76 protein-coding genes and 1 tRNA gene are annotated in these 100,325 nt (G+C 58.4%); 35 read left to right on the forward strand and 42 right to left on the reverse strand.

The genetic code is table 11. The features are described from left to right. The 7 genes from LAP85_19395 to LAP85_19425 all read right to left on the reverse strand — a co-directional run. Positions 1-298: hypothetical protein (locus tag LAP85_19395; GenBank protein ID MBZ5498566.1), on the reverse strand; the 298-nt coding region annotated here is incomplete at its 3' end. 27 nt (positions 299-325) lie between these two features. Further along, entirely contained in the window at positions 326-634 is a 309-nt protein-coding gene (locus LAP85_19400) for a helix-turn-helix domain-containing protein (GenBank protein ID MBZ5498567.1), read from the reverse strand. A 420-nt stretch (positions 635-1,054) separates the two neighbouring features. After that, positions 1,055-2,707 (reverse strand): hypothetical protein, encoded by a 1,653-nt coding sequence (locus LAP85_19405; protein ID MBZ5498568.1) that lies wholly within the window; start codon positions 2,705-2,707, stop codon positions 1,055-1,057. A gap of 272 nt (positions 2,708-2,979) precedes the next feature. Then, positions 2,980-3,168: a hypothetical protein gene (locus LAP85_19410; protein MBZ5498569.1), complete on the reverse strand. Its 189-nt coding sequence runs from the start codon at positions 3,166-3,168 to the stop codon at positions 2,980-2,982. A gap of 128 nt (positions 3,169-3,296) precedes the next feature. After that, positions 3,297-4,604 carry a hypothetical protein gene (locus LAP85_19415; GenBank protein MBZ5498570.1) on the reverse strand — a complete coding sequence of 436 codons (1,308 nt, stop codon included), beginning with the start codon at positions 4,602-4,604 and terminating at the stop codon, positions 3,297-3,299. A gap of 119 nt (positions 4,605-4,723) precedes the next feature. Continuing rightward, the gene (locus tag LAP85_19420; protein ID MBZ5498571.1) at positions 4,724-5,557 is read right to left on the reverse strand and encodes an IS1 family transposase; all 834 of its coding nucleotides are present in this window, start codon (positions 5,555-5,557) and stop codon (positions 4,724-4,726) included. 332 nt (positions 5,558-5,889) lie between these two features. Continuing rightward, positions 5,890-6,645 carry a hypothetical protein gene (locus LAP85_19425; protein MBZ5498572.1) on the reverse strand — a complete coding sequence of 252 codons (756 nt, stop codon included), beginning with the start codon at positions 6,643-6,645 and terminating at the stop codon, positions 5,890-5,892. 292 nt (positions 6,646-6,937) lie between these two features. On the opposite strand from LAP85_19425, the gene LAP85_19430 reads away from it, so the two are divergent. After that, the gene (locus LAP85_19430) at positions 6,938-7,537 is read left to right on the forward strand and encodes an NYN domain-containing protein (GenBank protein MBZ5498573.1); all 600 of its coding nucleotides are present in this window, start codon (positions 6,938-6,940) and stop codon (positions 7,535-7,537) included. 6 nt (positions 7,538-7,543) lie between these two features. Here LAP85_19430 and LAP85_19435 read toward each other — a convergent pair whose 3' ends face one another. Then, a complete protein-coding gene (locus LAP85_19435; GenBank protein ID MBZ5498574.1) occupies positions 7,544-7,792 on the reverse strand; it encodes a hypothetical protein in 249 nt (82 codons plus the stop codon). 98 nt (positions 7,793-7,890) lie between these two features. Between LAP85_19435 and LAP85_19440 the strand changes: the two genes are divergently transcribed. Continuing rightward, entirely contained in the window at positions 7,891-8,445 is a 555-nt protein-coding gene (locus LAP85_19440; GenBank protein ID MBZ5498575.1) for a SocA family protein, read from the forward strand. 411 nt (positions 8,446-8,856) lie between these two features. On the opposite strand, the gene LAP85_19445 is transcribed toward LAP85_19440, so the two are convergent. After that, positions 8,857-9,123 carry a hypothetical protein gene (locus LAP85_19445; GenBank protein MBZ5498576.1) on the reverse strand — a complete coding sequence of 89 codons (267 nt, stop codon included), beginning with the start codon at positions 9,121-9,123 and terminating at the stop codon, positions 8,857-8,859. Between the two features lie 109 nt (positions 9,124-9,232). Here LAP85_19445 and LAP85_19450 point away from each other — a divergent pair, with 109 nt between their 5' ends. Next, positions 9,233-9,838 (forward strand): pirin family protein, encoded by a 606-nt coding sequence (locus tag LAP85_19450; GenBank protein ID MBZ5498577.1) that lies wholly within the window; start codon positions 9,233-9,235, stop codon positions 9,836-9,838. Positions 9,839-9,953: 115 nt separating this feature from the next. Here LAP85_19450 and LAP85_19455 read toward each other — a convergent pair whose 3' ends face one another. From LAP85_19455 to gltA, 5 genes are all read right to left on the reverse strand, one after another. Then, positions 9,954-12,296 (reverse strand): hypothetical protein, encoded by a 2,343-nt coding sequence (locus tag LAP85_19455; protein MBZ5498578.1) that lies wholly within the window; start codon positions 12,294-12,296, stop codon positions 9,954-9,956. Positions 12,297-12,386: 90 nt separating this feature from the next. Further along, positions 12,387-14,495: a bifunctional aldolase/short-chain dehydrogenase gene (locus LAP85_19460; GenBank protein MBZ5498579.1), complete on the reverse strand. Its 2,109-nt coding sequence runs from the start codon at positions 14,493-14,495 to the stop codon at positions 12,387-12,389. Between the two features lie 14 nt (positions 14,496-14,509). Beyond that, entirely contained in the window at positions 14,510-15,394 is an 885-nt protein-coding gene (gene lsrF / locus LAP85_19465) for a 3-hydroxy-5-phosphonooxypentane-2,4-dione thiolase (protein MBZ5498580.1), read from the reverse strand. A gap of 357 nt (positions 15,395-15,751) precedes the next feature. Beyond that, a complete protein-coding gene (locus LAP85_19470; GenBank protein MBZ5498581.1) occupies positions 15,752-16,387 on the reverse strand; it encodes a hypothetical protein in 636 nt (211 codons plus the stop codon). 23 nt (positions 16,388-16,410) lie between these two features. Beyond that, positions 16,411-18,807: an NADPH-dependent glutamate synthase gene (gene gltA / locus LAP85_19475; protein MBZ5498582.1), complete on the reverse strand. Its 2,397-nt coding sequence runs from the start codon at positions 18,805-18,807 to the stop codon at positions 16,411-16,413. 416 nt (positions 18,808-19,223) lie between these two features. On the opposite strand from gltA, the gene LAP85_19480 reads away from it, so the two are divergent. The 10 genes from LAP85_19480 to LAP85_19525 all read left to right on the forward strand — a co-directional run bounded on the left by LAP85_19480 (position 19,224) and on the right by LAP85_19525 (position 31,291). Further along, a complete protein-coding gene (locus LAP85_19480; protein ID MBZ5498583.1) occupies positions 19,224-20,777 on the forward strand; it encodes an insulinase family protein in 1,554 nt (517 codons plus the stop codon). Positions 20,778-20,811: 34 nt separating this feature from the next. Next, complete coding sequence (locus LAP85_19485; GenBank protein MBZ5498584.1) at positions 20,812-22,374, forward strand: insulinase family protein; 1,563 nt, start codon at positions 20,812-20,814, stop codon at positions 22,372-22,374. A gap of 195 nt (positions 22,375-22,569) precedes the next feature. Continuing rightward, positions 22,570-24,123, forward strand: a complete 1,554-nt coding sequence (locus LAP85_19490) for an insulinase family protein (GenBank protein MBZ5498585.1) — start codon at positions 22,570-22,572, stop codon at positions 24,121-24,123. Between the two features lie 34 nt (positions 24,124-24,157). After that, positions 24,158-25,813: an insulinase family protein gene (locus LAP85_19495; GenBank protein ID MBZ5498586.1), complete on the forward strand. Its 1,656-nt coding sequence runs from the start codon at positions 24,158-24,160 to the stop codon at positions 25,811-25,813. Between the two features lie 217 nt (positions 25,814-26,030). After that, a complete protein-coding gene (locus LAP85_19500) occupies positions 26,031-26,588 on the forward strand; it encodes a TlpA family protein disulfide reductase (GenBank protein MBZ5498587.1) in 558 nt (185 codons plus the stop codon). A gap of 31 nt (positions 26,589-26,619) precedes the next feature. Continuing rightward, a complete protein-coding gene (locus LAP85_19505) occupies positions 26,620-27,147 on the forward strand; it encodes a hypothetical protein (protein MBZ5498588.1) in 528 nt (175 codons plus the stop codon). Positions 27,148-27,202: 55 nt separating this feature from the next. Next, positions 27,203-27,982 (forward strand): YIP1 family protein, encoded by a 780-nt coding sequence (locus LAP85_19510; protein ID MBZ5498589.1) that lies wholly within the window; start codon positions 27,203-27,205, stop codon positions 27,980-27,982. 391 nt (positions 27,983-28,373) lie between these two features. Further along, positions 28,374-29,156: a DUF1028 domain-containing protein gene (locus tag LAP85_19515; protein MBZ5498590.1), complete on the forward strand. Its 783-nt coding sequence runs from the start codon at positions 28,374-28,376 to the stop codon at positions 29,154-29,156. Between the two features lie 331 nt (positions 29,157-29,487). After that, positions 29,488-30,579 (forward strand): alpha/beta fold hydrolase, encoded by a 1,092-nt coding sequence (locus LAP85_19520; GenBank protein ID MBZ5498591.1) that lies wholly within the window; start codon positions 29,488-29,490, stop codon positions 30,577-30,579. A 64-nt stretch (positions 30,580-30,643) separates the two neighbouring features. After that, positions 30,644-31,291 carry a hypothetical protein gene (locus LAP85_19525; protein ID MBZ5498592.1) on the forward strand — a complete coding sequence of 216 codons (648 nt, stop codon included), beginning with the start codon at positions 30,644-30,646 and terminating at the stop codon, positions 31,289-31,291. A 106-nt stretch (positions 31,292-31,397) separates the two neighbouring features. On the opposite strand, the gene LAP85_19530 is transcribed toward LAP85_19525, so the two are convergent. After that, a complete protein-coding gene (locus tag LAP85_19530; protein MBZ5498593.1) occupies positions 31,398-33,062 on the reverse strand; it encodes a tetratricopeptide repeat protein in 1,665 nt (554 codons plus the stop codon). Positions 33,063-33,425: 363 nt separating this feature from the next. Between LAP85_19530 and LAP85_19535 the strand changes: the two genes are divergently transcribed. Both LAP85_19535 and LAP85_19540 read left to right on the forward strand, forming a co-directional pair. Further along, a complete protein-coding gene (locus LAP85_19535) occupies positions 33,426-34,529 on the forward strand; it encodes a hypothetical protein (protein MBZ5498594.1) in 1,104 nt (367 codons plus the stop codon). A gap of 31 nt (positions 34,530-34,560) precedes the next feature. Beyond that, positions 34,561-35,649, forward strand: a complete 1,089-nt coding sequence (locus LAP85_19540) for a hypothetical protein (protein ID MBZ5498595.1) — start codon at positions 34,561-34,563, stop codon at positions 35,647-35,649. 34 nt (positions 35,650-35,683) lie between these two features. Here the strand turns inward: LAP85_19540 and LAP85_19545 are convergent, their stop codons facing one another. Next, a complete protein-coding gene (locus LAP85_19545) occupies positions 35,684-36,781 on the reverse strand; it encodes a VWA domain-containing protein (GenBank protein ID MBZ5498596.1) in 1,098 nt (365 codons plus the stop codon). Between the two features lie 474 nt (positions 36,782-37,255). Here LAP85_19545 and LAP85_19550 point away from each other — a divergent pair, with 474 nt between their 5' ends. Next, positions 37,256-38,098, forward strand: a complete 843-nt coding sequence (locus tag LAP85_19550) for a hypothetical protein (GenBank protein MBZ5498597.1) — start codon at positions 37,256-37,258, stop codon at positions 38,096-38,098. An 83-nt stretch (positions 38,099-38,181) separates the two neighbouring features. Here the strand turns inward: LAP85_19550 and LAP85_19555 are convergent, their stop codons facing one another. The 4 genes from LAP85_19555 to LAP85_19570 form a co-directional block, all read right to left on the reverse strand. Continuing rightward, positions 38,182-39,213 carry a carbonic anhydrase gene (locus LAP85_19555; GenBank protein ID MBZ5498598.1) on the reverse strand — a complete coding sequence of 344 codons (1,032 nt, stop codon included), beginning with the start codon at positions 39,211-39,213 and terminating at the stop codon, positions 38,182-38,184. 131 nt (positions 39,214-39,344) lie between these two features. Beyond that, complete coding sequence (locus LAP85_19560) at positions 39,345-40,580, reverse strand: serine/threonine-protein phosphatase (GenBank protein ID MBZ5498599.1); 1,236 nt, start codon at positions 40,578-40,580, stop codon at positions 39,345-39,347. 75 nt (positions 40,581-40,655) lie between these two features. Beyond that, positions 40,656-44,144 carry a protein kinase gene (locus LAP85_19565; GenBank protein ID MBZ5498600.1) on the reverse strand — a complete coding sequence of 1,163 codons (3,489 nt, stop codon included), beginning with the start codon at positions 44,142-44,144 and terminating at the stop codon, positions 40,656-40,658. 145 nt (positions 44,145-44,289) lie between these two features. Continuing rightward, on the reverse strand, positions 44,290-44,721 hold the full coding sequence (locus tag LAP85_19570) for a DoxX family membrane protein (GenBank protein MBZ5498601.1): 432 nt from the start codon (positions 44,719-44,721) through the stop codon (positions 44,290-44,292). Between the two features lie 152 nt (positions 44,722-44,873). Between LAP85_19570 and LAP85_19575 the strand changes: the two genes are divergently transcribed. Together LAP85_19575 and LAP85_19580 are read left to right on the forward strand one after the other, a co-directional pair. Next, complete coding sequence (locus LAP85_19575; protein ID MBZ5498602.1) at positions 44,874-45,446, forward strand: hypothetical protein; 573 nt, start codon at positions 44,874-44,876, stop codon at positions 45,444-45,446. Between the two features lie 23 nt (positions 45,447-45,469). Continuing rightward, entirely contained in the window at positions 45,470-46,939 is a 1,470-nt protein-coding gene (locus LAP85_19580) for a flotillin family protein (protein ID MBZ5498603.1), read from the forward strand. Positions 46,940-47,016: 77 nt separating this feature from the next. Here the strand turns inward: LAP85_19580 and LAP85_19585 are convergent, their stop codons facing one another. After that, positions 47,017-47,736: an MlaD family protein gene (locus LAP85_19585; GenBank protein MBZ5498604.1), complete on the reverse strand. Its 720-nt coding sequence runs from the start codon at positions 47,734-47,736 to the stop codon at positions 47,017-47,019. Between the two features lie 335 nt (positions 47,737-48,071). On the opposite strand from LAP85_19585, the gene LAP85_19590 reads away from it, so the two are divergent. Beyond that, the gene (locus LAP85_19590; protein MBZ5498605.1) at positions 48,072-50,030 is read left to right on the forward strand and encodes a peptidase; all 1,959 of its coding nucleotides are present in this window, start codon (positions 48,072-48,074) and stop codon (positions 50,028-50,030) included. 128 nt (positions 50,031-50,158) lie between these two features. Here the strand turns inward: LAP85_19590 and LAP85_19595 are convergent, their stop codons facing one another. From LAP85_19595 to LAP85_19605, 3 genes are all read right to left on the reverse strand, one after another. Further along, positions 50,159-53,419: a CusA/CzcA family heavy metal efflux RND transporter gene (locus LAP85_19595; GenBank protein MBZ5498606.1), complete on the reverse strand. Its 3,261-nt coding sequence runs from the start codon at positions 53,417-53,419 to the stop codon at positions 50,159-50,161. 71 nt (positions 53,420-53,490) lie between these two features. Continuing rightward, positions 53,491-53,655 (reverse strand): YHS domain-containing protein, encoded by a 165-nt coding sequence (locus LAP85_19600; GenBank protein ID MBZ5498607.1) that lies wholly within the window; start codon positions 53,653-53,655, stop codon positions 53,491-53,493. After that, the gene (locus LAP85_19605) at positions 53,656-55,116 is read right to left on the reverse strand and encodes an efflux RND transporter periplasmic adaptor subunit (protein ID MBZ5498608.1); all 1,461 of its coding nucleotides are present in this window, start codon (positions 55,114-55,116) and stop codon (positions 53,656-53,658) included. Between the two features lie 587 nt (positions 55,117-55,703). Between LAP85_19605 and LAP85_19610 the strand changes: the two genes are divergently transcribed. The 7 genes from LAP85_19610 (at position 55,704) to LAP85_19640 (ending at position 62,579) form a co-directional block, all read left to right on the forward strand. Beyond that, positions 55,704-56,399 carry an FKBP-type peptidyl-prolyl cis-trans isomerase gene (locus LAP85_19610; protein MBZ5498609.1) on the forward strand — a complete coding sequence of 232 codons (696 nt, stop codon included), beginning with the start codon at positions 55,704-55,706 and terminating at the stop codon, positions 56,397-56,399. 197 nt (positions 56,400-56,596) lie between these two features. Further along, a complete protein-coding gene (locus tag LAP85_19615; protein ID MBZ5498610.1) occupies positions 56,597-57,382 on the forward strand; it encodes a hypothetical protein in 786 nt (261 codons plus the stop codon). A 169-nt stretch (positions 57,383-57,551) separates the two neighbouring features. Then, the gene (locus LAP85_19620) at positions 57,552-58,238 is read left to right on the forward strand and encodes an RraA family protein (protein ID MBZ5498611.1); all 687 of its coding nucleotides are present in this window, start codon (positions 57,552-57,554) and stop codon (positions 58,236-58,238) included. Beyond that, positions 58,235-59,326, forward strand: a complete 1,092-nt coding sequence (locus LAP85_19625) for an alanine--glyoxylate aminotransferase family protein (GenBank protein ID MBZ5498612.1) — start codon at positions 58,235-58,237, stop codon at positions 59,324-59,326. The genes LAP85_19620 and LAP85_19625 overlap by 4 nt, the downstream gene beginning before the upstream one ends. 186 nt (positions 59,327-59,512) lie before the next feature. Then, entirely contained in the window at positions 59,513-60,784 is a 1,272-nt protein-coding gene (locus LAP85_19630) for a 3-isopropylmalate dehydratase large subunit (GenBank protein ID MBZ5498613.1), read from the forward strand. Beyond that, positions 60,781-61,284 carry an alpha-IPM isomerase gene (locus LAP85_19635; protein ID MBZ5498614.1) on the forward strand — a complete coding sequence of 168 codons (504 nt, stop codon included), beginning with the start codon at positions 60,781-60,783 and terminating at the stop codon, positions 61,282-61,284. The genes LAP85_19630 and LAP85_19635 overlap by 4 nt, the downstream gene beginning before the upstream one ends. Beyond that, positions 61,281-62,579 carry a dicarboxylate/amino acid:cation symporter gene (locus tag LAP85_19640; GenBank protein ID MBZ5498615.1) on the forward strand — a complete coding sequence of 433 codons (1,299 nt, stop codon included), beginning with the start codon at positions 61,281-61,283 and terminating at the stop codon, positions 62,577-62,579. The genes LAP85_19635 and LAP85_19640 overlap by 4 nt, the downstream gene beginning before the upstream one ends. Before the next feature lie 62 nt (positions 62,580-62,641). Here the strand turns inward: LAP85_19640 and LAP85_19645 are convergent, their stop codons facing one another. The 4 genes from LAP85_19645 to LAP85_19660 form a co-directional block, all read right to left on the reverse strand. Continuing rightward, positions 62,642-63,793 carry a PatB family C-S lyase gene (locus tag LAP85_19645; GenBank protein MBZ5498616.1) on the reverse strand — a complete coding sequence of 384 codons (1,152 nt, stop codon included), beginning with the start codon at positions 63,791-63,793 and terminating at the stop codon, positions 62,642-62,644. A gap of 203 nt (positions 63,794-63,996) precedes the next feature. Continuing rightward, positions 63,997-66,708, reverse strand: coding sequence for a peptidase M14 family protein (locus LAP85_19650; GenBank protein MBZ5498617.1), 2,712 nt, complete (start codon positions 66,706-66,708; stop codon positions 63,997-63,999). Then, a complete protein-coding gene (locus tag LAP85_19655) occupies positions 66,708-67,388 on the reverse strand; it encodes a hypothetical protein (protein ID MBZ5498618.1) in 681 nt (226 codons plus the stop codon). Before LAP85_19655 ends, LAP85_19650 begins: the two co-directional genes overlap by 1 nt. Positions 67,389-67,952: 564 nt before the next feature. Continuing rightward, entirely contained in the window at positions 67,953-68,750 is a 798-nt protein-coding gene (locus LAP85_19660) for an SGNH/GDSL hydrolase family protein (protein ID MBZ5498619.1), read from the reverse strand. Between the two features lie 270 nt (positions 68,751-69,020). On the opposite strand from LAP85_19660, the gene LAP85_19665 reads away from it, so the two are divergent. After that, entirely contained in the window at positions 69,021-69,425 is a 405-nt protein-coding gene (locus LAP85_19665; protein MBZ5498620.1) for a DUF4920 domain-containing protein, read from the forward strand. A gap of 124 nt (positions 69,426-69,549) precedes the next feature. Here the strand turns inward: LAP85_19665 and LAP85_19670 are convergent, their stop codons facing one another. The 4 genes from LAP85_19670 to LAP85_19685 all read right to left on the reverse strand — a co-directional run bounded on the left by LAP85_19670 (position 69,550) and on the right by LAP85_19685 (position 79,412). Continuing rightward, on the reverse strand, positions 69,550-70,932 hold the full coding sequence (locus LAP85_19670; protein MBZ5498621.1) for a Gfo/Idh/MocA family oxidoreductase: 1,383 nt from the start codon (positions 70,930-70,932) through the stop codon (positions 69,550-69,552). A 92-nt stretch (positions 70,933-71,024) separates the two neighbouring features. After that, complete coding sequence (locus LAP85_19675; GenBank protein ID MBZ5498622.1) at positions 71,025-74,390, reverse strand: alpha-mannosidase; 3,366 nt, start codon at positions 74,388-74,390, stop codon at positions 71,025-71,027. A gap of 813 nt (positions 74,391-75,203) precedes the next feature. Then, positions 75,204-78,485, reverse strand: a complete 3,282-nt coding sequence (locus LAP85_19680; GenBank protein MBZ5498623.1) for a PDZ domain-containing protein — start codon at positions 78,483-78,485, stop codon at positions 75,204-75,206. 69 nt (positions 78,486-78,554) lie between these two features. After that, positions 78,555-79,412 (reverse strand): dienelactone hydrolase family protein, encoded by an 858-nt coding sequence (locus LAP85_19685; protein MBZ5498624.1) that lies wholly within the window; start codon positions 79,410-79,412, stop codon positions 78,555-78,557. Between the two features lie 214 nt (positions 79,413-79,626). On the opposite strand from LAP85_19685, the gene LAP85_19690 reads away from it, so the two are divergent. Continuing rightward, entirely contained in the window at positions 79,627-80,964 is a 1,338-nt protein-coding gene (locus LAP85_19690; protein MBZ5498625.1) for an anaerobic sulfatase maturase, read from the forward strand. Between the two features lie 84 nt (positions 80,965-81,048). On the opposite strand, the gene LAP85_19695 is transcribed toward LAP85_19690, so the two are convergent. After that, the gene (locus LAP85_19695) at positions 81,049-82,317 is read right to left on the reverse strand and encodes an MFS transporter (protein ID MBZ5498626.1); all 1,269 of its coding nucleotides are present in this window, start codon (positions 82,315-82,317) and stop codon (positions 81,049-81,051) included. Between the two features lie 867 nt (positions 82,318-83,184). Continuing rightward, the gene (locus LAP85_19700) at positions 83,185-83,478 is read right to left on the reverse strand and encodes a hypothetical protein (protein MBZ5498627.1); all 294 of its coding nucleotides are present in this window, start codon (positions 83,476-83,478) and stop codon (positions 83,185-83,187) included. 226 nt (positions 83,479-83,704) lie between these two features. On the opposite strand from LAP85_19700, the gene LAP85_19705 reads away from it, so the two are divergent. The 3 genes from LAP85_19705 to LAP85_19715 all read left to right on the forward strand — a co-directional run bounded on the left by LAP85_19705 (position 83,705) and on the right by LAP85_19715 (position 85,781). Further along, the gene (locus LAP85_19705; protein MBZ5498628.1) at positions 83,705-84,169 is read left to right on the forward strand and encodes a hypothetical protein; all 465 of its coding nucleotides are present in this window, start codon (positions 83,705-83,707) and stop codon (positions 84,167-84,169) included. 243 nt (positions 84,170-84,412) lie between these two features. After that, on the forward strand, positions 84,413-84,637 hold the full coding sequence (locus LAP85_19710; protein ID MBZ5498629.1) for a hypothetical protein: 225 nt from the start codon (positions 84,413-84,415) through the stop codon (positions 84,635-84,637). Positions 84,638-85,298: 661 nt separating this feature from the next. After that, on the forward strand, positions 85,299-85,781 hold the full coding sequence (locus tag LAP85_19715; protein ID MBZ5498630.1) for a hypothetical protein: 483 nt from the start codon (positions 85,299-85,301) through the stop codon (positions 85,779-85,781). 39 nt (positions 85,782-85,820) lie between these two features. Here the strand turns inward: LAP85_19715 and LAP85_19720 are convergent, their stop codons facing one another. The 6 genes from LAP85_19720 to LAP85_19745 form a co-directional block, all read right to left on the reverse strand. Further along, positions 85,821-87,194: a carboxypeptidase-like regulatory domain-containing protein gene (locus LAP85_19720; GenBank protein ID MBZ5498631.1), complete on the reverse strand. Its 1,374-nt coding sequence runs from the start codon at positions 87,192-87,194 to the stop codon at positions 85,821-85,823. Positions 87,195-88,253: 1,059 nt separating this feature from the next. Further along, a complete protein-coding gene (locus LAP85_19725; GenBank protein MBZ5498632.1) occupies positions 88,254-88,517 on the reverse strand; it encodes a hypothetical protein in 264 nt (87 codons plus the stop codon). Positions 88,518-88,599: 82 nt separating this feature from the next. After that, positions 88,600-88,806 carry a hypothetical protein gene (locus tag LAP85_19730; GenBank protein MBZ5498633.1) on the reverse strand — a complete coding sequence of 69 codons (207 nt, stop codon included), beginning with the start codon at positions 88,804-88,806 and terminating at the stop codon, positions 88,600-88,602. A gap of 92 nt (positions 88,807-88,898) precedes the next feature. Further along, positions 88,899-91,283, reverse strand: coding sequence for a glycoside hydrolase family 127 protein (locus tag LAP85_19735; protein ID MBZ5498634.1), 2,385 nt, complete (start codon positions 91,281-91,283; stop codon positions 88,899-88,901). A gap of 126 nt (positions 91,284-91,409) precedes the next feature. Further along, positions 91,410-93,563, reverse strand: coding sequence for a hypothetical protein (locus tag LAP85_19740; protein MBZ5498635.1), 2,154 nt, complete (start codon positions 93,561-93,563; stop codon positions 91,410-91,412). Between the two features lie 369 nt (positions 93,564-93,932). Beyond that, positions 93,933-94,298: a hypothetical protein gene (locus LAP85_19745; GenBank protein MBZ5498636.1), complete on the reverse strand. Its 366-nt coding sequence runs from the start codon at positions 94,296-94,298 to the stop codon at positions 93,933-93,935. Positions 94,299-95,687: 1,389 nt separating this feature from the next. Here LAP85_19745 and LAP85_19750 point away from each other — a divergent pair. Further along, positions 95,688-95,897, forward strand: a complete 210-nt coding sequence (locus tag LAP85_19750) for a S9 family peptidase (protein ID MBZ5498637.1) — start codon at positions 95,688-95,690, stop codon at positions 95,895-95,897. A 158-nt stretch (positions 95,898-96,055) separates the two neighbouring features. Continuing rightward, complete coding sequence (locus tag LAP85_19755; protein ID MBZ5498638.1) at positions 96,056-96,193, forward strand: hypothetical protein; 138 nt, start codon at positions 96,056-96,058, stop codon at positions 96,191-96,193. A gap of 99 nt (positions 96,194-96,292) precedes the next feature. Here LAP85_19755 and LAP85_19760 read toward each other — a convergent pair. Then, positions 96,293-96,367 (reverse strand) — tRNA-Asn (locus tag LAP85_19760). Between the two features lie 187 nt (positions 96,368-96,554). Then, positions 96,555-97,256, reverse strand: a complete 702-nt coding sequence (locus LAP85_19765; GenBank protein ID MBZ5498639.1) for a lipid-binding SYLF domain-containing protein — start codon at positions 97,254-97,256, stop codon at positions 96,555-96,557. A 139-nt stretch (positions 97,257-97,395) separates the two neighbouring features. Here LAP85_19765 and LAP85_19770 point away from each other — a divergent pair, with 139 nt between their 5' ends. Both LAP85_19770 and shc read left to right on the forward strand, forming a co-directional pair. Continuing rightward, on the forward strand, positions 97,396-97,857 hold the full coding sequence (locus tag LAP85_19770; GenBank protein ID MBZ5498640.1) for an OsmC family protein: 462 nt from the start codon (positions 97,396-97,398) through the stop codon (positions 97,855-97,857). Between the two features lie 324 nt (positions 97,858-98,181). Beyond that, a complete protein-coding gene (gene shc, locus LAP85_19775; protein ID MBZ5498641.1) occupies positions 98,182-100,107 on the forward strand; it encodes a squalene--hopene cyclase in 1,926 nt (641 codons plus the stop codon). Positions 100,108-100,325 lie beyond the last annotated feature (218 nt).

Below are 100,325 nucleotides of genomic sequence, written 5' to 3' on the forward strand. Positions count from 1 at the left end.
CCCGCTCGCATCGGCGAAGGCGGATTTCAATTAAGCTGATCCGGCGAATGAGGACCTTCTGAGCCGTGGATACATCACCACCCAGGTCCGCTATAAGGTCGTTCTCCAAGTGGTCGCGCTCCCTTTCCTCCTCGGGACTCAGGCGAGGAGAGTAGGCGCCGTGCCTGAGACCCTTCTGGTTCCCGGGCGGACCACCGGCGCCGAACCTGCCTTTGGGCTTTGAAGGAGGAATTTCGTCCTCTTTCTGCTCCCCAGGCGCACCCGCTGGTTTGTCCCTGCTTTCATCATCTTGTGTCATAAGCATTTACCTGTTGTGACCCACGAATTAGGTATTCTTTTCCTCTGCCAAAGCCCGCTTTTTCGCCGCCTGGAGCAACCCACGAAGACCGCCAACCGGCGCCGGTGTTGCTTCCCTGGTTTCAGCGTGACGCTCCATGAACTTGTCGAGGATAGAGCGCCGGAAGTACAGCATTCCGCCAACGCGATACCGTTCGATTTCGCGGAGACCCTCCAGCTTCCGGGGAGACATGCCGAGGTACTTCGCCGCTGAGCGCTTCGGCAGGTAGGCATCTCCCATCAGGAGCGCGACCACCTCCTCGACATGAATCAGTTTCCCGGATAGTTCAGGGCTCATGGTTCCTCAACCATTCAGGCGCCGGTCCTGCGTTTGTCTCTACCAGTCCAACCATCACGTGATAGTGGACACTTTCTTTCTCTGGACACTGGACAGTCCCCCTCTAAAGAGGGGGGGACTTGTCCACTGATGTTATTGGACAAGCCTGTGGACACTCTGTCCACGCTTGTATCTACTTGAGATGTCAACACTTCACTTACCTTTATAATTCCTGTGTGGACACCATGTGGACACTCTGTCCAATGGACACTTTTTCGAAGAGTGTCCACTGGCACAGTTCTCAGCCAGCAACTTGTTGAAGCAACGCAACTTTCCCCCATTCCGGTAGGGTAGTTATCCGGCCATTTCTCTTGTCCAGTGGACACTTTTTCGAAGAGTGTCCACAAAGTGTCCACAGCCGGGAAAGTTTCCCTGATCGAATTAGCCAACTCGTTGTAACAGAGCAACTTTGCCACCTTCCAACAAGGTAAATGAGCGGTTATGCCTCTGGACGGTCTTGTAGATGGTGTCCTTCTTGACGTCCATCGCTTCCGCCACGTCGTCCACCAGTAGGGCGCCGCCGCGCAACAGGTGAGCCATCCGCTCGCGGATCGTCATCTTGTCTGCCAAGTCGGGGGTGTCGGCGGGATTCTCTCTGGTGAAATAAGTGCGGTCGGAAGTGAACTCGATTTTGAACCCGATTGGTGGAAGGAGACGCCCCAGGTTCGCCTTGCGATTGAAGAAGCCAACGGATAGCGTCTGGCCGTCGAGTAATGCATCGGCAAGCTTGACGTAGTAGGTGCACCGAGCACCGTTGTGCCAGAAGACGGACCCGAAGGGTTTTTGATCGGCTCCATCGGCTTTGCTGACGTGGGCGATATGAAGCGAGCCCACGCCAATCTGACGGACGGCCCGGAAGTACCTGCCGGCTACCTCTGCGGCTTCCGGAGGTCCATCACAGGCAAAGGCAATGGAATCATACAGGGCGTAATCGATATGCTCATCACGAACGATACGCCGCAGCCGGTCAGCTTCGTAAACCAGGGGCCGCTCACAGCGCGCGTAAGAGATCCTCGGCATTGCCTTGCCGAAGAGACGTTCGAGACGATCGCGGTGATCCTCGCCTGCCAACTCCCAGTCGAAAAATGCAACCGAAAGACCCTGCTGCACCAGGCGGCCGGCCGTATACAACCCGTGATACGATTTGGCTGCGCCTCCGTCACCAAATTCAATGGTCGGATGCCGGCGCGGCAGGACCAGGCCGTCAACGCTGATTGCATCGTCCGCGTTTGGTCTTTCCAATTCGCGCAAGTCAACCGCCGGCTGCCCGGCGCGTTCCGCTCCCAAAACACGCTGGCACAGTTCTTCGAGGTATCCCGACCAGTCCAATTCCTTCGTGTTGGATCGATCTGTCAGCAACTTGGCGCGCTCCGAACGGGCTCGGGCTGAAGACAGATTGAAGTCAGCGACGGACACAACGCCGTCATAGGTTCGCACTCCAGGCAGCTTGCAGCGAACGCACAACTCCCCGATTAGTTCGTTATGCTCGCGTCGCAGCCGATCCGCGTCAAAAACGATTCCGAGTTGCGGCAGGCTGAGGGTGTATCGATCTTCTGCGAGCTGTTCGAATTTGTGCGCCTGGGGCTCGGGCGAGATGCGTTGAATTTTCTGCAGGTCGCAGATTAGCTTTTCTCTCGCCGCATCCGGATCAGATCCGTTATCGGCTGCCTTCGCCAGCGCCGCTTTAATGACTTCCCGGGTCTTTCGCGCATCCGCGACTTTCCGGACCGTCTCGGCATACGCCGCCGCGTTCGCGCCGCATCCGCCACTGTCGGTCAGACTGCAGACATACGCGGCCCCGCCGGCCTTGTCGAGTTCGCCCGCCGCGCTGAGTGCCGCAACAACCGTTCCGGGATCAACGACACCCTCAGCCTCGAAAAGGTTGAGAGCGGTACGAAAAATGATGCCATGCGCTTGTGAGAGATCTTCAGGTTCGATGATCGAAGCGGCTTTCTCCAGGCAGTCAGGCTCGCGCAGAATAGCGCAGAGCCGCGTCCGTTCCGCTTCGGAATTGAAGGGCTGGGCCGTGCTCATGCGCGCTCCATTCTGCAGCACTTCAGCTGTTGGACGAGCTCAGCTTTTTCCACAAAGAGGCGGCTGGCTTCTCTCTTATCCCCTCGGCGCTCCGCGCGTTTTATTGCGCGCGTGAGAGCGTGCCCGATTACCTGTAAGTGTTCAAAATTCCCAGGCCCTTGACTCCAAGATATTGCTCGCTGTATCTTCATGTTGCTGCCCGTTTAGATTTCGAGCCCTACCGTTTCCCGCGGTTGGGCTCTTTTGTTATGCGTAGGCCTCCCCCTTGGGGCTCATGCACGGACCCCCTCCTGCTGCTCGGCAGTCCGGCGTGGCAACGGCTGATGCTCGGGCCATTCGCCGGGGTGCATCCGCAGAATCAGCCGCTCCAGGAAAAATTTGAGAAACTGGGGATCGCGCGTAGTCAGGATTGCGCGATCCTTCCCACCTTTCCGGCTCTCGACCAGTGCTATGTAAATCATTTCCCTCACTCTCCTTTACCCTGTAGGTGAGCGGTGTGACAGTTTTCGAGGGTTTGGAAAGCCGGTGTCAGGCGTAATTGCTTGGAAGGTTTGGAGTAAAAATTTTTTCGGGAAATTTGCGGATGAAGCTACTTTTTGGACTTGCCTCTGATGCGGGAGAGTATCTTGCGTTCATTGGCGGGATTGATCTGCATGGGCCCCTGGGCGGCCTTGCGGGCTTCTTCAAATGACAAACCTGGATCATTCCACAAGGTGTTCCACAGCCTCAGGATATATCGTCTCTCTTGCAAGGGCAGGAGGTCGATCTTTTCCGCTAGAATCTTTTTTTCGTCGGTATCCGTCACAGCCTCGATAAACGGAAACCCCATTCGGTAGCCGCCGGAACCGCCTTCAAGGGCATCATCTGCGGATTCGGGATTGATATAATCCTCGAAGGGCTCGGCCTCGATCTTCTTCTGGCCCTCTTTTCTACAATTCAATCGTAGATCTTCCAAATGAATCAGCGTGGCATCCTCGCCGTTGTAGCTCCAGCCCGCGAGGTCTAAAACGTCTTTGGCAAAATCTTGCTGAGTTTTGTCTTTGAGCCATTCCCAGTACTCGATCAAGGGAAGCGCTGACGGGGCAACAAGGGCCTTTCTACCATCTGCCGTCTTGAGATATCTCGTCCTATTAATCCGTCTCTGAGCCGGTGTCGCTTCTTTGTCGCGCTGACTGTATAGGGACGCCAACAAAAGTTGCCGCGCTTGTGCTTTGTTGAGTTCTCCTTCTGCCATCATTCGCCGAAACGCGGCGCTGGCTTCCGGGTTCTCAAGCTTCAAAGGGATTCTTGCTACCAGCCGTCTCGCTGCTGTCAGCCTCCAGGCATCGGGCGGGGTTTGGATTCCTTCATACGATCCGACTACGTGACGGAAAACGTACCTCGCTGCGATGGGTCTGGGTATGCCCCTGAAGATTTGCATTTCCTGATACAGGCGGAGACGGTCCAGTGTGAGTCGGCTTATCGGAAGGATGTCGAACAGCTGTAAGTCAGGAATTAAAAACTGTGCTTCCAGCATGCCCACCAACAAAAGCGTCATCAAGACCGGGTGGCACCAGCAGTCATCGAAATAAGATCGGACTGGATAAATCACCTCCTTGGGGTCTGCGCGGTGCTTGTCAGGCTTCCATGCCTCTGTTTCCGCAATTTCAATCTCTACCGGTTCGAAAATCTTGATGATCTGAAACAAGTCCTCCATCCGATAAATCGCTCTAATTCCGCGCTGCTCGCGTGCATAGAGATACAGTTTTGAAAACTCTTCCGCGGTCTTAATCCATTTGGCGTTCTCAATCAGCCATTCATAGGGGAGCGGGTCAAAACTGTCCGGGAAAGAAATGCCAACCGCACCTTCCGGCGAATTGTCCTCGTGTTGGTTATCTCGCCGCTTCTTGCGGTCCATGCGTCGCCTCCGTCGCGACTCCGAAGGGGATGCCCGGCAGGCGGCTCGGAATGCCGCCGTTCGCCTGCGCTGGCTAGCCGGGCACAGCCTATTCTATCACTGAAAGATTGGGTAGTGGGTCATTTTGATTTTTGCTCAGTCAAAAGCGCGATGTCACGGACCGTCAAAGAACTGCCGATCAGTCCCGCTTCCATCGCAGGCGTGACCCTGAGCGTCTGATGGATTCGCACGAAATTGTAATAGAAGAAATGCAGGCTGATCGCGTGCATCAGGTTCTCGACCTTCTTGGAAAAGGCATTTGTCAGTCGCGTAAATCGGCGCATGTTCATGCGCATGGTTAGGTTTTGCCGCTCCACATAGCTTGTGGAAATGTGCTTCTGATCTGGATTGCCGGTGATCGCGGTTGCCCTGGTTCCGATGCATACGGCGGGACTATAGCGCGTTTCTTCCTGAACCGTTCCATAAAGCTTCACAAGCATGGCGTAGTCGATGTCGGCACCAAAAGCATCCTCAACGGCATCCAGATAAACCTTGTGGCCATCTGTGGTGAGCTGGATACGATTGCGTAGCCTTTCAGCAAGGTCATGGATGAAAGCATAGGCGCTCTGCGCGTTGCGATTGGCGACGTTCCAAGAGACACAAAGCTTGCTGTCAGCATCGATAGCCGTCCAGGTCCAGACATCGCCCCACCCAAAAACGCCCTTGGCGTACTCTGGCACGTTCTTTTCCTTGGCTCGGCAGAAGGACCAAATCTCATCGCATTGCACGCGTTGGGAGCGCACATCGCGCACCTTGCGGTCATGGAAATCAAGGCATGCTGCGCCGACTTCGGCCAGGAGCTTCAGGACTGCGCCCTTGCTGTGGCCTGTCATGCGGCAGGTTGCGCGGATGGAATTGCCTTCTACCAAGGCCGAAATGATCTGTGTTTTTTCGTCTACACTTAGTTTGTTCATGGTGATATTATGCTTGACCGCTCAAGCATTGTCAACATAAATCGACATGCGGGGATTGATTTTTTTCAATTCTTTAGCCGATAATACCTAGAGTCTTGGAGCGGGCGGTCGGACTCGAACCGGCAATGTCGGGATGGAAAGCCACGCGTTTTGCCTGTTAAACTACGCCCGCAAAAGGGGATAGGTTGATCGATACCTATCCCCAACTCGTTTAGACTCAAGATTTAGCTTGACAATGGTGGCGGGCGTGCTAGAATGCACACGAAGCCATATAAGTTCGCCAAGAACATTTGGTTTCACCCGGGCCGTGTTTCAGCACGGCCTTTTGCTTTTTAGCTCTTCTTGCTTTCCCTACGTTTTACGTATAATTCTAAAATCCCATTTAAATAATCAAGATCTTCACGGTCAAACTCCAGGGGTACCATTACCGATCTTGTTCCATCTAGAATAACCGGAAAGCTATCAACGAGATACGGCATAGCCTTCGGTACAACGTGAGATGCTAATGGGCCGATAGCGTTAGGACTATCGACGGGGGGAGTATCAGACTCTCTTGGCAATGGCATTTGGACCCCTCCATTCAAACTGGAAGAGGGCATCTGAAGTACTCGAATCTTGCCGCCTTCGTCTTTCAGAATCCCGGCCATCCTTCCAGATTGCTTGAAGGATTCTACCCATTTTTCTCGATGTTCGGAAGAGATTTTATAGTCCCGTTGCAATGTATTCGCAAAAAACGTGTCCTCGGGCAGATAGCCTCCACGGTACTTTTCGTGTAGCGCCCTGTAGAGTGGAATTGCATTGAAGGCGGTAAGGACCATCTCGCGATGTTCTTCGTCGGACGAAGGCGCAACAATGGCCTGGCCGGAAGCGGTTAGAGTGACAGATCTCTTGTCTGTGCGAATTAGTCCGAAGCCTCTCATAGCAACGAGTTTCATCTGAAATCCGCTACTTTTGACAGTCGTACCCATAGAGGAAGCAAGATCATCTGGATGAATAGATCCTCCAGACTTATCGTAAATGAGCTTTGCCAGAGCGATGGCATCTTTTAAGTCTATGGTCGGAGGAGCACTACTCGCCGTTCTGGGCATATCAGTTTGGCCTCCACGTAAGGGCATTATGAAGAGTTATTCTGTGAGTGTCAAGAATAGACTGAATAAAAATGTGAGCGAGTTATTCTGCGATGACCGTTTTATAGAAAAAAATCCTGCTTGACGCGGGGGTTCGATCCGATGAGAATAATGTCATTGAAGCCCATCAACGGGACTCTTCTCTGCATGGGAAGAGGAAATGCCTGTTGATTATTGAATCCCCAGGGGGTGCGCTAATTCCAGCGATACCCCCTGTATTTTTTATGGCCCCTCGTTCGGCGACTGGGTTCTTATGCGCATAAGAGTTTTTGTCGACTACTGGAATTTCCAGCTCTCCCTAAACCACAAAGACGCCGATGGCCGATTTAAGGTTGATTGGAGAGGGCTAGGTCCTTGGCTAGCCAAAAAGGCCGCAGAAGTCGTTGGATGCCCTAGCTACACCTTCGATGGCGTTATTATCTATGCCTCTTACAACCAGCAAACTGACGAAGGACGGAAGTTTAACAATTGGGCAACAACCTGGTTGGATCGTCAGCCAGGGATCAATGTCAGATGTTTGGTTAGAAAACCAAAATCCCTTCCTAGATGTCCGAGTTGTTATAAGGAGATAGCCGATTGTCCTCACTGCAACGTTAGCATTGCTGCCACGGTCGAGAAGGGTGTCGATACTTTAATCGCAACCGATCTAATTCGTCTGGCTTGGGAAAACGCCTACGACATCGCGGTGATAGCCTCCTCTGATAGTGATTTGGTGCCAGCAGTGGAGTTTATCGTGCAGAAGGGGTTAAAAATAGTACAAGCTGGATTCCCTCCCATTGGCGTAGACCTTGCAACGGCAAGTTGGGCGTCGTTTGATGTTGGACGAATCAGAGATGAAATAAAGAGACCGTAGACTGATTTACGTCTTTTTTCTGGCTTCTTTCCATCTTGCTTCTGCCGCCTTCTTAGCGATCTCTTTCCGCTTCCTGGCAGATAGCTTTGCAGCCCTAGCCTTCCCGCCCTTCAGCCCTCCTAGGCGGCCCAAGGCAACGGCAGCAGGATTCTTGCCAGTCTCTTCCGGCGCGGGTTTGACTTCTTCGGTCGCATCCTTGACGATGGATGCGGCCATGCGGTTGATGTCGATGGACCTTCTTGAGCGCTTTAGCATGCTCCAAGTGTCACGCCGAAAAAGGAAAAAATCAAGGACAACTTTTTAAAACTTAAAAAAACTCATTGCAAGGCGTCGATTTGCCGTAAAATAAGGCGATGAGACTTCCATTCAATGAGGCAAAATTGACGCAGGCTGCGGCCCGTTTGCTGAAGCTTAATCAGGGAAAAATGAACTATATGTCTCTGATAAAAATCCTCTATCTTGTTGACCGCACAGCATTATTGACTTGGGGACGGCCCGTCACCACCGATTGTTACGTTTCCATGGACAAGGGGCCAGTTCTGAGCAAAACCCTCGATCTCATAAACGAAAAAAGGGAACCAGGCACAGATAGTTTTTGGGCAAGACACGTATCCGCACCAAGGAATTATTCTATAATGCTCTTGAGGAATCCTGGTACAAGCGAACTGTCAAGAGCAGAAGAAGGCCTCATCCAAGCAGTTTTCATGGAGCATCAATCGAAGACTCCATGGGACTTGGTTAAATTCGTTCACAGCCTGCCAGAATGGCAAGATCCAGAGGGTAGTGCTATTCCTATTACCTATGCTGAGATCCTAAGAGCGGGAAAAAAGACAGATTCTCAAGTCTTGGAGATTAAAGAGGAATTGGATTCTCTCTCCGCCCTTCACGACATTATTTGCTCTCATTGAAGATTCGATGCTTAAATGTGGCGACACCATTGAAATGACGGGGTCGACACTAAGCCTTCTCCATTTGTGGATCATCATCACAGATCCTTCCCAAGATAACGGAACTGCCGTTATGGTCACCATTACAACGCGCCGAACGCATTCCGATACGACAGTTATTTTGAAGCCTAGCGATCACCCCTACATCAAGCACGATTCTGTGGTCATGTACGCCGACGCTCAGATTCTTGACACGAAGATTATTGAAAGAGAAATCCACGACAGAAACCCGAATGTTAAGGCCCATTACTGTTGCTCAAATGTCCTCATGAAAAAGATCAAAAAAGGCCTGCTGGATTCACCGAACACACCTAACAAGGTTTTGACCTATTGCAAAAACTCCTGGAACCTTTCTGACACAGACCCATAAAGTCAAATCTTCTTTTCTGCTTGACCGCTCATTTTCCAAAATGACCCACTACCAAAGATTGCCCGCACGGTGACGACAAGAAACCCGATCCCAAGAGCGAGCCAGAAAGCGACAGCCATACCAGTGATGTGTTTCTCGAAGAGCCTCTGCCTCCTGTCGATCATTCCCACCACCAGCAGCACAAGCATGGTGACGCAGAAAAATAACACTCCCGCGTCTGAAAGAACGTGCTTCGCAACCATCCAAAGGCCTTCAGCGATGTGTTGCATGTCTGCTCCTTTCGGGTGCGTCCAGGGTGCAGGGTGCGTTCTATTTTGCCGGAAAACGCCCGCACCCTGCGCTAATAAGTCCTGTAAATTCAATGCCTGCAACGCCCGGATGGAACTGCTTAATCCCGGGTCGGTCCAGTGGATGACCGCCGGCAGGGGGATTATTCACAGTGAGATGCCTGAAATCAGTGACGGTTCGGTTTGGGGGTATCAGCTGTGGATCAACCTGCCCTCGAGGCTGAAAATGATCGAACCGCACTATCAGGACATCCCGGCTTCACGCATCCCCGTCATTGAGTGGCAGGGAGCGCGAGTGAAGGTGATTGCGGGCGATTTCCATGGCAGCAACGGGCCCGCCCAGTCCCGCTTCCCGGTGCTCTACTTCGATGTCGATCTTTCACGGGACCACACCTTTTCGCATCCAGTTCCGCAGGAGATGAACTGCTTCTGCTATTTGTACGAAGGGGCAATCACTCTGGGTCCGGAAGAACAGCCTCGCGACGTGGGTGCCGATTCGGCAGCGGGCCGCATGATTGTTCTGGGAGATGGTGATTCATTGCTGATCAGGGCAACATCGGAGAAAGCCGGCTTCCTGCTCGTCGCCGGCAACCGCATCGGTGAACCGGTAGCCAGGGCTGGGCCCTTCGTGATGAACACCCGGGAGGAACTATATCGGGCCTTCGAAGATTATCGAAGCGGACGCCTGGCTACTTGAGAATTACGGGGTCGGATCTGCGAGAGTCAAAATCCGCCGGGAGTTTTTGACTTTTGCATATCCGACCCCCATTTATGTGGAGGCGAGCGCAATACCGATTTCCGGGATTTTGGCTTCAGCGGAAGGCTTGGGGAGGAATCGCCGAGAGCGCTGAGTTGTTGTGCGTACCAAACAGGGCAAAACTCGCGATCGGCTGGTCGGCCTTGACCTTGATGTATCCGGAGGTCAGGTTGAGCCCCTTTAAATCGGGAAGATTGCTTAACACCAAGGTCTTCGAGCGGTTCCCCGCAAGGGCGTCTGTATTGGCGGCAAGCCTTACTCCCTGGCTGTCGTAGACTTCCACGGTGATGCCGACCTGCGTGTCGGCAGGATTGAGGATTGCGATCCCGGTGTAGTAGGTGGCGTCGGAGGTGAACTGGCTGAAGACCACCTCATCCTGAAGTTTCGAGATCAGCGGGAGTGCCGTGGCACAGCTCTGCTGCGCGTCGCCGAAGGAAACGCCACCCGCCAGCCTGACGCCGCTGCTGGATATCCTGACATAACCTTCGCGCAGGCCGGCATCCGGATCGACGAAAAAATTCTGGGCGTCGATGTACAGTTTTCCATGGGGCACGATGGATTGCACGCGCGCAATCGAATTCCCGGCCGTGTCGGTAAACTCAAATTTTATCGTGCCCGGCTGATTGTCCAGATTGACGACCGAGAGTGTCGATCGCCAGTTGCCGCCCACGGCATACTGCGGGGCGTAGAGTATCGGGGCTCCGCTTCCGGCATCCTGGCCCCCCATTGCCTTCAGATAGCGCCCTGCGCCTCCCCAAAGGAGCAGCGGAACCACCGGATGGTCTGCAGTGGCTCGCAGATAATCTCCGTCTCTCATGCCGGCCGGAAAGAGACTGGTCAGGGGCTCGATCAGGGCCCCGCTCCCCTGGAGGATTCGAATCGCAGCGGGAGCGCGTGCGATTCCGCCTGAATCGATAAGCTCGAACCTGACTATGTTGCCATCGTTGCCGGCATTGGCGACCTGGATCATCGCAAAACCCGCACTGTCGGCAATGTCGGGCAGGATGAATGAACTGGTGCCGAGCAGGACCGCATTCGCGCCGTCAAAGACAGACAGGGCATCATCGAAAATCAGAAAAAAGCCGGATATGTTGGGGCCGGTACTGTCGACCCGAAACCAGCCCACTCGATCCTCCGTCGCGATCTGATCGCCGAAGATCTGAAAATCCAGCCGCGGGAGCTGGGCTCGGGCTGGCAGCGGCAGCAGTTTCGGGTTTTCTATGCCCGGGCCGTTGATCAGGTTGCCGGTTTTGTCCAAGGCTGTAAATGTCAGGGTCTCGTCGACGGCATCGAGATTTGTTACTGCGACTCCCGTAAAGACTCTGCTGCCGGGAGCCATGGTGCTTCGATCCCTGTCGACGAGCGCCGGAAACAGCAGAAATGATGCGATCTTCTCGTCCCTGAGGAACCATGGTTTCGCAGTGCTGTCGCTCTTGAGGAAGTCGAGCAGCAACCGTGCGACCTTCTCGCGCGCCCCGGGTGAGGCTGGATGAGTGCCGTCACTGGAAGAGAGGTCCGAGCACTTGTAGATCAGGCCGTCGCGACGGGCATTCAGGCCGTCGGCCCACAAATAGGGTCCCCATGCGAGCCAGGGCGACTTGACGGGGCCGGCCTCCGCATTGAAGTTCAGCGCTGCCGATCCATTGATTTGATCCTCGATCAGCCATTTAACCGCGAACCCGGATTGATAGGCGTAAGGCTCAGGATTGAGCGCGGTCGAGGCATATCCTGCGTAGATGCGGCTGGACCAGTAGGCGAGCCGGATATTGGGGAAATGCGCTGTCAGGATTTGCGAAATAGTGACAAATTCATTTTTCAAAGCGAGCGCATCACCGGGGAAAGATCCTGTCGGCTGTGCATCCGCTTCCTTCACCCAGGCTGCCTGGACCTGAGCTGCAGTCACACCGGCCGCCCCCAGGCGCGCGTCGACGGTAGCCCAGTATTTCTGTCCATTCGGATTTGTGAGATCTGAAATAATGCGCGCGGTCATCCCGCCCTGAGCGCCGTCCACAATCACCAGCTTGGGATTCTTGACTGGATCTGCATCGGCCATGGGTTTAAAAGTGGAAAACTCCATGGTGGTGTTGGACATGCCGACAGAGATCAAAACGATCTTGCCCTGGGTGTCATCGGGCAGTCCACGGGCATCGAGCGGGCGGAGCGCGCGTGCGGCGGCAAGCCCCGCCGCCTCATGGGCGGCCGGACGCATGTTGCTTCCTCCCGGATAGAGTCCGCCCTGTTTTCCCTGATAATAGCCGGCTCCGAGATCGGTGAGCGGGATCAGGCCTACGGATGTCCTGGTGCAGTCCGACGGATTCGCTCGAACGGCAAACACGGCCAGGCTCAAACAAAGACCGGCTGAAAGTGCGGATAGGCGCGTCTGTTTCATGGTATTCATCGCCCGCCCCCTAGCCTCAATTGAGTTACATTACCGGCGCACAAAATGAAGGCGGCAGCCAGCCGCGCACTCCACGGCCGGAGCATCCCGCTACCGCGGGGTTGCATCGGGGAGGCCGCCATCGACGGGTATCGTGGCCCCGGTTGAAGGTGTCTGGCGTGTAGCAAAGAACAAAACGGCGTTGGCCACGTGCCGCGCGGTGACGCGCGCCTTGAGAATATTGCGGCTGCGGTAATGCTCCTCGAGTTCTTCGGCTTTGAGGCCCTTGGAGCGCATGCGGTCGGGGCCGACTTCCGCCCACAAGCCGGACTTGCGCGTTCCGCTGGAAAAAACGGCGTCGGGCGCGACCATGTTGACGCGCACATCGATGGCGCCGAACTCAAGGCTGGCGATGCGCGCAAGCTGATGTGCCGCGCATTTGGTGGCGCTGTAAGCGCCGAACTTGGCACCGGGCGCGAAGACATTCTTGGTCGAAATAAGAACGATGTCGCCGCCCGTGCCCTGCGTCCGGAAGTGGCGTCCGGCCGCTCGCAGGACCAGGAGTGTGCCCTCCGTGTTGACCCGCTCCAGCCGGCGAAACGCCTCCAAGTCCATCTCCTCGAGCGAGGAGACCAATGCCACACCTGCACTCACCACCACGAGGTCCACGCCGCCCCAGGTGCTGCTGATGACGTCAAACGCCTGTGCCACAGACTGTGGATCGGTCACGTCGAGCGGCACCCCGATGATGTGGGGGCCGAAGGCGGGGCTCAGCTCGTTGGTGAGGGACGTAAGGTTTTCGACTGCAAGGTCCGTGGCTGCCACATTGCACCCCTGTTCGAGGAGCGCCTGGCAGATGCCGGATCCGATCGCGCCTGCGGCACCCGTGACCAGCGCCACATGACGGCCCAGGGGGAGTTCTGGTTCCGCCGTGAGCTTGGCATGCTGAAGGGGGCGGTACTCCATGTGGAACAGGTCGCTCTCATCACTCCCGAGGTAAGTTCCCATGGCGGCGATCTGCGCTTTGACCGACAGCGTATGCTCGGCGATGTCCCGCACGATGCCGGAGGCGTAAACATTCTTGCCTGAGCAGAACGCTCCGATCCCGGGCATGAGGATCAGGCGGGGGAAGGAATCGAGGCGCGTTACCCCCTTGGGCATTTGACTGCTGTGCCGCTCGATGTAGGCATCGTAGGATGCCGCATAATCACGAATCCCCGTCGCAATCTGCTCCCGCAAGTTCTCGATACGGTCGTAATCAGGATGATCGACCCACAAAGGCAGTGCCTTGGTCCGTATCAGGTGATCGGCAGTAAGCGGAGGTGTGAGCGCGAACTCCCGGCCGTGGTCCGAGTCGACGAAGTCGAGCACCGGGCGTGTGATCAGAGGCTGAAGGATGGTGCGCGCGTAGGGCCGGTCCGGATCGCCGCTCGGCAACGCGAGCAGCCCGCGCACGGACGGCGCGATTTCGACATATCGCTTCCTGGCGACGTCGAGCGGTGTGGATACTTGGACCACCAGCGGATGACGCGCATGCCGGGTGAGGTACTCTTCCGCCTTGGTGATGAGGGAAATGGTCGCTTCATAGGACTCGCGCGCCGTGTCGCCCCAGCTCACCAGCCCGTGACACATCCACACCATGGCGTTGCTCTGCGGCTTCGCAGCGAACGCGTCGGCGGCGGCTCGCGCGAGCTTGAAACCCGGGGTGATGTAGTCCAGGATCAACACCTCCGGACCCAAAGCCTCGCGCACCAGGCTCTCTCCTTCCCGCTGGTTGGTGAGGGCTAGAATCGCGTCGGCATGCGTGTGATCGATGAACTTCTTCGGAATAAATGCATGCGCCAGTGTCTCGATCGACGGGGCGGATGCACGCGAGTTGCAGAGGTGGGTTTGGAACTCGTTGCGCATGTCCTCATCGGTGAGATCCGGCAGCGCGCGCAGTCTCTTCAGATGTTCGAGGTCCAGGGCTGTGTAGCCTTCGGGTTCGATGGCGGCCATGTTGATTCCCGAAGCCTTCACGAAAATGATTGAGCGGTTTTCCCCCAGGATGTTGGTAAGCGAGGTTTTTACCGAGTTGTTGCCGCCGCCATGAAGGACTAAACGATCGTCGGCCCCGATCAACGCTCCCAGATAGGTGCGCAGGGCCAGATCCTCGCCCCACCTGGGCCCATAGCGTTCAATATATTCCGCGGCTTTTGTGTCCGACCATCTGCTTTCCATCGAGGCTCTCGATCTTAGCGCTTTTGTTTCTTCAGCGTCTGATAGAGGTCATATGCCTGCTCGGGCTTCATGAGCTCATGGACCACTTTCCGTACCGCCTGAATCATGGCGGCCGGCGCATCCGACTGGAAGATGTTGCGCCCCATATCGACACCCGCCGCTCCCGCGTTGATCGCGTTGCAGGCCATTTTCAGCGCCTCCAATTCGGGCAGCTTCTTGCCGCCCGCCATGACCAGCGGAACCGGGCAGGAGGCGGCGACGGTCTCAAATCCCTCGGCGCAATAGTAAGTCTTTACGAAGTGAGCTCCAAGCTCGGCGCAGATCCGACAGGCAAGGCGCAGATACTTGGCATCACGCGTCAGTTCCTTGCCTATCGCGGTGACGCCCAGGACCGCAACCCCATGGCGATTTCCAAGATCCACCATGCGTGTCAGGTTGTGCACGGTCTGGGTCTCGTATTCCCCGCCTATGTACACCTGCACGGCCACCGCCGAAACATTGAGCCTGACGGCGTCCTCGATGTCGACCGCGAGCTGTTCGTTCGACAGCTCCTTCAGGATGCTGGCTCCGCCCGTCGCCCTTAAGACGATGCCATTCGTATAGGAGGGAGGGATGGTGGAGCGCAGCATGCCGCGCGTAAGCATGAGTGCGTCGGTGTAAGGCAGCAGCGGCACGATGCTGACGTCCACCCGTTCCAAGCCGGTCGTGGGTCCCTGGAAGTAACCATGATCAATGGCCAGCATGACGGTACGAGCCGAGGCAGGGCTGAAAATGCGCGCGAGGCGGTTTTGCATTCCCCAATCGAGTGAGTTTGAGCCCTTGAGAAAAAATGCCTCGCTACGGGCCGGGATGTCGGTGTAAAAGTCTTTCGTGGCGGCAGAGCCGTCCATGTCAGCCATCTTCTCTTTCCTTTCACATACTGCTGCGTGTTAAATGTGCAGGCCGTCGTTCGCGGAGGGCCTTGTCAAAGATAGATTCTTCCGGGCTTGGTTTCAATGGTTTTTGCCTGTCTCCGACCCCAACGGCTCAACGCAGAGGAGGCGGGAGCTGTCAGCCTCGAACGCGAACTCTCCCCGCTCTCTGCTCAACTCCCCATCCTCTGCGTTGAGCTGGTGCATTTCACCATTATTTTCGAAGGAGTCTCGCATACACCGAGGCGCACCCAACGACGCATGAACATGACCAAGTGGGCCAATTTCACCGAACTGTTTTCAGGTTGGAGGTCGGATGTGGGAATTTTCGGGTTGGCTCTTGATTCAGGGCCGCAGGAACTGTTCGCGCTCGGTCTCCAGGATGCTGACGTGCTCTTCTTCCTCGGCTGCGAGTTCCCGGTAGATCTCCTTTTGCGGCCCGGGTTCAAAGGCATCGGCGCGCGCCTGGAAATGGTCACGCGTACGCCGTTCCATGGCGATTGCCTTGTCATAAACCGCGAGAACATGACGTTCGGCGTCGGCAAAATCGATGCCTCTGAAGATCCATTGGGACAGCAGGGCTTCCGCACGGTCGGGCAGCTCCCGCAGCTGCGGATCGAGGTGGATGTGGTACTTGTCCTCGAGTTCATCCAGGTGGTCTTGTTCCTTGTGGTAGAGCTCGTCCAGGATAGCATGCAGTTCCTGGTTGGCTGTCCGCTGCATGGCGAGCCGGTAGAACTGGTACATGTCGATCTCGTACTGCACGGCTTCACGCACAATGGCGACCTGATCCGGATGCGCGCCCTTATATCCTTCGACCACTTCGTTTTCGCCGCCGCACAGGAAACACCTGCCGTAGGGTACGACGAAACCGGTCGAGAGCTTGCCGCAGGCCTTGCACTTCCACGTGTACCTCACCTCGGCGCAGCAGACACTGTCGTCCTCGATGACCTGATGACATTTGGGGCAGGTTGAAGCCATCACAATTCCTCCATGAATGGTCGCTATTCGGATTCCACCTGCACATTCAGTGCTGCAGGTTGCTGCAACCCGAGGTACTGAAGCATGCCGCGGGCGGCACGCCGGCCGGCTCCCATGGCCAGAATCACGGTAGCTGCGCCGGTGACGATGTCGCCGCCGGCGAAGAGTCCCGGCACGGAAGTCATGCCTGTAGCTTCGTCGACTTCAATGTAGCCCCAGCGGTTCACCTTGAGGCCGGGTGTGCTTTGCGCAATGATGGGGTTTGCGGTGGTGCCGAGAGCGCAGACCACCATGTCGACGTCAAGGATGTACTCACTGCCGGGCTTCGGGACCGGGCGCCGGCGGCCTGAATCGTCCGGTTCACCCAACTCCATCTCAACGACCTCCATTCCGGTCACCCAGCCGGCATCGTTGCCGAGGATGCGCACGGGGTTGGTGAGCCACCTGCAGATCACCCCTTCTTCGATGGCGTGGTGGAGTTCCTCAGCCCGCGCCGGGGATTCCTTGATGCTGCGCCGGTAGACCAGGTAGACCTGCTCGGCGCCCATGCGCAGCGACACGCGCAGCGCGTCCATGGCGGTGTTGCCGGCGCCGATGACCGCCACACGCTTGCCCATGCCCACCGGCGTGTCGTAAAGCGGCTGCCGGAATCCTTGCATGAGGTTGATGCGTGTCAGGAGTTCGTTGGCTGATACAACGCCGTTGTATGATTCGCCGGGTATGCCCATGAATTTAGGGCTGCCTGCCCCGGTGCCGACGAAGACGGCGTCAAATCCCATCTCGCCCATGAGTTGAGGTATGGTGAAAACCTTGCCGATGATACGATCGAGCTCAAACTTCACCCCTCTCCTGGCAAGGGCATCGATTTCAATATCGATCGTGTCATTGGGGAGACGAAACTCCGGAATGCCGTATTTGAGGACGCCGCCGGCGACGTGCAGGGCCTCAAAAACCGTCACATCGACTCCTGCCTTGATCAGGTCTCCTGCACAAGCGAGGCCGGCGGGCCCGGAGCCGACGATGGCGGCCCTCAGGCCAGTGGGTTTCACTTCAGGAGCCTTGTCCCATCCGCGGCCGGCGGCAAAATCAGCAACGAAACGCTCCAGCCGGCCGATAGCCACCGGCTCCAGCTTGTTGCCGACCACGCAGGTTGCCTCGCACTGGACTTCCTGGGGGCAGACCCGCCCGCACACGGCCGGGAGGGCGTTGGCATCTTTGAGAATGCGATAGGATTCCTGCAGATCCTTGCGGGCAAGTGCTGCGATGAAACCCGGGATGTCAATCGTGACCGGGCAACCGGGAACGCATTTGGGTTTCTTGCACTGGAGACAACGATCGGCCTCGACAAGAGCCATGTCCAGATTGTATCCGAGTGCGACTTCATCAAAGTTGGTCACGCGCCTCCCAGCGGGCTGCTCGGGCATCGGCGTGCGCTTGGGCGCGATGGTGCGGATGCTCTTGACCACGCGCGGCGCGTCCGGTTCCGGAGGAGGAACCGGGGTCGGAACGGCAGGGATTTCTGCGGAGAAAGCGCGCTGGCGTGCCTGCACAATGGCGGGATTCGTGCCGCCCTGTCCGAAACTGGCCAGTTTCTCCGCTTCGGCGCGGTAGCGTTTCAGGCACTCCTGCTCCTCGCATTCAAAACGCTTCTGGCGCAGCATCAGCTCGTCGAAGGCTACGGCGTGCCCGTCAAAGTCGGGCCCGTCGACGCATGCGAATCGCACCTTGCCGCCTACCGTGACGCGGCACGATCCGCACATGCCCGTGCCGTCGACCATGATCGAGTTCAGGCTGACCATGGTGCGGATGCCGCGCGCACGTGTGAGCTCGGAGCAAGCCTTCATCATCGGCAGAGGGCCGATGGCAATAACTTCTTCGATGTCACTATGATCCTTGAGGACCTGCTCGAGTACGACGGTGACAAAGCCCTTGGTGCCGAATGTGCCGTCGTCGGTTGCTACCCGGAATTCGTCCGAAAACCGCGAGAAGCGGTCGTCCCAGAACATGAGGTTCTTGCTGCGAAAGCCGATCACGGAAATTGTGTAGGAGCCAAGTTCCTTATGTCGCCGCAATTGCGGGAATACGGGAGCAACCCCGAGGCCGCCTCCCACGAGCACGGCTTTCCTCACCTTCTCGAGATGAGATGCCACACCCAGCGGGCCAATGAAATCAAGAATCGACGCGCCCTCCGGCATAGCCATCATCTGGAAGGTGGTCTTGCCGACCGCCTGGACGACAATCGTAACTGTGCCGCGTCCGCGGTCGAAGTCTGCGACCGTAAGCGGGATGCGCTCCCCGGTTTCGTCGATCCGAAGCATGACAAAATGCCCCGGCTGGCAGGCCTGTGCCACGTCGGGTGCCAGGACCTCCCATAAGAACGTTACCGGGCCGAACTGCTCTCGCTTGATGATCTGATACATGTTGCCGTTCCCCTTGGTCCCCTGCATGAATCCAAAACCGGTAAGTATAGCAAACCTCTGGCCCAAAGAGGTACAACTGACGCGGATTTTTTACCGTTCAGACAGTAATGAGGTTGGCGTTGCCACGGGGAACACACGGACTGGGATCTGGACCTCGACGTTGACGTGGACTCAGGGAATCCAACCCAGCCGCGGAGAATAAACCTGAGACAACGGGAATGCAGGATCCTCCAGTTCCACGTCAAAGTCCGGGTCCAAGTCCAAGTCTACGTTTCGCGGCAGGTTTCCGCTCTCGGTGTCTGAATGGCTGCTGTCTCAGGAAAATGATTGAAAGGGCAGTCTGAAAGCGCTAGGCTCGGACCGCTAATTCCTATAGATCGGTATCCGATAGATCCGTTTCCGAGGAGAAGCTCGAAATGCTACATCGACGATTTGCACCCCCAATTGTTTTGCTTTTGCTGGTTCTGGGCCTCGGGCTCACCCCGCTTGCGGCACAGCAAACCAGCCTGATGAACAAGGTGATCGAACGTACGCTGCCCAATGGGCTCAAGGTCCTCATGGTCAAGGATTCGGTTGCGCCCCTGGTGAGTTGCTACCTCGCGTACCGTGTCGGTTCAGTGAACGAGCGGCCCGGGATCACCGGCATCTCGCACATGCACGAGCACATGATGTTCAAGGGCACCCAGACGATGGGGATCAAGCCGGGCACGTTCGAGAAGGATAATGAATACAACCGGCAGATCGACGCCCTGGAAGCCCAGATCGTCAAGGAGGAGTCCAAGATCAAAGGGCGTGATGACGCCAAGATCGTTGCGCTCAAGAAGCAGGTGTCCGACCTGATCACGAAAGAAAAGGCCGAGACGATCGCGAGCGAGGAAATCTGGAGCGCCTACCAGGAGGCGGGAGGCACCGGCCTCAATGCCTCAACGGGGAGCGAGATGACTCACTACTATGTGACGCTCCCCAGGAACAAGGTGGAACTGTTCCTGGCGCTGGAGGCGGACCGGTTGGTGAATCCCGTGTTCCGCGAGTTCTATTCCGAGCGCGACGTGCTGGTCGAAGAGCGCCGGATGAGCGAAAACAGTCCGGGCTTTTTCTTCAACGAGCAGCTCAACGCCACCTTCAACGCGGCCACTCCATACACATGGTCGGTAGTCGGGTGGATGTCCGATCTCAGTCATATCACCAAAGATGAGCTGAAGGCCTATCGTGCGCAGTTTTACCGTCCCGACAACGCGGTGCTGGTGCTGGCGGGCGATATCGACGTTGAGCCGACGATGGCGCTGATCACCAAATACTTCGGCTCGATCAAGAACCCTCCTGGCACGGCGCCGCGCGTGCGCACCGAAGAGCCCTCACCCGAATACTACCGCAAGGTCAATGGCCCGGATTTCAAGGTACCCTATATTGAGAAGCGCGTCATTGGCAAAGCCGCCACCAACCCGTACGTCACGATCATGTTTCACATCCCACCGGTCTGGCACGACGACGTGGCGGTTCTGTCGATGTTGGGCCAGGTGATGAGCGCGCGCACCGGCAAAATGTATCTGGACATGGTGCTGAAGAACGAGCACGCCACCGCTGTAATGGCTGCGGCATCCACCTCGGAATACAGCGGCAGTTTCCGGCTGCAGGCGCAGGCCAAGGAGATCAAGAACGAGCCGGTCATCCCAATGGACCAGCTCGAGAAGGAGCTATGGAATTACATCGAGGATGCCAAGGTGACGCCGTGCGATGACCTGGTGCTCCAGCGGGTGAAAAACTCGTGGGAGGCCTCCTATCTCCGCGGCCTGGCAGGTACCAACATCGCCGGATCACTGGAGAGAATGGAAATCATTTACCGGTGGCAATTTATCGAGGAGCAGTTCAACCAACGCATGGCCGTGACACCGGCGGATCTGATGCGGGTTGCCAAAAAATACCTCACCCGGGAAAACAGCGTCACCGGCGTGCTGGAGCGGGAAAAGTAGCGGCGGCGCCGCACTTTCCGGAAAGGATATGACGATGCTCAGACGAATCTACACTTCATCGCTGATTCCGGCCCTGCTTGTGCTCGCGGTAGTAACCGCCGCAATCGCACAGGCGCCCCAAGGCGCGCAGACGCCGGCCAAAGGCGTGCAGACGCCCGCGAAGACCGCAGTGGTGCCCCAGGGACCACGCCCGGAGCGGTTAAAATATCAGCCGCTCAACTTTAAGCCCCCCAAGGCTGCCGACTATCGGAGGACGCTCTCGAACGGCCTCGTGGTTTACATCGCTGAAGATCACGACATCCCATGGTTCAATGCGTCCATGATGGTCAAGACCGGACCATTTCTCGAGCCTAAGGACAAATTGGGAGTGGCCAGCTTCACTTCCATTGTCATGCGCTCGGGCGGCACCACTACCATGACGGGTGAGCAAATCAATGAGCGCATGGATTTTCTAGCCGGGTCCGTTTCACCAAACGGCCTGTCCATCCATATGCGGCACCTCGACGAGGGGCTCAAGATCTGGATGGATCTCCTGACCAATCCCGCTTTCCCGGCGGATAAGCTCCGGCGCGAGAAGGACTTGGCGCTGCCTTCAATCCGGAACCGCAACAAGAACGTCTCGCAGGTCGGCAGCCGGGCCTTCAGCCAGCTCATCTACGGGGAAGACTCGCCGATCACCGCCGAGAGGACCGAGGCCGGCGTCAACAGCATAACGCGCGACGACCTGATTGCATGGCACAAGAAATATTGGGGCGCCAACAATGCCATTCTGGTGGTTACCGGCGACTTCAAAGAGGCTGAGATGCTGCAGAAGCTGGAGGCCACGCTGGGGAAGTGGCGCACGGCAGAAAAGGCGGTGCCGCCGATCCCCAAGGTGCAACAGGTAGCAAAGGCGGGCGTTTACATGGTCCAGCCCGAGGTGATCCCCAACCAGGGTATTATCCAGATCGGCCACCTGGGGATCACGCAGAACGATCCGGACTATCCGGCAGTCGACCTGATGAACTATACCCTGGGGGGCGGCTCATTCTCCTCGCGTATTACAAAAGTGGTGCGCACCGACAACGGGCTAGCCTACACGGCCATGTCGAGCTTTCCGGGAGGAGTGCTGTATCCCGGATCATTCATGGCCTTCTGCCAGACCAAGAACTCGACGGTCGTTTTCGCCGCTCAGCTGATGATGGACCTCATCGAGGGAGTGCGGGCAGGCCAGGTGAGTGAAAAGGACCTCAGCTTTGCCAAAACGGCGCGGTTGAACTCCTTCCCGTCGAGATTCTCCTCGCGCAGCGCCATTCTGCAGAATTTTGCGTCTCTGGAATATAACGGCCAGCCGATGGATTACTACGACACCTATGTGGCCAAGTATGAGAAGGTGACGCTTGCAGACATCAAGCGCGTGGCGCAGAAATGGCTGCAGCCGGATAAGTTGATCATCATGGTGGCCGGCAATATCGAAGAATGCCGGGCCGGAGCGGACAAACTGCTGCCGAACCAGCCGACCATCGATGCCATGGCGGCCAGGTTCGGCGGCCGTACGATCGACGGACTGGCCAAGAAGTACGGAGACGGCACGGTGCACATCGTGCCGCTCAAGTAGCCCTCGGTTTGAATCAGCCACGAAATGCACGAAAAAAGCGAATTCTTTTCGTGCATTTCGTGGCCCGCCTCCACGTTCCTGCCGTGCTCTCCACGCCTGCCGGCGAAGCTCCTGAAAATGATTGAAACTGCGCTTCAAAAGGGCTAGGCTCGGCGGGAAAAATCCCTTAGAACCGCTTTCGAGGAGATGGTCGAGATGACACGTCGACGATACGCACCCATAATTCTGTTGCTTCCGCTGGTTCTGTGCGTCTGGGTTTTGCCCCTGGCGGCTCAAGAACTCAGCATCGCAAAGCAGGTAATTGAAAAGGATCTTCCCAACGGGCTGAAGGTTTTGATTGTCAGGCGGCCGGAAATCCCGACCGTGCGCTGCACTCTGGCATTCCGCGTGGGATCGGTGAACGAACGCCCCGGCATCACCGGTATCTCCCACATGCACGAGCACATGATGTTCAAGGGCACCCAGACGATGGGGATCAAGCCGGGCACCCTCGCGCTGGATAATCAGTTGAACGCGCAGATTGATGCTCTGGAAGCCCAGATTGTGAAAGAGGAAACCAAGGTGAAGGGGTGCGACGAAAACAAGATCATCGCGCTCAAGAAGCAGGTGTCCGACCTGATCGCGAAAGAACGAGCCGAGACGATCGTCAGTGAAGAGATCTGGGGCGCTTACCAGGAAGCGGGCGGCACCGGCCTGAATGCTTCGACCGGGAATGAGGTGACCCAGTACTATGTGACGCTGCCCAAGAACAAACTGGAACTCTTCATGGCCCTGGAAGCCGACCGGCTGGTGAACCCGGTTTTCCGTGAGTTTTATGCGGAACGGGATGTGCTAGTGGAAGAACGCCGGATGAGCGAAAATGGCGCCGGCTTCTTCTTCAACGAACAGCTGAACGCGACTTTCTATGCCGCCACGCCCTACACCTGGGAGGTGGTGGGCTGGATGTCGGATCTCGCTCACATCACCAAAGATGAGCTGAAGGCCTATCGCGCCCAGTATTACCGTCCCGACAACGCCGTCATGGTGCTGGCAGGCGGGGTGGACGTGGAACCTACCATGGCGTTGATTACCAAGTACTTCGGTTCGATCAAGAATCCGCCGGGTTCGGCTCCCCGCGTGCGCACCGAGGAGCCCTCGCCTGAATACTACCGCAAGGTCAACGGCCCGGATTTCAAGGTGCCTTATATTGAAAAGCGCGTGATCGGAAGGGCTGCCACCAATCCGTATGTCACGGTCCTGTTCCACATCCCGCCGATCTGGCATGACGACATCTCGGCCCTGTACATGCTCGGCCAGGTGATCAGCAATCGATCCGGCAAGATGTATTCGGAGATGGTGATGAAGAATGAGCACGCGACTTCCGTAAGCGCCAGCGCCTCGGAGTCCGAGTATGACGGCCGGTTTACGTTTCGGGCAACGGCCAAGGAGGTCGCGAACAACACCGTGATTCCTCTGGATCAGCTGGAAAAGGAACTGTGGACTTACATCGAGGATGCCAAAGTCACGCCGTGTGACCCGCAGGTGCTCCAGCGGGTAAAGAACCGCACGGAATCTGCCTTCCTGCAGAGTCTGGCAGGCACCGGCATTGCCGGGCAGCTGATGCGGATGGAAATCGCCTACAAGTGGCAGTTCATCGACGAACAGTTCAAGCAGCGCATGGCTGTGACACCGGCGGACCTGATGCGAGTGGCCAAGAAATACTTCACCCGGGACAACAGCGTGACCGGCGTGATGGAGCGGGAAAAGTAGCAGCGGCGCCGCACTTTCCGGAAAGGATATGACGATGTTCAAACGATATTTTACCTTATTGCTTATGCTGGCCGTGCTCGCATTCGCGGTGGCTGCCGGGGCTATCACACAAGCCCAGCAGAATGCGCAGGCACCCACGAAAGCCGCGCAGGCACCCACGAAAGCCGCACAGACGCCCAAAGGTCCGCGCCCGGAGCAGTTCACCTACCCCCCTCTCAACTTCAAAATCCCGAAGGCCGCGGACTTCCGGACGACGCTGTCGAACGGGCTTGTCGTCTACATCTCGGAGGATCACGAGATTCCCTGGTTCAACGGCACGCTCATGGTCAAGACCGGACCATTTCTTGAATCTAAAGACAAGCTGGGTGTGGATTCCTTCACCTCCTCGGTCATGCGTTCGGGCGGCAGCACCACCATGAGTGGCGATCAAATTACCGAGCGCATGGACTTCCTCGGAGGAAGCCTTGGCGGCGGTGGTGGCGCCGGCGGCAGGGGCGGCGGCAGAGGAGGAGGTGGCGGCGGCGGGGATGCTAAGAGCCTCTCGATCCATATGCGCTACCTCGACGAAGGCCTGAAGATCTGGATGGATGTCCTGAGCAGCCCGGCCTTCCCGGAAGACAGGCTTAGACGCGAAAAGGACTCGGCGATCCCCCCGATCCGAAACCGGAACCGGGATGTCGGCACTGTTGCCGGCCGGGTCTATGAGGAACTGATCTACGGGAAAGACACGCCGATCACCGCCCAGAGGACCGAGGCCGGGATCAACGGTATCACGCGCGATGATCTGGTCGCCTGGTACAACAAATATTGGGGCGCTAGCAACGCCATCCTGGTGGTCTCGGGCGACTTCAATAAGGCTGATATGCTGAAAAAGCTCGAAGCCACCTTCGGGAAATGGCGCAAGGCGGAGAAAGCCGTCGTGCCGGTTCCGAAGGTTCAGCAGGCATCAAAGGCCGGCGTTTACATGGTACAGCCGGAAGGGGCCAGCCCGAACCAGGGCATCATCCGGATGGGGCATCTCGGCCTGAAGACGGACGATCCCGATTATCCGGCGGTCGACCTCATGAACTATATCCTCGGCGGAGGTTCGTTTTCCTCCCGCATCACCAAAGTCGTGCGCACCGACAACGGACTCGCCTACTCGACCAGCTCGAGCTTCGGAGGCGGTGGCGGCAGAGGCGGTGGCGGTGGAATCTTGTACCCCGGGACGTTTACGGCGTCCTGTCAGACGAAGAACTCCACCGTGGTGTTTGCCACACAGCTGATGATGGATCTGATTGAAGGGATGCGCAACGGGGATGTCAGCGAAGCGGATCTGAAAATGGCAAAATCCGCCCGCATCAATGCATTTCCCTCGCAGCCCATTTTCCAGGACATCGGCGCCATCGCGCAGGCTTTTGCGAGCCTCGAGTTCAACGGACGCCCCGCGGACTATTATGAGACTTACCTGGCCAAGTACGAAAAAGTGACGCTCGCCGACATCAAGCGAGTGGCGCAGAAGTACCTGCGGCCGAGTGACATGGTCATCATGGTTGCCGGCAACATCGAGGAATGCAGAGCAGGAGCCGACAAGCTGCTGCCCAACCAGCCGACGATCGACGCCATGGCAGCCAAGTTCGGAGGCCGAACCATCGACGGACTGGCCAAGAAATACGGAGACGGCACGGTGCATATCGTGACGCTCAAATGACATTGCCCGATGCGACGCATCTCTGGCGGTCGCATCACTGTTTATTGAATTCAAAGGCAGCCCCGAGCGGCGCGAATTTCACGAATGCCTCCATTCGTGAAATTTGCACCATTCGTGGCTGCTTTTCATTTTTGAGAGGTGTTTTCGCAGTAGAAAATCTCGCGGTTCCCGCCATGGCATGAAATATTGACGTGTGCTGCGAAACAATAGGGTCGCCATGAGAAAACGCAAGTTGTGGATGGCCCTCCTTGTGGTTCTCGCTGTTATGCCCGCGTTGTTCCTGGTGCTGGCCCAGAAATCGCTGAAGGGATTCCAGGGTTTGCACCCGGGAGACGCTGTTCCTCATGCCCGGTTGCAGCCCGTGGGCCGGTCTTCGATTGATACCGGCTCCTGGCGCGGCTCACCGACCTTGCTGGTCGTTTTCCAGCCCGGCTGCGAGTCCTGCCGGCTCGAGATTCGCAGCCTGGCCTCCATCGCACCTTCGTTCCCCGAGGTGAGAATCGCGCTGCTTTCGACCGGTTCCGACTCCGGCGGAATGCGGGCGCCGTTTCCTATTTACATCGATCCAGAGGGCAGGTTTCTTGCGAAAGTGCGGAAATTGGTCACTCCTGCGCTTTACTGGATTGATCCAGCAGGACAGGTGCGGTACGCGCGAACGGGTCAACGCAACGCCCATGACGAAGAAATGCTCTTCCGCAAGATGCTCGGGGGAGACCGGCAGCGAGTCGACGCCGGCTTTTCGGACATTTTGACCCCGGTTCCTGCGCGAGACTGATAGGCCTGATCTCCGGTCCGTGGTGGCGACTATGGCCTCGGTGACAACTGCAGCCAGCGCCCTATGGTTTCCCCACCACTTCCTGGGCGGGGCCCGATACCTGGGACGTGAGGGGGTCTTCTTCCAGCAGGCGCACAACGATTGCGGGGGCGCGGCGCTGAAAATGATCTTCGATCACTTCGGCATTTCTTTGGATTACGGGCTGCTTCTGCAGCGTTTGGCTGACGGACCGGAGGGCACCACCATGCTGAGTATCAAGAAACTCGCCGAAGCGGAGGGCCTGCTTTGCGCTGGCTGGCGGCTGGCCCTTCAGGATCTGCACGATATCCCGCTCCCGGCCGTTCTGTTGCTGCGCCGCAACCACTTTGTCGTTATGGCAAGTCGGAGTCCTGCGGCAGAAATACAGATACTGGACCCGGTCCGGGGCAGGCTCGGAATATCGGTCTGCAATCTCCAGACGGTCTGGAGAGGAGAAATCCTGCTTTTTTGCAGCCCGGGAAGGGGTGCCTGGCAACGCGGTCGCTGGTTTGGCCGGCGGAATCACCGTCGGACCGGTTGATCCACAGGAATCACGAGAGCTGGTTTGTTTCCGTGCTTCTGAATGAGTTGCCTGCATGCTCCGCAAATCGGCGCGCACTCCCAGATTTTCGTTCCAACGTGGTGTCAAAATGGTAAAGCCGCGAGGTTGGGTTGCCGCCCGGACTTCAACTTTCTTCGAAGTAATCCATGCGCCGCGGTCGGCCTTTGCGCGCGATTTCGACGGACCGAGCTATCTGCTGCCGTTGTGCATTCTCGGTTTGTCATTTGCGCTGCTCGTGCTTCTGCAGGCGCCCTGGAGTATCGAATGGGCCGGCCGTCAAATGCGGGCCGCGGGCACACCTCAGGATCAGGTGGCCGCGGGAGTGGACTTGATGTGGAGCACGCAACGATGGGCAGCGGCCTTCATGCCGCTGCTGCTTTTTCTCAGGTGGTTTTTGTTCGCATTAACGCTCTGGCTCACGTCCCAGCTGTTTCTGGCCAAGGCTGATTTTTCGCGCGTGCTGAGCGTCGTCGCGTACTCGTACATCCCGATTCTCTTCAGGGACACGACCCTTCTGCTGGTCCTCTGGCTGCGGGGCAAAGAAGCTCTCAATCATCCGGAGGCTTTGAATATCGCGATCGGCTTCAACCTGCTGATGCCGCGCCTGCCGCCGGCCTGGTCCTTCCTGCTCGGGAACATCAACCCTTTCGAGTTTTGGTACGTGATCCTGCTCACGGTTGGCCTCTCCAGAGTGGCGGCGACACGCTGGCAGAGGGCACTGGCCATGACGCTTCCCAATTGGCTCTTCGCCCTTTTCATTCAGTTCGGGTTCGTTTCGCTGGGCCTTTCTGCGCGCGCAAGCCTCAGCCAGTAAGAGCGCATTTGCATTCTGACGAGCCCGTCCTTTTATGAGTGCGGATGCTTATGTGCGACGACGTCCTTGGAGTGCGTACGCTTGCTGGTGGTTGAGAGGCGCGGCCTAGCAGACACGCCCACCACACTTTGAGGGAGTCAGCAAGTTACCGCACTCCAAGGCCGAGAACATGTGGGTACCTTTGAAACACTGTGCACTATATTTGACGTCGAATTCACACAAAAAGTTCACGAAATGTTGAACGACTGCTCAGTGAGCTGCTGATTACACCTTCCATATCCCGCCTTGAGGTGAGAAAATGCCGGACGCGTATGGAGCTTCTGGGGTGACACGGGTTTTTTTCTCAGAGGTGCGGCTGTCCACAACCGAACGGGGTGTTGCGGGAGGCTTTATGTTCTGCAGGTCTTTAAAAGTATCGGTGGTTTTTCTGTCTCTTGCGGGAGCTCTGGCCTGGGCTCAGCGGACCGGGCGGGAGGGCATTCCGCCGGAGCTCTGGAGTCCTGTCGCCACCTTTTCGATCCTCGGCTTCGACCCGGCGAGCGGAGAACTCGGAGGCGCCGTCCAATCCCGGGTTTTCTCGGTCGGCAACGGAGTGCTCTGGGCCGAGGCTGGTGTCGGAGCTGCTGCAACCCAGGCCTTTGTGGATGTCAGCTATGGACCTCAAGCACTCGAGTTGCTGAAGAAGGGTTTGGCTCCCGATGCGATCGTAAGACAAATCTGGGAATCCGATCCTGATCCACAACCCGGCAATTGGTCAAAGCAGGGCAGGCAGTTCGCAGTCATGAACCCCAAAGGAGAATATGCCGCTTATACGGGCCCGAAGGCGACTCCATGGGCGGGGAACAAGGGGGGCAAGTTCTGCACGGCCCAGGGCAACATCCTCGCCGGGGAAGCGGTTGTCACCGACATGGTCAAGGCGTTTGAAGACACTCAAGGCCACCTTGCCCTCCGGCTGCTCGCCGCATTGGAGGCGGGTCAGGCTGCGGGCGGTGACAAGCGCGGCATGGAATCGGCGGCCATGTTGATCGTCAAGAAGAATGGCGGCGTGTGGTTGCACAACGACGTGGTGCTGAGGCTGCAGGTGGATGATAATCCCGAACCGATCAAGGAGTTGCGCAGGCTCGTGGAAATGGCCGTGAAGCAGTTCCGGCTCGGGGCCAGGCAGCAGAAGTAGTCTGTTCCGAAAACAACTCCTCGAGAACGGAAAGCGGCCACGAATGACACAGATTTCACGAATGGCGTATTCGTGAAATTCGTACAATTTGCCCACAGATCCGTGCCATTTAGGCAAGAAAAGCAAAAGATCAACGCAGAGGTCGCAGAGGTCGCGGAGAGAAGTCATGCAGAAGCGAAAATCCTCTGCGTCCTCTGCATTGAGGCTTTAAGTTGCAGATATTCCGCGCCGTGCCATTCGTGGCTGGCTTTTACCGCCTCCATTTTCATGTGTCACTGGGTGCGGCCCGGCGCATGGGGGGCTGCTTCCACTTCGCAGGGAGGTTCGTCTGATGCGTGCACTTTCCACATTTGCGCTATTGTGGTCTCTCACGGGACCGGTCTTTGGCGGCCAGGGCGGTGCCAACTTTCCGAACCTGACGGAAGGGGATTATGTCATCGAGAACTTCAAGTTCGTGAGTGGCGAGACCCTGCCGCAGCTGAGGCTTCATTACACCACGATTGGAATGCCGGCGAAGGATGCATCGGGCGTGGTGCAGAATGCGGTGCTGATCATGCACGGCACCACCGGCAACGGCCGGAGTTTCCTTCCGAACAACCAGTTCGCAGGCGTGCTGTTTCGCACCGGACAACTCCTGGACGCATCCAGGTATTACATCATCCTGCCCGACGCCATCGGGCACGGCAGGTCGAGCAAACCGAGCGACGGACTGCACATGCGCTTCCCGCATTACACCTATGACGATATGGTGGCGGCGCAATATCAAATGCTGACCAGGCATCTGGGCGTGAACCACATGCGGCTGATCATGGGCACGTCCATGGGCGGCATGATGTCGTGGGTCTGGGGCTACATGTATCCGGACTTCATGGATGCGCTGATGCCCCTGGCTAGTCTGCCGGTCGAAATCGCAGGCCGCAACCGCATGATGCGCAAGATGATGATCGACTCGATACGAAATGACCCGGAATGGAAAGACGGTGAATACCAGAGCCCGCCGCGCCGCGGCCTGATCGGCGCCATCAACGTGATGCTCTTCATGGTCAGCAGTCCGTTGCAGTGGCAGAAGGCGGCCCCTACCCGGGTGGCAGCCGAGGCGTTCCTGGAGAGCAGAACCAACGCTTATCTGAAATCGCTGGATGCGAACGACATGATCTATCAGTACGACGCGTCCCGTGATTACAACCCGGCGCCGCACCTGGAAGAAATCAGGGCGCCGCTCTATGCCATCAACTCCGCCGATGATCAGGTCAACCCGCCGGAACTCGGCATCCTGGACAAGGAAATCAAACGCGTCAAGCGCGGCCGTTACATTCTGATCCCGATCAGCGACCAGACCAGCGGGCACGGCACCCACTCGAATCCCGCAATCTGGGGTAAGTATCTGGGCGAGCTGCTGGCCGGATCCGGCAAGAGACCATGAAGGCAGAGGCGAACGAGCAGGCCACGAAGCTCAACCGAACCGCGAAATCGCAGAGGATGTGATTATGCAGAAACCCCCGTTTGAGGTGATCAAGGAACTTGAGGGATGGACGCTGTTCTGGGCTCGGCTGGAGTTGGTGTCCGGCGGAGGAGCGCAGTTGGCCGCCCTGCGCTCCGAAGTGGTTCGCAAGATCCGGGCCCGGCTGACGATGGAGAGTCTTGCCGGCCACCCGACCGTGAATGCTCTGCGCAAGCTGTTTCGGGCGGCGGGCTGCGATCCCACGCGTTATCGTCCGTCCTCGGAAGCTCTGTTGCGCAGAGTTCTGAAAGGGGAGGAGTTGCCGGCGCTGCACCCGCTTGTCGACATCAACAACTGCTTGTCCGCGGATCTGGCGGTACCTTGTTGCGTTATGCGCGAAGGCACCTTCACGCCGCCGCTTGTTTTCCGGGCCGGGCGGGAGGGGGAGAGCTACGAGTCCTTGCGCGGTCCCTTCAACCCGGCGGGCAAGCCGCTATTGACCGACGCTCTCGGCGCCCTCGACGCACCCATCACCGGAAACGAGAGGGTCAAAATCGTTCCGGAAACAGAGATCGCCTGGCTGGTGGCTTATCTTCCCGAGCAGGCAGTGACCGCTGAGTCGGCGCGCGATGCACTTCTACAGCTTCTGGAAGCGGCTCCCGTAGCGCGGGCTTCCCAGTTCTCTGCGTCCTGAACGGCTTTAAATTGAGCAGGTGGCAAGAAACGCCAGGGCGCGAAGACGCAAGGAGATCAGTTTTTCCTGGCGGTTTCGCGCCCTGGCGTTCTGCCGGTCTTTAGGACTATGGCTTTATCTGAATCAGAACAGACTGCAGGATGGCCTTGGTCTTCTCATCCTGTACGAAGGCCGCAACCGAGAGATCCTTCGGGTCGATCGCATACTTCTTTTCAGTGAAGGTGAAGGTGTTGCCGCGATGGCCGCCCGCTTCGTATTCGTCGAGGTGTTTTTTTATCGCGGCGCTGATGGCATCGAGATCGAAATCCCAGGTGCAGGTTTGGGACTCTTTGGATTTGATGCTGACGCCGGTGCCATCGGTGCCGGCCATGCTGCGCACGACCATCGGATGAAAGCGGACGCCATTCTCGCCCGTGTAGCGCAGCTTTCCCTCTACCAGCACGATATGGAGCTTGAGGTCGGGAGATTCACTCGTCACCTTGTCCACGACGACACTGGTCTTGACCGTACTGCCGCTCATCACCGCATTGAGATTCAGTCTTGCCCCTGCGGGAACTTCTAACTTCTTCTCGATTTCCTTCGTGATTCGATCATATACGCCTTTCGTTGCGTTCCTCGCGCCGCCGCCTACAGTAGTCGCTCCATCGATAGCAAGTGTCGGGACCCCCCTCTCGGCATAATACTTGAACCGTGCCGTTGTCTGCGGGGTGGTCATGGGATCGGGTTGGGGAATGTGCTCGTGGTACATGATCACGACCAGTTCCCGGGTGCTATATCTCTCTCGCGCCAGATCGGCGGCCAGATCGGCCGCGACACACGGCGGGCAGCCCGAGCCGGTGAAGACCTCGGCGAGCACGACGCGATCAGTGCGCTTGGCCGAAGCTTTGTAGGGCTCAACTTCAAACGGCGGTGGGTTGAGTTCCACATACTTCGTGTCCAGCGTCTCTTCGAGCCCGGCCAAGGATCCGTTGTGAGACTTGGCGTAGAGTGTGTTCAATGCCTGGCGCGCGGCTATTGGCATCTTGGCGGCTGCTGCCGCATTGATGTAGGCCGCGAGCGCATTATGGCTGTCCCCGCGTTTGTTGTAGACCTCAGCAATGGCGAGAGATGCCGTTGCGAGCTGCGGATTGGCCGCCAGCGCATCCTTGAGGCTTTTCTCAGCCGCATCGAGCTTCCCCTGCTTCAGATAAATGCGCCCCAGGGTCACCTGCAAATTGGTCTTGAGACGGCCGAGGTTCGCCTGGGGGTTTGCATTCCCACGAGCGTTCGGATTCGCCGGAGTACTCGGATTTGTCTGCGGGGGAGGATTCGCCTGCGATAGTGCTTGTTCGCCCTCGATCAGCGCCAGGCCCGCGCTCGCGAACGTTTCCGCCTCATTAAGCAGGATGCCGGCATCGCTTAGCTGGCTGCCCAAAGAGTTAAACAGGTTGGCCTTCATCTGGACCTGGGCCGGAGCCTTGTCGACGGCCTTGTAGGCTTGCTCCAGGATTCTAGCTTTTTGATCAGGGTAATTTTTGACCAGCGTATCAAAAATGGCCTGATAGGCTGAGAAGACCATCGTGCTGTCCGGAAAGTCCTTTGCGAACTTGTCCAGCGCCTCAATCTTTTTGTCGGGTTCCTTGATTGCGGCGGCCTCGGCATAAGCCTTGCGATCCGGCGCCATTTGGGGCGGAGTCCCCTGAGGCGGGTTCTGACCCGACGCCGAGACCACAAATGCCGCCAGCACCAGAACCGGCAACAGGCTGAATAACAATCGCAATGCTTTCTTCATGGAAGCGCTCCTTTCCTCTCCGGCACGCGCAGATTGCCACATGCTTATAGGCTATTCTCTCCGCTGACGCAAGTTGATTCAGGGGGCCCTATCTGCAATTGTCGACAATCCGGCGAAATATCGACGATTGCAGATGCGGCCCGCTTCTGTAAGGCACAATTTGCCGGGTCGCCTGTGGAAACTATGAAATGCACGGAACACAAGAAAACAGTTTCGTTTGTTTCATGGTTGCTGGTTTGGTTTTGGGCGCCAGGCTGCGCCGCGTTGTCTGTGTTGAGTTTTCGACTTTCTATCCGGCACGTTTGGCAATAAACTGTCCTTCTGTTTTGCCTTTTGCCCATTGCTGAGGATCAGGAGTCGTCCATGCTTCGAGATGCCTGCAAGCACGGCCTGCCGGTAGTGCTGCTTTTATTTGTCTCTCTTGCCGCTACCTCTTTATCCCAGGTATCCACCGAGAAGGAGGCCAGGGATATCTTTCAAAAGTTGATCGCGGTGGCGGGAGTTTCTTTTCATGAAGACAAGGTGCGGGAGGAAATCAAGGGGCTTCTGCCCAGGGATGTGAAGCCTGTCGTGGATGAAATAGGCAACCTCGTCGTGATTCTCGGCTCCGGGAAGCCGGAGATCATGTTTATCGCGCACATGGACGAGATCGGACTCGAGGTGACGGAGATCAGCCAGGACGGCACTCTCAAGACAAGGGTGAGGGGAGGATCTTATTCGACCATCTGGGAAAGCAAAGTCGTCAAGATCCACACGAAAACGGGTGTGTTGGACGGCATCATCGTGCCCAGGAAGAGCTATCGGGAACAAACTCCCGCCGACCATTCCGGCAACGATCTGGTTGTGTACGTCGGTTCAAACAGCAAGGCGGCGACCGAAGCCCTCGGAATTGCACAGGGAGACTTTATCGTCCAGCCGAAGAGAATTATTTCCCTCGGTAAGTATAAGACGGCCGCAGGTTCGACGGACGACCGGGGCGGCTGCACCGCCCAAATTCTCGCGCTTCGGCGGCTCATGGGAAAAACTCTGCCCAAGACCGTGGGCTTTGCCTGGGTAGTACAGGAAGAAACGGGCCTGAGCGGTTCTCGCGGGCTGACGAAGACGTATTCGCCCAAATATGTCCTTGCCGTCGACACGTTCGTCTCGTCGGACGCCCCCTTTGATCCCAAAAACATCGGCTACGCGCCCCTCGGAAAAGGTGCAGTGCTCAGGGTTTTCGACAACAGCAACATCACTCCCCCTGATGTGTTCGACAGGATCAGAAGAATCGCTGAGGTCCGAAAGATCCCTGTGCAGTGGGGGATCACGAGCGGAGGCAACGACGGATCCGTTTTCCTGGCGGAGGGGTCGATCGATGTCCCGCTGTCCTGGCCGGGAATCTACTCCCATTCCTACGTGTCGGTGATGGACATCCGGGACATGCTTGCCCTGTCTGATCTGATTGTCGGGATTTCGGAGTCTTTCTGACAGGCGGCACTTTTCCCAGGCGGAGGAGCAGGTGAATATCTTCAAACATCCTTTGTCATGCATCGTCTTTCTTATCATGTGTACTTGCGCGGCCTCGGCGCAGCAGGCCGCCCCGAAGCTCAAAGACGCCTTTGTCAGATATGCAAGTGTGCAGGCGGTCACAGGTCGCGAGTCGCAGTTCATCGGGTTTCTGAAAAGCCAACTCCCAGCCGGCGCCAAATCCGAAATAGACAACATGGGCAACCTGACCGTGCAGATCGGCGACACTGCTCCTCAGCTTCTGGTGGTCACGGCGGTGGATGAGCCCGGCTTTCTTGTAACGGATATTACCGACGACGGCTATTTGAGAGTCACATCTCCGGGCGGAAGAGCGCCGAGCACGCTGTTTATTCAGTTCCACGAAGGACACTATGTAGATATCGCGGCCAGGGGCGGGGTGATCCACGGCGTGGTTGCGCTTCCGTCCTCCCACCTGGTCAGAGGACGCAGGGAGAACCTGACGCTGGATCGCTTTCTGATCGACATCGGCGCGCGTTCCCGGCAGGAGGCACTGGCGACGGGAGTGCAGATACTCGACCCGGTGACCGCGGTAAAAGACATTGCCTCTCTCGCGGAAAATCGCCTCGCCGGTCCGATGTTGAGCCGCAAATTTGGAGCCTTCGCACTCCTGGAAGCGCTGAAGGGATACGGTGTGAAGGCAGGCAAGAGTGTTGTTTTTGCCTGGACTACCCAGAGCGGGATGAGCAACTCGGGGGTGGCTCGACTGGCGCGGAGGTTCTCTCCCAGACAGGTGCTGGTAGTGGGAGGGTTTCAGCGCTCCGCCGCCCGTGACGCCAAGGAACCATCAGAAATCCTCGACAGCGGCGTCCTGGTTCCGGACGGAACCTCGCCGGGCGGCGCGAGCCAGCTTCTTCGCTCATCCACGGCTGTTGCAGGACCGGGGATTAAACTCACGCCTGCGCCGGCCGGCGCGCTTCCGGAAGCCCGGGCCTTCACAGCAAACGCCGATGTATTTGCTGCGGCTATTCCCGTCGCATATCCCGGCAGCCTGGTTGAGACGATCGACCTGGACGACCTGCAGCAGTTGATTGAATTCATAAAAATCGTCGTCGGCCTGTAGCTTCACCAGCCGGGTCGCTGTTTCCGGACGCTTGTCAATCGGTCGATTTTTCGGCGCGGTAGCCTGTGCGCGCGCGGACTTTGGCCCCGGACACATCGACTTTGACCCGGAGGCGGCGAAAGGAGCCATCGCGTTTCTGGTTGGCCGGGTAATAGCAAAGAGTGTACTGGCGGCGCAACTCCGTGGCAATTTGCGAGAAAGCGTCCTTGAGACTGACGATGGTCTCGGCGTGATAGAGCCTGCCGCCGCTGTGGCTGCTCAGATTGCCTAGATACTTGACGGCGCGACCATACAGTGTGCTGAAGCTGACGTACCCCGGTGGCAGGGGCACGTGGAAGCGGTCGGACATGCCGTCTTTCCTGGTATCGTACTGAATCGCGTAGACGAGTACATCGGATTTTTCGATCGTGGCCAGAGTGTCCGCCGAACCCGCCTCCAAACTCTCGTTATCCACGCCGTCTGTAAAGAGCACAATCGCCTTGCGCCCTGGAACACGGCTGAGGCGCCTTTTCGTGACAAGGTTCAGCGCGTCGTACAGCCGGGTCCTGCTGCCCGTGTTGTGTGCCCGGAGTATGGATTGGCGCAGCCGGGCACGGTCCACGGTAAAGTCTGAATCAAAGTAAACCTCACTGTCAAAAGACACGATCATGAGGCGGTCTTGCGGTCGCAACGCGTCCACAAAAACAGATGCAGCATTCTGCATTTCTTCGAGCTTGAAGTGCGTGCTGCCCGAACTGTCGATCATGAGAACCACGTTGAATGGGTCAACTTCGGGAATGAGTCTCTCGATCTTCTGCTCCACCCCATTTTCGAAAACGTGAAAGTCCGATTCCTTCAGATCCGGAATGTAGTTCCCCTTGCTGTCGGCGACAATCACAGGCACAGTGACCAGCGAGACATCCACCTTGATGATCTGCCTGCCGATTTCCTGCCTTCGTCCCGATAAAACGCGTGCGCTCCCGCCTGCCGGCAAGGCAGTGACCGCGGGATAGTCTCCCATGCCAGCATAGAGAGGCCGTGAGCCCCTCAGGAGTGCGAGGAAGGGAGTTGCGAGCAGGGCAATGAAAACGAGATGCGCCATGGCGGTTGCGACCGGCCGAATGCGCAATTGCGTCAAGCTGTTGCTTTTCACTAGTATTTTCGAAGCTCCAACCTGAATCAGTCTACAATCATACCGATCGGCGTAGCCAACCTAAAATGTGTCGGCGCCGTTTACAATGCCGTTGTAGCGCTAACTCCTGCATTGAGTGGCGTTAACATTCTCCCGGTCTGGTTGTCCCGCCGGCCGGTGTCGGAGTCTTTTACAATCCTTCAATTCGCACCGGGCAGCAACCTGCCGATTTTGCCTTGCCAAGCAACTCACTAAGCCCAATGAATGCAGTGCGCTACGGGCCCATTCGGGAGATGCCGCGCCTTCAGCTTGCTTTTGTGGCCCCCGAATTGCCAATAACCAACGTGGCAGCTTAGCAAACAGCTTTCGACAACGCAGCATTCCCCCCGAGCTGCCTTCTTCGAATAGCCCAGTTGGCGGCTGAACGCGTGACAAGCAGGCGCGCTGCTTGTCACGCGGTTCAAACCTTGTACCTCCGATCCGTCGAGGAAGGTCATGAAAGTGATCGCAAGCATCTCCCTGATTGCCTTGTCACTTGTTTTCTTTCCTGCTCCTGACGCGTCGGCTTTGACCGTCGTAGCCAGTTTCATTGGGGGCAATCCGCCTGCCAACGCGGCCGGCGGTGGCAACCTGCAGGATATTGTGAATGCAGCGGCTCGGATTTGGGAATCGGCCTATTCTGATCCGATCGCAATTACTCTCTACTTCGGGTGGGCTCCGGTTGGCGACGCCGGGACTCACGCTCTGGTCGAACAGGGCGGCACCCCGAATCGGGAAATTATCGGAGTCATCCTTTTTGACAACAGCGGCTCGGTCCCCTATTATCTGGATCCGACCCCGGATTCCAACGAGGAGTACGAACTCCGCACGGAGCAGTACCAAAATCTGGGCGGCGGTTTCATCAATGTGGCGCAGGTTTTCAGCAGTCCGGTTGGGGATGCTGTCGGGCATACCGACCTGCTGACGGTGGTTCTTCATGAAATCGGGCATGCCATGGGTCTGTGCGCCGCCAACCTGTCGTTCGTAGAGGCTGCGGGGCAGGGCGTCATCCGCATCAACCCCGGCCGTCCCTATGCGGGAACAGTAATTCCGCTCGCGACCAACAAGGCCGGCATCACATCACACTTTGACCCCCTGAAAATCACCTACGGTTCTGTGATGGCAGGGATCAGCGGCGACGAACGCAGGATAACGTCCGCACTGGATATCCTTGCCAATGCACAAATAAGCGGCTTCACGATAGAGAGCACCAATCCGACCCAATTCACCCAATCCAGGGTATCGCCCTCTCGCGGCGCCGGCCGCATCGAAGCGGGCTTGCGGGTGGAGCGCAAATAGCAGATAATCATCAAAAGGGTTATCCGTGCCGGGATGCCAGGAAACCTGGGTTTAGTCGCGGCCGCGTGTCTCGGCGGCCCAAGTCAGTCGAGGATTCGCTTCAGAATCTCCCCAAAACCAAACTTGTCGGCGCTGCCGGAACGGATAGCGTCTTCCAGATACGCCAACGCGCCCGGGAGGTTCGGGTACCGGGCCTGGTAGGCGTTGACGACCTTCTGCAATTCGGAGAAAACGTGGAAGGGGTTTCTTTCCTGTCTCCAGATCGACCTCAAGTCTGCGATGGTCTTTTGCATATGCTGGTTCTGTCGCTCCCGATTGAAGAAATCGCGCAAAACCAGCGCCGCCTCGACCACGGACCCCGGAGCGGCTGCCGACTGATCTGTTTTTGAAGCTGGTTGTCCGACGATGATCGGCCCTTTCTTAGGCAGCGGTTCGGCCTGCGCGTGCGGGGGCACAGGCGGGATGCTTGGAGCCGGCACATCAGTCACAGCCTCCCGTTTCTCATTTTCGCTTCCGGGGGGAACCACCTTCTCCTCTATCGCTACGCTCACCGGCGTTGCAGTGATCTCGTGCACGAGGTCCCCGTCTACCACCACCTCGAAGGTTCCCTTGTTTGTGTCAAAGATCAGGCCGTGGATTTTTACCTCTCGCGGCACGAGTCCGGATTTATGCAGATAATCGATGCTGCTGAGGAGATTGTCGCGGATGCTGGCAAAGGCGCCGAACCAGGCCCGGAGGTCTTCATCGCCAAATACGCTGCGCGGGATGCCGGCCTTGCGGAAGTTGTCCGTAACCTCAGAGACCGAAAAGCCTGACATGCCACAATCTGTGTGCCCCACGATCACGATTTCCCTTGCATTCTTGGCATAGAGCGCAACCGCTAGGGACCGCAGCGCATCGGGGACCTTCGCGGAAAGCTGGTTTCCGGCCGTGCGGATCATCACCACCCTGTGCCGCGGCAGTCCCAGGGCGGGTTCAAGGAATCCTGTGAGCCGGGGGTCGATGCACGCGATGACGACAAACGGCTGTCCGTCAGGATCAAGGAATCGAGGCGTTCCAGCGAGGAAGCTCTTGTTGGCTTCACCGATCTGGCGCAACAAAGTAGATTCGGTCATGGCCATCCCGTTCCGTGGGTTTATGCAATCAGTTCGCCGCTATTCTAATCCATATGAATCTGAAATTCCCTAGAGTCTTTGCGCCATTGAGTTTTCTATCCATCGAGGGGAGGTGTACCGCCGCCTTCGAATCAGGCGCTGCGCGCGATCGCCATCAGGGTTATGTCGTCCTTGAGCCGGGCCGGGCCGCAGAACCGGAGCACGTCGCTCACCAGTTCATGGATGAGCTCGCCGGGGGGTAAGGAGGCGTGCGCTTGCAGAAATGCCGCCACCCTCGGCTCACTGTACTCCTCCTCCTGCAGATTGAACGCTTCTGAAATGCCGTCTGTGTAAAGCAGCAGGCGCTCTCCCGTATCGATTTGCGCAGTCCCGGTTTCGAGGATCAAATTCGGGTCGATGCCCAGAACCAGGGAAGTAGCGGGGAGGCGTTCGAGGTCATGCCCCTTGCGCATGAGCAATGGGGCGTTGTGGCCTGCGTTCACATAGAGGAGGTCTCCTGCCATCGTGTCGAGTTCGCCGTAAAACAGCGTCACCAGACTGCTTGCCGGAATATTGGCGCAGAGGTAGCTGTTGAGCTTCGCGATCAGATCCGCGCCCCGATGTCCGGCCGCCAGCAGGGTGCGCAAGCTGCCCTGCAGCAGCGCCATCAACAGGGCCGCCGGCATTCCTTTTCCGGCAACGTCGCCCACAACGACTCCGACGCGATTGTTGTCGAGCTCGATGATGTCGTAATAATCGCCGCCCACGGTATTGGCGGGCCTCATATAGCAGTGAATGGCGATGCTGTTCTGATAGAAAGGCCCCGGTGGCACGAGACCGAACTGGATCTCCCGGGCGATCTCCAGGTCCCCTTTCAAGTCGAGCTTGTCACGGAGTTCCATAAGCAAGAGTAGAAAGAAAATGGCAAAAGCGCAGAACAGCCAGAAGGCTCCGGAGCTGGAGGATACGTCGGCCGACCGGGTCTCGAAAATCAGGAGCTGGATCCATCCCAATAGGAACGCGAAAATGGCCACTGCGAACGCGATGCGACGCGCAGGACTGAGCCTGTAAGCCAGGGCAATGAACACCTTCCATGCGATTGACGGATAGCGCTTGTGCCAGGGGAGAGGTTTCAAGGCGGCAAAGTCGATTTCGCGCGTGAAGAAGCGGAAGGTCTCGCGCGGGTCGTGCTTGACGAGATTGGTCAATTCCTCACGGGTGACCCCTCTGGTAAACAGGTCCTGGAGGCTCGAGAAGACGGAATCCAGGGTGCGAGCCCCCTTCCGCGTCGAGGCCTGCTCAGGGCGGGGGCTAGCCCCATTCTCGAAGCGGGCGGTGAAGTCGGCCAGGCGCTGGCTGAAGTCCGAGAACTGTTTCTTTAAGGTCATGGTCGGCTCCTGAGAAACGCGGTCCTCGACTTGCACCCCATTGTGCCTGAATGCAATGTCAGATGGTATCTGACCTCATCTGCCGGTGGCCGAGAGAGTCTTCTCCAGGCTATGAGCATCCTTGTTCAGAGGGAGGTCTGGGTCGGCCCCCTTCCAGAGTGCGAGGAATTGCCCCAGGACGCGAAGCGCCTTTTCCTGTTGGCGCCGGGCAAGATAGAGCCGCGCCAGCTGGACGTGCGCGGCAAACCAGGGCTGCTGAGCCTCCCAGCCGTGCGCCTGGCTGCGCATGCCCAGGAGCGCCTCATAGGATGAGATCGCGTCATCCGGCTTGCCGGCAATCTGCTGGGCTCTGGCCAGGCTTTCCAGAGTAAGCGGTGATCGCTGTTCGCGGTCGGCGAGCAGGAGGAGCCCGGTTGCTTTCACAGGGTTTCCGAGCGCGAGCTGGAGTTCGCCCTCCAGACGATGCAGGTCACTATTTTGTTGGGAGTCGTTGGGATTAAGCTTCTCCTGGATCTCCTTCTGTATCCTTGCAGCCTTCTCCGTAGAGCGACCGCGAGCGTAACCGACCCCAAGGCGCGCGCTCAGCCAGGTCACCGGAGGAACCATCCTCAGACACGTGGCGGCTTTGTCGAGCTCGCCTTGGGATCCGGCCAGATCACCCTGGCCGTCGAGGAGGATGGACATGAAAAGATGATTGCGGGCCTCGCTCAATGTTGCTTTACCGGAGGCGTTCAGGAGAAGCGCCTCCTGCAGCTTTGGCTTGGCGTCGCGATACTTCCCTTGATAGAGATCCAGCAGGGCCAGCGAGCGCAGCGCGTTTGGTTTCATGGACGCAGACGCCAGCGCCTGCGAAAACACCTGGCGGGCTTTTGCAAAGTCTCCCGCGGATGCGAGGGTAAATCCATATTCATGGTTGAGGTTGCCGCTGGTCACCCAGGACGGTTCGAGTTGGAAGGCGCGATCGTACGACGACAGCGCCTCCTGGGATCGATCCTGCAGGGAGTAACAGGTGGCGAGATTGATGTGAGCCCCTGCCCAGTTGGGTGCAACCCGGAGCACCTCCGTGAACTGCTCGATGGCTTTGTCGATCTCCCCGTGATCCCGCAGCAGATTGCCGTAATTGTACCGTTGGGCCACACCGTCCGGATAGGAACTGAGATAGACGTCGTAGAGATTACGGGCCGTCTCGAACGTCCCGAAATTGCTTTCGTACTCCAGCCGTATGCTCTGCCGCTCCCGGTCGGTCGTGCGATCGGCGACGCTGAGCGCCTTCTCGAAGTGTGCCTTGCCTTCGGGTTGATTGTTGAACACAAAGCTGCAGAAATATACGCCTAATGCCGCATGCGCCATGGCAAAATCCGGGTCCTGCTTGACGGCAGATTGCTGCAGCTCCAGTGCGGATTCGTATTCTCCCTTACCCCACATTACCAGTGCTTCGGAGTATGACTTCAGCGCCTGCAGTGACGGGGTGGTCACCCTCGCCAGCGGCATGTTGCTGACTTCGATCTGTGAAAAAGACTCTCCCAATCCTTTGCGTACGGAGGCGGCGACGGCATCGAGAGCCGGGAGAATATGGTCTTCATCCGCAGCTTGCTCGGCGTAGGACCGCACGGCCCCTCCCGTCCGGGGATCCACAATCCGGGCGGTCAGCACAAACCTGTTGCCGACCTTGCCGATGCTGGGGCAGATGAGGCCGCGGATGCGCTCTCTCACACAAACGACGAGCCCGACCTGCTCGTCCACAGCGACATCCGGTTGTTTCCCCATGCGCTTCAACACCTCCGGCATGCGCGATTTGGGAAAGACATTCGCGTGTCGGGACTGGGCCATGCTGACTGAAAAAGCTGTCCCCAGAGACTTGTCGAACATCTGATTTCCAGTCTCGTTCTCGAAATCCGAGATCAGAATCCAGTCGCGGGCGGAAAAGGAGAGAACAGGTCGAGGGGAGAGCGTCCACAAAATCAGGATCACGGAAGCCACAAGAGTGAGCGCGGCTGCAAAGCCGAGCAACCACTGGCGGGAACGAGACACAGGCAACCAGCCCCAGCCTCGTTCTGCGGATGCTTCAGATTTGCTGCCTGTCATCGCCGGCGGTGCAGCGGGTGATTTGCCGGCAGACAGCTGGCCGGCGGCAGATGGTTGTCCTGCCGGCCCCGCCTCAACGGCGGCCCTTGCACCCGGAATCGACGGGGTTTTCACCCATGGGAGGGCGAGGCGGAAAACTCGAAGCGGCCGCTCGATTTCTTCGAGTTGAGGCTTGTCGACAATCTCCACGAGGGGGAATTCAATTTTGTTACGTACCTGATGAGCAACGTCCTCTGAAATGCAGATTCCGCCCGGTTCCGAAAGAGGTTTGATGAGCGAGGCGAAGTTGACGCCGTCGCCGAACACGTCGTTGTCGCGCCGCAGAACGTCGCCGAGGTGCAAGCCGATCCGCAGTTCTATGCGCCGGTCCGGTGGAACTGTCGAGTTGCGCTCCGCGAGCGTCTGCTGGATATCGATGGCGCACTGGGTCGCCTGCAGGGCGCTCGAAAATTCCACCAGGAAACCATCCCCGATCGTCTTGATTTCCTGCCCGTTGTGCCGGGGAAAGATAGGACGCAGCAGCCGCCAGTGCTCTTCCAGGAGTTGCATGGCGAGGGCTTCGTTCCGCTGGATCGCTGCTCCATACCCCGCTATGTCCGTCACCATGATCGCTTCCAGGCAACGCCCCTCTTTGCGCGAACCTTCCGCTCGCACCAACCGCAGGTCCGCCATGAGATCGCGGAAGCTCTGATAGCGATCACTGGGATTCCGGGCCAGCGCTTTCCTGATGAGGTGGTTCAGAAGAGACGAAATTCCCGAAATGTTCTGGATCGAGATCGGATCATCGCTAAGGATCGCATGCGCCGTTTCTGCGACGGACGATTTCCGGAACGGGTGGGAGCCGGTCAGCAGTTCGTAAAGAACTATTCCAAAGGCGAAGATGTCGGATCGGGCATCGACTTCCTGTCCGCGCAACTGCTCGGGGGCCATATAGTCGATGGTGCCCACAATGGCTCCGCGCGCGGTGAGGGATGTAGAGGCCGTTTGAGCGTCGACATCGGCCGGCAATCCCACCAGCTTCGCCACCCCGAAGTCCATCACTTTGATGTGGCCGCTGCGCCCGAGCATGACGTTCGCGGGCTTGAGGTCCCGGTGCACGATGCCGTGATCATGAGCAACCTGCAGCGCTTCCGCAACTTCTGTCGCCACATGGATTAGATCACCGAGGGGCAGGGGACCCTCGACAAGGCGGTCCTGCAAAGTCCTGCCTTCGATGTACTCCATTGCGATGTAGTCGTGATCGTCGCACTCGTCAGCTTCATAGACCTTGCAGATGAACGGGTGGTCGAGAATTGCGGCAGATTTGGCTTCCCGGAGGAGCCGCTTCCTTGCCGACGGATCCTTGCGCAACTCCTCGGGCAGCAATTTTATTGCCACCTTGCGATCGAGACGAGTATCAAGCGCAAGGAATACTTCACCCATGCCTCCCTGCCCTAATTTCTCCAGAATGCGGTAGTGAGATAGTGGCCGGCCAATCATAGGTGGCCCCCGCAGTGAGAGGTTCACATCAAGGTTACCTTGAACAGAAAGCATTATACGAAATAATCATTGGCGAGACCATTGGTTCCACCGGCCTCGCCGCGATCTCAGCGAACACCGCGTGGAGAGCCTTCGGACTATGAAATCAGTTCTGCTGGCTTTGCCACCGTCCGCGGATCCTGGTCTCTGCGGCCAGGAAAACCGCCGGCACGAGGAACAGGGTATCGCGCGCGATTGTCAGAAAAGAGATCCGGTCGCCGGGGCCAAAGCAGCCGCAATCCGCGTCGATGCCGCGGAAATAGGTGACGGCCAGGATGACGCTGAACATGAAAAGCAATCCAACCGTGGCCGCAGCAACATAGCGCGTCTGCCAGCCGACCAGTAACAGGGCCCCCAGTGAGACTTCGACCCAGGGAAGATAGGTGATGATGGGCAGGATCAGGCTTTCGGGGAACAGTTGATAGGTTGTGAGCGTCGCGGCAAATTGCAGAGGCGACTGAAGCTTGATATAACCGCTGTAAAGGAAGATCCCCGCCAGGACGATGCGGCTAACCCAATTCAGAGCGCGAAAAACCATAGTCGAAACCTGTTGTCGGAAGCACGGCATCTTAAAAAACCAACGCCGGCCCCTGAGGCCGGAACTAAATGATACACAAAGGATCGGGTTTTGAATACAATGAGCCGACAGCTGATCTCCGTTACTCGATACTTGCCCAGGGAGAAACGCCCATGTCTGTCTCACTCGTCTATGGCCTGAGCTTTTTGGTCGGTCTCGGCTATGCTGTGATCGTCGGTTTGGCGGGACATCTTTTCGGCGGCGACGGTCACGATCTCCATATGGATGTCGGAACGGATCTGCCGATCTCCCCGTTGAGCCCAACCGTGGTTGCCACGTTTCTCACCGGATTCGGCGGCGGCGGGCTCCTGGCGAACTCCTATTTTCAACTCTCGGTGGGCAAAGGTGTGCTGGTGGCATTGCTAACGGGGATCTTGCTCAGCGGCGGAACCTTCGGCGTGCTGACTCTGCTCTTCAAAAACACGCAAGCGGGAAGCGAGTACTCGATCGACGACATGATCGGCCGTGTGGTTCAGATCATTACGCCCATTCCTGAGAATGGCACCGGCGAGGTCGCGCTCGTCGCCAAGGGAACGCGCATTATCGGGCCGGCGCGATCCGAGGATGGTAAGGCTGTTCCGCGCAACACGCCCGTGGAGATTGTCCGAGTGGTTGGAAACGTATATTACGTTCGCCTTGCCGCAAAATCCGCGGCACGGCCATCCGAGGGAACTGTTCAGCATTGATATGACTTCCATGAGGTAAGACTATGTTTACCGACATCAACGTGGTCTTGGTCATTGCAGGCCTTGCGCTCGCGTTCATCCTGGCCGTGTATGCGGTGGCGCGCCGCTACAAGAAGGTCGGCCCCAACCAGGTCATGATCATTTCCGGCCGCAAGTACAAGATCAAGACCGCGGACGGGCGCACCGACGAAGTCGGATTCCGCATCCGGCGCGGCGGCGGCGCCTTCATCCTCCCGCTGGTCGAAAAAATCGACCTCTTGAGTCTGGAGATCATGACCCTGGATATCACGACCCCGGAGGTCTACACCCGACCCGGTGTGCCGATCATGGTCGAGGGGGTAGCGCAGGTGAAAGTGGGCGGAGACGAGCAGTCCATCCGCACGGCCTCTGAGCAGTTCTTAGGCAAGACTCCCGAGCAGATCAAGGAAATTGCGATGCAGACCGTCGAAGGACACCTGCGTGCCATCGTGGGCACGATGTCGATCGAAGACATTTACAGGAATCGCGACCAGTTTGCTTCGTCGGTCCAGGAGGTTGCAGTTTCCGACCTCGCCAACATGGGCATTCAGATCGTGTCGTTTACCTTGAAGGACATCCGGGACCAGCATGGCTATCTCGAGGCGCTGGGCAAGCCGCGCACGGCTGAGGTAAAACGAGACGCAACCATTGCGCAGGCCGAGGCGGATCGCGATTCAACCATTAAATCCGCCATGGCGCGTCAGGCGGGCGAGACGGCCAAGTTCCAGGCGGAAACCCAGATTGCCGAAGCTCAGAAGAATTTCCTGCTGCAAAAAGCCGGGTTCGATGCCTCGACCAATGAAGCCAAGGCGCAGGCGGACCTTGCTTACGACCTGCAGCGTTACAAAACGAACCAGCTGTTGAAGCGCGAGGAAGTGCAGGTCGCGGTCATCGAGAAGGAGCAGCAGATCGTCGTGCAGGAGCGCGAGATTCTAAGGCGTGAAAAAGAACTCGAAGCCACGGTCAAGCGCCAGGCCGACGCCGAGCGCTACAAGATCCAGACAGAGGCCGAAGCCAATCGCTTCAAGTTCGAAACCGAAGCGCGCGGCCAGGCGGAGGCACAAAAGGCGAAGGGTTTTGCGCAAGCCGAGGTCGTAAAGGCGACCGGTACCGCCGAGGCGGATGTCGTCGCCCTCAAGGGTTCAGCCGAGGCGCAGGCGATGGCCAAGAAAGCGGCGTCCTGGAAAGATTACAACCAGGCGGCCGTGGTGCAGCTCATCCTGCAGGCTCTGCCGGAAATCGCTCAGGCGATCGCCCAGCCGCTGGCCAAAACGGAATCCATCACGATCGTCAATACTGGAGGTGACGGTTCCGGGGCCGGTGCCGGCAAGGTCACACGCGATGTTGCCGAGATCATGGCCCAGCTGCCGCCGATCGTCGAGAACCTGGCCGGAATCGATCTGAAGAAGCTCATCGACCTGGTTCCGCAGCTCAAGGCCGACCAGCCAAAGAAGCCCGGGGCTGACACAAAGTGAGGTGTGAAGAAAGCAACGATTCCGTTTTTCCACATCCTGCATCGCCGCCGAAGTGGAAAGGCGGAAAGTCCCCATCTTCACTTTTTTAGTTTGTCGATCTCGTCCTGAATCCGGCGCGCACCGGCCTCGTCCCCCTTCTTTCGCATCCAATCGCGCGCCTGTTCGAGTTTTTGCATCACGGCGTCGAACTCCTGCTGATGATCTTTGCGAAACTGCTCCAAGCTCTCCTTGGCTTGCTTCGTTCCTTCCTCAGCCATAATCTTCAGCTGCACAAGGGCGGCTTCGACTTCCTTCCGATAGGGTGATTGTTTGTACTCTTCCAGAAGTTGCGCGGCCTGATCTTTGAGCTGCTGCCAGTACGCGAGGGTGAGCTGTTTCCCTTGCTCCACCAAGGTAGGCTTCGGAGGGCTGATTCCTTGAATCCTCTCGCCGTCGGCAAAGGCAGGGCCGGGTTCGGAAGGGGTCTCGACTTCGATGGCGTTGCTGCCGACGAGTCCGAAAAGCGCCGCCCGCTTCAGCGTGAATTGGGTGCCGCGGGTAATGCGCGCCGCATAATCTTCGTTCAGTCGGACCGTGACCCCGATCTGATTGTCGACGAGGGGCTCAATCTTCACCACCCTGCCCACCACGTAGTTGTGCCAGACGACCGGGTCCTCCCGCTTCAGCTCGCCGATATCGGGGAAAAGGACCACAAGCGTCCGCGGACCGCCGCTGACCAGAAGCCAGATCAGAGCCGCCAGCGCGATGACGGCCGCGCCTACGCTCAGCCACAGCCCCCTGTTTTCTCTAAAAGACATGGCAACCTCCGCTGAGGTCTGGAATTAAGTGCCATCATAGCACTACGACGGCAAAAAAATCTCAACGCAGAAATCGCGGAGATCGCGGAGAACTGGAATGTCTTTAAGGTCTTTTTCTCTGCGGTGTCCGCGGCCTCTGGGTTGAGCGTGCGCCTGCAGGTGAGCAGCAGAAATTTGTGGCATTCGCAGGGCGGGAGTTTTATCTTGTCCCTTCAGTCTTTTGGGCCGCTGGCGACAAGGCCCGGCAAATCCCCGCGATTGGCTGCCGCGGGGGAATGCCGGCAGCAGCGGACTGGCCGTTCCCGATCCTGATCCGTCATAAAAGGAGACAGCTTATGAAAAGAACCGTAAGAGCCCTAATACTGGCTTGTTGTGTGCTCTCGCTCGCCGTCTTGAGCGACACTCCCGCCCAGGTGCAAGCCCCCAAGGACGGCCAGTCCAAATTCTGGATCGTTCCCGGCCTGCGCCAGGGTCCCAGCTATTTTCGTCGCAACATCCTGAAAGAGACCACGCCCCTTGTGGAAGGGGTCATGGATTTCAAGCACTACCATAAGTACACCGAGCAGGTCGAGTTTTTCAAGAAGTGGGAAAAGCAGTATGCCGATCTGGTCGACCTGTACGTGGTCGCGCAGAGCTATGGGGGCATTGATATCTACCAGCTGACTGTGACCAACAAGAAGACCGGCAAGGCCACCGACAAACCTGCCATGTACATCGAAGGCAACCGCCATGCAGGGGAAGTCACCGCGGCCGAATCGGCGCTCTGGATGTTGAACTATATGCTCACCAATTACGGAAAGGATAAGGAAGTTACCCGCCTTCTGGACAACTTCACCTTCTATTTCCGGCCCTGCAACAATCCCGACGGCAGTCTTCTCTATCTGGAGACGGCCCAGACTTTGCGCAGCACAATTCATCCTTATGATGACGACGGCGACGGCCTGCTCGATGAGGACCCGGCCGATGATATCGACGGCGACGGCTTCATATGCCAGATGCGCATCAAGGTGCCCATGGGCCAGGGAGATTCCATTATTGATCCCCGTGATCCGACCGGCCGCCTGATGAGGCGGGTCCAACCGCCGCAGCAGGGCGATTACCGGGTGATATCCGAGGGAATCGACAACGACAAGGACGGCCGTGTCAACGAGGATGGTATCGGTGGGCTCGATCTCCACCGAAACTACGTTGAGAACTGGCGGCCCATGACGGAAGAGACCGAGCGTGGATTTACTCAGGGCGGTGCCGGCGAGTACCCCCTGTCGGAAATCGAAACCCGCTCCGTGGTGACGTTCCTTTTATCCCATCCGAACGTATCGGTTGCCAACTCGATGGATACCACCGTCCCCATGCATCTGCGGCCGCCTTCCACGTCACCCAGCGATGAGCGCATGTATCCGGACGACCTCGATCTTTACAAAACCTTCGATAAAAAAGGGAAAGAGATTACCGGCTACGCAAGGGCGGGCGACGTTTATATGGACTATAGCGGCGGCCGCGGCAGCCCGCTGTTCGGTCACGGTCCCGATTTCGGCTACTGGTACTATGGCGCCATCTGGTACGGGGATGAGCTCTATGACGGTGGCCGCTCCATCGGCGATTACAACAAGGATGGTGTCACCGATGACTTGGACCGGCTGCAATACAGCGACAAGGAACTCAAAATGCCTCGTTTCCACCCCTGGAAGAAGGCCATTCATCCTGACTATGGCGAGGTGGAAGTAGGCGGCTTCGACGGCAAGTTCATGAGCCAGAACCCGCCCCCCGAAAAGCTTGAAGAGTGGGCGGAAAAAGAGGCACGCTTCAACCTGATGCTGGCGGCCAGCCTGCCGCACGTTGAAATGCAGGAACCGAAAATCACCGGCCAAGGTGACGAATACACGATCGAGGTCAATGTTCAAAACCAGGGCTTCATTCCCACGGCCCTGCGCCAGGCCCAGCTGGTCAAGATCGTGCGGCCCGACACTGTTTCCCTGGTATTCCCGCCGGGAATGATGCAGGCGATGGGAGGACGGGGAGGGTTCGGAGGCCGGGGAGGCGGCGGAGGCAGAGGCGGTCGCGGCGAGGCTCCGCCGGCTCAGCCCGCGACTCCGAGTCAAGACAAGGTGACCATGGTGGAGCCGCAGGGCCGGCCCGTAGTCACGATTGACCGTCTCGCCGGCAATGAAGCCAAGCCGGCGACCTTTAAAGTTCGCCTCAACGGCATTGCCGGCACCGAGTGTACGGTACGCTACGCTTCTACCCGCGGCGGTGTCGTTGACAGGAGGATCTTCATCGGCAAGAAGCAGGACTAGACGAAACACTCATCGATATATCGACAAGGGCGAACCTGGTGTTCGCCCTTGCCCCGGAACCACGAAACACACCAAAGACGTGCGACGGGTCCCGCAGTCGCATCGGTCTCATGACTCGGTGATCCTTGTCATGCCGTCAGTGACTTCCTGACCTCGAAGTTCCACTTCCAGATCTCGTAAATCGCGGGATACACCACCAGTTCCAGCAGAAACGATGTGAAAATCCCGCCGATCATCGGCGCCGCGATCCGCTTCATGACATCCGAGCCCGTCCCGGTGGCCCACAGGATCGGGACCAGCCCGAGGAACGTGGTGGCAACGGTCATGAACTTCGGGCGGATGCGCTTAGCGGCTCCGTGGATGATGGCGTCGCGCAGCTCGGAGAGGCTGCCCAGCCGTCCCTCCTTTTTCGCCTGTTCGTAAGAGAGGTCGAGGTAGAGCAGCATGAACACGCCGGTCTCGGCGTCGACCCCGAGCAGTGCGATCAGCCCGACCCAGACGCCGATGCTCATGTTGTAGCCCAGCAGGTAGAGAAACCAGATCGCCCCGATTGCGGAAAAGGGAACAGCCAGGATGACGATCAGGGTCTTGGTGATTGCCCGCGTGTTGAGGTACAGGAGCAGGAAAATCAGGAACAGTGTCAGCGGCACGACCAGCGTCAGCCGCTGCTTGACCCGCTGCATGGCCTCATACTGGCCGCTCCAGAACAGGGCATATCCGGGCGGCAGTTGCACCTTGCTCCTCAGGATCAGATCCGCCTCTTCGATGTAGCTTGCCGGGTCGCGCCCGGCGATGTCCACATACACGTAGCCGGTCAACAGGCCATCTTCGTTGCGCAACATCGATGGCCCGGCGGTGGCGCGGATCTCGGCGAGCTGTCCAAGCGGGATCTGTCTTTGCCCTTCTCCCACCGGCACCAGCACCCGGCCCAGCGCTCCGAGGTCGGACCGGAAATCGCGCATGTAGCGGACGTTGACGGGGTAGCGCTCACGTCCCTCGACGGTGGTCGTGACATTCTCTCCGCCGATCGCGTTTTGCACCGCACTTTGAGCTTCGTCGATGCTCAGCCCGTAACGGGCCAGCTCTTCACGATTCCAGGCAAAATCGAGAAAGTATCCGCCCCCGGTGCGCTCCGAAAACACGTTCCGGGTTCCTCGAACGTCGGGCAACAGCGCTTCGACCTGAGTGCCGATTTCCTCGATCGTCTGCAGGTCGGCGCCGGAGATCTTGAGCCCGATCGGGGTGCGCATCCCCGTAGTCAGCATGTCGATCCGGCCTTTGACGGGCATGGTCCAGGAGTTCGAGACTCCCGGGAGCTTGAGAGCTTCATTCAACTGATTGACCAGTTCCTCCTGCGAGATGTGATCAGGCGTGATGCGCCGGAAGATGGGTTTGATCCACTCGGGCGCCCAAGAGGAGTACCAGGTCCCGATCCTGCGCCACTCGTTGTCGGGTTTGAGGGTGATGACGGTTTCCAGCATCGAGAGGGGCGCCGGGTCGGTCGGCGTTTCGGCTCGGCCGGCCTTGCCCAGCACGCGATCGACTTCCGGGAATTGCTTGATGATCCGGTCGGTGATCTGCAGCAGTTTTTGGGCCTCGCCGATGGAAATGCCCGGCATGGTGGAAGGCATGTACAAGAGCGAGCCCTCAGCGAGTGGCGGCATGAATTCCGAGCCGAGCTTCAGGTAGACCGGGATTGTAAGGACGACCAGCGCGCAGGCCACCCCGATGACGCTCCACTTCCAGCGCAGCGACCAGGCCACAACCGGTTCGTAAAGGCGGATCAGCCGGCGGCTGATCGGATGCTTGTCTTCAGAATGAATCGTGCCGACCAGAAGGGCGTTCGCGGCCTTGCGCAGCCAGGCCGGGCGGAACTCAAAGTTCTTGAGGTGGGTGAACATCAACCGCAGAGCCGGATCGAGCGTGATCGCAAGCGCCGCTGCCACGATCATCGACAGGTTTTTCGTATACGCGAGCGGCTTGAACAGGCGCCCTTCCTGCGCTTCCAGTGTCAGCACCGGGAGGAACGAAACCGCGATCACCAGGAGCGCGAAGAAGCTGGGTCCGCCCACTTCCTTGACAGCGTTGATGATGACGGTGCGGTAGTCCTCTTTCCGGTCGGTGCGCTGCCAGTATTCGAGCTTCTTGTGCGTCTGCTCGACTACGACAATCGCGGCATCCACGAGCGCCCCGATCGCGATGGCGATCCCCCCCAGAGACATGATGTTGGATGTGATCCCGAGAAACCGGAACGGGATGAACGAGATCAGCACTGCGATGGGTATGGTGATGACGGGGATCACAGCGCTGGGGAAGTGCCAGAGGAAGATCAGGATGACCAGCACCACGGTGATGATGACCTCGATCAGGGTGGACTTCAGGTTGTCGATGGAGCGCCGGATCAACTCGGAGCGATCGTAGATGGGGACGATCTTTACGCCGTGCGGAAGGCCGGGTTCGATCTGGCGTATCTTCGCCTTGACGCGCTCGATGACGTCGAGCGCATTCTCTCCCTGCCGCATCACCACGATGCCGGAGACGGTTTCGCCGGTGCCGTCCAGGTCGGAGACTCCTCGGCGCAAATCCGGGCCCAGCACGACCTGCCCGACGTCCTTGACGCGAATCGGGGTGCCGTTATCGCTGGCGATCAGAACGATATTCTCAATGTCGTGGATCGAGCGGGCATAGCCGAGGCCGCGCACCATGTACTCGGTGCCGCCGAACTCGATCAGGCGGCCGCCGACGTCATTGTTGCCGCCGCGCACGGCTTCCACGACGCGGTTGATGGCGATTCCGTAAGCTTGGAGCCGGTTGGGATCCACATTCACCTGGTACTGCTTGCCGAATCCGCCTATGGGTGCGACCTCGGCGACGCCCGGGACCGACTTGAGGTAATAGCGGAGGTACCAGTCCTGGTAGGAGCGCAGTTCCGCAAGGCTGTGCTCGCCGGAATTGTCGACAAGGACGTACTGGAATATCCATCCCAGGCCCGTGGCGTCGGGGCCGAGTTCGGTTCTCACGCCGTCGGGGAGGCGGGCCAACACGCCGGAGAGATATTCCAGCGTGCGCGAGCGCGCCCAGTAGATATCGGTGCCGTCCTCGTAGACGACATATACGTAGGAGTAGCCGAAATCGGAAAACCCGCGGACCGCCCGTACCCGGGGTGCGCCCAGCATTGCCGTAACAATCGGATACGTGACCTGGTTTTCGATGATGTCGGGGCTGCGGTCCCAGCGCGAATAAACGATCACCTGCGTATCGCTCAGATCCGGAATCGCATCGAGCGGCGTGTGCGTCATCGACCACCACCCACCTATAGCGGCGGCCAGTGCCAACGCGATAATGATGATCTTGTTATTTGCGGAGAATTCGATAATACGATTAATCATATGAGTCCGTGAATGTCGTGTCTGTTGTGCGGGGCCTGTGCTTCGAGTTCCTGAACAGGCCGGAGCGCCGGCTATTTCCTGACGTATTTCTCGGGACTCTTGTCAAACTGCGCCTTGCAGGAGTCGGCGCAAAAGTAATAGGTGACCTCCTTATATAGGCTCGTCCTGCCCACTGCCTTGGCTTTGTCGCGGTCCACGTCCATGCCGCACACAGGATCCTTGCATTTGTCGGACATCTATTTCCCCTTGATGGCAGCTTTCGCCGGTGCCTTTTCCGCGTACTGCTTCGGATTCTTGTTAAACTTCTGTTCGCAATCGTCGGAGCAAAAGTAATAGGTCTTCCCCTGGAAGTCTGTTTTTCTGCCTGCCGCGATTGCTTTGCTCAAGTCTATATCCATGCCGCAAACCGGATCCCTGGCCGCCTCTCCATAGATTCCCGTGGCCGCAGCCTTCATGCGGCTCTCAGAGTCGATCAGGAAGGTGCCCGAGACGACGATTCGTTCGCCCGCGTTGAGTCCCGACCGGATTTCCACCCGGTTGTCAAACCGCCACCCCGTTTCCACGGTGCGCGGCTCGAAGAATCCGTTGCCGCGATCGACAAAAACCGTCTTGCGCAGCCCGGAGTCCACCAGCGCGTCCGCGGGGACGACGAGAGTTGCCGGCATATACACCGACATTTCCACGTCCACAAACATCTCGGGTCGGAGGACATACGCGGGATTATCCACTTCGAGTCGTACCTTGAAGGTTCGGGTGGCGGCGTCGAACTGGGGCAGAACATCGCTCACTCGAGCCGTGATCTTCTCATCGGGCTCACCCGGAGGCTTCACGACGGCAGTCACCCCCGGACGAATGTCTCTGGCCTCCGTCTCAAAAACATCCGCGACCACCCAGACGTGGCTGAGATCCGTAATTCTGTAAAGCTCGAAATTTCGCTCGAAGCGCAGGTTGGGGAAAATGTTGCGGGCCACCACAAACCCCTTCACCGGCGCCCTGACCTCGATCTCCTGGGCAGGCGTGCGGCTGCGCTCGATCTCCTGCAATTGGGTCGCGCTCATGCCGAGAGCCATGAGGTTCGCTTCGGCCGCCTTGATCTGAATGTTTGCCGCACTGACCTGATTCTCGGACCCCTCGGCAGTTTTGTACCGTTCCAGAGTGTTAACAGCAAAAAAGAGCGCCTGCTCACCCGCCAGCAGGTCTCGGCTATAATAGGTTGCGAGGACCTGGTCGTTCTCGACGAGGCTTCCGGTGGTGCCGCCCCGCAATGCCCGCACCCAGCCGTCAGTGGGCGTGATCAGGCGATAGATACGGTTTTCGTCCATCGTCACCCGCCCGACAAGCCGGATCGCGCGCGTCCCCGACACACGCTCCGCCGTGGCCACGCGCACACCGATCACTTGCTGTCTTTCCGGGCTGACTCTCGCCGACCCTGGAGGCATGGATGCCGACGCTTGTTCAGATGAATCGGATCCTGGCGCTCCGTCGGCATAAACGGGCTCGAGCGGCATGCCGCAGTCCGGCGCGTTCCCCGGCTTGTCGGATTTATATGCCGGGTGCATCGGATCAACATAATAGAGAATGCGGCGGCTTCCGGGAGGGTCAGGCTTGCCTGATATCCGGCGGTAGTGCCAGGAACCGGCCAGAAACGCTCCTCCCAATAGAAGAGCCGAAAGAAGCCCGTACACAACTTTCTTCATTATGAGTTTCCACCTCTCTCAGTCGAATAGTCTTCGTCGCACTCAGCAGCCGGGTCTTTGCTCCAAAAATACTATTGAAACATAAAAGATTAACGCAAAGAAGGCGCGTCGGGGAGTAGCGAGCGCAGAGATTTCGGGATTGAGCATGTCAAAACCCTGCATCCTCCGCGTTGAGATGCCCAAGGTGGTCAAGAGATTTCACCGGCGAACAAGAGATACGGTACCTGCTCGTCGTTTCAGCCTACAGGCGCACTTTATATCGGCATACCTGGATCTCGCCGGCTTCAGGTTGCCAGCCGCCGCTTCATGCTGATGATGAAACGATGCTCCTATTTTTTCGATCCTCAGGCGGCAGGCTAATATGATCGCAAACGATATGTAACTAGGGAGTTCCCTTGGTTTTGCAGCGGACATCCCCTAGAACTTTCGTGGCCGGGGCAAATCATCAAATCCCTTAACGCCGGTCAGTGAAATTCCGCATCGGCCACTATCAAACCAGCGCTTGGGGGAAACCTGCTGATCCGATGGAAGGGGGTTTGCTATACTATGCAGCCTGCGAAAACATCCGCATTACGAAAGGAGCTGGAATGAAAACTCGGTGGATGACGGTGCTTGCAATGGGGCTGCTTGCCGGGATCACCGCCGCGCAGGACACTGCGGTGCTCAAGGGCCCGAAGGAGAAGCGGAGCTACGCTCTCGGCATGGATCTCGGGAACCAGCTTCGGAGGCAGGCCGTGGAAATTGATCCGGATCTCTTTCGTCAGGGTCTCAATGATGCCCTTTCCGGAAGCAAACCGCTGCTGACCGAAGATGAGGTTCGTGCCACGATCACCGAACTGCAGAACGAGCTGATGAAGAAACAGGCGGAGGCAGCGAAGATGCTCGCGGAGAAAAACAGGAAAGAGGGGGAGGCATTTCTGGCTGCGAACAAGGCCAAGGAGGGGGTGGTCACCCTGCCGAGCGGCCTTCAGTACAAAATCTTGACGGCGGGCAACGGACAGAAGCCCACGGCCGATGACACGGTCGTCTGCAATTACCGCGGGACCTTTATCGATGGCACGGAGTTCGCCAGTTCCTACAAGGGCAACCAACCCGCGCCTTTTGCGGTCAAGGGCGTCATCAAAGGCTGGACCGAGGCCCTTCAACTCATGCCTGTCGGATCCAAATGGCAGCTCTTCGTCCCCTCCAACCTTGCCTACGGCGAGTCCGGCAGAGGGCCCGCCATCCCGGGGAACGCGACGCTCATTTTCGAGGTGGAACTGATCTCCATCCAGGGCAAATAGGGATGCGGCAAATTTCGTCTTTTTGACGGATGTCGCCGGGTCGCTATTTCAGGTGCAGTTTCTCATGCGCGGGGCACAGGTATGCGGTCTCCCAGTCCGGACCGCGACGTTGAATGAACATTCCCGCAATGCTACCATAGGGGCGCTTCGGGGCCGACCCGGTCTTGCCGTGAACTCACAGAGAGCAGGAGCAGGAAATGTCCGAGTTCCAAAAGCATCTTTATCTGATCCTCTATCCCAATGAAGCGCTGGTGGCGTCGCAGCTGTCACCGGAGGCATTCGGCAAGCACTACTCGATCGGCAGCCCGCGGCACTTCCAAGGCAAGGTGATCTTTGCCGAGGTGGACATTAACTACCGAAACGAATACCTGCGCATCGACGAGTACCTGAGTCAGACCGAGAAGGCGGGCGGACCCAAGCGCACCAAGTTTGTGAAGTCCTACCGCGTGCTCGAACACGTCGACTTCTCCGCCCTGCACAAACTGTATCTGGTCTCGACGGACGGGGCGGTGTTGGGACTGGACAAGGGTGAAGAACCGGTGAGCCCGCGGAAGGAAAACCATTTGCGCGTGTATCAGGAGATTTGTCCGCTGCGGCTGCTGGTGGCCTCCAATCTCGACCCACACGAATTCGGCAGTTACATTACCAAGGAGTCGTGGTCCAAAGGTGCGCCCAGGATTTTCTTCACTCAATACGATATCAATGTCGAGGAAATCGTCAGCCGCAACGAAGTGCATGCGTTCGGCACGGGGCCCTTGCCCAATGTGAATCCTGCAAACCTGCCTGCGGCCCTTCAGGAGTTGACGGCTGATCCCACCAAGAAGACCAAGACGGTCAGCCTCAATCCCAGCCTGGACGTGATGAGCTACAAGTCGATCCAGCCCGGGTTCTGGTTCGCTGATGGGACGTCGATCGTTTTTTACCGCATGCCCACGATGGATGAGTTGCACTACAAACACTACCACTGGTGGCGCCACCTTTGATCCTGCACGGGGCGCGCCCATGTGCCTGAAAAACTCATGCATCTCTGTTTGGCAAACATCGATATCGCAATCGGAGCTCTTAGCGGGCAAGAGCCGATAGCGATTGCGATACCGATGATTTGTGCTTAACAGTTTTATCTATGAAGTGGAGAGCCTATTAGATGGAGGAATGACTATTCATATCACAGGGAAAATCGGATTCAGGATACTCAGCGAGGTGCCTCGTCCCGAGGTGGCACTGGTCGCGCAGTATCGGGGGCTGGCCTCGCCCAATCTGGCTGACGTCATGGGCAGGTTCCACTTCATGGATCAGGGCATCCGGATGAGGACTGGTGTGCCGCTATGCGGCGTCGCAGTGACCGTCATCGCGCGGCCGGGCGACAACCTCATGGTGCACAAGGCCATGGAAATCGCCGGTGCCGGAGATGTGATCGTTGTGAATACATGCGGCAACACGACCAGCGCAGTCTTCGGCGAACTCATGGGCAATTCCGCAATTGCGGTCGGTTTGGGAGGACTCGTCGTCGACGGTGCGATCCGTGACGTCGAAGCACTCGCGGAGTTGCGCTTTCCGGCATTCAGCCGCTCTGTCTGTGCGGGCGGCTGCGACAAGGACGGCCCCGGGGAGATCAATGTCCCGATCGCCTGTGGAAACACTGTCGTCATGCCCGGCGATATCCTCATCGGTGACGCGGACGGCGTGGTCGCCGTTCCTCGCGAGGACGCCGAAGAGGTGCTGAGGCTGGTCAAAGTGCTCATAGAACGCGAGTCCAGGCGAATCGAAGAGATTCGCAGCGGCAAGATTTTCAAGGGTGAGATCAACGACACGCTCAGGTCCAAAGGCGTGATTCCATGACCCTCCTGCTCATGACTCCCGGACCGACGCGTGTCCCCGACCGTGTGCTCGCGGCTGGTGCGACGCCGATGATCCACCATCGGACGGAGGAATTCTCCAGGATTCTCGCATCCACACTTGAACGGCTCCGCCCTCTGTTCGGGACCGCTGGCGATGTGCTGCCGGTGCATGCCACCGGCCGGGGCGCACTCGAAGCGGCCGTAACCAACTTGTTGTCGCCCGGCGATGAGGTGTTGGCTTGCTGCAACGGCCTGTTTGGTGAAATGTGGGCCAAGATCGCTCAAAAGTTCGGCATCGTCGTCCACCGCGTCTGTTGCGATTGGGGAACCTCGGCTGATCCGCTTCTGATCGAAGCGGCGCTCGAAGCCCATCCCCACAGCCGTGCCGTGATTCTCGCTCACAGCGACACGTCGACCGGCGCGTTGAATGATGTGGCCGCGATAGCAGGCGTGACCGGTCGCACCGGCGCACTTTTCATGGTGGACGCCGTCAGTTCGCTCGGCGGTGCACCTTTTCGCTTTGACGACTGGGGCGTGGATGTGGCGGTGACCGCCTCACAGAAATGCCTGATGTCGAGCCCCGGGCTCTCCTTTGTGGCGTTGAGCGAGAAAGCGTGGAAGGCGCACGAAGCATCGCGTCTGGCGTGCTCGTACTTCGATTTTCCGGCGATCAAGCGCATGCTGGCCCGTCCCAAACCGGAAACCCCCGGGACAACGCCGGTTCACCTTTTGCTTCAGGTCCACGCCGCGCTGGGACTGATCGAAGCAGAGGGCCTCGAAAACGTGTATGCGCGCCATGAGGAGATGGCCCGGTTGGCTCGCGAGGGAGCGCGCGATCTCGGAATGTCGCTGCAATGCCCCGGCCTGAAACGGTTCTCTCCGACGTTGACGGCAATCAGGGTGCCGGATGGCATTTCGCCCCAGTCGATCCGCGACCAGCTGAAGGCACGCGGCATCCTCACGGCACGCGGGCTGGGAGGCTACGAAGCAACCAGCTTTCGGATCGGCCACATGGGCGATATCCGTCCCGCGGACGTTCGGCGCACCCTGGACGCACTTGGAGAAGTCGTTGGGGCACTGGGGCGATAGTGTCAGTGAAATGCAAAGGACTGCCGCAGAGGGTGCAGAGAATTCGGAGTTGAGGCTGGAATTGCTGTGCGTCCTCTGCGTTAAGCTTCTGAAGCGTGGGGTAATTTTCATGTGCATGGGTGTGCCATTGCGCATGGGTGGCGGCTTTAGATTCGTTATCCTTCGATCTGGATGCGGTAGCAGGGCATGACGGGCAAGACCATCAGCGAGAAGATACTGTCGGAAAAGTCGGGGCGGGACGCACGGGCCGGCGACCTCGTGGTCTGCGCGGTCGACTACGCAATGGCTACGGACGGCTCGGCTCCCATGGCGATCGACTACTTCGACGAAATGGGGGGATCCCGGGTATTCGATCCGGATCGGATCGTCTTCGTGATGGACCATTACTGCTCGCGCGCTCACTCGAAAACCTCGGAACTGCAGAAACGGATGAGGGCTTTTGCGCAGAAGCAGGGGATCGGCGTCCACGATGTGGGCGCAGGCATCTGCCATCAGCTGATGATAGAGACCGGACGGACCCGACCGGGTGGCCTTCTGGTCGGGGCAGACAGCCACTCAGTGACGGGCGGCGCGCTGAACGCGTTTGCGACTGGGATCGGTTCATCAGATCTCGCCGCCACAATGATCTGCGGGCGCATATGGCTGAAGGTGCCGCAAACGATCAAAGTCACGCTTACGGGCCATCCGGGGTCGGGCATATACGCGAAAGATATGGCGCTGGCGCTCGCGGGTATGCTTGGTGCCGATGGCGCCGCCTACCAGACGCTCGAATTCGACGGACCTGCGGCGACCGGATTGGATGTCGAGGACAGGCTCGTTCTCAGTAACATGTCGGTCGAGATGGGGGCGAAAGCGGGCATCTTCAAGGCCGACCGGAAGACTCTCCAATATCTCGGGGCGCGCACGGCGGCGCCGCTCAGACCGGTCGAAGCCGATGCCGATGCCCGGTACAGCCGGGAGATCACACTGGAGGTGTCGGAGCTCGCTCCCATGATCGCACGGCCGCACGCGGTGGATAACGTGGCCGCCATCGGCACTTCAGCAGGCACACCGGTACAAATGGTCTTCCTGGGCACATGCACGGCGGGCAGAGTGCGCGACTTTCATCAGGCCTTGCGGATCCTTAATGCGGTCGGGCGCATCGCGCCGGGAGTGCAACTGGTCGTGACCCCCGCTTCCACAGAGGTCGAAGCAGAGCTGAGACGGGACGGGACGCTCGACCGGCTTGCGGCCCTGGGCGCGACGATCCTGCCGCCGGGATGCGGTCCTTGTTGCGGCACTGCCGGCCCCACACCGGCGGATGGGGTGAACGTGATGTCTACGGCCAATCGCAACTTCAAAGCCCGGATGGGGAACGCAGCGGCTTCGATCTACCTCGCATCGCCGGCCGCCTGCGCGGCTGCCGCAGCGACGGGCCGGATCACCGATCCGCGTGAGATCGAGGGGCGCTCGAAATGAGAATCGCGCTCTCAGGCAAAGCCAGGTTGCTGGGTGACGACGTCAACACGGATTACATCATTTCGTCCAGCCGGAAGAAGGAAACGCTGGAGGCCGATGCCTTGAAGCGCTATCTGCTGGAAGCTCTGGACCCGGCCTTTGCTGCGTCGGTCACACCTGGCGATTTGCTGGTGGCCGGCAGGAACTTCGGGTGCGGTTCGGCGATGGAAGTGGCCGTTACCGTGATCCTGGCCGCAGGGATCAAGGCGGTGCTTGCCCGGAGCTTTTCCCGAACGTACTATCGCAACGCGATCAACAATGGGCTGATCCCGCTCGAGTGCAACACGGCCGGGATCCGGGAGCAAGATGAGTTGCGCGTCGTGCTCGACGATGCAGGCGTCCGCGTGACGGATCTGACTCAAAGGCGCCAGATAGCCGGCGTTCCATTGCCCGGCATCATGCTCGATATCCTGAGCGCCGGGGGACTGGTGCCCTATTTCCGGAAGTACCGGACCCTATGAAGCTGCACACGAAGATATTGATAGGATTGATTTCAGGTGCTGCTGCCGGGGTCGCTTCCCGAGCGGCAGGATTCGCGTGGGCCCAACGCGCGCTTATTGCGATAGAGCCGGTGGGCATGGTCTTCGTGCAACTCATCATGATGGTCGTCATCCCGCTCGTGGTGGGGAGCCTTTTCGTGGCGATGGCCTCGCTGGGTGAGGGCCGCAGGCTGGCAAAGCTGGGCGGGCGAACCCTGGCTTATTTTCTGCTGACAACGATGATAGGATCGATCATCGGACTGTCGCTCGCGCTTCTCGTGCGTCCGGGCGCCGGGCTCGACCCGGCCATCCGGGATGCTCTGGCGGCGCAATCCGAAGCAAATGCCGGCAATGCGGTGGCTACCGCCAACTCGGCTCCGGGGATAGCCCAGCTGCTGCTCTCCATGATTCCCCAGAATCCGTTTGGCGCGGCCGCCAGGATGGAACTCCTTCCCCTGGTGATTTCCACCGTCATTTTCGGCGTGGCGGCGAGCCGGATTGCGGAAGGGCGCCGTCAGGTGATCGTGCGCTTTTTCCAGGGGCTCAACGACATCTGCATGGTGATCATCGCCTGGGTGATGAAGCTGGCGCCTTATGCGGTCTTCGCACTGATCGGCGCGACAGTGGCGAGGTTCGGCACCGACCTGCTCCAGCACTTGATCGTGTACTGCCTGGTCGTCTTGGCGGGGCTGCTGCTCCACATGTTCGGCATCCTGACCCTGGCGCTCAGGTTGCTTGCGCGCGTCAAAGTGGCGGATTTTTACCGCGGAGTCGCCAAGGCACTGCTGGTCGCATTTTCCACCTCCTCATCCAATGCAACGCTGCCGGTGAGCATGGAGGTAGCAGAGGAGAACCTGGGCGTGCCGGCGGAAGTGGCCGGTTTCGTGCTTCCTCTGGGCACAACTCTGAACCTCAACGGCGCCGCCGTCTATAAGAGCGTTACAGCTGTGTTCGTTGCCGGAGTTTACGGCCTCACGCTGGGCCTTCCGGGATATGTAACGATCATCGTGGCCTCGACGCTGGCCGCCATTACGGGTGTCGGCGTGCCGGGCAGCTCGCTGGTCACAACTCTCATTGTGTTCAATGCGATCGGGCTCGGCCCTCATGCGGTATCGGGAATCGCGCTCGTGCTCGGAGTGGACCGGTTGCTGGACATGCTGCGCACGACCGTAAACGTAACCAGCAGTCTTACGTGCGCCGCGTATATTGCCCGAAAAGACAGGGAAGAGAAGCTCCAAGCCGTCAAACAAGCTTCCACAGTTGCAAAGGTCCTTTGAGTCTTTGAGGTGAGCAAGCTGCAACGACCCGCCATCCAACTATCCCTTCGTTTCGGAAATATCTATAACCGGCTGATCGCCGCGGCCATGCGGTTGAGGGCGTCGGCGAGGATTTTTCGCGGGCAGGCAAAATTCAGCCGCACGTAACCTTCGCCGCCTTTGCCGAAGTCGGGCCCGTTGTTCAGCCCCACGCGCGCTTCTCTCAAGAAGAAATCGGCCGGGTTCCCTGGGATGCCGGCCTCTCTGCAGTCGAGCCAGGCCAGGTAAGTGGCTTCCATCCTGCACATCCGGATCGTGGGCATGCGCGCACGGATATACTCAGCGAGGAAATCCCGGTTGCCTTGCAGATAAGCCATGACCTGATCCAGCCACTCCTGGCCCTCTCTCAGGGCAGCAAGAGCGGCCACGTGCCCCATGATGTTGACTCCGGGGACGATCCCGTACGAGGTTTTTTGCCAGGTTTTGCGCAACTCGCTGTTCTTGATGATGGCGTATCCGCACTCCAGGCCGGCGACATTGAATGTCTTGCTCGGCGCCATCAGCGTCACGGTTCTGTCGGCCACCTCAGGACCGAGTGCTGCAATCGGGATGTGGCGGCACTCTGAATAAACCAGGTCGCAGTGGATCTCGTCGGAGCAGATGATCAGCCGACGACGAAGACAAATCTCCGCGATGTTCTCCAGTTCCGCTTGGGTGAACACGCGGCCCACCGGATTATGGGGATTGCAGAGAATAAATACCCGGGTTTGTTCGGTGATCGACTTTTCAAACTGCTCGAAGTCAATCTCGTAAGAGTCGCCTTTCCTTACCAGGGGCGGGTCTGCGAGCGTCCTTCCGTGATGCACCGGATCCCTGAGGAAATGAAAATAAACGGGCGGCTGGGCCAGAATCGTCTCTCCGGCTCCGGCGTAAGCCTGAATGGCAAGGTTTAGGCCCGTTACCACCCCGGGAAGCAAGAGGATCTCTTCCTCCCTTACCTCCCATTGATAGAGTTTTCTCATTCTGTCCTGCACGGCAAGCCTGAGCGCCTGGGGGGGTCTGGTATACCCGAAGACGCCGTGATCAACCCGCTGGTGCAAGGCACGGATGATAGGCTCCGCCGACCTGAAATCCATATCCGCAACCCATAAGGGGATCACGTCATCGGGGTACACCCCCCACTTGATGCTGTCCGTGCCGCTTCTTTCTATAACTTGGTCAAAATCGTAATTCATCGCATGCTCTGGGAAAAAACCGGCCACGGATTGCAGAGCGCGAACTGGCCGCGAAAGAAACCTCTACGCAGAACGCGCGGAGACCGCAGAGACCTTCCACCGCAGATGCGCGCCCGGCAGTGTGACAGGATTCTTGCCAGGCGCGAGAAGAGTTGTTTGCCGGTAATTCGGATGAGTTTCTAAGTTGCCCCCTGATAAGAGTGTCAGCGCACCAATGCATTAAAGAGCAATTTGAAGGTGCCGTGCGTTTGGGCCCGATGCTGGGTCCGAAATCCGATGAGGATGACGCGGCCGTCGCCCAGCCTGGTTGCGACCATCGCCGCCTTCCTGGCGAGATTTTCTTCGCCGATGAGCCAGCCGCTTTGAAGCAGGTTATGCTCCGCGTAGCGGACGATGACCTCGTACTGGTCGCCGCGGTCGGTGGAGCCGAGCTCGAATGCGGGGCTTCCGCTCATGTAGAGAGCCAGGCCCTCAGCCGGCATTCCGTAGGCCAGGGGATTGGTGTTGTCAAACGTCACGTTGAGCGTGGAGCCAGGGCACCAGAATTCCATGGAGGTTTTGTTTGCCAGAATATTGCGAATGGGGAGCCCGAGTCTCTCGATCGCGAAGTTGCTAGCGCTGCCAAGCGTAACCAGGGTTCCGCCTCTCTGCACAAACGCTCTCAGCGCATTCACCCCTTCGGTGCCAATGCCGCTGCGGTACTCGGGGGGCACGGATCCACCTCCCCCGCCGCCGCCCTCGCCACGGCCTGCTGCCGCGGCGGGCGCCGCTCCGGGAGCTGCGCCCCGGCCCGCGGCCAACACGGGCGCTGCCGGCGGTGCCGCGCCTCTCTCACCGGTGATCGCAGCCGTCGAATCATCGGGGAGGATGATGACATCGTGCTTGTCGCTGAGGCTGCCTTTCCTGATCTCGGCATCCATCAATGACGTGTACGGGAAAGAGAACTGCTCGAGCACGAGGCGAGTCCAGCCCTCGTCGATATTGCCGCCGCCATAGCGCTGATACATGCCGATCCGGAGCCGTTTGACTTCGTGCGCCCCCTGGGTGACCTCTCGCTGCAACGACACGAAGTTAACGCCTGTCTGTCTGGCGATATCGGGGAGCATGGTGTCCGTACTGCCGGCGACGACGAAGTCTCCGGGCCTCAATCCTTGAGCCAGGTCGGCCTTGTCGATGCGGCGCACGGCAATCCCTTTCTCGAACAGCAGGTTCAGCGCCTTGAAGCTGTCGTTCTGACTTCCAAAGAACATGTACGACGCGTTTCCGACGCGGGGAAGCATCCTCACGTCATTGGATACGGGACCCGTGAGCTTCTGGAGCTTTTGGAGATCGGCCGGGACGATCTCGTCAACGGGATCGACGCGCACGCCCATGAACTCGAACATCGTGTCCGTCGCCATATCGTAAGGCCGCATCGGTAAGCCGTCTCTGTTTCGGGTCCACTCGTTGTCGGGATAGAACGTGCGGCCGAGCAGATACCGGATCAGACCCATCTTGGGCTGCGCCAGGGAAACGACGTAGCAGCCTTCCGGATAGTAACTCCCCTCTATAGTGTTGAAACCCTTGGTCGCCTGCTTGATCTCGACCCCCTGGATCAGCAGCTTGTTTATCATCTTTATGGCGGTCGGCCGATCATGCTGGGTCGCCGGGATCACGTAGGCGGCAGGCTTCCCCTGAGCACCGCGTTCGGTTTGCCTCTTGGCCTTCAGATAGGCGTTCCAGAGGACGGTCTCTTTGTTCCGCGCCGCCAGGTCCAGGGTGGACCAGGCTGCGACCTTCTGCCTCTCGACGATGTCGCGGAGCCGCCACCAGCCGCCCGGCCACGGGTTGGGGAAGATGGTCTCAGCCTCATAGGTCGGCAGATTTCGGGCCCCGCCGCGGAGTTGGTCGGGATGAATGTAAATGGGGCTCGCCAGTCTTGCGCTGGCCGACTCGGTCAGCATCCCGGCGATGTTGTGGAACGGCGTCATCCAATGGAACCCGAAGTGACCCCAGCCGGAGTACTGGGCCTCGTTGAGGACGCCCGACAAGCCTGCCTCCTCCTCCTTGTAGGCGATGTGCGCCCCGTACCAACTCAACTCGCGCCAGAGAAGCGGATCCGCATAAGGACGAATGGGCTCGGCGTAGGGCGGCACATAGATGCGGGCGCCGTTGCTGCCCATGTGGTGGTGGTCGACGTAGGCTTGCGGCACACTCCAATCACGGAACATGATCTTCGCCATGTACTGCGATTCGACCAGATTGGTCTGGAACGCGTCCCGGTTGTTATCGTGGCCGGCGTACTTGTGATACAGGTACGGCAGGTTCGATCCTTCGTACTCGGTGCCCAGGGTCTTCTGATACCAGTCGGCGACCATAATTTCGCCGTCCGGATTGAAGGAAGGCACCATGAGGAAGACGACATTGTCAAGGATGCGCTGCGTTTCCTCGTCCTTGCGCGTCAGGAGATCATAGGCGAGCTCGGGCGCCATCTGGGTGCCGCCGATCTCCGTGGCGTGGAGGCTCATCGACTGGCAGATCACCGCCTTGCCCTCGCCGACCAGGTTTTTGACCTCCTGCTCGGAGAGCCCCCGCGGGTCGCTGATTCTCGCGTTCACCTCCCGCAGCCGATCGAGCTTTGCCATGTTGGCGGGGGACGAGATAATCACCAGAAGAAATGGATTGCCCATAGTGGTCGGTCCCATGTCCGTCACCTTGAGCTTGCCGCCGCCCTCTTTCTCCAGGAGTTTGTAGTACTCGATCATCCTGTCCCAGCGGGCCATCTTTTTGTCGCTGCCGAGCTGGAATCCGAAGAATTTCTCGGGAGACGTAAGCTGGCTCTGCGCGCTCCCGGTTGGGACCAGCAACCTCGAACCGGCAAAGAGCAGCGCCAGCAGGACTGCAACGGTCGGAACGAATCTGATTCTTCCTTTCATCAGCGTCCTCTCTTCCCGAAGTGGTAGCTAATTCCAAACTGAATGATGGGGAAAACGGAGAAACGTCGGGCGTCACTATTAAAGCGCTGTGTCTGTTGGTTCAAGTCGATTTGTAGCTGGGCGACCGGCGTCCTGGTAGTGGTCAGCGCGGCGGTGGGATGACCGTGGTACATCGCGCCCAGGTCGAAGTAAAAGCCCCAGCGTTTCCCCTGTCTGATCGGGTTACTGAAGCCTAGTCCGAAATAAGGCGCAGCCCGGTTGAATTTGACCGTTGCGTACATCTGGCCGATCTGATCGGTGGAATAGGAGTGGCCGTTGATCGTGATCAAACCTTGACGGGGTCTGGCGGTCCCGTTGACCTCGTTTAAATTGACAAAGATCCCTCCGCCGAGGCGAAACCAGTTTTTAAAAGGATACACATCGAGCACCACCGGCACGGCTCCCAACTTGAGCTTGCCGCTGTAGTCTATATCTTTGTCCGTAATGTCGGCCGAATATCGGAAGAAACTCGCTCCGACTCGGAGGTTGAGGATTCGAGGCACGAGTGCCCGGTGGACATCAGCGCCAATTCCCTCAGTGCCGACTTTGCCGACCACCCCCCAACCGGTATCCTGCGCAAAAGCGCCGGCGCCGGCCATCAAACCGATCGCTAACAGTCCAAGGCAAGTGTGCATTTTCATAGGATCATTCTCCGGGCAGCAAGAACAAGCTGATTTGAGACGAAAAGGATGCGCCTGAACCCCCATCGGCATCTGTGCGAGCTTTTATCTCAGGAATTGAGGGTCTAGCAAGCAAAAAGTGCGGTCAGCCGGGGCACCGCTTTGAAGATACTGGTGAAAAGCCAAAGAGATAACGCAGAGGGTGCCCAGGGGAGAGTGCAGCGTGTTTGGGATTCAGGCGAACCATGCGCTGCCTCCGCTGCGTTGAGCTGTTGAGGCGCGAAGTGATTTATCGAGAATCATGAAATATAGTGACAGAAATAAAGTTCTCAGCCCCGAGGGGCGGAAAGAGCATAGCCCCGGGCGTGAGCCCATAAGCGCTAAGATAGGAATGATTTTGCCAATAAACGTGGACTTGGACCTAAACCTGGACGTAGACGTGGACCTTTTGAGCGGAGACAAACTCTTGCACGCCCAGCCTTTATCAGGCTACGGGTCGAGCCCTGAAGGGGCGACACATCTATCCTTGGAATAGCGTCACTATGAGATCTGAGCCTCAATAATGCGCCCGTGGCGGCGTGCGCGTCATTTGAGCGCGCGCTCGATGGCAGCTTCCGCGAGTGGCGCCATGACCGCATACCCTTTCTCGTTGGGATGGAGATCGTCGGCGCTCAGTTCTTCCTTGAGCAAGCCGCCGGAGTCGACCATAGCCGAAAAGTAGTCTAGATAGATATGGCCGTGGGCGGCCGCATACGCTTTTAGCCACTCGTTGAGTGCGCGGATGCGCACCATTGGGCGCAGCACCGTCTGGGGTGATGACAGGTTGTGATAGGCGCTGACGGGAAGCAGCCTCGCCAGGATTACGCGCATGTTGTTCGCCTGGGCAATCTCGCTCATCGAGGCAAGATTCCCCTCGATCTCCTCGTTCGTCATGGGGCCGGAATTTCCCGCGATATCGTTGGTGCCGGCCAGGATCAGAACTGCCTTTGGCTTGAGTTCCACTACATCGGGTCGGAAGCGGATGAGCATCTGCGGCGTGGTCTGGCCGCTGATGCCGCGGTCGACATAGGGCTTCCCGGGAAAGAAGCCGAACTGCGGCCGCTGCCAAAAATCGGTGATCGAGTCTCCCATGAACACAACCCGCGCCTCCTCAGCCGCAGGCGCCGGCAGCGCGCGATTGAGTTCACGATAGCGCGCCAGGTTGGCCCAGTCCCGCAGGCGCATGTCATTGTTCACGAGTGCCGTGAGCGCTTTTGCGAGTTCCGGACAATTGGGAGCCGCAGCCTGGATCTGGGGAGCGGCTTGCGGCGTGGGCGTCTGTGCCGGCGCGACGACCGCGAACGCAATCAACAGAATCAAGACCGCACGTGTTTTCATTTCCATTCTCCTCGTCACTTCGACACTGCGTTTAGGAATCTATTGTCTGCCGGATACCGTTCTGTCCGCCAGACACCTCGGAGAAGCCGCTATCCGAGTTTACTGCAAAAAGTGTGCTGTCTGCCCCTGTTTTCAGGGACCGCTGCCTGCCGAAGGGGCTCCGTAAAAGATCCTTCGTCGATCTTGCTCAATTCGGTCCGGCACCGTAGAATTCTGACGAGCCCATAATGATTTTGCATTTTGCGATGAGTGTTTGCTCTTTGAGGGAAAACCGATATGAAAAAGGCCTGTTATGCAATTCTGGTAATCGTATTCCTGACCTCACTGCCCTTGCTGGCAGCCGAGCAGAAGCTCGGCAAGGGCGTCACTATAAAGACCGCCACGCCGATCAAGACGCTTTTGTCCGAACCGGAAAAATACGTCGGCAAAGATGTCTTGATCGAAGGCGAAATCACCTCGGTCTGCCAGATGCAGGGGTGCTGGATCATGGTCAAAGATGCCAGTTCCAGCGAACCCATCATGGTGAAGGTCGACGATGGTGTGATCGTATTTCCCAAGGATGGCGCCGGGAAAAAGGTCACCGCCCAGGGAAAGCTTGAGAAGGTGGCCGACGAGGCGCAAAAAGAGGCGGGTTCCAGCTCGCCGTATCGCATCAAGGGAACCGGTGCGGTGCTGAAATAAGTTTGTAGTGGGGGTCGGATCTGCAAAAGTCAGAAATTCGCTTCAAATTCTGACTTCTTTAGATCCGACCCCCTGAAAAACACGAAATCGGTTTCGTGTCCCTCCTCTATTCCGTGGTGCCATCCTACGCGGTGACGATGCCCAGGGGCGGATTTGTCTTCCATTTGCCGCGCGTAAAATCGGGGATCGCGACCGGCTTGCTGAGATTGGCCACGGACTGGCAACTGGCTCCAACGATGGCGCTCCAGGCTGCGGCGTCATAGACATCCTGGTCGAGCGGTTCGCCCCTGCGCAGCGACCCGACCAGCCGGTAATCCTCGATATAGTCCATGCCGCCATGACCGCGGCCTTCGCCTCTTGCCGCAATCGCCTTCCACAGTGGGTGCTCGAACTGGTCGGCGAACTTGAGAAAGTCGTCCCACTGGTGCGCCTGCGCCGCTTTCCCCTCGATATAGATCCGGTCGGGCCACTTGTGGGCGATCCCTTTTGTCCCCTGGACCAGGTTGATCCGGTTGTACGGCCGTGGCAGGTTTGTGTCGTGGAGAAGAATAATTGTCTTGCCGAGCTTTGTCCGGATGAGGCTGGTGTTGATATCGCCCAGGACATAGCGCTCCCTGGCCTGCGCCGAATCGGGGCCGAATTTCTCGACGGCATATTCGTGGAGGCCGCGGGTGGGACCGCTCATGGAGACCAGAAAATCGAAGGCGTCGCCGCGGTTGATGTTCATGCATTGGGCCACGGGGCCAAGGCCGTGCGTCGGGTACAGGTTGCCGTTGAACTTCTGCGACCAGGCGCGCCGCCACAACCCCTCGCCGTCGTTGGAGAACTTGACCTCGCGCAGGTCGTGAAGATAGCCGGCCTCGGTGTGGAGGACCTCGCCGATCACGCCTTTTCGGACGAGATTCAGCGTCATGAGCTCGATCCGGTCATAGCAGCAGTTCTCCATCATCTGGCAGTGCTTGCCGTACCTTTCGGCCGTTTCGACGAGCTGCCAGCAATCTGCGATGCTCATCGCCGCCGGCACCTCGGTCACGGCGTGTTTGCCGTTCTTCATGGCGGCGACGCAAACGGGGACGTGCCATTCCCAAGGGGTTGCCGTCATGACCAGATCGAGTTCCTCGGTCTCGCACATGCGCACAAAATCCGTGGGGCCATTGGAATATCCCGCCGGCTTGGGCTGCCCGGCATCCGTGACCCATTTCTGCGCCCGTTGGACTTTCGCCGGCACAATATCGCAGATCGCCTTGATCTGAACGCCGTCGATGTTGAGGTAGTTCTGTACGTGGGTGGAGCCCATGCCGCCCACGCCGACGAACCCGACACGAACCGGGTCGATGGGCTTCACCTTGAACTGGCTTCGAGCCTCGCCCCTGACTGCAGCCTCGTCCGCTCCGGCCAAGCCCAGTCCGGCCAGCGCGGCACCGACGCCTACGCCGACGACGGCTCCGGTTTTGAGAAAATCGCGGCGGTCCTGGATGAGACGTTCATCTTTGCGATTCTCGTTCATATGCTCTTCCCCCAAAAGGTGAAATATCTACGTTAAAGTGCTGATAAACGCAGATAAAAATCGGCACACATCTGTCTGCCTCCGTGATTGCTCTAGCGCAGTGCGCGCGGCGGTTCGGGCAGTTCCGGGGCATACAACGGCACGGCCGGCCGTACATGGTGCGGTTCCCGTGCGGCGGTCATCGCCAGGATCCTGAGCCGATCGTCGCTCGGCAGTTGGATCTCGCGCGTTCCAGCCGGCAAATCGATTTCATAGGCAAACAAGTAACTCATGATGTAGGTCTGATTGCCGTCGGCTGCGTGCCTGTGGGTGCTGAGCCAGGCAATCTCATCGCGTTTGACGAATCCAGGCCGGATCTGGTCTATGCCGCTGACGGCAAAAGTCTGAGGGTCCCAGGGCACGAGCATGCCGGTCCGGATCGCCTCAGGCGTCCATGTCTGGCGTTTGATGTCCAGTGCCGGGATGTACGCGTCCCGCAGCATGCGCTCGTCTATCAATCGGCTGTCCCACTGGCCGATTGCCCCTTCCCAATCGCTCACGTTAATCGCAAGTTTGCCAATCGCGCCGCCTTGGCGGCCGATGCCGATCGATGCCGCCACATTGCCGCCGACGGCGGCTGCCAGAATGTAGAGCCGGTCGTAGACGGCAGGCGGCAGGGTGATCCGCTGTCCCTTCGGCACCACCACGTTCTGTGCGCCCTGCGCGCTCGATCCCAACCTGAACGGGATTCCGTCAAGCTGCAGTTCCTGCGGAAGCAGTTCGGCCGCTAGCGTGTGTTTCTTGCCATCGAAGTTGCCGTCCGCGCGGTTTGCGTCGCTGGAAACGCCATCGAGGTTGAAGGGAAGGCTGAGCGGTGCCGTCGCGCGCGCGGGAGATGCGGTCAATGTCCGTTTCAGGAGCAGCGCAAAGGTGCGCGGCTGATAGGGCTTGAGTTCGACTTCCAGCGCGTTTCCCGACGCGGGAAAGTCTCCCACAGGTTCCTCAGCGGCGTTGATTTCACGCGCTGCCGTGATCTGACCCGGCAGCCTGATGCGGGTCCTGGCGGGTCGGCCGTACTGCTCCTGCACGCGCACCACAATTTCGTCCTCGTCCTCCGCCTTCTTGAGTGCTGCCACAGCGACCTGTCCGCTCATATCGTCAAATGCCAGCATCGAGAAGCCGGCTCCGGCCAGGCCGGTGTGCGGCGTGGTCTGAAATGCGACCAGCGGCTGGTTGAGCGCGGCCGCGCGCGCCGGAACCCGGCCGGCGCGCCAGTCGCCGCGATGGCCGGCAATCGCGTAGATGAACCGGTGGCGCCCCAGATCGTTGCTGCCCTGATAGGGATAGGCTTTCGGCAGCGGCGTGTGAAGAAGAGTCAGCCGCAGCACGTTATCTGCAGGCTTGTCCCAGCCGTACTTACTGTCGTTCAACACCGCCGCCCCGAAGGCACCGCCTGCATCGGTCAGGTCTGCCCACTTCTGGGCGGGCACTTCATATCGGTCGGCGGTGTTGTTGCCGCGTTCGATGGTCCCCAGCCCGAGATCATAGGTCGCCCTCGGGTTCGACGCCGCGAATGGAAACGACGCCTTGAGCAGTGTGTTGGGCGACTTCCAATCGATCAGGTTTTCGATATCGACACGATCGCCGCCGTCGGTCAGCATGACGCGCTGTACGAAGGTCGACCCGGCCGCCTTGCGGGTAATCTCGAGGGACACACGGACGGGCCCACGCTCGACCACGCGCACCGCCGGGGCGGTAGGATACTCGCGCGGAGGAGTGGCGATGGTCTCATAGAGGATGCGCCAAGCCGGTTTGTCCGGAGATGGATCATCCCGCATTTCCAGACGCGCCGGAGCGCTCAGCAGCTCTCTTCCCGCATCCTTGTCGAAGATGGAAGCCAGATCGCCATTGGCATCAATCTTGACCGCGTAACGGGCATTTTCGAGCGACGCCGGCGTTACACTCAGTTGCGGGCCTGCAGCCTGGGTCGCCTCGGCCGCTCTGGCCTCAAACACCTTGTAGCCGACCGACGGCATGTCCGCGAGAAACAGGATATGCGCCTGGTTGCCCTGGCGGTCGAGCACCTGCACGGGTACGTCTCTGCCGGCGGCGCGATCGATGAGCCGGATTGCTCCGGGTGCCGCACTTCGGAACTGAACCGTGGCCTCCACCGGGTCACGCCGCGCCGCGGCCACCGGATTATAAACAACCAGCGGTATGCCCATGACCTGCGTATCGAGCAGGCCGGCCACTGCATTTGTAGAACTGGTGAGCACCCCCGCGAACTGGTTCGCCGCGCTCAGCTCGTCGTTCCACGAAAACAAGTAGGCCTGGGGGATGGACGTGCCGGTGAGATCGTCATGAAACTGATGCCAGAGCACGCGGTACCAGGCGCTGCGGAGACGCTCGCCCGGATACGGAATACCGGCGAGCCATTCGGCGGCCACGGCAGCGCGCTCGGCGGAGTCGGCCAGCAGTTCGTTCATGCGGTTGAATCTTTTCATCGCCGCCTGGGAAGTATAGCAGCCGACGCCGTGGGTCTTGAGCAGCAGTTCCCCCTCGTATTCGGGAAGCGCGGCCGTTTGCGTCGCCGTCAAATCACGGGAGAGCTGGTCGGGGGCAGTGTTGCGGATCGCCACCTTTCCCTCGGGATTGGCGATCGCCTTCTCCAGCAACTCCAAGGATGAGGCAGAAGGCGCACCGCCGATATCACCCGTGCCGAAGTATCGAAATCCGACCTGCAGGCCGTTGCCGATGGTGGTGAGATCATTTGACCATTTGGGATCGACTGAGATGTCGCTCTGAATCCGAGTGACGTAGTCGCCGGGCTTGAGCGCCGCCACTACAGTGCTGCCGTCGACACCTTTCCAGCGGCCGATCGGGAAGGGAATCGCAGGCAGAACCGATCCCCACGTCAGCTTTTGCGTAGAAAAGGCCGTCAATCCGGAGTGGGCTGCAATCGACGGAAGAGCAAAGCCGAAGCCAAAGCAGTCGGGCAGGAAAACGTCCCGGCTCGTCCTGTTAAATTCCTGCCGGAAGAAGCGCTGCCCATAGAGCGCCTGCCGCATCAGGGATTCCGGCGACGGCACGTTCACGTCGGCGGCATTGAGCCACGATCCGGCGAGACGCCATCGGCCGTCAGCCACATACTTCTGCACCGTGGGCCACTGCTCCGGGTAGTATTCCTTGAACCACATGTAGTGGATCGGACCCTCGAATGTGAAGGCGTAATGAGGGTACTGCTCGAAATACTTGAAATTGGTGAAGAATGTGTCGGGAACAAACTGGCGAATCGTGTCCTGGACGGTCCAGTTCCACTGCGAGTCCAGGTGCGCGGTTGCGATCAGGTATAGCACCGGTTTCATGGGCTGCCCGGCGTCCTGGCTGCGCAGAGGCACGATCCCTGCGCTGAAGACGGCCAATACCAACGCAAACTGCCTTGCAATGCCCCAACTGCCCTTTTTATCAAAGGATCGCATGGCAATCTTCCTTTCACCCGGCTTCAGTCCCGGAGCCGCGTGGCAACGCCATCCTAGCATGAGACCGCAAAGATCACTGAGAGATCCGGGTTTCAAGACACATCTACACTCTGCGATTTCAGCGCGCCCGGCTTCGAAAACAGGCAAATCGGGATCGGAATCGAATGGCGCTTAGTTAAGGAAACAGGGTGCGACCCTGGCGGGCTCAGCCATTCCGGCGAGCCATCGGTTGCTACAATCCCCGAAGCCGTTGGCGTCCGCAGCGCTTGGCGTCCGCAGCCGTTGGCGTCCGCAAGCCCTGAAAGGGCGGCCGTAGTTTTCAGCCCAGGGCGCAAGCCCTGGGATAAGACGCAAATGATGGATGAGCCCTGTAAGGGCGATGCAGAAACGCCTGCAATGCCCCGATTACAGGGACCTAGCATCGCCCTTGCAGGGCTCTCTTTGTTAATAGCCCTCCATTCCCAGGGCTCACGCCCTGGGCTGCGGACTGCGGACGCCCCTTTTGGGGCTTAAGCCCTTGCTCCTGGTACGCTCAAGACGATTCCAATCACCCTTATTTAAGCGCCATTCGTATCGGAATCGGTATCGGGATCGCAGTCGTCATCGCCATCGGAACTCTTGGCCTGCAAAAGCCGATAGCGACCGCGATAGTGATTGCGATACCGATCCCGATACCGACGTTCACCAACCGGATAACATGAGCTTTTCATGCGTCACAGGGTGCGCTATGGCGCATGGGGGACGGCGTTCAGATTCCTGGGATGCGGCCACGCCCTGCGGTGGCCTTCACCGTTGTCTCGACAGCCCGGCAAACTACTTCTTTTCGGTCTTGATGGGTCCCGCCGGTTTGGGCGGCAGCTTCACCGGAGCTGCCTGGAGCTTTTTCATCAACTCAGCGACGGCGCGCTCGAGTTGAGGGTCCTTGCCTTCGATGACCGATTTGGGATCGTTCTCCACATCGATATCGGGATCAACGCCGTGGCCTTCGATGATCCATTCGCCTTTGGTGCTGGCGAAGCCCGATTCGGGTACGGAGATCGAACCGCCGTCGATGAGCGGACCGCGGCCCGAGATGCCGACGACACCGCCCCACGAGCGGCGGCCGATGAGCGGCCCGAGGCCCGCCTCGCGGAACATCGCCGGGAAGATGTCGCCGTCGGAGCCCGCATACTCGTTGAGGAGGGCGACTTTGGGCCCGATGAACACGCCGTCGGGATAGGTGGCGGCTTGATCGCTGGTCCGGCTGTAGTTGAGGCCCAGCCATTTCCGGGCCAGGCGCTCGATCAGCATGCGCGACACGTTTCCCCCGCCGTTGGCGCGTTCGTCGACGATGAGGGCTTCCTTGTCCAGTTGGCCGTAGTACCACTTGATGAACTCATAGATGCCTGGGGCTCCCATGTCGGGAACGTGCAGATAGCCGATGCGCCCGCCGGAGAGTTCGGTCACCCGTTTGCGGTTCCCCGTGATCCAGTCGAGGTAGATCAGTTTCTCTTCGCTGGTGAGCGGATTAAAGGTAATCGTCCGGGCGCCGTCCGTGACCGGCTGGGAGTTCACTGTGAACTGGACGGGCCGATCGGCCTTGTTGCGGAGCTGGCGGTAAGGATCCTCGGTTGCGCTCAGCTCCACACCGTCGATGGCGAGCAGGTAATCGCCGGGCGAAACATTGACGCCGATCTCGGTGAGAGGCGCGCGGTAGACTTCCTCCTCGTTCTGGCCGGCGAAGATCTTGCTGATGCGGTAGCGGCCTGTCTGCTTGTCCAGCACGAAACGGGCGCCGGCGAGAGCGACTCTCGGCCGCGGGGGAATCAGGAAGTCACCCCCTTCGATATAGGTATGCTGAATGGTCAGCTCCGAGATCATCTCGCTGATCACATAGTTGAGGTCGGAACGATGCGCCACATACTGCAGCAGTGGCGCATATTGCTTGCGCAGCGCCTCCCAGTCGTAGCCGTGCATGTTCTCGACATAGAACCAGTCGCGGTAACGGCGCCAGACCTCGTTGAAGATCTGATTCCACTCCTCGACCGGCACGCGATCGACCATCAGGCCGGCAGTGGACACGGTCTTCTTCGCGCCGGCACCGGTGGGGGTGGCGTCGAACACGACAAACGACGGGCCCGAGCGCGCCATGACTTTGGATCCGTCCGAAGAGAGCGCGTAGCCGCCGACGTCGTCGACGAGCGTGGTTTCCTTGCGGTCCCTGATGGAGAAGATCCGCAATGCCGCTCTGCGGTCGGGCTGCCGGCCATAGTAGAAGGCCGGCCCCGCCACGTAGAGCAGGTGGCCTTTCTTCGCGCTGAGGCCGCCGTAATTATCGGCCTCTACCGGCATGCGGGCCACCCGCAGGGCGAGCCCATCGAAGTCAATCGTCATATCGGACGGCTTGCCCTCCTCGGGTTTTGAAGCCACCTCCTTCGCCGCGCTCACTTCATCACTTTCCGGCGGGAATGGATGCTTCACGTCCTTGCGCAGTGCCAGCGCGAAGATAGCCGTCGTCCGGTTGGTTGCGTAGTTGAACTCGGCGGTCGAGATCTGGGGCGCAAACTCGCGGTCGCTCAGATAAAAGAGGTAGTTGCCGTCCGGATCCCAGGCCGGATTCTCGGCATTGAAGAGTTCGTCGGTGATCTTCCGGACCTGGCCGTCCCTTTCGCTCCAGATGTAGATCGAACTGAAATTGTTCGTGCCGGCCATGCTGAACGAGAGATAGTGGCTGCGCGGCGACCACGTGTAATCACGTACCTGGCCGCGCCGCGCATCGACAATCTGGCTGAGCTTCCTGTCATCGAACGAGTAAACATACACCTTGCCGTCCTTGTCGCTGAAGGCGATGCGCCTGCTGTCGGGGGACCACTCAGGCTGATAGCGCATGGCCTTGCCGCCGCTGGTAAGCTGCTCGGGCTTGCCGGAGCCGTCCTGGGCGATGACGTAAAGCTCCTCTTCTCCAGTCGTGTCGGAGATGAAGGCGATTTTTGAGCCGTCGGGGGACCAGCGCGCCCACTTGTCATGCGCGCCGGAGGAATTCGTCAGATTGCGTGTGGGACCCTTCTCGATGGGTGCGGTGAAAACATCGCCGCGCGCGCTGAAAAGCGCCCGCTCGCCTTTCGGGCTCAGTTCGAAATCCTCCATCTGATTTGCCGCTGATACCCGCGACGGGCGCTTCCACAGCCCGTCGTCCGGCACGGTGATCGAAATCGGTGCGCTCTTGCCCGTCCTGGTATCGAGGATCTGCAACTCGCCGTCGAGCTCGTACACGATGCGGCCGGCATGATCCGAGCTGGGCCAGCGGACATCCCATACCTTGCTGCTGGTGACCTGGGTGATCCTGCCGCTTGAGAGGTCATAGGCATAGATATTGAAGGTCCCGTCGCGGTCGGATGTGAAGTAGATCGTGTTGCTGATCCACATGGGGTCACGATTGGCGCGCGGGCTGGAGATGATCCGCTTGGCGTCGTTCGTTTTCAGATCGAAAAGCCACAAGTCATTGACTTGGCCGCCGCTGTATCGCTTTTCAGGGCGAAAATCGCGGAATCGGGGCGAGTAGACGATTTTGGTGCCATCAGGTGAGAAATCACCGGCGCCCGATTCGGGCATCGGCAATACCTCCGATGGTCCGCCTGTCATCGGCACGGTGTAAAGATGCTGCGAGCCGAGTGTCCAGGAATCCCGGAGCGACCGGAAGAGGATCGACTTGCCGTCGTTGGTCCAGCCATAGATCTGGTTGTCCCAGCCCCAGCGTGGGGCCAGCGGGCCGCGGGCAGGGTAGTAGGTGAGCTGCCTGGGCGCGCCGCCGGTGGCGGGTACGACGTACACCTGCTCGTCTCCGTCGTACTGGCCGGTGAAGGCGATCCATTTGCCGTCGGGAGAAAACCTGGCGAAGAGTTCCATGCCGGGATGCGCCGTGAGGCGGGTGGCCGTGCCGCCGGTCACAGGTGCAATCCAGATGTCCCCCGCATATGTGAATGCGACTTTGTCGCCGTGGATCGCCGGGAAACGGAGCAGCCTGGTTTGGGCACCGGCTGCCGATGCGAAAACTAATGCGAGAGTGAACAGCAGCATTGCGGGGAGAATGCGTGAAAAACGTAGGTAGCGAATCATGTGTCCTCCATCCGGAAATTTTCATGACCGTGAACGATTGCTATCCGTGCAGTTCGCGGCGGACCTTTGTCAGGTCAGATATTTTTTCAGGAATGCGATCGTGCGGCTCCAGGCGAGAGTCGCTGCCGCCTTGTTGTAGCTCCCGGCGTTCGTGTCGTTATTGAAGGCGTGGTTTGCACCCTCGTACATGTTCAGTTCGTAAACTTTCTTGTTGGTCTTGAGCGCGGCTTCGTAGTCGGCGATGCCCGCGTTGATGCGCTGGTCGAGCGAGGCATACTGGAGCAGAAGCGGCGCCGTGATTTTCGGGACCTCCGCAGCGGGAAGTTGAGCGCCGTAATATGGCACGCTGGCATTCAGCGAAGTTCCGGCAGCCGCGAGCCGGTTGGCCATGCCCCCGCCCCAACAGAAGCCCACGGCGCCGACTTTCCCCGTAGACTCCGCATGGCGTGCGAGAAAGGGCACTGCGGCGGCGAGGCGCGCGACGGTCTCGTCGGCATTCAGCGTGCGTATCATCTGGCTCGCCTTGGTGTCATCCGGAGGCGTGCCGCCCAGGGGCGACAGCAAGTCGGGAGCAAACGCAAGGAAACCCTCAACCGCCAGACGCCGTGCAACGTCCTGGATGTGCGGGTTGAGGCCGCGATTCTCATGAATGACGATGACGGCCGGCCGCTTCTGGCCGCCTTTGAGCCGCGCCAGATAGCCGCTGATTTTTGTGCCGCCGGCTTCATATTCCACGCGCGCAATGGCCAGGCGGTCGTCGTTCTCGGAAATCATCTGCGCCTGGGCATAATTGGTCTCGAGCACCGGCATCAGCGCAAGCGCCGCCGCCGTTCCGCCCGCGAGCTGTGCGAGGCGATCAAGGAAACTCCGGCGGCTCATGTCCCCATTGGTGAATCGGTCGTAGAGCTCAACAATTTTCTGGTCCATGTAATCCTGCCTTTTATGTTTATGTGAGGTGCAAAATCGTAGTCATCTATCTCTAGCGCGAGAGCGAGGCGGAAACAAGAACAAAAACAGGTACTGGGAGTACGGTGCGACGTAGACCTCAACCCAGAGCGCGGAGGATGCCTGCGGGTGTCGATTTTGTCGTATTCCTCTGCGGTCTCCACGCCCTCTGCGTTGAGGTTTTTTGCTATCGGCTATGCAGCCATGGGGGTCTCCATGGTTGAATTTAAGACCGGAATGTATACCATCTCCCATAGTGGAGGATGAACCGGTGATCAAGGCTTCGCGCGAATTTCAGGTTTTTGCCAAGCCGATGGGCGCGATCTGCAACCTGGATTGCCGTTATTGCTATTACCTGAAAAAGGAGCACCTCTACCCTGCGGGTGAGTCCTTCCGGATGCCCGACGGGCTTCTGGAGGACTACATCGTCCAACACATCGAGGCGTCTCCCGGTCCGGTAATCAGCTTTTCCTGGCACGGCGGCGAGCCGACCGTTCTGGGATTGGACTACTTCCGCAGGATCGTCGCGCTGCAGCGCAAGCACAGGCCCCCTGACCGGCGTATCACCAATGGCATGCAGACCAACGGGATCCTCCTCGATGAGGAATGGTGCCGGTTTCTCGCCACAGAGGGCTTTGGCATCGGCCTGAGCCTGGACGGCCCGCGGGAGATGCACGACCGATACCGCGTGACCCGGGGCGGGAAGCCGTCGCACAGGCAGACGCTGCGCGCGTTCAGGCTTTTGCGCCGGCACCAGATCACGTGCGACATCCTTTGTGTGGTGAATGACTGCAACGTCCATTACCCCACTCAGGTGTACCGGTTCTTCAAGGAGATTGGAGGCCAATACATCGGATTCCTTCCTGTGGTTGAGCAGCGCCCGGATGCCGAGGGTGGAGTGAGCCCCCACACAGTGCCGGCGGAGGCCTATGGCACGTTTCTCTGCACGATCTTCGACGAGTGGATGCGACAGGATGTTGGACGCATTACGGTGCAGCTGTTCGAAGAAGCGACCAGGCCGGCCCGGGGCCTGGATCATTCATTGTGCATTTTTCGGGAGACCTGCGGTGAAATCCCGGTTCTCGAACACAACGGCGATTTCTTTAGCTGTGATCACTTCGTCGACCCGCAGCATCGACTGGGGAACATCCGCGAAACCTCTCTGGTCGAACTGCTCGAGAGCCCGGCGCAGAGGAGTTTCGGCCAGGCCAAAAAAGATGCGCTGCCCCGCTATTGTCAGGTGTGCGCGGTCCGGCCCATGTGCAACGGCGGCTGCCCGAAAGACCGGTTCCTCGTCACTCCGGACGGGGAAGCCGGACTGAACTATTTATGTGCGGGATTGAAACGCTTTTTCACGCATAGCCTGCCCTACCTGATCAGGCTGGCGTCTCTTGAGCGCGACGGGCGGCCACACGAACCGCTGACGCAACTGGCACGGGCAACGGTCGCGCAGCGCTACCCCGACGCGGGCCGCAACGACCCTTGCCCCTGTGGCAGCGGCCGCAAATACAAGAAATGCTGCCTCACCCGGTAATCAAGACGAACAAGACCTTTGCAGTTTCCGCGCCCTCCGGGTTGAGATTTTTTGCCGGCGACTACTCCGCGACGCGGGGCTTCATCACGCGGAATTCTTGGCGACTCTGGCCAGGTCGCGCGCGCGGGTCTCGGGTAGGGTCCACACCCAGGTTGCCGTCGAGAGAGCCAGGACGATCGGCACGCCAAGTCCACCCTTGAGACCATAGGATGCGACGAACATGCTGACAACGATGGGCGCAAAGAACTGGACGCCTCGGGCGCAGTTGTATGCAGCACCCATGGCGAAGTTCCGGATCTCGGTGGGGAACAGCTCCGCGAGGAGCGCGCCGAATCCCGCGGTGCAACCCGATCCCAGGCCGAGAGCGAACATCATGCTCCAAAACAGCAACGGATAAGGCAGCACCGCTTCCCAGTGAAATGCGAGCGGATACAGTGCCGCTGCTGTCAGGAGGGAATAAACGGTGAAGGCCCGGCGCCGGCCGTAGCGGTCGGACGCGAGACCGAATGCCATCATGCCCAGGAGCTGCCCCAGTTGAGCGGTCAGAATCCACAACGTCGACCGGCCGATCGTCTGGTGCAGCTGGTTCTGGAGGAATTTCGGCAGCCAGGTGTAGCAGGTCCAATAGGTCCCCAGCTTGAAAACTCCGAGAATCCACGCCTTGATGAGCGGGCTCACCAGGTGCAGGCGGGCAATCCGTCCCATCGCAGCCAGCGGGGACAGGCTCTCCTCCTTCTGTTTGTTCCACAGAGACGATTCAGGCAAATGCTGGCGCACGATGAGTGCGATACCGGCGGAAGCAGAGGAGATCAAAAACACGGCGCGCCATCCGATGAGAGGCGCCACAAGCAGTCCTGCCGTGGCGGCCAGTGCAACCCCGACCGGCTCGCCCGCCTGGAGAAGCGCCGATGCCCGGCCTCTCATGCGCTGAGGTGAGGATTCCGCCAGAAGCGCATGTCCCACGGCCCATTCTCCGCCTACGCCGAGCCCGGTCAGAACCCGGAACGCCAACAGGCTGAACGGACCCGTTGCGAATGCAGTCAGTGCCGTCCCCAGGGAATACAGGAGGATGGTCCAGGTCATGATCCGCTTCCGGCCGAACAGGTCGGAGAGATAGCCAAACATGATGCCGCCAACTCCTGACCCGCCCAGCGCAACGCCGAGCAGGACCGCTTGCTGCGATTCGCCCAGGTGCAACTCTTGCCCGATCGGAATGAGCAGAAACGAGAACAGGACCAGGTCATAGAAGTCGAACATCCATCCGGCGAACGAAATCAGCCAGATGCGGATCGGAAAGCGTTGCGGGCTGTCCGTGCCGACTTCTCGTGCAGTCGCGGCAGAAGCCGTTACCATGTCAAACTCCCAATGGGGCTGTTGCTTTGGTTACCTTGACCAAAAAGACTTGATGCCGAGGCCGCCGGGGCGGGCAGAGAGCGTAGAGCACCTACAGCCTCAGCTACGTACTCTCTTCTCCCCTCTGCGTCCGCTGCGTTGATCTTTTGCTTTTCCATAGAATTTCCGGAGCAGGATCCCGTTTGGATCAACGATCGCTGATGCGCGAGCGCCGAGAATACCACAAAGCAGGGCCACGCTCCTAGGAAGGGAGAGTGTCGGAAAGCCTTACGATCACTCTACCTGAATATCCGGAACAATAACCCCTGAAATATCAAGCACACCCCGACACGAACAGCAATTTTCACGAGGAATCGACTGTCGGCCCTCTTTACACTCTGGCCCGGTGAGCCCCTGTGTCCAATCGTGACACTCCCCTTTCAGCCAGAATGTTGGCCCGGCTATCCTCGGCAAGCATTAGTCTTACAGAAGCTGCTCCTGCCTCGACCCTGCCTCGCATGCTTCTGGTTCGAATATTGCTCTTTGATTAGCAGGCTGTGCCTGACCAGTTCCTGTACCCGCGTCGCTCCTCGCGGGTACTGGCTGTTACGTACTCGACCCGGTGGCATGGTGCTTTGCAAGAGACGAGGCGCGTGCTCCCCGCCTGATGGGCAGCGAGAGCTGCTTCTGTTGCAGGCGGGGGACACGTGAAACTGACGAAGAATTTGAGGGCGGGCGGAGGACAGTATGCCTCGCTCGCCCACAACGGCACTCTCAGGAAGTCGCTGCGAGTGCCGTTTTTTTGTGCACGGATCTCCGACAGCATTCAATGCCTGAATTCCGGGATGATGTTCATCGCCCCGGTTGATCCCAAGACGAGCAGAAGGTCTATGATCCCAGCACGTGAGAGATCATGCCCGAGATCTTGTTTATGACAACGGCGGCCAGGCTGATGCGGGCGTAAAAGAGGTCAGGCTGATGCGGCGGCGCAAAGGGGAGAGGAAGCTGCAGAGAAACTCCAGCCTGGGATGCCCGGGCGCGGGAGTGTTCGACTTCGAGTTCTCTGGGTTCCTGGATCGGATCTTTCAGCTTGTTTGCTCCCTGAATAAACAAAATTCCCAGAGTCAATAGAACAAGGTAAACTGTAATTCCGAACACCCACCACATTTTCTTGCCATTCACCTGGAAATCGTCTCGGATTCGCGATTTATCCAGGAACCCCTCGAGAAGGGATCCGCCACCCGAACCAACCTAATTCTGCGCCTCGGCTGCTCTGCGGGTCAAGGAGGGCCACGGTGGGTGAAAGGGTGTTCGACGACAAAGGAGCCAGCTTCTACTGATAGTTGGAGGCATGGATGCCGATAAACAAAGTTAGGGCTGGGTGATTTTCCGGATGCTGAGGAAATCAATGCGAGGAACCAGAACCCTTTGCCTTTCGGTGCTTTTGGTCCTTGTGCCGGCGGCGATTCCCGCACAGGATGTCACTGCCCTTGTCTGCAAACTGTCCGATAAGGTCGAGCGTTTGTTGTTGCAGAGGGAAGCAGGCTGGAAACTGGTAAAAGAGGTCCCGGATTCCTGGTCGGCTGTTCAGAAATGGAGGTCGGGTAAGGATGAGTCAATCCTCACGATCTATTACCTGTCCTCTTCTCCAGAAGCCGGCAGGCTATTGAAAATGGTGAGAGAGACCATTGAGCCTTCGGGGGGTGGCAAGCTGGAGGGCCTGGGTGATGAGGCATATCGATGGAAATACAACGACAACCGCGGGAGCGTTCGTTTCAGAAAAGATAACCTGGTAATCATCGTAGATGCCACTTCTCTTGACCTTGCCGACCGCTTCGCCCGGCACATAATCACAGCCATCGCAGTCAAGTGAGCCGGGGCATGGCGCAAGAGCCACTCCGGGCAATACCGACGGCGCAACTCCATTCGCGCAGATCAATGGTGGCTTTCTTTTTACCGCAAGCGGGGCCCTTTTCCCTTAATTGATCGTCTCCCAGGATATGATACAGTTTTGTTATGGGCTCTCCCGGCGCCGCCGGCCGGAAGAGATCGAGCGATGAAATTCCAGGCGTAACCATCTGTGCTTCGGACATTGTTCCGGCGGTGAGAGGAAGCTATGACGGAAGCCGAATTGAAGCGCCTCAAGGGCCGTGTTGAGGAATTTCTGATCCCCAGGGATGTCAAAGCGCTCTTCGGGTACATCGAAAATCTCAACCGTAGCCTCCAGGAAGTGACCGAACTTTTGGCCGGGCATTACGGCGGACTGGATATGTCCGATGTTCGGCACAGGACCTTCGAGAGCATTAAGCGGGCTTGCGTTCTATTAGGAACTATCGCATAGCCCCTCCAATCTCAAGGAGTCGCGCCATTGCGGGGAGATCTCCCACTTGAACTCCGTTCGCTGCATGATTCATCTTCATGAGGGCCGGCCTGGTGTGGCATGGTTAGACCTGCTGTTGAGTTGAGGTGAAGAGGAGGAATCTGTCTGGATCGAGAGGAGGCGCCTTGCGGTTTTTGGCGGCTTCGTCGCAGGCCCGTAGGATTGGTTGCCCCTTCGAACATCCGCCCACATGAGTCCCCCGGAACAGGATCGGATCGCGCTTATAGGCCGGCTGGAATCTTCCGGGAACGCTCCAGTGCGACGGCTCCTTAGCCCGGATGAATCATCAATGTGCGACCAAAATGCACTTTTAGACGCGGAAATGCGCTGACCGACGCCGACCGTTCGGTCCTGGTCGGCGTGCAGGAGCTTGTGCCGAGCCGCAGGACGGCAAAAGCTCCTGCCTGCCTTTAGCCACGTCCAATCTTGTTGTTTTTCGCGCGCGTGCGGTTCTGCTTCATGAACCATTCAAGTTAGGCCGTGATTCTGAAGTCGCGTTTGGCTGGCCCTCCCTCTCCAGCGTCGGATCGCCGAGTTTAAGGCGATGGGACGCATTTCGGAGGTCCGGGCCAGACCTGTCGAGCGGCGAAACATGTATGATCGAAGTCAAAAGGGAGGCGTCATGGCAAGACAGGAAGTTGGCCAGTTATGTTGCAGGGTGTTGGGCATATATACGTTTATCCATGGGGTATCGGCTACCTCAGGCACGTTTCTCAGCCTCTCAATGATCCGTCAGGGAAGCACGTTTGCCCATATCCTGGGGCTTCTTCCGGCTTTTATACTGTTATCCTTCAGTGCGTATCTGTGGCTCTACGCTGGTGCCATTGCGTCCCGCATGTTTTCGGAGCCTGAATCGACGGAGAGTCTCTCGGGCAGCACAACGCAGGTCATCCAACGCGTTGCCTTTTCCGTGGCGGGAATACTGATTCTGAACAGCGCCATGCCCACATTGGGGCAGACGATCGTGAACCTGTTAACCCAGACCAGGCAGGCTGCGCCCTATGTCGCGGTCTATGGTGTCGAATCTGCGATCAGGGTTGTCGTCGGCATCTGGCTATTGTTGGGTTCAGCAAGCTTGCGCAAGCTTTTCAAAAAGGACTGGTAGCAACTGAGAGCTTGGCTGGATCGAGTTCAGCCGGTACCTTTACTTCCCCTTAAGCACCGCGCGCACGAAGGCGGATCGTCCCTCTTCGACGACGACATCCTGGAAGATGCCCTTTGAACCCAGCTGGAGTTCCGTTGAAGTGGCGCCCGCCCTCGTTTGTCTCGTGATCTGGATTACGGCTTTACCTGGAGGCAAGTTGTTCAGGATGAATGAGCCGTCCTCGGAATGAACCCCGTATCCGGACCGGCCGTCAAAAGAGGCATCCCCCGCCTCTCGAACATAGATATTGAAATCCTTGACAGGATTTCGATCCTCGTCGGTCACGATACCGATGATTTTCCCGCGCCCGAGCACGAGCACGACCTGTCTTTGATACCTCTCGATCCATTTGCTTTGCGTGATACCCTGGTTGGTGAGGAGCCCTTCGGCGTAGATCCTGAATGGATACTGGACGGAATAATACTCGCCCTCAGTGGCCGCCGGATAGAGCACTATGTGGTCATCCTCCGTCTCGCCGACGGCTTTCATGCCATTGCGAACTTGCCCTTGTGCATCAAGGACCACGACGCTGAAAATCTGCGGTCGCTTGAGAAATACGTATTTCTCAGTGTCCATTCTCGTATCCAGTGTTTCTCTGTACGGCTCAAAGCCGTCGGCCTGAACCTGCAACAATGCCTCGCGTTGAGGCAGCGCCTCCAATGAAAAATTGCCCTGTGCGTCAGATTTGGCTGATGGGTACAACCATGGACCTCCCAGCCAGAATCTGCCCATAACGGCCGGGTTGATTTTTGAGGGCGTCTGTATCGACACTGAAGCTGCGCTTACAGGGTTGCGCTCGACGTCGAGAACTCTTCCGGTCAGTCTTCGTACCTGCAGATACTCAGGGAGGGTGAGTTCCACATATACATCGCTGCCCCAATTAACGTGGATTGGTCCCAATACAGCCATCGGATGTGGAGGCCTTAGTGCAGAAATCCTGTCGATTTCCTGCACCCGTACCTCCTTTTCAAACCTTCCCCCGGCTCCGGTGTCCGTGCGGAACATGGATGGCTCCTGGAAAACGATGATGTTCACACCCGGCTGCGGTTCGCCTGTTGAATTCCTCACTATCCCCCGAAGCACCGCTGCCTTGGTCAGTTGAATCGTTTTCTGCAGGCGGCCCGAACCGGTTTCTGCCTGGATCGTATCCTCGCATTTAAAGTATCCGGGGCACTCTGCCCGAAGCATGTAGTTGCCGGGGTCGACCAGCAGGCGTATGTAGCCGCCTGCACCGATCTCTCTTGATAGCGCTGCGGATTTGGGAGGCAGCCCAGCAAGGGTGACCCAGCCGGCGGTGACCGGTTGTTGGGAGTCCCGGTCCAGGATGCGTATTTCTACACTCACCCGGTCAGCGACGGCAATATGCGGTCCCATTTGGGAACCGGCAGTCCGAACCGGGACAGGCGCCATGGATGGGCGGAGGGCGCCCGGCAACGCCGCCGAAGCCGGCTGTATCTCCGCTGAGGCATCTGCAGGTGGGCCTATCTCACCGGATCGGGTGCGGGGCTGCTGCGGCCTTGCACTTTCTGTCGGCGTGCCTGGTACTCCGGCTCTTTCCCTGGATCGCCACAGCGCCGATGCAAGACAGAGGATTACTATGGCAGAAAGCAGCCCATACCTCGTCAACCTGGAGACCGGCATGAATTTCGTCATTTCGGTTCAACCGCGACCAACGGCGAGGTGTCAACGCGATCAGGACCAGACGGTCTGCTCAGAGCCAGGTTGCTCCAATTCCTGGCATAAGTCGATTCGCATCTCCTGCCGCGGGCGGCACCTGGCGACAGGCGCAGACGGACTTCATGCGAATCCCTATGAATATACGCAGATTGTAGACTCCTGGACGAGAAAAAGGAGGGGATTGGCTCCTCAGGTAGGGCTCGAACCTACAGGCCTTCGGTTAACAGGATCAGAATCAATAAGTTACGTGGATGTCGATGGTTGTCTGCATTGATCACTAAACCGATAATAACACACCGCATAGCACCCGTGAGAACCACAGCGAAGATTGCGGAAATGTCGATTGATGTCACTGAGAATCCATCAGTATCTGTTACTTGTCACACCGTTTCACACCACCATGCTCATGCCTTCAGTTGTTTGGGAGAAAACCGATGGGTTGTAGCCTGGCGTCTCGCTTCTGCCAATATTCCCTATTTCTCTCTTCTTGTGCTTGATCCTTGAAAACGCAGGGCATTGCCGAGTTCAGATCACCTGGCAGGATACTGAATTTTTGCATACTTCCAGGCAAAACAGCTGGCGCTTATGAGGTACCCGGTTGATTGAGTGCAGAAAAACCCAAGCCCCGAGCCTGCAAACTCGCCCGGGGGCTGCGTAGCAGGAGAAATGCCGCAGAATACGAATATCCCGGTAAAGCCGGAACGCCAGGACCACGCCGAATCTCACCGCGAAAACCGACAGTGAATCTTAACCGAATTATTTGAACATCAGACCAATGCGGATTTCCCAGACGTTGATTGTAACCCCTCTTTTAAAAGTCACGGTCCCTGTATCGATCCTTTTGAGGTAGTCGCGGAAATCGAGCATAAGGCCCATCCTCTCCTTGAACCAGTAGTCGATGCGGCCACCCATATTGATCCAGTTGGCACCGGAATCGTGGCCGAATGTTCGCGTGTAACCAAGAGTCAGGTTGGATTGGAGTTTGTCGGGCCCGAGAGCCAACTTGTAGTAGCCGTTCAAGGAGAGGTTCCCGCCGTAGCTATCGGAAAAGCCCGTCTTCGGACCCCATAGGCCCAGGTCCCCGCCTATACCGACTCTCTTTTCAGCCGGAACTGATCCGCCCGATGGCGTAGCGAAGCAGTTGCCGGTCGCGGGTAAACTGCTCGGCGACCCCGAGGGTTCCGGCGCTCGTCACCAGGGCCACCATGTCCAGGTCAGTCAACTGCTTATCCACAAAACGCCGGAGTGACTGCTTGACCAGCGCCACGCTGGAGATGGACAGATGCAGCGTGTCGAGGAAAATCACCACTGCTGTAGCCTGCCTGAAGGATCACCAAATCTTTCCCGATAATCGGACCTTGTTTTGAATACTCGCCTGAACCCGATATTGATCTGAGTGGATTATTTTACTTGCCACTCGATGATGCCAAACTCGCGCCAGATTTTGTCTTTGTCGATTCTCATGGCAGCCGGCGGGCCGGCGGCGCCGCCCTTGTATAGGACGCTTTGAGGCTCGACCTCGATGCGCACGGCAGTTGTTGTCACCTGCTTGTAAGTAACCTGATTGAACGCATCCTTTTCGACTGCATAATGCTCAGTGTTGGCCACCGGCTTCCACGCGTCACCATCCTTATACATTATGCGCCAGGAACTCGGCATCCGGCAGAACCGCCTGTCATCCGCAAAGTAGACCTTGGACGACGATATCCGCGTGGGAGCCTTGAATTCATACTCGATCCACGCCGGCTTGCCTTCGGGAGGCCGCATGCGGAAATAGAGGTGAGACTCGTCGGCGGAATTCAACGGCTCCACTCCGTCGTAAACAGCGCAGATGTCGTCGTTTTGATCGCCATAGCCCGTCCAGGCTTTTTCGATGCCTGCAAACGAGTTTACGCGCACGACGGGATTGGGCAGAACAGGCTTGAGCCGCGCGGTCCCGGCATTGCGGGCGATCCATACGGTCATCTCGCCCATGCCGCGGTTGGCCCAGGAATAATATGGGATCGCCACAAGATTGTGCGGCACGATCCTGGCTGACACTCCGTCCTTCCCGCGGACCACAGCCTGCACCCGGCCGGTGATAGCCTCCACTCCGTTCAAAAACCCGGGCCGGTATTCCCCCTTGAGCACCGAATGGTCGGGAATCACAAGATTCAAAGCGCTGCCGCCGTTGTCGGGCCATTCCACACAATAGACGAGGGGGCCGCGTTCCAAGGCCACGCGCCCTCGATCGTCCCGCACCTGGTCATGGGCCAGCACTCGGCGCACAGGCATCGGCAGATTGAGTTCAATGACGTCACCGGCTTTCCATGTTCTCTCGAACCGGGCGTAGCCGTGCTCCAACGTGATTGCAACCGGGGCCCCGTTGACGCTCAAGGCGGGTTTCTCTGCGCTCGAATCCATGTATCGATAGAGGTCGCTCGGCAGCGCTATGTTCCGCGCCCATTCCGGGATTCGCACCAGCACCGCAAAATTCCCCGCTCGTTCCGGATGAACGGTCAACCGCACCTTCCCTTCCCAGGGATAGCGCGTCTCCTGTGTAATCCTGACATTAGTGCCTGAGAGATTCACTTTGGCAGTGGAGCCGACAAAGAGGTTGACGTAAATCTCGTTTGCCGTTCTGGCATAAATGTAGCCGCCGACGGAAGCCATCAGGCGCACGACGTTTGGCGGACAACACGGTACATTAATCCAGTCGAACCGTTCGTAATTGCCGTAAGACATCAGCACGTTCTGATAGAAAAAGCGGTCTCCCTTCAGTGAGACACCGGCGAGGAAACCGTTGTACAGGATGCGTTCCATGGTATCGATGTACTTCGCATCCCTGTGCAGAAGGAACAGGCGGTGGTTCCAGACCACGTTCCCGTACGAGGCGCAGGTTTCATGCCAGGAACTCACGTTCGGCAGTTCGTAGGGCGCGCCGAATTTCTCCTGCTGCCGAATGGAGCCGACTCCACCGGTTATGTACATCTTGTGGGAAACTACATCCTGCCAAAGCGTGTCGTCAGCCTTCGCATATTCCGGCAGGCCCGTGAGTGCCGCGATGTCGGTCAGTGGGATGTAGAGATACATAGCGCGCACGCAATGGCCGACCGCTTCGGTCTGTTCGAGGACGGGCTTGTGGTTCTGGTTGTATTCCAACTCGCCGGGGTATTCACCCGCCGACTGCTGCCGGTATTCGGCCTGTCCCCGGATGTCGAGGAAAAACTTGGCAAGCCGCCAATACTTTTCATCGCCGGTGAACCTGAAGAGGCGCATGAGACCGATCTTCTGGCCTTCGTGTCCGGAGATGTAGCCCTTCTTCCCAGGGCCGTAGGCCGCATCCGCCGCATCCGCGGCTTTTAGCGCGAGGTCCAGCAGGCGTCGATCCTTCGTTGCCTCGTAGTAGGCGACCGCAGCTTCGGGAGACGGCCCGCCGCCGCGCATCGCCTGGCCGGCGTTTCCGCTCGCGGTCGTCGATCGTGCAACGGTGGCATCCACTCTCTTTTTGATATATTCCTCAAAGGCGGGGTCGCTTCTTTTGGCAATCATGTATCCGGCGCCCTCGAGAATCCCGCCACCAATGGTCGTCCCGCCCCGTTTCTCAGCTTCCTGAATGCAATGTTGGATGGATACCGTACGGTTCACTTCCTGCTTCGGCGCCCAGAATTGATCGGTGATATCGACATCGGCAAGCGAAACGGCTTGGACCGGATAATCCGCATTCACCTGCGCCTTTTGAGCATTGCTGAAGAAGCAAAGCCCGGAAATGAAAAATGCCGTCAGGATTGAAATGTATCGTCGCATGTTTCCTTCCAGTCTTTCGTCGAGTGTTTCCTTACTACTGAACTGATCAGTACTTGCCTTGAGGCAATGATGCCCAAAGAGCCGCGTGCATGAGCCGGCGGAGGCAGAACCAGGAACATTCCATAATCATTTGGCCACGCTGATCCGCACCGGTGCGCCGGCGCCGAAGAAGTAATAGGCCTTCGTGGCGACGGTGGCGCCTGATGCCTCTGCCGCACTTGCAAGGGCCCCTTTTGCCAGTTGGACCTGAACGCCGGCAGGATTTACGATCACTCTTGCGATTTTGGCTGCCGGTATGACTGCGCCGTTGGCTTTGGTAATCACAATGTTGGCCGGACTAAGTATCGAATCCTCGCGGATGTAGGTGTAAGTTCCGCGGTTCGTTGCATTGGCATTCGGAATCCGCTGCTGCAACTCGACGTTGGTATCGAACGACAAATCCGTAAGATCCTTCAGCCGCGCATTGCTCAGCACGACGTTCTGGGCAAGTTCGGCGTTCGTCGTCTTGGTGACGGCGATCGCAGCAACGTCATCGGCGGTATAGGCGCTGCCAGCGGGATCCGACGCATTACAGTTTGTGATGTCATCCACTTTGATGGTCACGCCGGTGGCCGGATCGGAAAAAATATCCCCCGGTTGCCAGCAGCAGTCAGGCGTATCATACCCGGCAATATTGTTCTCGATCGGCCGCCAGACGCCGGTAGCGTTCTTGGGCCCGCCGACCGCGGGGCTGCTGTAGTATTGCCTGGAAATAATCTGCGCAGTCGGATAGATGTCTCTGGACTCCCATCTGGCGGCGTCAATCCGGTAGATCAGAACGCCCGCGTACTTGCCCTTGTTCTCCAGGCCATTGATTCCCAATCGGGTGCGGAATTCGACGACATAGGCGGTCGAAAGGCCGGTGCGGATCACCACCATCTTGCTGCCCCCGGGCGTTTCCACGGGAGTGAGGAAGTGCATGGTGGGATCTGAGGCGGACTGACTGATGACATCCACCTGGTCGTCGCGCAGCCAGCGCAGTTTCCATTTGTGCCACGCAAGATAATCCGTGGAGTGCCCCGCGATGTTGCCCATCATGTCCCATCCGCCGCAATAGAAGAACGAGCCGACCCGGGTGCCGGCTACAGTGGGCGCATACATGTAGAGATCCGGAAACCCGAAGGCATGCCCTGATTCGTGGACCAGCCAGCGATAGCCCCACCGGAACATGTCATTGCCGGCCGTAATGGCGGTGTCGAGGTAATGGGGCTTGCCGCCGCGATCGACGTAGGCGATCAGGTTGGTGTTAGGCTGTTCGCCGTCCGTTGGATCGCGGTTGATGCTGCCGGGCCCGTTGAAAAGGCCTGCCCGGCCCCTGGCCGGCATGATCAACAGCATGTCGTAGTCATCGGCTTTGATCTCCCACTTGTCGTATGCGAGCTGGCAGGCCTCTCTGGCGTAAGCGAACATGTTGTGCGTCTGGGCGTCCCATTTGTATTCGGCTGCTTTCCTGCTCATCATGATCCACCCCAGGTGATTGGCAGCCTGAGGTGATGCAAAGGTAAGGCGAAGCTGGCCGTAGGACGACATCTTGAACCAGTCGCTCGCTCCCTGCAGGAAATCGAGATAGGGCGGAATGGTTTCATAGGGAGCGCCGGCATCGGCTGCCAGCCGATCGGGAAACTCGACGAACAGCACCAGCATGGTCTTTGTCCGGTGGGCAGGCGTTACCACGTTGCCGTCGTTCCAGATAATTGGCCGCTCTTTATCGTCCCTGTTGGGCGTCAGATCGGTGAAACGATATAAACCGGTTTGGCCTGTGACCGGGTCAATGAAACCGGGATCGGTCTTGCTTGTGCTCCATCCTTCGTCGGTCCATTGGCTGGAGCCCATGATACGGCCGTGCAGGGCGGGTTCACCGCGTCTCTGGACTTTCACGGGCGGGGACGCTTTGAAGGGCCCGAAAGCCCGGGTGGCGACGGTTGTGCCCTGGGAAGTGATGCGCGCGAATTGATCGGTACTGATCACGACGGATAACGTGTTTGCCGAAGCATGGATTGCGGTTATCTTTTCCGCAGGAACCGGGGTGCCGTCCGGCCGCGTGATCACCAGGTGTGCCGCATCGATCCCGGTCACCGGCACACTGGAAGTTACGACCATCCGCGTCAGGCCGTTGAATACGGCGTTGCTCAAAATGACCGCGCTTCCCGGCTGGCTGCGCAGCCCCAAGGTCGGAAGCAGGGCCGACAGGCACATCAAGACAAGGAATGCGGTTTTGCGTTGCGTCACGATCGGTCGCATAGGTGTCTTCCCAAGATAAAAGGATCATGCAGGTGCAAGTGCGCGCCAATTGTAACCGGAAATAAGGGACGTCACCCGTTTGGAAATAAGGGACGTCACCCGTTTTTGAGAATTACAGGGCTCAATCCTGCGTTTCCTGGCGTTTCCGGTCGCCAATGTGACGAGATCTAAGAAATCGCCCCCTGGGCAGCCCCAGGATCGACGATCTCCTCTGGGCCTATATCCTGGCTCCGCGGTTTTGTGACCTGCCGGTCTTTTCAAGAACGGTATCGAGGAGGCGGATCACAAATTCCTGCTCCTCGCGGGGAAGGCCGCGGATGTGTTCCAGGCGGCGTGCCAGCTGCGGGGGAGGATCAGGGGGAATCAAACTTATTTCCCGGCCTTTGCAGCCGCGGCCTTTCTCTTTTTCCAGTAAGCTCGCATCCGTTTGCTGATGGCGGCTCTTGCTGCCGCGCTCTGTGGTCCATACTTCCGCTTTTCTTTAGCCGTCTTCCTGGCACTCGTGAGCTTCGCAGCCTTGGCCTTCCGTGCGGCCCAAACTCTTTTCATGACTTTGGAGTGCCTCTTGCGTTCCGCAGGGGTTCTGTGTCTACGTCCTTTGACTGAGGCAGTGGTAGCGGTTTCCAGCTTGATCCCGCCTATGAATTGGGCCTGAAGCGATGCGATCTCAGCGTCAATATCTGCTTTCTTCTTTGCCAGTGTTTCAATTGCAAGTTCCAGTATCCTCTTGTCCATGATCCCTTTCTGCAGGAGCTGGGGGAAGCCGCGTGTTACGGCGGCAAGCTCTGCGGCAATAAGATAATAGGAATATGGATAATCTGCAAGATGGAATCGATTCTCGAATCAGGGAACCGGATCCACTGCCTGCTCTGCGCTTCGTTTTGGAAAAGACCCGGACGACGGCGGCAACTGCCGAATAGCAAGTCCAGCACAGCAGCAAACTTCTTTCTTGTGGGCAGCTGAATTGGCTGTCGATTATAATCCTATACCCGAGTGTTGGGAGTTTCTCCCAACCGATGCCACGAGGGAAAGAATATCCATTGATGAATACCGCAAATGCCGCAAGTAGTAAGGGGAGTGGCACCAGCAATAGACGCCTTGCACAAGGGGAGAATGTCCTACGGGATGTCCATAAGGCCACAAACCCTAAGGGCATGGCAAAGAGTTGGGATTTCTCTATCCATCGCATGTCAGGGTGGTCGAACTGCTGAATCCAGAGCAGGTACAGGCTGCCATCAATCAGAAGAATAAACGTCCGGGCCCAGACCCATCTTTTGGGGTTCGAAAGAGAGAGCAACAGGGCGATCTCCAGCAACAGAGCCAATAGCAAGGTGAACAGCCACCCTGATGTCAGAGCTTCTCTCACTGGTGCCATCGCGTACGGCTATCGCCGGGCGAGAGGATAACTCTTACGAAATGATTCGGTGTATCAAGGATGAGCCACATCGACGTGTGCGCCATCTGGAAAGTCAAAACGGTCCTGAGTGTGATTCTCTGTAGTCTGGGAGTTGGGCGGTTTCCATGGCTAATCCCTCCTGTTCTCTTTCGGCAGGGCTCATGTCCGCTGAGCTCATGGTCAACAATATGGAGCCGGGCATTATGATTATCTAATAACTTTCTGTAAATACCGGGTGCATCATGCGCGATGAGGCGGACAACTTCACGCACGCATGAGCCCAGAGCAACTCTGGTTTTTTTGACGAGTGCGAATACGGACGCCAGCGGCAATTTCACTCACTGGAATAGCTCCACCTGATTCTGGCGGGTCTGCTGGCGTGTGCTTCCTGATCCCGCCTATGCCGGGGAACAGGTACTGAGGGGAGGGGATAGGGTTACGGCGCTCATCACGGCGTCTGCAGAGTGAAGACCCCTGTTCGTGTCTCCCTTGACGAGCTCACTCGTTGATCATGAGAAGTCCGCTACAGATTTGCCGAAGGGCTCTTCCTGGTGTCTTATCTCAATAGAATCAAATAGTCGCTGTTCATGTGAACATCAGCGGAATATATTGCGTACAAGATGTTGAGGTAAAACCAATGCGAACCAGAGGTGTCGTTCTGCGATGCGTAGGCTATTATGTCGCGTTTTGCATTGTTCTCGCCATAGATGTCGGTTGCAGGAAGCCGGGTGCCCATTCTGCTCATTCATGGATTGACGGATACCAGTATCCCATTCCAACAATCCGAGATGATCGCTGCCCAAAACCCTGTCGCCATTAAGTTGTGGAAGGTGCCCAATGCCGGTCATATTGGTGCGTTCAACGCCGCGGGCCGTGAATTTGAAGCGCGTGTGCTCGACTGGTTTGCGACGCATCGGAACTGTTCTGGTATACGTTGATGCCGGACAAGGGGTGGGATTGCAGCTATCTCCAAAATCCAGATATCGGCATCGGAACCCGTAGCAACCTTCGTTCCTTTAGGCACAACGGCTTTCAAACTGAAGCCTTGACGACGATAACAAGCCTGTGCGAAAGCGGGGCATTGGAAGAAACGATCATGGCGATTGCCGGTTACGTTTCCCTGACGATGCTCAGCCACTATGCCCACATCAGGACCGATGCGAAACGGAAGGCAGTTGAGGCGATCGGCAGGCGGCCGGTTGAAATGCCGGCAGCCAAGAAAGCGGCGTCCTAAAATGGCGATTTCTGCGAGAGCTTCCCCACAAAAGTCCCCATAAGATGCGTTTTCCTCTGTTTTGAGGATTTCTTACCGGCTGCAAGTAATTGATTTATTTGGCTCCTCAGGTAGGACTCGAACCTACAACCCTTCGGTTAACAGCCGAATGCTCTACCATTGAGCTACTGAGGAGCAAGAGCACTGACACTCTGCCGAGAACCCGGTTACGGACGGCGGTTAAACCTAACAAATAACTGCGGCGGAGTCAATGTGGTTGAGGGGATCGTCTTACCACTGGAACCGCGGTCCTGTGGTTGCCACAGAATCGCTGGATCGTGCCCTTCACCAGCTCCTTTCGACCGACTGTCCCTCGGGCGCGCTACTTCTGCTGTTTGGGGCTGATCTTGGTTAACTCGTCCATGAAGATCTTGGCGTCTCTGGGGACTTCCGCAAGGCGATGAAACAGGATTTCCCTGGGGGCGAGCTGCTTCTTGTACAAGACGAAGTTGGCGTTCTGGTCGGCACGGACAACCTCGCCGTTCAGGCTCAGGCCAGCGAAAGCCCCTTTGGAACGCGAGTAGGCCAGGATCTTGGCTCCCATGAAAGCATCCGTCTTGGCGGCCGCATTCCTCCCAACCGGCCCGGCGGCGACCGAAGCATCGCCTCCGAGCGTGAACTTGCTGTCGAGCAGGCTTTCCATGCCGCTGGTGTTCATGATCACCAGAACCAGATCCGTGGCCTGGGCGCCGATCTGCAGCCCGAAACTGCCGCCGCTCATGAGCAGCATCGAAGGAGCGCTCCAGGGACCGTCGCCGTTATCCGTTCTGCAGGATATGACACCCTTGCCGTAGTTTGCGCCGAAGAAGAAGGCGCCCTTTTTCATTCCGGGGATCACCGCCACGCATGTGCATCTGTCCAGCAGATCCTGCGGAACGGACTTGTCCGGGGTATCCATGATTTCCTTCAGCACCACTGCACCGCGGACCACCCGGTCGGCCACCTCATTGCTATCCTGGGGGCTTGCCAGCGCATAGGATGAGACCAACATCAGGACCAGAGCTGAAATCAGGGCGTACTTCATATCTCTCCTCGTAGGACAGTGTTCGTAGCTGTTTGCGACCAATCAGAGAAAAGGTACCATAGTCGGGAGCAGTTTCGAACAGTGTATGCAGTTATTTGCGCTTCAGGCATGATACTCTAGAGGCAGGAGGGTAGAGAGGATGAAACCAGTGCCGCCGGGGATCAAGGAATCCGAACCCGCGCAGATATCGATTGTCATAGACCAGATCCAGGATTATCAGTTCCGTGTCAAATTCGACAAGGAGCAATACCCGGATTTGATGATGGACGAACCGCCGCCCGTCGGCGGTGATACGGCTCCCAACGCTTCGCGCCTGCTGGCGGCCGCGGTCGGCAGCTGCCTGAGCGCGAGCTTGCTGTTCAGCGCGCGCAAGGTGCACGCCCACATCGAGACCATTCGCGCTTCGGTCAAGGTCTGGTACGCCCGCAACGAGACCGGAAGGCTCCGGATCGGCAAGATCAAAGTCGAGATCGAGCCGGATTTCGATGGGGCCGATGCCGCCAAGATCGAGCGCTGCCTGGGCATCTTCGAGGACTATTGCGTCGTCACCCAGAGCGTTCGCAAAGGCATTGATGTTTCGGTTGAGGTAAAATCGCAGTAAATTCTGCCTGTGCGATGCCGGGCGGGTCTTTTCTGTCCGGCGAACCGGCGTCAGGTCACTTGCCGTACAGGAGGGGGACGGCTGATGCAGAAAACCGGCATGCTTCATGACGACGCGGCAATATCGGCCAAGAGGCGGGGGAGTCCGGCCTCAGGCCACGGGAGCATCTGGCGCGCGCGCCTGCGCGAATTGCTTGCCGGAGTGCCGGGATTCAGCCGGCAAGCTGCGATGAGCATGACGGGGGACGGAATTCCGAACCTGACCTTTCACCTGCCGCCGGGGGTGTACCCGCGCCGCAGCGAATCTGCGCTGAGTTTTCGGGGTATGCCGACTCCTTCTCTGGGCTTGGTCGAATCTGCCATCGCCCAAAGCAGCAAATGGCTCAAGGATCGCCAACACCCGGAAGGATACTGGGTGGCCGAACTGGAAGCCGATACCACGCTGGAGAGCTACTTCATACTTTTCCGATCCTTCTTCGGCAAGCGCGACGATGGCCGCGTGCCGAAATATGCCAAGGTGATCCGCGAAGCGATGCTGCCCGAGGGAGGATGGTCCATTTATGCTCATGGGCCGATCGAGATTTCAGTTTCGGTGCTGAGCTATTTCGCTCTCAAGGTGGCCGGAGTGCCGGCCGACGAGCCGGACATGAAGCGGTCCCGCGATGCGATCCTCCGGCTCGGGGGAGCTACCAAGGCCAACACCTATACCAAGTTTCATCTGGCCTGGTTTGATCAATATGATTGGGAGCATGTGCCGGCGATCCCGCCGGAGATGATGTTCATTCCCTCCATTGCACCGATCAATATCTATGAAATGTCCTCCTGGTCGCGCGCGATTTTCGTGTCGCTGTCGGTGATCTATGCGCTGAAGCCCGTCTGCCCCCTGCCCCCCGAATGCCATGTGGACGAGCTTTTCGTAGGCGGCCGCGCCCATGCGGACTTGAGCATGCCGCGCACCAGGGAGGCTCTTTCCTGGACGAATTTCTTTCTCCTGACCGACAAGGCGCTCAAGATCGCCGAAAGGTTTCCGATCAAAGCTGCCCGCCGCGCGGCTCTGAAAAAAGCCGAAAGGTGGATGGTCGAGCGTTTCGAGGCCTCGGGCGGCCTGGGTTCGATCCTCCCCGCGATGATGAACAGCGTCATGGCGCTCAAGGTTCTCGGCTACCCGGACGATCATCCGTTGATGGCCGAGGGTCTGCGTGAGTTGGATGCGCTCGAAATCCACGATCCCAGCGACGATTCCATTCGCATTCAACCCTGCCATTCTCCCGTCTGGGACACTTCCATTTCGGCCTACGCTCTGCTCCAAGCCGGGGTGGATCCGGAGGGGGAGGCGATCCGCAAGGCGGTGGACTGGCTGCTTTCGAAGGAGGTCAAGCGCCCGGGCGACTGGCATATTAAAAATCCCGCCCCGCCGGGAGGCTGGTATTTCGAGTTTGCCAACGAGTTTTACCCGGACGTCGATGATACAATCATGGTGATGATGGCGCTCCGATGGGCGTCCCCTCCGAGCCTGCGTCAGGAGGTCGACGAAGCCATCGCGCGCGGGCTCATCTGGTGCCGCGGCATGCAGAACGAGGATGGCGGCTGGGCCAGCTTCGACCGGGACAACGACAAAGCCTTCCTCACCAAAGTCCCCTTCGCGGATCACAATGCGATGATCGATCCTACTACCGCCGACATCACCTCGCGCACTCTGGAGATGCTCGCCACCATCGCGCCGTCGACCTACAATCCGCAGCATCCGATCATCGCGCGCGCCATTAATTTCCTGAAAAAAGATCAGCGCAAGGACGGCAGCTGGTTCGGACGCTGGGGCGTCAACTACCTGTATGGCACGCCCCAGGTGCTTCGGGGGCTCGGTCTCATCGGCGAGGATATGTCGCAGCCATATGTCAGGAAAGCGGTCGACTGGCTCATGTCGGTGCAGTTGCCCGACGGCGGCTGGGGCGAACGCTGTGATACCTACGATGACCCGTCGAGGAAAGGCCTGGGGCCTTCCACCGCTTCTCAGACTGCGTGGGCGGTGATCGGCCTGCTGGCGGCAGGGGAAGGGAACGGCCCTGCCGTGCGCCGCGGCATCGAGTATCTCCTCGAGCGGCAGACGACGGAAGGGACCTGGCAAGAGGATGAGTGGACCGGGACAGGCTTCCCGCGCGTCTTCTATCTCAAGTACCACTACTACCGGCACTATTGGCCGCTGATGGCATTGGGGCAGTACCGGCGCTTTCTGCTCGGCTACCGCCCCTGAGAATCCGCGGCAGAGATGCACGGCCCGGCCGCACGCAAATCAGCAATCACAAGATGCACGGTGCGGAATGGCTGCAACATAAAGCCTCAACGCAGTCTCCCATGCACCGGGGGTGCACCCAGGTGCATGAAAATGTTATTGTGCCCCGTAAGGCTTGCGATGGACGAAGGTCGTATTCTCTGTGATGCTTTCGAGCTCGAAACGCAGTCTGACCTGGT

It is taken from the genome of Terriglobia bacterium (assembly GCA_020072565.1).
In the GTDB taxonomy this organism is placed as follows: Bacteria; Acidobacteriota; UBA6911; order UBA6911; family UBA6911; genus JAFNAG01.

Excerpts from the sequence above, each read along its gene's own strand:
- LAP85_19400 (MBZ5498567.1), bottom strand. The coding sequence starts at position 634 with ATGAGCCCTGAACTATCCGGGAAACTGATTCATGTCGAGGAGGTGGTC.
- LAP85_19405 (MBZ5498568.1), bottom strand. The coding sequence starts at position 2,707 with ATGAGCACGGCCCAGCCCTTCAATTCCGAAGCGGAACGGACGCGGCTC.
- LAP85_19410 (MBZ5498569.1), bottom strand. The coding sequence starts at position 3,168 with ATGATTTACATAGCACTGGTCGAGAGCCGGAAAGGTGGGAAGGATCGC.
- LAP85_19415 (MBZ5498570.1), bottom strand. The coding sequence starts at position 4,604 with ATGGACCGCAAGAAGCGGCGAGATAACCAACACGAGGACAATTCGCCG.
- LAP85_19420 (MBZ5498571.1), bottom strand. The coding sequence starts at position 5,557 with ATGAACAAACTAAGTGTAGACGAAAAAACACAGATCATTTCGGCCTTG.
- LAP85_19425 (MBZ5498572.1), bottom strand. The coding sequence starts at position 6,645 with ATGCCCAGAACGGCGAGTAGTGCTCCTCCGACCATAGACTTAAAAGAT.
- LAP85_19430 (MBZ5498573.1), top strand. The coding sequence starts at position 6,938 with ATGCGCATAAGAGTTTTTGTCGACTACTGGAATTTCCAGCTCTCCCTA.
- LAP85_19435 (MBZ5498574.1), bottom strand. The coding sequence starts at position 7,792 with ATGCTAAAGCGCTCAAGAAGGTCCATCGACATCAACCGCATGGCCGCA.
- LAP85_19440 (MBZ5498575.1), top strand. The coding sequence starts at position 7,891 with ATGAGACTTCCATTCAATGAGGCAAAATTGACGCAGGCTGCGGCCCGT.
- LAP85_19445 (MBZ5498576.1), bottom strand. The coding sequence starts at position 9,123 with ATGCAACACATCGCTGAAGGCCTTTGGATGGTTGCGAAGCACGTTCTT.
- LAP85_19450 (MBZ5498577.1), top strand. The coding sequence starts at position 9,233 with ATGGAACTGCTTAATCCCGGGTCGGTCCAGTGGATGACCGCCGGCAGG.
- LAP85_19455 (MBZ5498578.1), bottom strand. The coding sequence starts at position 12,296 with ATGAATACCATGAAACAGACGCGCCTATCCGCACTTTCAGCCGGTCTT.
- LAP85_19460 (MBZ5498579.1), bottom strand. The coding sequence starts at position 14,495 with ATGGAAAGCAGATGGTCGGACACAAAAGCCGCGGAATATATTGAACGC.
- lsrF (MBZ5498580.1), bottom strand. The coding sequence starts at position 15,394 with ATGGCTGACATGGACGGCTCTGCCGCCACGAAAGACTTTTACACCGAC.
- LAP85_19470 (MBZ5498581.1), bottom strand. The coding sequence starts at position 16,387 with ATGGCTTCAACCTGCCCCAAATGTCATCAGGTCATCGAGGACGACAGT.
- gltA (MBZ5498582.1), bottom strand. The coding sequence starts at position 18,807 with ATGTATCAGATCATCAAGCGAGAGCAGTTCGGCCCGGTAACGTTCTTA.
- LAP85_19480 (MBZ5498583.1), top strand. The coding sequence starts at position 19,224 with ATGCTACATCGACGATTTGCACCCCCAATTGTTTTGCTTTTGCTGGTT.
- LAP85_19485 (MBZ5498584.1), top strand. The coding sequence starts at position 20,812 with ATGCTCAGACGAATCTACACTTCATCGCTGATTCCGGCCCTGCTTGTG.
- LAP85_19490 (MBZ5498585.1), top strand. The coding sequence starts at position 22,570 with ATGACACGTCGACGATACGCACCCATAATTCTGTTGCTTCCGCTGGTT.
- LAP85_19495 (MBZ5498586.1), top strand. The coding sequence starts at position 24,158 with ATGTTCAAACGATATTTTACCTTATTGCTTATGCTGGCCGTGCTCGCA.
- LAP85_19500 (MBZ5498587.1), top strand. The coding sequence starts at position 26,031 with ATGAGAAAACGCAAGTTGTGGATGGCCCTCCTTGTGGTTCTCGCTGTT.
- LAP85_19505 (MBZ5498588.1), top strand. The coding sequence starts at position 26,620 with ATGGCCTCGGTGACAACTGCAGCCAGCGCCCTATGGTTTCCCCACCAC.
- LAP85_19510 (MBZ5498589.1), top strand. The coding sequence starts at position 27,203 with ATGCTCCGCAAATCGGCGCGCACTCCCAGATTTTCGTTCCAACGTGGT.
- LAP85_19515 (MBZ5498590.1), top strand. The coding sequence starts at position 28,374 with ATGTTCTGCAGGTCTTTAAAAGTATCGGTGGTTTTTCTGTCTCTTGCG.
- LAP85_19520 (MBZ5498591.1), top strand. The coding sequence starts at position 29,488 with ATGCGTGCACTTTCCACATTTGCGCTATTGTGGTCTCTCACGGGACCG.
- LAP85_19525 (MBZ5498592.1), top strand. The coding sequence starts at position 30,644 with ATGCAGAAACCCCCGTTTGAGGTGATCAAGGAACTTGAGGGATGGACG.
- LAP85_19530 (MBZ5498593.1), bottom strand. The coding sequence starts at position 33,062 with ATGAAGAAAGCATTGCGATTGTTATTCAGCCTGTTGCCGGTTCTGGTG.
- LAP85_19535 (MBZ5498594.1), top strand. The coding sequence starts at position 33,426 with ATGCTTCGAGATGCCTGCAAGCACGGCCTGCCGGTAGTGCTGCTTTTA.
- LAP85_19550 (MBZ5498597.1), top strand. The coding sequence starts at position 37,256 with ATGAAAGTGATCGCAAGCATCTCCCTGATTGCCTTGTCACTTGTTTTC.
- LAP85_19555 (MBZ5498598.1), bottom strand. The coding sequence starts at position 39,213 with ATGACCGAATCTACTTTGTTGCGCCAGATCGGTGAAGCCAACAAGAGC.
- LAP85_19560 (MBZ5498599.1), bottom strand. The coding sequence starts at position 40,580 with ATGACCTTAAAGAAACAGTTCTCGGACTTCAGCCAGCGCCTGGCCGAC.
- LAP85_19565 (MBZ5498600.1), bottom strand. The coding sequence starts at position 44,144 with ATGATTGGCCGGCCACTATCTCACTACCGCATTCTGGAGAAATTAGGG.
- LAP85_19570 (MBZ5498601.1), bottom strand. The coding sequence starts at position 44,721 with ATGGTTTTTCGCGCTCTGAATTGGGTTAGCCGCATCGTCCTGGCGGGG.
- LAP85_19575 (MBZ5498602.1), top strand. The coding sequence starts at position 44,874 with ATGTCTGTCTCACTCGTCTATGGCCTGAGCTTTTTGGTCGGTCTCGGC.
- LAP85_19580 (MBZ5498603.1), top strand. The coding sequence starts at position 45,470 with ATGTTTACCGACATCAACGTGGTCTTGGTCATTGCAGGCCTTGCGCTC.
- LAP85_19585 (MBZ5498604.1), bottom strand. The coding sequence starts at position 47,736 with ATGTCTTTTAGAGAAAACAGGGGGCTGTGGCTGAGCGTAGGCGCGGCC.
- LAP85_19590 (MBZ5498605.1), top strand. The coding sequence starts at position 48,072 with ATGAAAAGAACCGTAAGAGCCCTAATACTGGCTTGTTGTGTGCTCTCG.
- LAP85_19595 (MBZ5498606.1), bottom strand. The coding sequence starts at position 53,419 with ATGATTAATCGTATTATCGAATTCTCCGCAAATAACAAGATCATCATT.
- LAP85_19600 (MBZ5498607.1), bottom strand. The coding sequence starts at position 53,655 with ATGTCCGACAAATGCAAGGATCCTGTGTGCGGCATGGACGTGGACCGC.
- LAP85_19605 (MBZ5498608.1), bottom strand. The coding sequence starts at position 55,116 with ATGAAGAAAGTTGTGTACGGGCTTCTTTCGGCTCTTCTATTGGGAGGA.
- LAP85_19610 (MBZ5498609.1), top strand. The coding sequence starts at position 55,704 with ATGAAAACTCGGTGGATGACGGTGCTTGCAATGGGGCTGCTTGCCGGG.
- LAP85_19615 (MBZ5498610.1), top strand. The coding sequence starts at position 56,597 with ATGTCCGAGTTCCAAAAGCATCTTTATCTGATCCTCTATCCCAATGAA.
- LAP85_19620 (MBZ5498611.1), top strand. The coding sequence starts at position 57,552 with ATGACTATTCATATCACAGGGAAAATCGGATTCAGGATACTCAGCGAG.
- LAP85_19625 (MBZ5498612.1), top strand. The coding sequence starts at position 58,235 with ATGACCCTCCTGCTCATGACTCCCGGACCGACGCGTGTCCCCGACCGT.
- LAP85_19630 (MBZ5498613.1), top strand. The coding sequence starts at position 59,513 with ATGACGGGCAAGACCATCAGCGAGAAGATACTGTCGGAAAAGTCGGGG.
- LAP85_19635 (MBZ5498614.1), top strand. The coding sequence starts at position 60,781 with ATGAGAATCGCGCTCTCAGGCAAAGCCAGGTTGCTGGGTGACGACGTC.
- LAP85_19640 (MBZ5498615.1), top strand. The coding sequence starts at position 61,281 with ATGAAGCTGCACACGAAGATATTGATAGGATTGATTTCAGGTGCTGCT.
- LAP85_19645 (MBZ5498616.1), bottom strand. The coding sequence starts at position 63,793 with ATGAATTACGATTTTGACCAAGTTATAGAAAGAAGCGGCACGGACAGC.
- LAP85_19650 (MBZ5498617.1), bottom strand. The coding sequence starts at position 66,708 with ATGAAAGGAAGAATCAGATTCGTTCCGACCGTTGCAGTCCTGCTGGCG.
- LAP85_19655 (MBZ5498618.1), bottom strand. The coding sequence starts at position 67,388 with ATGAAAATGCACACTTGCCTTGGACTGTTAGCGATCGGTTTGATGGCC.
- LAP85_19660 (MBZ5498619.1), bottom strand. The coding sequence starts at position 68,750 with ATGGAAATGAAAACACGTGCGGTCTTGATTCTGTTGATTGCGTTCGCG.
- LAP85_19665 (MBZ5498620.1), top strand. The coding sequence starts at position 69,021 with ATGAAAAAGGCCTGTTATGCAATTCTGGTAATCGTATTCCTGACCTCA.
- LAP85_19670 (MBZ5498621.1), bottom strand. The coding sequence starts at position 70,932 with ATGAACGAGAATCGCAAAGATGAACGTCTCATCCAGGACCGCCGCGAT.
- LAP85_19675 (MBZ5498622.1), bottom strand. The coding sequence starts at position 74,390 with ATGCGATCCTTTGATAAAAAGGGCAGTTGGGGCATTGCAAGGCAGTTT.
- LAP85_19680 (MBZ5498623.1), bottom strand. The coding sequence starts at position 78,485 with ATGATTCGCTACCTACGTTTTTCACGCATTCTCCCCGCAATGCTGCTG.
- LAP85_19685 (MBZ5498624.1), bottom strand. The coding sequence starts at position 79,412 with ATGGACCAGAAAATTGTTGAGCTCTACGACCGATTCACCAATGGGGAC.
- LAP85_19690 (MBZ5498625.1), top strand. The coding sequence starts at position 79,627 with ATGCAGCCATGGGGGTCTCCATGGTTGAATTTAAGACCGGAATGTATA.
- LAP85_19695 (MBZ5498626.1), bottom strand. The coding sequence starts at position 82,317 with ATGGTAACGGCTTCTGCCGCGACTGCACGAGAAGTCGGCACGGACAGC.
- LAP85_19705 (MBZ5498628.1), top strand. The coding sequence starts at position 83,705 with ATGCGAGGAACCAGAACCCTTTGCCTTTCGGTGCTTTTGGTCCTTGTG.
- LAP85_19710 (MBZ5498629.1), top strand. The coding sequence starts at position 84,413 with ATGACGGAAGCCGAATTGAAGCGCCTCAAGGGCCGTGTTGAGGAATTT.
- LAP85_19715 (MBZ5498630.1), top strand. The coding sequence starts at position 85,299 with ATGGCAAGACAGGAAGTTGGCCAGTTATGTTGCAGGGTGTTGGGCATA.
- LAP85_19720 (MBZ5498631.1), bottom strand. The coding sequence starts at position 87,194 with ATGGGACCGCATATTGCCGTCGCTGACCGGGTGAGTGTAGAAATACGC.
- LAP85_19735 (MBZ5498634.1), bottom strand. The coding sequence starts at position 91,283 with ATGCGACGATACATTTCAATCCTGACGGCATTTTTCATTTCCGGGCTT.
- LAP85_19740 (MBZ5498635.1), bottom strand. The coding sequence starts at position 93,563 with ATGCGACCGATCGTGACGCAACGCAAAACCGCATTCCTTGTCTTGATG.
- LAP85_19745 (MBZ5498636.1), bottom strand. The coding sequence starts at position 94,298 with ATGGACAAGAGGATACTGGAACTTGCAATTGAAACACTGGCAAAGAAG.
- LAP85_19755 (MBZ5498638.1), top strand. The coding sequence starts at position 96,056 with ATGGCGATTGCCGGTTACGTTTCCCTGACGATGCTCAGCCACTATGCC.
- LAP85_19765 (MBZ5498639.1), bottom strand. The coding sequence starts at position 97,256 with ATGAAGTACGCCCTGATTTCAGCTCTGGTCCTGATGTTGGTCTCATCC.
- LAP85_19770 (MBZ5498640.1), top strand. The coding sequence starts at position 97,396 with ATGAAACCAGTGCCGCCGGGGATCAAGGAATCCGAACCCGCGCAGATA.
- shc (MBZ5498641.1), top strand. The coding sequence starts at position 98,182 with ATGCCGACTCCTTCTCTGGGCTTGGTCGAATCTGCCATCGCCCAAAGC.